The organism is Streptomyces sp. TRD_SC_5, from assembly GCF_056836825.1.
In genome coordinates, this window is record NZ_JBWZZS010000001.1 from 3,688,256 (window position 1) to 3,801,388 (window position 113,133).

At 70.3% G+C, this 113,133-nt stretch carries 102 protein-coding genes and 3 tRNA genes (2 of these 105 only partly in view); 58 read left to right on the forward strand and 47 right to left on the reverse strand.

Annotated features, from left to right (window positions below; translation table 11 throughout):
* Positions 1-114, reverse strand: the start of a protein-coding gene (locus AC1P0E_RS17140) for a PadR family transcriptional regulator (protein ID WP_482743039.1). Its footprint begins 570 nt before the window's first position; only the first 114 of its 684 coding nucleotides appear in the window; it begins with the start codon at positions 112-114; its stop codon lies off the left edge, out of view.
* A 366-nt stretch (positions 115-480) separates the two neighbouring features.
* Here AC1P0E_RS17140 and AC1P0E_RS17145 point away from each other — a divergent pair, with 366 nt between their 5' ends.
* Positions 481-3,177 (forward strand): transglycosylase domain-containing protein, encoded by a 2,697-nt coding sequence (locus tag AC1P0E_RS17145; protein WP_482743040.1) that lies wholly within the window; start codon positions 481-483, stop codon positions 3,175-3,177.
* 127 nt (positions 3,178-3,304) lie between these two features.
* A complete protein-coding gene (locus AC1P0E_RS17150; RefSeq protein WP_482743041.1) occupies positions 3,305-4,783 on the forward strand; it encodes a glycosyltransferase family 87 protein in 1,479 nt (492 codons plus the stop codon).
* 13 nt (positions 4,784-4,796) lie between these two features.
* On the opposite strand, the gene AC1P0E_RS17155 is transcribed toward AC1P0E_RS17150, so the two are convergent.
* From AC1P0E_RS17155 to AC1P0E_RS17165, 3 genes are all read right to left on the reverse strand, one after another.
* The gene (locus tag AC1P0E_RS17155) at positions 4,797-5,828 is read right to left on the reverse strand and encodes an alanine racemase (protein WP_482743042.1); all 1,032 of its coding nucleotides are present in this window, start codon (positions 5,826-5,828) and stop codon (positions 4,797-4,799) included.
* Between the two features lie 130 nt (positions 5,829-5,958).
* Positions 5,959-7,077 (reverse strand): lipid II:glycine glycyltransferase FemX, encoded by a 1,119-nt coding sequence (locus AC1P0E_RS17160; protein ID WP_482743043.1) that lies wholly within the window; start codon positions 7,075-7,077, stop codon positions 5,959-5,961.
* Between the two features lie 111 nt (positions 7,078-7,188).
* Positions 7,189-7,503 carry a hypothetical protein gene (locus tag AC1P0E_RS17165; RefSeq protein WP_482743044.1) on the reverse strand — a complete coding sequence of 105 codons (315 nt, stop codon included), beginning with the start codon at positions 7,501-7,503 and terminating at the stop codon, positions 7,189-7,191.
* 267 nt (positions 7,504-7,770) lie between these two features.
* On the opposite strand from AC1P0E_RS17165, the gene rpsF reads away from it, so the two are divergent.
* The 4 genes from rpsF to rplI all read left to right on the forward strand — a co-directional run bounded on the left by rpsF (position 7,771) and on the right by rplI (position 9,481).
* Positions 7,771-8,061, forward strand: a complete 291-nt coding sequence (gene rpsF / locus AC1P0E_RS17170; protein ID WP_266829606.1) for a 30S ribosomal protein S6 — start codon at positions 7,771-7,773, stop codon at positions 8,059-8,061.
* Between the two features lie 75 nt (positions 8,062-8,136).
* Positions 8,137-8,736, forward strand: a complete 600-nt coding sequence (locus tag AC1P0E_RS17175; RefSeq protein WP_482743045.1) for a single-stranded DNA-binding protein — start codon at positions 8,137-8,139, stop codon at positions 8,734-8,736.
* 43 nt (positions 8,737-8,779) lie between these two features.
* Positions 8,780-9,016: a 30S ribosomal protein S18 gene (gene rpsR / locus AC1P0E_RS17180; protein WP_003949403.1), complete on the forward strand. Its 237-nt coding sequence runs from the start codon at positions 8,780-8,782 to the stop codon at positions 9,014-9,016.
* 18 nt (positions 9,017-9,034) lie between these two features.
* A complete protein-coding gene (rplI, locus tag AC1P0E_RS17185) occupies positions 9,035-9,481 on the forward strand; it encodes a 50S ribosomal protein L9 (RefSeq protein WP_214974266.1) in 447 nt (148 codons plus the stop codon).
* Between the two features lie 88 nt (positions 9,482-9,569).
* On the opposite strand, the gene AC1P0E_RS17190 is transcribed toward rplI, so the two are convergent.
* Positions 9,570-10,907: an MATE family efflux transporter gene (locus AC1P0E_RS17190; RefSeq protein ID WP_482743046.1), complete on the reverse strand. Its 1,338-nt coding sequence runs from the start codon at positions 10,905-10,907 to the stop codon at positions 9,570-9,572.
* Positions 10,908-11,383: 476 nt separating this feature from the next.
* Here AC1P0E_RS17190 and dnaB point away from each other — a divergent pair, with 476 nt between their 5' ends.
* Both dnaB and AC1P0E_RS17200 read left to right on the forward strand, forming a co-directional pair.
* Positions 11,384-12,841 (forward strand): replicative DNA helicase, encoded by a 1,458-nt coding sequence (gene dnaB, locus AC1P0E_RS17195; RefSeq protein ID WP_482745784.1) that lies wholly within the window; start codon positions 11,384-11,386, stop codon positions 12,839-12,841.
* A 63-nt stretch (positions 12,842-12,904) separates the two neighbouring features.
* Positions 12,905-14,287 carry a serine hydrolase domain-containing protein gene (locus tag AC1P0E_RS17200; protein WP_482743047.1) on the forward strand — a complete coding sequence of 461 codons (1,383 nt, stop codon included), beginning with the start codon at positions 12,905-12,907 and terminating at the stop codon, positions 14,285-14,287.
* 118 nt (positions 14,288-14,405) lie between these two features.
* On the opposite strand, the gene AC1P0E_RS17205 is transcribed toward AC1P0E_RS17200, so the two are convergent.
* From AC1P0E_RS17205 to AC1P0E_RS17215, 3 genes are read right to left on the reverse strand one after another with little or no spacing between them, the layout of a single operon-like run.
* Positions 14,406-14,564 (reverse strand): hypothetical protein, encoded by a 159-nt coding sequence (locus AC1P0E_RS17205; RefSeq protein WP_482743048.1) that lies wholly within the window; start codon positions 14,562-14,564, stop codon positions 14,406-14,408.
* A 26-nt stretch (positions 14,565-14,590) separates the two neighbouring features.
* Positions 14,591-15,043 (reverse strand): GNAT family N-acetyltransferase, encoded by a 453-nt coding sequence (locus tag AC1P0E_RS17210; protein WP_482743049.1) that lies wholly within the window; start codon positions 15,041-15,043, stop codon positions 14,591-14,593.
* Between the two features lie 26 nt (positions 15,044-15,069).
* Positions 15,070-15,528 (reverse strand): MarR family winged helix-turn-helix transcriptional regulator, encoded by a 459-nt coding sequence (locus AC1P0E_RS17215; RefSeq protein WP_482743050.1) that lies wholly within the window; start codon positions 15,526-15,528, stop codon positions 15,070-15,072.
* 136 nt (positions 15,529-15,664) lie between these two features.
* On the opposite strand from AC1P0E_RS17215, the gene AC1P0E_RS17220 reads away from it, so the two are divergent.
* Positions 15,665-16,882 (forward strand): MFS transporter, encoded by a 1,218-nt coding sequence (locus tag AC1P0E_RS17220; RefSeq protein WP_482743051.1) that lies wholly within the window; start codon positions 15,665-15,667, stop codon positions 16,880-16,882.
* Positions 16,883-16,956: 74 nt separating this feature from the next.
* Here AC1P0E_RS17220 and AC1P0E_RS17225 read toward each other — a convergent pair whose 3' ends face one another.
* Together AC1P0E_RS17225 and AC1P0E_RS17230 are read right to left on the reverse strand one after the other, a co-directional pair.
* On the reverse strand, positions 16,957-17,829 hold the full coding sequence (locus AC1P0E_RS17225; protein ID WP_482743052.1) for a GNAT family N-acetyltransferase: 873 nt from the start codon (positions 17,827-17,829) through the stop codon (positions 16,957-16,959).
* A gap of 4 nt (positions 17,830-17,833) precedes the next feature.
* Positions 17,834-18,364 (reverse strand): DUF2269 domain-containing protein, encoded by a 531-nt coding sequence (locus AC1P0E_RS17230; protein ID WP_482743053.1) that lies wholly within the window; start codon positions 18,362-18,364, stop codon positions 17,834-17,836.
* A 77-nt stretch (positions 18,365-18,441) separates the two neighbouring features.
* Here AC1P0E_RS17230 and AC1P0E_RS17235 point away from each other — a divergent pair, with 77 nt between their 5' ends.
* Positions 18,442-19,074 carry an HAD family hydrolase gene (locus AC1P0E_RS17235; protein ID WP_482743054.1) on the forward strand — a complete coding sequence of 211 codons (633 nt, stop codon included), beginning with the start codon at positions 18,442-18,444 and terminating at the stop codon, positions 19,072-19,074.
* Positions 19,075-19,506: 432 nt separating this feature from the next.
* Entirely contained in the window at positions 19,507-21,150 is a 1,644-nt protein-coding gene (locus tag AC1P0E_RS17240; protein WP_482743055.1) for a globin domain-containing protein, read from the forward strand.
* A gap of 28 nt (positions 21,151-21,178) precedes the next feature.
* On the opposite strand, the gene AC1P0E_RS17245 is transcribed toward AC1P0E_RS17240, so the two are convergent.
* From AC1P0E_RS17245 to AC1P0E_RS17260, 4 genes are all read right to left on the reverse strand, one after another.
* The gene (locus AC1P0E_RS17245) at positions 21,179-21,694 is read right to left on the reverse strand and encodes an NUDIX domain-containing protein (RefSeq protein WP_482743056.1); all 516 of its coding nucleotides are present in this window, start codon (positions 21,692-21,694) and stop codon (positions 21,179-21,181) included.
* A gap of 61 nt (positions 21,695-21,755) precedes the next feature.
* Positions 21,756-22,652 carry a LysR family transcriptional regulator gene (locus tag AC1P0E_RS17250; RefSeq protein ID WP_482743057.1) on the reverse strand — a complete coding sequence of 299 codons (897 nt, stop codon included), beginning with the start codon at positions 22,650-22,652 and terminating at the stop codon, positions 21,756-21,758.
* Positions 22,653-22,858: 206 nt separating this feature from the next.
* Entirely contained in the window at positions 22,859-23,998 is a 1,140-nt protein-coding gene (locus tag AC1P0E_RS17255) for a cystathionine gamma-lyase (protein WP_482743058.1), read from the reverse strand.
* A gap of 3 nt (positions 23,999-24,001) precedes the next feature.
* Complete coding sequence (locus tag AC1P0E_RS17260; protein WP_482743059.1) at positions 24,002-24,379, reverse strand: phage holin family protein; 378 nt, start codon at positions 24,377-24,379, stop codon at positions 24,002-24,004.
* A gap of 69 nt (positions 24,380-24,448) precedes the next feature.
* Between AC1P0E_RS17260 and AC1P0E_RS17265 the strand changes: the two genes are divergently transcribed.
* From AC1P0E_RS17265 to AC1P0E_RS17280, 4 genes are all read left to right on the forward strand, one after another.
* Positions 24,449-24,766: a cupin domain-containing protein gene (locus tag AC1P0E_RS17265; protein WP_454375329.1), complete on the forward strand. Its 318-nt coding sequence runs from the start codon at positions 24,449-24,451 to the stop codon at positions 24,764-24,766.
* A gap of 154 nt (positions 24,767-24,920) precedes the next feature.
* A complete protein-coding gene (locus AC1P0E_RS17270; RefSeq protein WP_482745785.1) occupies positions 24,921-25,136 on the forward strand; it encodes a DUF5326 family protein in 216 nt (71 codons plus the stop codon).
* Between the two features lie 242 nt (positions 25,137-25,378).
* Complete coding sequence (locus AC1P0E_RS17275) at positions 25,379-26,104, forward strand: IclR family transcriptional regulator (RefSeq protein ID WP_482743060.1); 726 nt, start codon at positions 25,379-25,381, stop codon at positions 26,102-26,104.
* 101 nt (positions 26,105-26,205) lie between these two features.
* Entirely contained in the window at positions 26,206-26,643 is a 438-nt protein-coding gene (locus AC1P0E_RS17280) for an SsgA family sporulation/cell division regulator (protein ID WP_482743061.1), read from the forward strand.
* An 18-nt stretch (positions 26,644-26,661) separates the two neighbouring features.
* Here the strand turns inward: AC1P0E_RS17280 and AC1P0E_RS17285 are convergent, their stop codons facing one another.
* Positions 26,662-28,011 (reverse strand): YibE/F family protein, encoded by a 1,350-nt coding sequence (locus AC1P0E_RS17285; RefSeq protein ID WP_482743062.1) that lies wholly within the window; start codon positions 28,009-28,011, stop codon positions 26,662-26,664.
* A 201-nt stretch (positions 28,012-28,212) separates the two neighbouring features.
* Here AC1P0E_RS17285 and thiC point away from each other — a divergent pair, with 201 nt between their 5' ends.
* Together thiC and AC1P0E_RS17295 are read left to right on the forward strand one after the other, a co-directional pair.
* A complete protein-coding gene (gene thiC / locus AC1P0E_RS17290; RefSeq protein WP_482743063.1) occupies positions 28,213-29,988 on the forward strand; it encodes a phosphomethylpyrimidine synthase ThiC in 1,776 nt (591 codons plus the stop codon).
* Between the two features lie 101 nt (positions 29,989-30,089).
* Positions 30,090-31,193: an NUDIX hydrolase gene (locus AC1P0E_RS17295; RefSeq protein ID WP_482743064.1), complete on the forward strand. Its 1,104-nt coding sequence runs from the start codon at positions 30,090-30,092 to the stop codon at positions 31,191-31,193.
* A 9-nt stretch (positions 31,194-31,202) separates the two neighbouring features.
* On the opposite strand, the gene AC1P0E_RS17300 is transcribed toward AC1P0E_RS17295, so the two are convergent.
* The 3 genes from AC1P0E_RS17300 to AC1P0E_RS17310 all read right to left on the reverse strand — a co-directional run bounded on the left by AC1P0E_RS17300 (position 31,203) and on the right by AC1P0E_RS17310 (position 34,608).
* Entirely contained in the window at positions 31,203-32,033 is an 831-nt protein-coding gene (locus tag AC1P0E_RS17300; protein ID WP_482743065.1) for a hypothetical protein, read from the reverse strand.
* Between the two features lie 182 nt (positions 32,034-32,215).
* Entirely contained in the window at positions 32,216-33,334 is a 1,119-nt protein-coding gene (locus AC1P0E_RS17305) for a metallophosphoesterase (RefSeq protein ID WP_482745786.1), read from the reverse strand.
* A 161-nt stretch (positions 33,335-33,495) separates the two neighbouring features.
* Entirely contained in the window at positions 33,496-34,608 is a 1,113-nt protein-coding gene (locus AC1P0E_RS17310; RefSeq protein WP_482743066.1) for a LacI family DNA-binding transcriptional regulator, read from the reverse strand.
* A gap of 351 nt (positions 34,609-34,959) precedes the next feature.
* Here AC1P0E_RS17310 and hisC point away from each other — a divergent pair, with 351 nt between their 5' ends.
* The 6 genes from hisC to AC1P0E_RS17340 all read left to right on the forward strand — a co-directional run bounded on the left by hisC (position 34,960) and on the right by AC1P0E_RS17340 (position 45,385).
* Positions 34,960-36,039 carry a histidinol-phosphate transaminase gene (gene hisC / locus AC1P0E_RS17315; RefSeq protein ID WP_482743067.1) on the forward strand — a complete coding sequence of 360 codons (1,080 nt, stop codon included), beginning with the start codon at positions 34,960-34,962 and terminating at the stop codon, positions 36,037-36,039.
* Between the two features lie 263 nt (positions 36,040-36,302).
* The gene (locus tag AC1P0E_RS17320; RefSeq protein WP_482743068.1) at positions 36,303-37,811 is read left to right on the forward strand and encodes a cytochrome ubiquinol oxidase subunit I; all 1,509 of its coding nucleotides are present in this window, start codon (positions 36,303-36,305) and stop codon (positions 37,809-37,811) included.
* Between the two features lie 18 nt (positions 37,812-37,829).
* A complete protein-coding gene (gene cydB / locus AC1P0E_RS17325; protein ID WP_482743069.1) occupies positions 37,830-38,831 on the forward strand; it encodes a cytochrome d ubiquinol oxidase subunit II in 1,002 nt (333 codons plus the stop codon).
* Positions 38,832-38,846: 15 nt separating this feature from the next.
* A complete protein-coding gene (gene cydD / locus AC1P0E_RS17330; RefSeq protein ID WP_482743070.1) occupies positions 38,847-42,392 on the forward strand; it encodes a thiol reductant ABC exporter subunit CydD in 3,546 nt (1,181 codons plus the stop codon).
* Between the two features lie 24 nt (positions 42,393-42,416).
* On the forward strand, positions 42,417-44,132 hold the full coding sequence (locus AC1P0E_RS17335) for a sensor histidine kinase (protein WP_482743071.1): 1,716 nt from the start codon (positions 42,417-42,419) through the stop codon (positions 44,130-44,132).
* A gap of 122 nt (positions 44,133-44,254) precedes the next feature.
* Positions 44,255-45,385, forward strand: coding sequence for a M23 family metallopeptidase (locus AC1P0E_RS17340; protein ID WP_482743072.1), 1,131 nt, complete (start codon positions 44,255-44,257; stop codon positions 45,383-45,385).
* 50 nt (positions 45,386-45,435) lie between these two features.
* Here AC1P0E_RS17340 and AC1P0E_RS17345 read toward each other — a convergent pair whose 3' ends face one another.
* Positions 45,436-46,302, reverse strand: a complete 867-nt coding sequence (locus tag AC1P0E_RS17345; protein ID WP_482743073.1) for an HAD family hydrolase — start codon at positions 46,300-46,302, stop codon at positions 45,436-45,438.
* Positions 46,303-46,748: 446 nt separating this feature from the next.
* Here AC1P0E_RS17345 and AC1P0E_RS17350 point away from each other — a divergent pair, with 446 nt between their 5' ends.
* Both AC1P0E_RS17350 and AC1P0E_RS17355 read left to right on the forward strand, forming a co-directional pair.
* Positions 46,749-47,648: an LLM class flavin-dependent oxidoreductase gene (locus tag AC1P0E_RS17350; RefSeq protein WP_482743074.1), complete on the forward strand. Its 900-nt coding sequence runs from the start codon at positions 46,749-46,751 to the stop codon at positions 47,646-47,648.
* Between the two features lie 28 nt (positions 47,649-47,676).
* Positions 47,677-48,375 (forward strand): maleylpyruvate isomerase N-terminal domain-containing protein, encoded by a 699-nt coding sequence (locus tag AC1P0E_RS17355; protein ID WP_482743075.1) that lies wholly within the window; start codon positions 47,677-47,679, stop codon positions 48,373-48,375.
* 14 nt (positions 48,376-48,389) lie between these two features.
* Here the strand turns inward: AC1P0E_RS17355 and AC1P0E_RS17360 are convergent, their stop codons facing one another.
* From AC1P0E_RS17360 to AC1P0E_RS17380, 5 genes are all read right to left on the reverse strand, one after another.
* On the reverse strand, positions 48,390-48,932 hold the full coding sequence (locus tag AC1P0E_RS17360) for an RNA 2'-phosphotransferase (protein WP_482743076.1): 543 nt from the start codon (positions 48,930-48,932) through the stop codon (positions 48,390-48,392).
* A 111-nt stretch (positions 48,933-49,043) separates the two neighbouring features.
* Positions 49,044-49,997 (reverse strand): MerR family transcriptional regulator, encoded by a 954-nt coding sequence (locus tag AC1P0E_RS17365; RefSeq protein WP_482745787.1) that lies wholly within the window; start codon positions 49,995-49,997, stop codon positions 49,044-49,046.
* 47 nt (positions 49,998-50,044) lie between these two features.
* Positions 50,045-50,953: a metal-dependent hydrolase gene (locus AC1P0E_RS17370; RefSeq protein ID WP_482743077.1), complete on the reverse strand. Its 909-nt coding sequence runs from the start codon at positions 50,951-50,953 to the stop codon at positions 50,045-50,047.
* A complete protein-coding gene (locus tag AC1P0E_RS17375; protein WP_482743078.1) occupies positions 50,950-52,719 on the reverse strand; it encodes an SDR family oxidoreductase in 1,770 nt (589 codons plus the stop codon). The genes AC1P0E_RS17370 and AC1P0E_RS17375 overlap by 4 nt, the downstream gene beginning before the upstream one ends.
* Positions 52,716-53,597 (reverse strand): M24 family metallopeptidase, encoded by an 882-nt coding sequence (locus AC1P0E_RS17380; protein WP_482743079.1) that lies wholly within the window; start codon positions 53,595-53,597, stop codon positions 52,716-52,718. The genes AC1P0E_RS17375 and AC1P0E_RS17380 overlap by 4 nt, the downstream gene beginning before the upstream one ends.
* 257 nt (positions 53,598-53,854) lie before the next feature.
* Between AC1P0E_RS17380 and AC1P0E_RS17385 the strand changes: the two genes are divergently transcribed.
* The 5 genes from AC1P0E_RS17385 to AC1P0E_RS17405 all read left to right on the forward strand — a co-directional run bounded on the left by AC1P0E_RS17385 (position 53,855) and on the right by AC1P0E_RS17405 (position 58,433).
* Positions 53,855-54,892 (forward strand): ABC transporter ATP-binding protein, encoded by a 1,038-nt coding sequence (locus AC1P0E_RS17385; protein ID WP_482745788.1) that lies wholly within the window; start codon positions 53,855-53,857, stop codon positions 54,890-54,892.
* Complete coding sequence (locus AC1P0E_RS17390) at positions 54,882-55,790, forward strand: ABC transporter permease (protein WP_482743080.1); 909 nt, start codon at positions 54,882-54,884, stop codon at positions 55,788-55,790. Before AC1P0E_RS17385 ends, AC1P0E_RS17390 begins: the two co-directional genes overlap by 11 nt.
* Positions 55,787-56,698 (forward strand): ABC transporter ATP-binding protein, encoded by a 912-nt coding sequence (locus AC1P0E_RS17395; protein ID WP_482743081.1) that lies wholly within the window; start codon positions 55,787-55,789, stop codon positions 56,696-56,698. The genes AC1P0E_RS17390 and AC1P0E_RS17395 overlap by 4 nt, the downstream gene beginning before the upstream one ends.
* An 18-nt stretch (positions 56,699-56,716) precedes the next feature.
* Positions 56,717-57,436, forward strand: coding sequence for an ABC transporter permease (locus AC1P0E_RS17400; RefSeq protein WP_482745789.1), 720 nt, complete (start codon positions 56,717-56,719; stop codon positions 57,434-57,436).
* Between the two features lie 268 nt (positions 57,437-57,704).
* Entirely contained in the window at positions 57,705-58,433 is a 729-nt protein-coding gene (locus tag AC1P0E_RS17405) for a hypothetical protein (protein WP_482743082.1), read from the forward strand.
* A gap of 21 nt (positions 58,434-58,454) precedes the next feature.
* Here the strand turns inward: AC1P0E_RS17405 and AC1P0E_RS17410 are convergent, their stop codons facing one another.
* The 10 genes from AC1P0E_RS17410 to AC1P0E_RS17455 all read right to left on the reverse strand — a co-directional run bounded on the left by AC1P0E_RS17410 (position 58,455) and on the right by AC1P0E_RS17455 (position 68,790).
* Positions 58,455-58,814: a DUF488 domain-containing protein gene (locus tag AC1P0E_RS17410; protein WP_482743083.1), complete on the reverse strand. Its 360-nt coding sequence runs from the start codon at positions 58,812-58,814 to the stop codon at positions 58,455-58,457.
* A 255-nt stretch (positions 58,815-59,069) separates the two neighbouring features.
* Entirely contained in the window at positions 59,070-59,888 is an 819-nt protein-coding gene (locus AC1P0E_RS17415) for an HAD family hydrolase (RefSeq protein ID WP_482743084.1), read from the reverse strand.
* Positions 59,885-61,162, reverse strand: coding sequence for a serine--tRNA ligase (serS, locus tag AC1P0E_RS17420; protein WP_482743085.1), 1,278 nt, complete (start codon positions 61,160-61,162; stop codon positions 59,885-59,887). Before serS ends, AC1P0E_RS17415 begins: the two co-directional genes overlap by 4 nt.
* A gap of 593 nt (positions 61,163-61,755) precedes the next feature.
* Complete coding sequence (gene pheA, locus AC1P0E_RS17425; protein WP_482743086.1) at positions 61,756-62,691, reverse strand: prephenate dehydratase; 936 nt, start codon at positions 62,689-62,691, stop codon at positions 61,756-61,758.
* Positions 62,692-62,744: 53 nt separating this feature from the next.
* Positions 62,745-64,007, reverse strand: a complete 1,263-nt coding sequence (gene efeB / locus AC1P0E_RS17430; RefSeq protein WP_482745790.1) for an iron uptake transporter deferrochelatase/peroxidase subunit — start codon at positions 64,005-64,007, stop codon at positions 62,745-62,747.
* A gap of 20 nt (positions 64,008-64,027) precedes the next feature.
* Positions 64,028-65,950, reverse strand: a complete 1,923-nt coding sequence (locus tag AC1P0E_RS17435) for a copper resistance CopC/CopD family protein (RefSeq protein ID WP_482743087.1) — start codon at positions 65,948-65,950, stop codon at positions 64,028-64,030.
* Between the two features lie 14 nt (positions 65,951-65,964).
* Positions 65,965-66,423 (reverse strand): copper chaperone PCu(A)C, encoded by a 459-nt coding sequence (locus AC1P0E_RS17440; protein WP_482743088.1) that lies wholly within the window; start codon positions 66,421-66,423, stop codon positions 65,965-65,967.
* On the reverse strand, positions 66,420-67,079 hold the full coding sequence (locus AC1P0E_RS17445) for an SCO family protein (protein WP_482743089.1): 660 nt from the start codon (positions 67,077-67,079) through the stop codon (positions 66,420-66,422). Before AC1P0E_RS17445 ends, AC1P0E_RS17440 begins: the two co-directional genes overlap by 4 nt.
* Before the next feature lie 39 nt (positions 67,080-67,118).
* Positions 67,119-67,865 (reverse strand): YcnI family copper-binding membrane protein, encoded by a 747-nt coding sequence (locus AC1P0E_RS17450; RefSeq protein ID WP_482743090.1) that lies wholly within the window; start codon positions 67,863-67,865, stop codon positions 67,119-67,121.
* Positions 67,866-67,977: 112 nt separating this feature from the next.
* A complete protein-coding gene (locus tag AC1P0E_RS17455; protein WP_482743091.1) occupies positions 67,978-68,790 on the reverse strand; it encodes a hypothetical protein in 813 nt (270 codons plus the stop codon).
* A gap of 180 nt (positions 68,791-68,970) precedes the next feature.
* Here AC1P0E_RS17455 and AC1P0E_RS17460 point away from each other — a divergent pair, with 180 nt between their 5' ends.
* Positions 68,971-69,429 (forward strand): ATP-binding protein, encoded by a 459-nt coding sequence (locus tag AC1P0E_RS17460; RefSeq protein WP_482743092.1) that lies wholly within the window; start codon positions 68,971-68,973, stop codon positions 69,427-69,429.
* 40 nt (positions 69,430-69,469) lie between these two features.
* Here the strand turns inward: AC1P0E_RS17460 and AC1P0E_RS17465 are convergent, their stop codons facing one another.
* Positions 69,470-70,924 carry an aminopeptidase P family protein gene (locus AC1P0E_RS17465; protein ID WP_482745791.1) on the reverse strand — a complete coding sequence of 485 codons (1,455 nt, stop codon included), beginning with the start codon at positions 70,922-70,924 and terminating at the stop codon, positions 69,470-69,472.
* Positions 70,925-71,027: 103 nt separating this feature from the next.
* Complete coding sequence (locus AC1P0E_RS17470; RefSeq protein ID WP_482745792.1) at positions 71,028-72,530, reverse strand: PP2C family protein-serine/threonine phosphatase; 1,503 nt, start codon at positions 72,528-72,530, stop codon at positions 71,028-71,030.
* 456 nt (positions 72,531-72,986) lie between these two features.
* On the opposite strand from AC1P0E_RS17470, the gene AC1P0E_RS17475 reads away from it, so the two are divergent.
* Together AC1P0E_RS17475 and AC1P0E_RS17480 are read left to right on the forward strand one after the other, a co-directional pair.
* Positions 72,987-73,670 (forward strand): bifunctional DNA primase/polymerase, encoded by a 684-nt coding sequence (locus tag AC1P0E_RS17475; RefSeq protein ID WP_482743093.1) that lies wholly within the window; start codon positions 72,987-72,989, stop codon positions 73,668-73,670.
* A gap of 225 nt (positions 73,671-73,895) precedes the next feature.
* Positions 73,896-74,426 carry a hypothetical protein gene (locus AC1P0E_RS17480; RefSeq protein ID WP_482743094.1) on the forward strand — a complete coding sequence of 177 codons (531 nt, stop codon included), beginning with the start codon at positions 73,896-73,898 and terminating at the stop codon, positions 74,424-74,426.
* A 204-nt stretch (positions 74,427-74,630) separates the two neighbouring features.
* On the opposite strand, the gene AC1P0E_RS17485 is transcribed toward AC1P0E_RS17480, so the two are convergent.
* The 3 genes from AC1P0E_RS17485 to AC1P0E_RS17495 all read right to left on the reverse strand — a co-directional run bounded on the left by AC1P0E_RS17485 (position 74,631) and on the right by AC1P0E_RS17495 (position 77,258).
* Entirely contained in the window at positions 74,631-75,605 is a 975-nt protein-coding gene (locus tag AC1P0E_RS17485; RefSeq protein WP_482743095.1) for a DUF5926 family protein, read from the reverse strand.
* A 181-nt stretch (positions 75,606-75,786) separates the two neighbouring features.
* Positions 75,787-76,344: an ATP-binding protein gene (locus AC1P0E_RS17490; protein WP_482745793.1), complete on the reverse strand. Its 558-nt coding sequence runs from the start codon at positions 76,342-76,344 to the stop codon at positions 75,787-75,789.
* Between the two features lie 95 nt (positions 76,345-76,439).
* A complete protein-coding gene (locus AC1P0E_RS17495) occupies positions 76,440-77,258 on the reverse strand; it encodes a glycerophosphodiester phosphodiesterase (RefSeq protein WP_482743096.1) in 819 nt (272 codons plus the stop codon).
* A 224-nt stretch (positions 77,259-77,482) separates the two neighbouring features.
* Here AC1P0E_RS17495 and AC1P0E_RS17500 point away from each other — a divergent pair, with 224 nt between their 5' ends.
* Together AC1P0E_RS17500 and AC1P0E_RS17505 are read left to right on the forward strand one after the other, a co-directional pair.
* A complete protein-coding gene (locus tag AC1P0E_RS17500) occupies positions 77,483-79,024 on the forward strand; it encodes a S1C family serine protease (protein ID WP_482743097.1) in 1,542 nt (513 codons plus the stop codon).
* Positions 79,025-79,068: 44 nt separating this feature from the next.
* Positions 79,069-79,155 (forward strand) — tRNA-Ser (locus tag AC1P0E_RS17505).
* A 132-nt stretch (positions 79,156-79,287) separates the two neighbouring features.
* On the opposite strand, the gene AC1P0E_RS17510 is transcribed toward AC1P0E_RS17505, so the two are convergent.
* Positions 79,288-79,644, reverse strand: coding sequence for a hypothetical protein (locus AC1P0E_RS17510; RefSeq protein WP_482743098.1), 357 nt, complete (start codon positions 79,642-79,644; stop codon positions 79,288-79,290).
* 116 nt (positions 79,645-79,760) lie between these two features.
* Between AC1P0E_RS17510 and AC1P0E_RS17515 the strand changes: the two genes are divergently transcribed.
* Entirely contained in the window at positions 79,761-80,366 is a 606-nt protein-coding gene (locus AC1P0E_RS17515; protein ID WP_482743099.1) for a hypothetical protein, read from the forward strand.
* A gap of 39 nt (positions 80,367-80,405) precedes the next feature.
* Here the strand turns inward: AC1P0E_RS17515 and AC1P0E_RS17520 are convergent, their stop codons facing one another.
* A complete protein-coding gene (locus AC1P0E_RS17520) occupies positions 80,406-81,341 on the reverse strand; it encodes a bifunctional DNA primase/polymerase (RefSeq protein WP_482743100.1) in 936 nt (311 codons plus the stop codon).
* A 303-nt stretch (positions 81,342-81,644) separates the two neighbouring features.
* Between AC1P0E_RS17520 and AC1P0E_RS17525 the strand changes: the two genes are divergently transcribed.
* The 9 genes from AC1P0E_RS17525 to AC1P0E_RS17565 all read left to right on the forward strand — a co-directional run bounded on the left by AC1P0E_RS17525 (position 81,645) and on the right by AC1P0E_RS17565 (position 90,627).
* Complete coding sequence (locus AC1P0E_RS17525) at positions 81,645-81,956, forward strand: hypothetical protein (RefSeq protein WP_482743101.1); 312 nt, start codon at positions 81,645-81,647, stop codon at positions 81,954-81,956.
* A 182-nt stretch (positions 81,957-82,138) separates the two neighbouring features.
* Positions 82,139-83,296 carry an acyl-CoA dehydrogenase family protein gene (locus tag AC1P0E_RS17530; RefSeq protein ID WP_482743102.1) on the forward strand — a complete coding sequence of 386 codons (1,158 nt, stop codon included), beginning with the start codon at positions 82,139-82,141 and terminating at the stop codon, positions 83,294-83,296.
* Positions 83,293-84,261: a bifunctional MaoC family dehydratase N-terminal/OB-fold nucleic acid binding domain-containing protein gene (locus AC1P0E_RS17535; RefSeq protein ID WP_482743103.1), complete on the forward strand. Its 969-nt coding sequence runs from the start codon at positions 83,293-83,295 to the stop codon at positions 84,259-84,261. The genes AC1P0E_RS17530 and AC1P0E_RS17535 overlap by 4 nt, the downstream gene beginning before the upstream one ends.
* Positions 84,261-85,619: an acyl-CoA dehydrogenase family protein gene (locus AC1P0E_RS17540; RefSeq protein ID WP_482743104.1), complete on the forward strand. Its 1,359-nt coding sequence runs from the start codon at positions 84,261-84,263 to the stop codon at positions 85,617-85,619. Before AC1P0E_RS17535 ends, AC1P0E_RS17540 begins: the two co-directional genes overlap by 1 nt.
* A complete protein-coding gene (locus AC1P0E_RS17545) occupies positions 85,616-86,011 on the forward strand; it encodes a MaoC family dehydratase (RefSeq protein ID WP_482743105.1) in 396 nt (131 codons plus the stop codon). Before AC1P0E_RS17540 ends, AC1P0E_RS17545 begins: the two co-directional genes overlap by 4 nt.
* Positions 86,008-87,174, forward strand: coding sequence for a lipid-transfer protein (locus tag AC1P0E_RS17550; RefSeq protein WP_482743106.1), 1,167 nt, complete (start codon positions 86,008-86,010; stop codon positions 87,172-87,174). The genes AC1P0E_RS17545 and AC1P0E_RS17550 overlap by 4 nt, the downstream gene beginning before the upstream one ends.
* A 51-nt stretch (positions 87,175-87,225) precedes the next feature.
* Positions 87,226-88,098 carry a DUF1906 domain-containing protein gene (locus tag AC1P0E_RS17555; RefSeq protein ID WP_482743107.1) on the forward strand — a complete coding sequence of 291 codons (873 nt, stop codon included), beginning with the start codon at positions 87,226-87,228 and terminating at the stop codon, positions 88,096-88,098.
* A 187-nt stretch (positions 88,099-88,285) separates the two neighbouring features.
* Complete coding sequence (locus AC1P0E_RS17560; RefSeq protein WP_482743108.1) at positions 88,286-88,864, forward strand: SigE family RNA polymerase sigma factor; 579 nt, start codon at positions 88,286-88,288, stop codon at positions 88,862-88,864.
* 116 nt (positions 88,865-88,980) lie between these two features.
* Entirely contained in the window at positions 88,981-90,627 is a 1,647-nt protein-coding gene (locus AC1P0E_RS17565) for a long-chain fatty acid--CoA ligase (RefSeq protein ID WP_482743109.1), read from the forward strand.
* 84 nt (positions 90,628-90,711) lie between these two features.
* Here AC1P0E_RS17565 and AC1P0E_RS17570 read toward each other — a convergent pair whose 3' ends face one another.
* On the reverse strand, positions 90,712-94,776 hold the full coding sequence (locus AC1P0E_RS17570; protein ID WP_482743110.1) for a PAS domain-containing protein: 4,065 nt from the start codon (positions 94,774-94,776) through the stop codon (positions 90,712-90,714).
* Positions 94,777-95,013: 237 nt separating this feature from the next.
* Positions 95,014-95,487 carry an SSI family serine proteinase inhibitor gene (locus AC1P0E_RS17575; RefSeq protein WP_482743111.1) on the reverse strand — a complete coding sequence of 158 codons (474 nt, stop codon included), beginning with the start codon at positions 95,485-95,487 and terminating at the stop codon, positions 95,014-95,016.
* Positions 95,488-95,681: 194 nt separating this feature from the next.
* Between AC1P0E_RS17575 and AC1P0E_RS17580 the strand changes: the two genes are divergently transcribed.
* The 12 genes from AC1P0E_RS17580 (at position 95,682) to AC1P0E_RS17635 (ending at position 108,014) form a co-directional block, all read left to right on the forward strand.
* Positions 95,682-95,772: transfer RNA gene (locus tag AC1P0E_RS17580), tRNA-Ser, on the forward strand.
* Between the two features lie 197 nt (positions 95,773-95,969).
* Positions 95,970-96,042: transfer RNA gene (locus tag AC1P0E_RS17585), tRNA-Arg, on the forward strand.
* 88 nt (positions 96,043-96,130) lie between these two features.
* A complete protein-coding gene (locus AC1P0E_RS17590) occupies positions 96,131-97,018 on the forward strand; it encodes a DUF2797 domain-containing protein (protein WP_482743112.1) in 888 nt (295 codons plus the stop codon).
* A 133-nt stretch (positions 97,019-97,151) separates the two neighbouring features.
* Positions 97,152-98,033, forward strand: a complete 882-nt coding sequence (locus AC1P0E_RS17595; protein ID WP_482743113.1) for an amidohydrolase family protein — start codon at positions 97,152-97,154, stop codon at positions 98,031-98,033.
* A 79-nt stretch (positions 98,034-98,112) separates the two neighbouring features.
* Positions 98,113-98,835 carry a response regulator transcription factor gene (locus AC1P0E_RS17600; protein WP_482743114.1) on the forward strand — a complete coding sequence of 241 codons (723 nt, stop codon included), beginning with the start codon at positions 98,113-98,115 and terminating at the stop codon, positions 98,833-98,835.
* Positions 98,828-100,297: a sensor histidine kinase gene (locus AC1P0E_RS17605; RefSeq protein ID WP_482743115.1), complete on the forward strand. Its 1,470-nt coding sequence runs from the start codon at positions 98,828-98,830 to the stop codon at positions 100,295-100,297. The genes AC1P0E_RS17600 and AC1P0E_RS17605 overlap by 8 nt, the downstream gene beginning before the upstream one ends.
* A 275-nt stretch (positions 100,298-100,572) precedes the next feature.
* Positions 100,573-101,862: a bifunctional glycosyltransferase family 2/GtrA family protein gene (locus AC1P0E_RS17610; RefSeq protein WP_482743116.1), complete on the forward strand. Its 1,290-nt coding sequence runs from the start codon at positions 100,573-100,575 to the stop codon at positions 101,860-101,862.
* Complete coding sequence (locus AC1P0E_RS17615; RefSeq protein WP_482743117.1) at positions 101,859-103,844, forward strand: ArnT family glycosyltransferase; 1,986 nt, start codon at positions 101,859-101,861, stop codon at positions 103,842-103,844. The genes AC1P0E_RS17610 and AC1P0E_RS17615 overlap by 4 nt, the downstream gene beginning before the upstream one ends.
* Positions 103,845-103,929: 85 nt before the next feature.
* A complete protein-coding gene (locus tag AC1P0E_RS17620; RefSeq protein ID WP_482743118.1) occupies positions 103,930-105,447 on the forward strand; it encodes an MFS transporter in 1,518 nt (505 codons plus the stop codon).
* 88 nt (positions 105,448-105,535) lie between these two features.
* Positions 105,536-106,291 carry a TetR/AcrR family transcriptional regulator gene (locus tag AC1P0E_RS17625; RefSeq protein ID WP_482743119.1) on the forward strand — a complete coding sequence of 252 codons (756 nt, stop codon included), beginning with the start codon at positions 105,536-105,538 and terminating at the stop codon, positions 106,289-106,291.
* Between the two features lie 156 nt (positions 106,292-106,447).
* Positions 106,448-107,170: a GAF and ANTAR domain-containing protein gene (locus tag AC1P0E_RS17630; protein WP_482743120.1), complete on the forward strand. Its 723-nt coding sequence runs from the start codon at positions 106,448-106,450 to the stop codon at positions 107,168-107,170.
* A gap of 40 nt (positions 107,171-107,210) precedes the next feature.
* Complete coding sequence (locus AC1P0E_RS17635) at positions 107,211-108,014, forward strand: GAF and ANTAR domain-containing protein (RefSeq protein WP_482743121.1); 804 nt, start codon at positions 107,211-107,213, stop codon at positions 108,012-108,014.
* 18 nt (positions 108,015-108,032) lie between these two features.
* Here the strand turns inward: AC1P0E_RS17635 and AC1P0E_RS17640 are convergent, their stop codons facing one another.
* The 3 genes from AC1P0E_RS17640 to AC1P0E_RS17650 all read right to left on the reverse strand — a co-directional run bounded on the left by AC1P0E_RS17640 (position 108,033) and on the right by AC1P0E_RS17650 (position 111,965).
* Positions 108,033-108,854, reverse strand: a complete 822-nt coding sequence (locus tag AC1P0E_RS17640) for a YceI family protein (protein ID WP_482743122.1) — start codon at positions 108,852-108,854, stop codon at positions 108,033-108,035.
* A gap of 162 nt (positions 108,855-109,016) precedes the next feature.
* On the reverse strand, positions 109,017-111,353 hold the full coding sequence (locus AC1P0E_RS17645) for an MFS transporter (protein ID WP_482745794.1): 2,337 nt from the start codon (positions 111,351-111,353) through the stop codon (positions 109,017-109,019).
* 96 nt (positions 111,354-111,449) lie between these two features.
* A complete protein-coding gene (locus AC1P0E_RS17650; protein ID WP_482743123.1) occupies positions 111,450-111,965 on the reverse strand; it encodes a MarR family winged helix-turn-helix transcriptional regulator in 516 nt (171 codons plus the stop codon).
* Positions 111,966-112,176: 211 nt separating this feature from the next.
* Between AC1P0E_RS17650 and AC1P0E_RS17655 the strand changes: the two genes are divergently transcribed.
* On the forward strand, positions 112,177-112,392 hold the full coding sequence (locus tag AC1P0E_RS17655; RefSeq protein WP_482743124.1) for a hypothetical protein: 216 nt from the start codon (positions 112,177-112,179) through the stop codon (positions 112,390-112,392).
* Positions 112,393-112,420: 28 nt separating this feature from the next.
* On the opposite strand, the gene AC1P0E_RS17660 is transcribed toward AC1P0E_RS17655, so the two are convergent.
* Positions 112,421-113,133: the 3' portion of a hypothetical protein gene (locus AC1P0E_RS17660; RefSeq protein WP_482743125.1), read on the reverse strand. 169 nt of this gene lie beyond the right edge of the window; only the last 713 of its 882 coding nucleotides appear in the window; the start codon falls outside the window, past its right edge; its stop codon occupies positions 112,421-112,423.

A 113,133-nucleotide genomic window follows, 5' to 3' on the forward strand; every position in this document is an offset into this window, starting at 1 on the left:
GCGGAAGATCCCCAGCGAGGTGTTGAGCCGCTTGCGCAGCTCGTAACCGTGCATCGGGGACTCGCGCAGCAGGCCGAGCACGGCGAATTCGAGGATGCCTGAGCGCCTGCTCATCCTTCGCCTCCTCAGTCGCCGACGGGCCTTATGCCGAGCTGATGTATCGACTCGATACATCCAGACGATAGGTCGGGAGCCGGGATTCGACAAGGGGGGCCATCGTGAACGGCGTCACATCATCAATTCGATGCACGCAACTTGCCTGATTTGGGGTGAACATCGGCACTGGGTGGGTTTTGACGGTGCGTAGTCTGTGCGGCATGCAGACCACCGGGAACCAAGTGACGCCAGGGAGCGTCCTCGTCCTGGATGCACATGAGGCCGTACGGACGAACCCGCCCCCGGGCTGGTCCGTACTTCGGGGGGACCGGAACTCACCTGCCGCTTCCAGGCGATCTCGCCTGCCCGAGGAGTAGTCGTTCGATGAGCGAGCACCGTCGCAAACCGTCGCAGCCGCAGGACGGAGGACGTGCCGCGGCCCGGCGAGCCGCCCAGCAGCCATCAGGCCGCCGTGCGGCCCCGCCGCGGGACACCAGCAGCACCACCGAGATGCACTCCGGCTCGTACGGAGAGGAACGTCCCCCCGGCGGCAGAGCGGAGGCCCGCCGCGCCGCCCAGCGCGGCGCGTCCGGCGGCTCACGCCGACGCGGCGCCGAGGCCGTCGGCCGCGGCGCGGGGCGGGGGCGCGGAGGCCCGCCGGACAAGGACCGGTTCATCAACTACCCGCGGTCGGACAGATACGGGTGGCGACGGTTCGTACCGTCCTGGAAGCTGGTCGGCGGCAGCTGCCTCGGCTTCTTCGCGATCATGGTCGCGGGGGCGGGGGTGGCGTTCGCGTGGGTCGATACACCCAAAGCGCAGGACATGGCCCAGGCGCAGAACAACGTCTTCTACTGGGACGACGGCAAAACGCAGCTTGCCGCTACAGGTGGTCAGCGCAACCGCCAGACAGTGCTCATCGGCGAGATCCCGAAGTCCATGCAGAATGCGGTGATCGCGGCCGAGAACGCCTCCTTCGACGACGACTGGGGCGTCGACCCCATGGGTATCGCCCGGGCCGTGGTCAACATGGCCAAGGGCGGGGAAACCCAGGGCGGCTCGACCATCACCCAGCAGTTCGTGAAAAACACGTACCTGGACCAAGACCAGACGATGAAGCGCAAGTTCACCGAGCTCATCATTTCGGTCAAGGTCGGCGCCACGATGAAAAAGCCGGACATCCTGGAGGGCTACCTCAATACCGCCTACTTCGGCCGTGGCGCATACGGAATCCAGGCTGCGTCCCAGGCGTACTTCGGCAAGAACAGCGAGGATCTCGAGGCGGACGAGAGCGCCTTCCTCGCCGCACTGCTCAAGGGGCCGAACCTCTTCAACCCCGACGGCGGCATCGGCGAGAACGCCACTCCCGACAAGAACCGCGCGCGCGCCGAGGAGCGCTGGGAGTGGATCCTCGACCGCGAGGTCGAGGTCGACCGTATGGAGCCGGCTGAGCGGGACAAGTGGAAGAAGTCCGGGTTCCCCGAGCTCAAGGACTCGGGCCAGGCCACCGGCCTCGGTGGCCAGAAGGGCTACCTCGTCGAGACCGCCAAGAAGTACGTGATGAAGCAGACCAACATCACGCCGGAGGCTCTCGAACGTGGCGGCTATCGCATCTACACGACCTTCAACAAGGAGAAGGTCGAGGCGATGGAGAAGGCGGTCAACAAGACCCGCGACGAGTTCTTGGACGCCAAGGAACGTCCGAAGAAGGACAAGTTCGTCCAGTTCGGCTCCGCGTCGGTAGATGTGGAGACCGGCAAGATCGTCGCGCTCTACGGCGGCGAGGGCTGGGACAAGAAGCACTTCACCAACAACGCCGACACGTCGGGTGTCCCCGTGGGTTCGACCTGGAAGCCCTACGTCCTCGCCGCGGCGATGGAGTACGGCACTCCGAAGTCCGGCCCCGACGGCCTCTCGCCGAACAGTAAGTACAACGGCAACGACCTGACCGTCATCAACAACAGCGCCGGCGAGCCCTTGATGAACAACAAGGGACAGCCGTTCCGGCAGAAGAACGAGGACCCGACCCCGTTCGGTTACGTCACTCTCACCGAGGCGATGGAGAAGTCCATCAACACCCCCTTCGCCCAGCTCGGCATGGACGTCGGCCTGGGCAACGTGCGGAAGATGGCCAAGGACACCGGGATCCTCGAGGACTCGATGGACCCCAACGACAACGCCTCCTTCTCTCTCGGTACCTCCACCCCGAGCGCCATCCGTATGGCCAACTCGTACGCGACCTTCGCCGCCTCCGGCCAGCACGTCGAGCCCTACTCCGTGTCGAAGGTTCAATACAAGGGCGAGGAGCAGGCCGGGTTCGAGAAGCCGGCGCCCAAGCGGGTGATGGACGACACCATCGCGGACAACGTGACCGAGGTCCTCGAGAACGTCGTCCAGAACGGCACCGGCACCAAGGCCAAGAAGCTCGGCCGCCCCGCCGCGGGCAAGACCGGCACCACAGACAAGAACAAGTCGGCCTGGTTCGTCGGCTACACCCCGCAGCTGTCGACCGCGGTCACCCTGTTCCGTACGGACCCCGAGTCACGCAAGCTGCTCTCCATGAACGGCACCGGCGGCGTCCCGTCCATCCACGGTGGTGACATCCCCGCCGAAGTGTGGACGAACTACATGCGTGACGCGCTCAAGGGCATGCCCGCCAAGGGCTTCCCGGAAGCCGGCCCGATCGGGGAGAAGGCCGACGCCGACGGCGCGCCGTCGCCCACCCCCACCATCACGCCCAGCGAGACGCCCTCCGAGACGCCGTCCGAGACGCCGTCCGAGACCCCCTCGCAAACTCCGACGCCGTCCGAGACCCCCAGCGCGACCAAGTCCTGCGACCCGTTCGACTGGGCCTGCGACGACGAAGGTGGCAACAACGGCGGCAACGACAACGCCGGCACCGACGCGGGAGGCACCGACGTCGGCGGTACGGACACCGGCGGCACCGATACCGGCGGCACGACCGACGGTGGCACAGCCGACGGTGGCACGACCGACGGCACCACCACCGACGGCAGCACCGAAGGCAAACCGGGCAACGGCAACAGCAACGGTGGCCTGTTCGGAGGAGGCGGCGGCTGACGCCACCCACCGCCACCCCCACCCCACCCCTGACGAGGGCCGTCGCACCCCGGTGCGACGGCCCTCGCCGCATGCACAGCCCGCAGCCACAGCCCGCACGCACAGCCCCGTACGGCAGGATGACCCCATGACGAGCGTGCACGAGGACCGGCCCGTAGTACGGCCCACGCATCAGGACAAGGTCGCCGCGGCGGGGAGCGAGCTGATCGGCGGCCCCGTCGGCCGGTGGGCCAGGCTCGGCTCCGGCCCGCTCACGCCCGTGCGCGTAATCGCCCTGGTCGCGATCGGCATGTTCGCGCTCGGCATGGTGCAGAAGATCCCGTGTTACGAGTGGGCCTGGTTCCGCGGCACCAGTTCGCAGTACACGCACGCCTGCTACTCCGACATCCCGCACCTGTATCTCGGGCGCGGCTTCGCCGACGGCCTCGTACCGTACTTCGACCGCCTGGCCGGCGACATGCAGTTCCTCGAGTACCCCGTCCTGACAGGGCTCTTCATGCAGGTCGCCGCCTGGCTGACCATGCCCTTCGACGGCGCCGTACAAGAGCGCGAACAGGCCTACTGGATGGTCAACGCGGGCATGCTGATGATCTGCGCCGCGATCACCGCCGTCTGCGTCGCCCGTACGCACCGACGACGCCCCTGGGACGCCCTGCTCGTCGCTCTCGCGCCGGCCCTCGCGCTCACCGCCACCATCAACTGGGACCTCCTCGCCGTCGCCCTCACAGCCGCCGCCATGCTCATGTGGTCCCGGGGACGCACGCTGGCCTTCGGCATCCTCATCGGACTCGCCACCGCCGCGAAGCTCTACCCCGTACTCCTGCTGGGCCCCCTCCTCGTGCTGTGCTGGAGAGCCGGTAAATACCGGGAGTACGGAGCCGCGCTGCTCGGCGCGGCGGGGGCCTGGCTCCTGGTGAACCTGCCCGTCATGATCTTCGCCCCCGAAGGGTGGAAGAAGTTCTACACCTTCAGCCAGGAACGGTCCGTCGACTTCGGCTCGTTCTGGCTGATCATCACCCAGCGCACCGGAAAGCCGCTCGACGTCGAAGCCGTCAACACGTACGCCACCCTGCTGATGATCGTGCTGTGCGCGGGCATCGCCGTACTCACCCTCACCGCGCCCCGCCGGCCGCGCTTCGCCCAGCTCGCCTTCCTGGTCGTCGCAGCGTTCATCCTCACCAACAAGGTCTACTCACCGCAGTACGTCCTGTGGCTCATCCCACTCGCCGCCCTGGCCAGGCCCCGCTGGCGCGACTTCCTGATCTGGCAGGCCTGCGAGGTCATGTACTACCTCGGGATCTGGATGTACCTCGCGTACACCACCAGCGGCGACAAGCAGCGCGGGCTGCCCCCCGAGGGCTACCAGCTCGCCATCGCGCTGCACCTGCTGGCCACGCTCTACCTGTGCGCCGTCGTCGTACGCGACATCCTCATGCCCGAGCGGGACGCCGTACGGCGCGACGGCTCGGACGACCCCTCGGGCGGTGTCCTCGACGGAGCCGAGGACACCTTCGTCCTGGGGAAGGCCGCGCATCCGCCGCGCCACGCCGTGCACCACTTCGAAGGGGCACGAGTGGAATGGGGCACCACCACGTCCAGCGGGTGACGCCGCCGGACGCTCAGCGTTCGACGATACGGTCGAACTGCGTCGTGGTGTGGCGCAGATGAGCCACCAGTTCCTCGCCCACCTTCGGCTCCTGCGCGTCCGAGGGGACAAAGAGGATCGACACCTGCATGTGCGGGGGCTCCGCGAACCAGCGCTGCTTGCCCGCCCACACGAACGGCGCCAGATTGCGGTTCACCGTGGCAAGACCGGCACGCGCCACACCCTTCGCACGCGGCATCACCCCGTGCAGCGCCTTGGGCGCCTCCAGACCGACACCGTGCGACGTACCACCCGCCACCACCACGAGCCAGCCGTCCGACGCCGCCTTCTGCTGGCGGTAACCGAACCGGTCGCCCTTGGACACCGGCGTCACATCCAGCACCGCGCCCCGGTACTCCGTCGCCTCGTGGTCGCCCAGCCACAGCCGTGTGCCGATACGCGCACGGAAGCGGGTCTGTGGGAACTGCTGCTGCAACCGCGCCAGTTCCTCCGCCTTCAGGTGGCTGACGAACATCGTGTGCAGCGGAAGACGGGCCGCCCGCAGCCGGTCCATCCAGCCGATGACCTCCTCCACCGCGTCGGAACCGTCCGTACGGTCCAGCGGGAGGTGCAGGGCGAAGCCCTCCAGACGTACGTCCTCGATGGCCGCGTGAAGCAGCCCCAGCTCCTCCTCCCGCACTCCGTGACGCTTCATCGAGCTCATGCACTCGATGACGACACGGGCGCCGACCAGCGCGTGCACACCGTCGACCGACGACACCGAACGCACCACCCGGTCCGGCAGCGGAACCGGTTCCTCACCGCGCCGGAACGGCGTCAGGACAAGCAGGTCACCGCCGAACCAGTCCTTGATGCGGGCCGCTTCGTAAGTCGTGCCGACGGCCAGGATGTCCGAGCCGAAACGGGTCGCCTCGTCCGCGAGCCGCTCATGGCCGAAGCCGTAACCGTTGCCTTTGCAGACCGGCACGATTCCCGGGAACTGATCGAGCACGGACTTCTGGTGCGCCCGCCAGCGCGCGGTGTCGACGTAGAGGGTGAGCGCCATGGCCGGTCCGGAACCTTTCTCGTGGCTGCGGTGTATCGAAGGTATGAAGCGGTACGAGCGGTACGACGTGCGGCCCTGAAGCCGTGTACGTCGTGTACGCCGTGTCGCCGTGTACGGGGTCGAGCGGGGGTCAGCGGCGCGACATGTACATGTCGAGCGCCTTGTGGAGCATCTTGTTGAGCGGGAAATCCCACTCGCCGACGTACTCGACAGCCTCCCCACCCGTACCCACCTTGAACTGGATCAGGCCGAACAGGTGGTCGGTCTCGTCGAGAGAATCGGAAATGCCCCGCAGGTCATAGACGGTCGCGCCCATCGCGTACGCATCACGCAGCATCCGCCACTGCATCGCGTTCGAGGGCCGGACCTCGCGGCCGATGTTGTCGGAAGCGCCGTACGAGTACCAGACGTGGCCCCCGACGACCAGCATCGTCGCCGCCGACAGGTTCACCCCGTTGTGCTGCGCGAAGTACAGCCGCATCCGGTTGGGGTCCTCGGCGTTCAGAACCGACCACATGCGCTGGAAGTACGAGAGCGGGCGCGGCCGGAAACGGTCGCGCACAGCGGTGATCTCGTACAGCCGCTGCCACTCGGCCAGGTCCTCGTAACCGCCCTGGACCACCTCGACGCCGGCCTTCTCGGCCTTCTTGATGTTGCGCCGCCACAGCTGGTTGAAGCCCTTGAGAACGTCGTCGAGCGAGCGGTTCGCCAGCGGCACCTGGTAGACGTAGCGCGGCTGTACGTCACCGAATCCGGCGCCGCCGTCCTCGCCCTGCTGCCAGCCCATCTTCCGCAGCCGGTCCGCCACTTCGAAAGCACGCGGCTCGATGTGCGTCGCCTCGATGTCCCGCAGCCGCTTCACATCCGGATCCTGGATGCCCGCCTTGATGGCAGGCGCGTCCCAACGGCGAATGACCACCGGCGGACCCATCTTCACGGAGAAGGCACCCTGCTGCTTCAGATGCGCCAGCATCGGCTGAAGCCAGTCGTCCAGATTCGGCGCGTACCAGTTGATCACCGGACCCTCGGGCAGATACGCCAGGTACCGCTTGATCTTCGGCAGCTGCCGGTACAGCACCAGACCGGCGCCGACCAGCTCACCGCCCTTGTCGAACCAGCCCAGGCTCTCCGACCGCCACTCCGTCTTCACGTCGGCCCACGCCGGGACCTGGCAGTGGCTCGCCGCGGGCAGGCTCTGGATGTATGCCAGATGCTGCTCTCGGCTGATGGTCCTCAGGGTCAGGCTCATGCGGGGCGCTCCTCGGCAGGTCTGTCCCCATGGGATCAGGGGCTCCGGCTCTCGCGCCGAAGCCTACTGCGCCAAGGGAGCGCCCCGACTGGCCCTCTGACCCAGCCGGGCCTATCCGAGCACCCCTCCGAACAGCCCACCGTGCGCCATACCGAGGAAGAAGCCGATCGCGGACGCCCCAAGACCGATGATCATCGGCACCCGCTCACGGGTCGTGGCCGAGATGAACTGGCCGTACGCACCCGTCAGGATCCCCAGCAGCCCCGTCCAGGAGCTGAGCAGGTGCAGGTTGTGGAACATCGCCGAGACAAAGGCGATCGCGCCCAGTACGAGCGTCACCACGAGCAGCGTGTCCTGGAGCGGATGAGGCTTGCCGTCGGTCTCGAAGAGGGAGGACGTGGAGCGTCGTCGCATTGCCTGTGCCATGAGGCACCTCCTGCTGAAGGCGGCGAACCGTGATGCCGCACACACCCGATGTGTACAGATTGTGGCCCCTCCCGGCCGGATTTCAACCGGAAGGCGGTGAGCAGGTAGTCTGTACGGTCTGCACCGGTGTCTGCCCACGCCAGAAAACAAGCCTCTTCTCTCGAAGAAGGCGGCTTGTCAGTGGCGGCCGATACCGTTGCGTACGCATCACGACCCTCCTGCCACGGAACGACCGTGGCCGCTGAGTCCAAAGGAGGTGGGTTCCACATGCGTCACTACGAAGTGATGGTCATCCTCGACCCCGAACTCGAGGAGCGCGCTGTCTCCCCGTTGATCGAGAACTTCCTCTCCGTCGTCCGTGAGGGCAACGGAAAGGTCGAGAAGGTCGACACCTGGGGCCGTCGTCGTCTGTCCTACGAGATCAAGAAGAAGCCTGAGGGCATCTACTCGGTCATCGACCTGCAGGCCGAGCCCGCAGTCGTCAAGGAGCTCGACCGACAGATGAACCTGAACGAGTCGGTCCTCCGGACCAAGGTCCTCCGCCCCGAAACCCACTGAGCTCCGTAGCTCAGCGGTAATCGGGTCCGAGTAGCAACAAGCAGCCAGCAGCAATCCCCGCCGAGAGGTTCACCCATGGCAGGCGAGACCGTCATCACGGTCGTCGGCAATCTCGTCGACGACCCCGAGCTGCGCTTCACCCCGTCCGGTGCGGCGGTCGCGAAGTTCCGTGTCGCGTCCACTCCCCGCATCTTCGACAAGCAGACCAATGAGTGGAAGGACGGCGAAGGCCTGTTCCTCACCTGCTCGGTCTGGCGTCAGGCGGCGGAGAACGTCGCAGAGTCGCTTACGCGAGGCATGCGCGTCGTCGTACAGGGCCGGCTCAAGCAGCGGTCCTACGAAGACCGCGAGGGCGTCAAGCGCACGGTCTACGAGCTGGACGTCGAGGAAGTCGGCCCCAGCCTCAAGACGGCCACGGCCAAGGTCACCAAGACCACCGGCCGAGGCGGTCAGGGCGGGTACGGCGGCGGTCAGCAGGGCGGTCAGCAGGGCGGCGGCAACTGGGGCGGAGCCCCCGGTGGCGGCGGCCCGCAGCAGGGCGGCGGCGCTCCCGCCGACGACCCCTGGGCCAGCAGTGCACCGGCCGGCGGCGGTCAGCAGCAGGGCGGCGGCAGCTGGGGCGGAAGCTCCGGTGGTTCCGCCGGCGGCGGCTACTCGGACGAGCCCCCCTTCTAGGGCGGGCCCGTACACCACTTCTTGATCACACAGGAGAAACACCATGGCGAAGCCGCCTGTGCGCAAGCCTAAGAAGAAGGTCTGCGCATTCTGCAAGGACAAGGTCACGTACGTGGACTACAAGGACACGAACATGCTGCGGAAGTTCATTTCCGACCGCGGCAAGATCCGTGCCCGCCGCGTGACCGGCAACTGCACGCAGCACCAGCGTGACGTCGCCACGGCAGTCAAGAACAGCCGTGAGATGGCGCTGCTGCCCTACACGTCCACCGCGCGATAAGGGAAGGGTGACCGAAAAATGAAGATCATCCTCACCCACGAGGTCTCTGGCCTCGGCACTGCCGGCGACGTCGTTGACGTCAAGGACGGCTACGCTCGCAACTACCTGGTCCCGCGTGGTTTCGCGATCCGCTGGACCAAGGGTGGCGAGAAGGACGTGGCGCAGATCCGCCGCGCCCGCAAGATCCACGAGATCGCGACCATCGAGCAGGCCAACGAGATCAAGGCCAAGCTCGAAGGCGTGAACGTGCGCCTGGCCGTTCGCTCCGGCGACGCCGGCCGTCTCTTCGGTTCCGTCACCCCGGCCGACGTCGCTTCGGCGATCAAGGCTGCCGGTGGCCCCGACGTCGACAAGCGCCGCGTTGAGCTGGGCTCGCCGATCAAGACCCTCGGTTCGCACCAGGTCTCGGTGCGTCTGCACCCCGAGGTCGCCGCGAAGCTGGGCGTCGAGGTCGTCGCCGCCTAAGGCCGCGCATCTCAGAGCAGTACGAAGGGCCGCACCCCACGGGGTGCGGCCCTTCGCTGTTTCACGTGAAACATCGCTTTCGCTTCGCTCAGCGCGTGGCACCCGTGACGATCCAGCGACCCGAACGCGCACGCAGCCACAACGTCAGCATCCGGACCGCCATCATCAGCGTCATCGCCCACCACAGAGCCGTCAGCCCCCCGCCGAGCACCGGTACCAGCAGAGCCACCGGCGTGAAAACCGCCAGCGTCGCCAGCATGGCCCACGCCAGATACCGGCCGTCCCCCGCGCCCATCAGCACGCCATCCAGCACAAAGACGACACCCGAGATCGGCTGGGAGACAGCCACCACCAGCAAAGCGGGCAGCAGCACGTCCCGCACCACCTGATCGCTCGTGAACAGCGGGATGAACAACGGCCGCGACACCGCGACGAGTACGCCGAGCACCACCCCGGAGACGATTCCCCACTGCACCATCCGCCGGCACGCCTCCTGTGCACCCTTGGCATCGTTGGCGCCCAGATAGCGCCCGATGATCGCCTGGCCGGCGATGGCGATCGCGTCGAGGGCGAAGGCCAGCAGGCTCCACAAGGCCAAAATGATCTGGTGGGCGGCGACATCGGCGTCCCCGAGCCGGGCGGCCACCGCGGTAGCGATCATCAGGACGGCACGCAGCGAAAGCGTACGGACCAGCAGCGGTGCGCCGGCCTGGGCGCAGGCCCGTATCCCCGCAGCGTCGGGGCGCAGGGACGCACCATGCTTGCGGGCGCCACGCACCACCACCACGAGATAGGCGGCGGCCATCCCGAGCTGGGCGATCACCGTGCCCCACGCTGAACCGGCGATGCCCAGCCCGGCGCCGTACACGAGGCCCACGCTGAAGGCCGCGTTGGCGGTGAATCCGCCGACGGCGACGTACAGCGGTGTCCTCGTGTCCTGGAGACCGCGCAGGACACCCGTGGCCGCGAGCACGACGAGCATCGCGGGGATGCCCAGGCTGGAGATCCGCAGATAGGTGATGGCGTACGGAGCCGCCGTGTCGGAGGCGCCGAAGAGGCCGACGAGCCAGGGGGCGGCCGGCAGGACGACCGCGATCACCGCGGCGCCGAGGAGGAGGGCCAGCCAGATGCCGTCCATGCCCTGCCGGATGGCTGCCGGAAGGTCGCCCGCGCCGACGCGACGGGCGACCGCGGCGGTGGTGGCGTACGCGAGGAAGACGAAGACGCTCACCGCGGTCATCAGGAGCGCGGCGGCGATACCGAGGCCCGCGAGCTGAGGGGTGCCGAGGTGGCCGATGACCGCGCTGTCGACCATTACGAAAAGGGGCTCGGCGACCAGGGCGCCGAAGGCCGGGAGGGCGAGCGCGATGATCTCGCGGTCGTGCCGGCGTCGGCTGTTCTTCGCTGCCGTGGGGGCCTGAGTCATGGGGTCAATCTAATCTTCCACAGGTAAGAGATGCAATGGCGCTGAGGTCCTTACGAACGGGCGCTTTTCCGGCTCCGCTGTGCGCCGTTTGTTCTGATCTTGAACCGAGGGCCGAAGTTTTTCTTCCCCACAGCCGGTGGATGGAGAAACCGCAGGTCAGTGCCATGGAGGTGGGGTGGCTATGAGTTTGTCCACAGCGCTGTCCCCCGGTCCATGCACAGGTTCTGGGGTGTTCTCCACAGCAAGTGGCCCTTCTCCACACGTGCCTGTGGATAACCAGATTGGCTGACGGTGCCCGCGGGCCTACCGTGGTGCGGCGCCCGCCTTCCGTTCCGGCCCCGGAAGCTCGTCGAACTCGATGCGCCGGAACCGGAGTCGGGCGTCTCATTTGTCAGAGCCGTGCCGTAAGAAAGAGTGGCACAGCGAGGTCCGCGCAGCGGACGGGAGGAGGTGGCCCGGTGAGCATTTCCGAGCCATTGGACGACCCCTGGGCCGACAGCGGTCCTGGTGACCGTCTGCCCTCCCGACAGCGCCGCGGCGAGGGCCGGGGCCGCGACGAGCAGCACGAGCGCGGCGGTGAGAGCGGTGGCTGGGAGGGCGGGGCTCCTGCCTTTGAGCGAGTACCCCCTCAGGACCTCGATGCCGAGCAGTCCGTGCTCGGCGGCATGCTGCTTTCGAAGGATGCCATCGCGGACGTGGTGGAGATCCTCAAGGGGCACGACTTCTACCGTCCGGCCCACGAGACCGTCTACACGGCGATTCTCGACCTCTATGCCAAGGGCGAGCCGGCCGACCCCATCACGGTGGGCGCCGAGCTGACCAAGCGCGGCGAGATCACGAAGGTCGGCGGTGCGTCGTATCTGCACACCCTGGTGCAGACGGTGCCGACGGCGGCCAACGCGGAGTTCTACGCCGAGATCGTCCATGAGCGGGCGGTGCTGCGCCGGCTGGTCGAGGCGGGCACGAAGATCACGCAGATGGGATACGCGGCCGACGGTGATGTCGACGACATCGTCAACGCCGCCCAGGCCGAGATCTACGCGGTCACCGAGCAGCGCACCAGCGAGGACTATCTGCCGCTGGGCGACATCATGGAGGGCGCGCTCGACGAGATCGAGGCGATCGGCTCGCGTACGGGCGAGATGACGGGTGTGCCGACCGGTTTCACGGATTTCGACTCGTTGACCAACGGCCTGCACCCGGGCCAGATGATCGTCATCGCGGCGCGTCCCGCGATGGGTAAGTCGACGCTGGCGCTGGACTTCGCGCGGGCCTGTTCGATCAAGAACAACCTGCCCAGCGTGATCTTCTCCCTCGAAATGGGGCGCAACGAGATCGCGATGCGTCTGCTTTCGGCGGAGGCCAGGGTGGCGCTGCACCACATGCGCTCGGGCACGCTGACGGACGAGGACTGGACGCGGCTTGCGCGGCGTATGCCGGACGTCTCGCAGGCACCGCTGTACATCGACGATTCGCCGAACCTGTCGATGATGGAGATCCGGGCGAAGTGCCGTCGGCTGAAGCAGCGCAACGGTCTGAAGCTGGTGATCATCGACTATCTGCAGCTGATGCAGTCCGGTGGTTCGAAGCGTGCGGAGAGCCGTCAGCAGGAGGTCTCGGACATGTCGCGAAACCTGAAGCTGCTGGCGAAGGAGCTCGAGCTCCCGGTGATCGCGCTGTCGCAGCTGAACCGTGGTCCCGAGCAGCGTACGGACAAGAAGCCGATGGTCTCCGACCTGCGTGAATCGGGTTCCATCGAGCAGGACGCGGACATGGTCATCCTGCTGCACCGTGAGGACGCGTACGAGAAGGAGTCGCCGCGTGCGGGCGAGGCGGACCTGATGGTGGCCAAGCACCGTAATGGTCCGACGGCGACGATCACGGTGGCGTTCCAGGGTCACTACTCGCGCTTCGTGGACATGGCGCAGATCTGATCCGGGTTTTCTGATCTCTGAAAAGAGGTCGACGGGGCGGGGTGGTGCCGGTAGGTGTTGACCATGACTTCACCGCTCGAAGAGCTGCTTCCCAGTACGCGGCGCGCCCTCCTGCACCGCATCGCCAACGCTCAGGCCGAAGGAAGGGCGCCCTCGGTTGTCGTGGCGGTGCAGCGCGATGGGCGGACTGTCTGGACAGGGTCCCGTACGTGTGTGGACGGGCATGGGCCGGATGTGGATACGCAGTACCGGATCGGTTCGATCACCAAGACGTTCACCGCTGTGCTGGTGCTGCGGTTGCGTGACGAGGGTTTGCTCGGCCTCGGTGATGCGCTGGAGAAGCATCTTCCGGGTACGGGGGTGGGGGAGGTGACTGTTGCTCAACTCCTGAGTCACACTGCGGGGTTGGCGGCCGAGACGCCGGCGCCGTGGTGGGAGCGGACGCCGGGCAGCTTGCGCCCTGGGCTGGGCGATGTGCTGGGTGAGCAGGCGCGGATGCATCCGGCCGGGCGTACGCACCATTACTCCAACCCCGGTTACACGCTGCTCGGTCGGCTTGTCGAGGTGGTGCGTGGTGAGTCCTGGGCGCAGGTGCTGCGGCGGGAGGTGCTTGAGCCGCTGGGTATGCGGCGTACGAGCGCGCAGCCGCAGGCGCCGCATGCGGGCGGTTGGGCGGTGCACCCGTGGGCGGATGTGATGCTGCCCGAACCGTCCGTGGACCTTGGGCTGATGGCTCCGGCCGGTCAGCTCTGGTCGACGACCGCGGACCTTTGTCGCTTTGCGGCTTTCCTCGCGGCGGGGGACGAGAAGGTGCTGAGTGCGGAGTCCGTACGGGAGATGCGTACGCCTGCTGCTCCGGTGAGTCCTGGGGACCCGTTCGGTGGGTACGGGCTGGGGTTGCAGATCGTGCAGGACGGCGGCCGGACGCTGGTGGGGCATACGGGGTCGCTGCCGGGCTTTGTCGCGGGGCTGTGGGTGAGTGTGGAGGACGGGTTGGCCGCGGTGGCGCTCGTCAACGCCACGTCGGGGCTGTCCGCTCCGGCGGTGGCGGCCGACCTCGTTCGCATCGTTGCCGAGGCAGAGCCGCGTATCCCGGAGCCTTGGCGGCCCTTGCCCGAGGCCGAGGTCGACCAGGAGCTGCTGGCGCTGACGGGGCCGTGGTTCTGGGGCACGGCTTCGTACGCCCTCACGCTTGCGGCCGGCCGCGGTCTGGAGCTTCGGCCGCTGCGGGGCAGCGGCCGGGGTTCACGCTTCGCGGCCCGGCCGGACGGCACTTGGGTCGGTCTTGACGGTTACTACTTGGGGGAGACGCTCAGGGTGGTGCGGCGGGAGGACGGCTCGGTGAGCCATCTGGACCTGGGGTCGTTCGTCTTCACGCGGGAGCCGTACGAGCCGGGGGACGTCGTTCCTGGAGGCGTGGACGAAGGCGGCTGGCGCGGGCTGTGATGTTTCACGTGGAACCGGGCCTGGGGGTGGGCTGCCGGTAGAGTGCGAGCGGCCCGAAGCCGCAAGTTGGGATTGCGACTTCGGGCCCTGTCTGTGGGCTGGCTCCGACAGAGTTGCTTCAAGCAACGCTGATGAAGACCTGGAGCTTTACTCCGTTGTTCCACGCTTCCAGCAGGCCGCGGTGGACGGCGTTCTGGACGGCCGCTTTGACTTTGTCGAGTGCTTCCGTGCGTTCCGCGACGCTGGCGCGCAGTGTCCGCACCCTTGCTCGGGGCAACGAGTCAACGGATAAAGAAACGGTTTTCAGATACTCAGCTTGAATCCGACATGGGAGGCTTCGAAGCCGAGTCGCTCGTAGAAGCGGTGGGCGTCGGTGCGGGTGGTGTCGGAGGTCAGTTGGACCAGCTGGCAGTTCTGGCGGCGGGATTCGTCGATCGCCCACTCGATGAGCCGGGTGCCGAGGCCGCTGCCGCGTTCGTCGGTGTGGATGCGTACGCCTTCGATGATCGAGCGGGTGGTTCCGCGGCGGGACAGGCCCGGGACGACCGTGAGTTGCAGGGTGCCGACGACTTGGCCTTCGCGTACGGCGACGACCATGTGCTGGTTCGGGTCGTCGGTGAGGCGGGCGAGGGCCGCGGTGTACGGGGTGAGGTCGTCGGGGGATTCGCGCTGGGCGCCCAGGGGGTCGTCGGCGAGCATGGCGACGATCGCGGGGAGGTCGCCGGGGGCTGCGGGGCGTATCTCGAGATCGCTCATGGAGCGCAGGTTACGCAGGGGGTGGGTTACGCGGGGACTCGCAGCTCTTCCACCGCCCTGACCAGGGGTGCGAGCTCGGCGTTCTTCGCGGCTTCGTCGAGGGCCTCGCGCAGGGCCGCGTCGTTGGTGGGGCGGGCTTCGGCGAGCAGGGCCTGGCCGGCTTCGGTGACGTCGGTGTAGATGCCGCGCCGGTCGGTGTCGCAGAGGTAGCGGTTGAGCAGGTGGCGGTCTTCGAGGCGGGTGACCAGGCGGGTGGTGGCGCTCTGGCTCAGTACGACGGCGTCGGCGACCTGTTGCATGCGGAGGTGTCCGCCGGGGCCGTTGTGCTGGCGGCTGAGGACATCGAGGAGTGAGTACTCGCGCACGCTCAGGCTGTGCCGGCTCTGGAGGGCCTTCTCGATGTGGGCGTCGATCCTGCCGTGGAGCAGGGAGAGGGCGCACCAGCCCTGCGAGAGCGCGGTCAGTGCGGGGTCTGTGGCGGTCATGGATCTCTCCTCCTGCGGAGCGGCTTGAGCCCAGGGTAGGCGACGCGTGCAATAGCCAGCGTTTGCAATAGCCCGCGTCTGCAATTATTGTCGGCGCCCGTAAGGTGCATGTGCAATCTATTTGGAAGGTCTGGCCATGCCACTCGCCCTCCTCGCCCTGGCCATCGGGGCGTTCGGTATCGGCACCACAGAGTTCGTGATCATGGGGCTGCTGCCCGAGGTCGCCGCCGACTTCGGTGTCTCGATTCCCGTCGCCGGCTATCTGGTCAGCGGTTATGCGCTCGGTGTCGTACTGGGCGCTCCGCTGATGTCGGTCCTCGGCACCCGGATCTCCCGCAAGCGCATGCTGATGCTGCTGATGGGGCTGTTCATCGCGGGCAATCTGCTCTCGGCGCTCGCCCCCTCCTTCGGCGTGATGCTCGCCGGCCGTGTGGTGGCGTCCCTCGCGCACGGCGCGTTCTTCGGTATCGGGTCGATCGTCGCGGCCGACCTGGTCGCCCCGGAGAAGAAGGCCGGAGCCATCGCCATGATGTTTACCGGCCTCACGGTCGCCAACGTCGTGGGCGTCCCGCTCGGTACGTTCATCGGCCAGAGCTACGGCTGGCGGATCACCTTCGCCGCGGTGGCGGCGCTCGGCGTGCTGGGTCTCGCGGGCGTTGCCCGGCTCGTACCGGAGACACCCAAGCCCGAGGGCGTACGGCTGCGCCACGAGCTGGCGGCCTTCCGCAATGTGCAGGTGCTGCTCGCCATGGCGATGACCGTGCTCGGCTTCGGCGGTGTCTTCGCCGCGATCACCTACCTCGCGCCGATGATGACGGGCGTCGCCGGCTACTCCGCCGGGTCCGTCACATGGCTGCTGGTCCTCTTCGGTCTCGGCATGGTCGGCGGAAACCTGATCGGCGGCAAGTTCGCGGACCGTGCGCTGATGCCGTTGCTGTACGTGTCCCTGGGCGCCCTGGCCGTGGTCCTGGCGCTCTTCACCGTCACCGCGCACCACCAGGTCGCGGCGGCAGTGACGATCGTGCTGATCGGCGGGCTGGGCTTCGCGACCGTTCCGCCGCTCCAAAAGCGCGTACTGGACCAGGCCGCGGGTGCGCCGACCTTGGCCTCCGCTGTCAATATCGGCGCGTTCAACCTCGGCAACGCGCTCGCCGCCTGGCTGGGCGGCCTCGTCATCGCGGCAGGCCTCGGCTACACCGCTCCCAACTGGGTCGGTGCGGTTCTCGCCGCTTCGGCTCTTGGCCTCGCGTTCCTGTCCAGCGCCCTGGAGCACCGCACGGACGCCCGCAGCCGGGTCGTCGCGGGTTCGGTCCCCGGGCCGGCTACTGCAACCACTGTTGCCGCACGGCGCTGAACGCCCCCTGAACAACCCCCTCCGATCGAGGCCCTCGGCCGGTAGCGGGAGGGGCCGGTCCGGCCCAGCCGTTGTCAGCCGGCCGCGAGCGTCAGAGGCGCGAAGCGGCGGGTCCAGTCGCCGGGGAGGTCGGGGATACCGAAGGTCATTACGTCGTTGAAGGCGACCGGCTCCAGGCCGTGCGCCTTCAGCCATTCCAGCAGGTTCTCGTGGCGTACGTCGATGTCGGTGCGCAGGGGCCGGTCCGTACCGGCGGCCAGTGAGGTGATCAGTGCCTTGGCGGTCTGTGTGTCACGGGCGATCAGCGGGCCCACGACATGGGTATGCATGTTGGGCCAGGCGGCGGCGTATCCGCTGATGCCGTTGCGGTCCTCGGCGATGCGGATCTGGTCGGCGAAGGCGGGCAGCCGCGTGAGCATGTGGGTGCGGTCCTGGCCGAACACCTCGGTGTCCAGGCGCAGGATCGCGGGCAGGTCTTCGGCGGTGGCACGGCGGGTGGGCACGTCGGCGGGGAGAGCGGGCGGGCGGAAGTGGCCGAGGACCATCTCCGCCCTGCCGGTCACGGCGAAGCCGAGCTGTTCGTAGAGCGGGCGGCCGTGGGGTGTGGCGTGCAGGGTGAGCGGGGTGTCCCCGGCCTCCGCGATGAGGTGCCGCATCAGGCGGCGGCCGACACCCTGCCGTGCGTGGCGGCCGGCGACGAGCACCATGCCGATCGCGGCGAGTCCGAGTTCGTGCGCGGCTGCGGGGCCGTAAGCGGTGAGGACGCTTGCGGCGGCGAGGCCTTTTCCTTCCGGTGCGTCGATGCCGTAGCCGGTTCCGGCTGCCAGCAGCAGGCCCCATCGGTGCTCTTCGCGTTGCCAGCCCCTGTCTTCGCAGAGATCGGCGCAGGCGGTGAGATCGCCCAGGGTCAGACGACGGACGGGCAGATCGGCGAGCGAAGTCGGCATGGGGTCAGGCTGGCTGACGTACCGATCTTCCGTCCACCGCTTTACGTGAAGAGGAGGAGGCGGCTCGAAGGCGACGGCCGCGGCGGGTGAGTCCCCAGGGCTTGAGGACCGAGATCGCGGTCATGAAGAAGTAGGCACTGGATGCAACGATCGGCGCGGCGACCAGGCTGCTGTCGGGTACGCCCAGGGCCGCGGCCGCGCTGATCCCGGGACGCAGCGCGAAGATCGTCGCCGCTCCCGTGATGAGTGTCAGCCAGAACTTCACCCAGACCCATCGGTGCCTGGTCAGGCCCCACGGAGTGCCCAGGGACAGCACCAGCCCGGTGGCCAGCGACAGCAGTGCGACGGGTGCGACGAGCCAGTCGCCGAAGACCTTCATGGAGGTGTAGGCGGCCTGCGTCATGGCTGCGGACTCGGTCGTGTAGGCGGTGAGGCCGAGAGCGAGCAGCCCGACGGTGAGGCCCAGCCAGCCCACGGAGGCGGCGACGTGTGTGACGAGGAGTGCCCGGCGTGCGGGGCGAGGGAGTGGTTTCACGTGAAACACGCTGCCGTGGGATGGGCGGGTCCGGCGTCTGACAGCGGGAGTAACCGCGCGTACTAGCCTCGGCGTACATGACGAGACTTCATCTCTTCGATCTCGACGGAACGCTGATGCGAGGTTCGGCGGCGGCGGTCGAGATATCCCGTCAGCTGGGGGTGAGCGCCGAGATTGCCGAGCTCGAGCGGGACTTCCTGCTGCGGGGCATGGCGCCCGACGAGTTCGCCGTACGGGCCAGAGAGTTGTGGGCGCAGCTCACCGAGGCGCAGGTGGTGGCGGCCTTCGAGGGGGCGCCCTGGTTGTCGGGCATTGAGGAGGTGTGGGCGGACATCCGCTCGCGTGGTGAGTACTGCGCCGTCATCTCCTTGTCGCCGGACTTCTTCGTGGAGCGGCTGCTGGTGTGGGGCGCGCATGCCGCGCATGGTTCCCGCTGGCCGGCGGTGCCTTTTCTGGAGCCGGTGGAACGGGCGGGGATCTTGAACGCGGCCGCGAAAGTGAAGATCGCAGACCGGCTCTGTGAAGAATTCGGGCTGCTTCGGAGTGACTGCGTCGCTTACGGGGATTCGATGTCGGACGCGGAGATCTTTGCGGCGGTGCCGCTTTCGGTGGCAGTCAACGCAGATCACCATGTGTCGGAGCTTGCTGTGCTTGCCTATCGGGGTGGTGATCTGCGTGAGGCGTACGAACTGGTGCAGTCCCGCCGGTAATTCGGGATTAGCCGCAGAGCGGTCGCGGACCGGCAGCGGGGGTGCGGCCGAAGCAGGGGGCTTGTGTGGCGCGCTACCGCCGGTAGGGTCTACTCCGGTTTGCTCCCAGGCCCTTACCGCGTAAGGCATGGGGCAAAGCAGCCTAACCAGAAAACGGGTTCGGATGCCCGGACTTCCAGGTCTTTGTCCGATGCGCGAGTGGTGCCTGGCATGCTGCGACGACGGGAACTGCGGGCAATGTCACACTTTTGTCCGGCTCAAACCAATTAGGGGTAGTGGCGTGATTAGTGTGGGCTGTCGGCAGAGCTGGGATACAGACAGCGCCGACGGCACAGGCAGCGCAGATCTGAAGCAGAGCGGGGAAATTGCGAGCACGTTCCGGTCCCGGAAGTGCAGAGACCGACCGAAAGCTGTTCGAGGCGAGGCACATCTATGGACGCTCCGACCACCACGGCGGCCGGCAACGGCACTTCCGACGAGAGCGGCGGCGGCTGGTTCAAGCCGCGCATAAAGCCGGGCGAGGGGTCCCAGCAGCCGCCCGGCCAGGGTTCGGACCCGGGGCAGGACCGGATACCGGGGGCGGGCGCCAACCGTCCCAGCCGCTCGGTGTCCGCGATACGCCCGGTGGGCACCGGCGCCTCGCGTCCCCCTCAGCCCGCCGCTCAGCCCCCGGCCGGCCCCGGGCGCGACCCGGGCGCCGAGTCCCGGCCGGAAGCGGCGACGGCTCCCACCGCGCGTCCGGTGCCGGAAGCGCCTGCCCCGGAAGCGCCCGCTCCCGAGGCTTACGCCCCCGAGCGGCCTGCCCCCGAGCCGCAGACGCCCGAGTGGCACGCCTTCCAGCCCAAGCCGGCTGAGGAGCAAGCGCCGCGCGCCACCTCCGCCGCGCTCCCCACCTCCGCCGCGCTCCCCACCTCCCCCGGCCCCACCTCCCCCGGCCCCACCTCCCCCGCGGCCCCCGCCGCCCCCGTGTCCCGCGACGCGGCCCTCATACGCCGCACCCTCGCCGACATCGGCGAGGACGCCGGCAAGGTCACGTCGTACTTCTACGCGCTGCTCTTCACCCGCCACCCCGAGCTGCGCGCGCTCTTCCCGGCCGCCATGGACACCCAGCGCGACCGCCTCCTCAAGGCACTGCTGACCGCCGCGGAGCACATCGACAACAAGCCGGTGCTCACCGAGTACCTCCGCAATCTGGGGCGCGGTCACCGCAAGTACGGCACCCAGGCCTCCCACTACCCGGCCGTCGGTGAGGCCCTCCTGGGGGCGCTGGCCCGTTACGCGTCGTCCACCTGGGACGACGAGTCCGAGGCCGCGTGGATCCGTACGTACACCGCGATCTCGCAGATCATGATCGACGCGGCTGCCGAGAACGAGCTGCGCGCGCCCGCCTGGTGGCAGGCCGAGGTCGTTTCGCACGATCTGCGCACACCAGACATAGCGGTCATCACGCTGCGCCCCGACCAGCCCTACCCCTTCCTGGCCGGCCAGTACACGAGCCTGGAGACCCCGTGGTGGCCGCGGATCTGGCGGCACTACTCCTTCGCCGCGGCCCCCCGCCCCGACGGTCTGCTGTCCTTCCACGTCAAGGCGGTCCCGGCCGGCTGGGTCTCCAACGCCCTGGTCCACCGCGCCCGCCCCGGCGACACCGTGCGCCTGGGCCCCCCGGCCGGCTCGATGACCGTCGACCACACCACCGCCAACGGTCTGCTCTGCCTCGGCGGCGGCACCGGCATAGCGCCGATCAAGGCGCTCGTCGAGGACGTGGCCGAGCACGGCGAGCGCCGCCCCGTCGATGTCTTCTACGGGGCCCGCACCGACTACGACCTGTACGACATCGACACGATGCTGCGCCTCCAGCAGTCCCACTCGTGGCTCTCGGTGCACCCGATGGTCGACGGGAAGACGCAGTTCCCGGACGCCGTGCTGGAGTACGGCCCGTGGAACTCCCACGACGCCTACCTGTCCGGACCGCCCGGCATGATCCGCAGCGGCGTCGACGCCCTCAGGAACATCGGGATCCCGGGCGAGCGCATCCGCCACGACTCCCTCGAAGAGCTGGTGGCCGCAGGCGACTGAGCGGCCGGCGACTGAGTGGCGGGCGGAATCAGCCCAGGTCGTGGGCGTGCATGGCCCGTACGCCCTCGATGTTGCCGTCCAGGTAGTGGCGCAGCGACAGCGGCACGAGGTGCACCGCCGCGATCCCCATCCGGCTGAAGGGCACCCGTACGATCTCGTACTCGCCGCACGGTTCCTCGACTTCGGGGCCGTGCCGCAGGGCGGGGTCCATGGATTCCAGCCGGCAGACGAAGAAGTGCTGCACCTTTACGCCGGTCACCCCGCCGCCCGCGATGTGCTCGACGGTGTCGACGAAGCAGGGCACCACATCGGTGATCTTCGCGCCGAGTTCCTCGTCGACTTCGCGGTGCAGGGCGTCGACGACGGTGGCGTCCTCGGGTTCGACGCCGCCGCCCGGCGTGAGCCAGTACGGATCGACGCCCGGCTTGGTGCGCTTGATGAGGATCAGGTCGTCACCGTCGAGCAGGATGGCGCGTGCGGTGCGCTTGACCACGGGCCTCGGAGGTGCGGGGGTGGTCCCCTCGGGAAATGAGGTGCCGGTCATGGCAATACAGTGGCCCACCTCGCCGGTTCTGAAACTCTCCGCACCGCTGTTGTACGTCGCCTCAGGACCAGTCGGTGGCAGCGCGCAGCAGCCACTCGTGCGCCCGCGCGATGTGCGCAAGGGTGAGCGTGCCGGTGCGTACGGCGAGGAAGTAGGTGCGCAGGGGCGGTACGGGAGGGTCGAAGAGAGCCACGACCTCACCTCGCTCCAGTGCTTCTTCGCACAGATACCGGGGCAGTACGGCGAGTCCCGCACCGGCGGCCGTGGCGTGCAGCACCGCGCGCAGGTCGGGTGCGACGACGGTGCCCGCCGAGGCCGGCCGCGCGTCGAAGACGGCGGTCCAGTAGCGGGTGACCAGAGGCAGCGACTCGTGCACCTCCACCACCGGCAGCTGCTCCAGTACCCGTGGCCCCTTGCGGCGCAGCAGCCCGGGGCCGATCCTGCCGGCCCAGCGCGGGGCCGCGACCAGGACGTGCTCCTCGTCGCAGAGGGCGGTCCCGGTGAGGACGGTGCCGCGCGGGCGGTCCGTGGAGATGGCCAGGTCGTGGTGGCCGGCGGCGAGGCCCTCCAGGGTCTCCTGCGCGTTGCCGAAGGAGATGCGCAGCGCCAGGCCCTGCGCGATGAGCGGCGAGAGCGCGGGCAGGACGCGTACGGAGGTGAACTCCGGTGGCCCCGCGAGGTGCAGGGTCCGTACGCCGGAGTCCTCGTCGAGCCCTGCCTCGGTGATCTCGACGAGCGCGTCGAGGTGCGGCGCAGCGCGGTGTGCGAGCTCGTCGCCGACGGTGGTGGGGGTTACGCCGCGGGCCTGGCGCAGGAACAGCGGGCGCCCCAATTGCCGTTCCAGGGTGCGTATCTGGCTGGTCACGGCGGGCTGGGACAGTCCGAGGAGCGCGGCGGCGCGGGTGAAGGAGCCGGCCCGGTGCACCGTGACGAACGTGCGGAGCAGAGCCAGGTCCATGGCGCGGCCTCCCGTCCCGGCGGTGTCGCCGACGGTAACAACTATAAATATGTCGATAGGTCTCTGTCGCTAACGTGATTGGACACTGACGCAGAGTCAACTAGCCTTGTTTTCGCGGTTCTTCGCGCGTGGAACCGGGACGGTCCGAGCCATGAGGGGGGAGGCTCGGACCGTCCGTTGTACGTACGACTGTGCTGCGGCGTGCTCTACAGCGCCGCCTCGTCGAGCGCCCGCAGCACATCCGCCACCAGGTCCGGGGCGTCCTCGGCGCCGACGGAGAAGCGGACGAAGCCCTCCGGTACGGCGTCGCCGCCCCATCGCCCGCGCCGCTCGGCGGTGGACCGTACGCCGCCGAAGCTGGTCGCGTCGTCGGCCAGCCGCAGCCCTTCCAGGAACCGCTCGGCGTACCCGCGGTCGGGCAGCGTGAAGGAGACGACGCAGCCGAAGCGGCGCATCTGGCGCGACGCGACCGCGTGCGAGGGGTCGCCGGGCAGCCCGGGGTGGCGCAGCCCGCTCACGGCCGGGTGCTCGCGCAGTGCCTCGGCGAGGGCCAGGGCGTTCGCCCCCTGCTTGTCGGCGCGCAGCTGGAGGGTGGCCAGTGAGCGGTGCGCCAGCCAGGCCTCCATCGGGCCGGGGATGGCCCCGACGACCTTGCGCCAGCGCCGTACCCGCGCCGCGAGCCGCGCGTCGCGGCAGGTCACGTAGCCGAGCAGGACATCACCGTGGCCGGTGAGGCCCTTGGTGCCGCTGGCCACGGAGAAGTCCGCGCCGAGTTCCAGCGGCCGCTGTCCGAGCGGGGTGGCGAGGGTGTTGTCGACGGCGACCAGCGCTCCGGCGGCGTGTGCGGCGTCCGCGAGCCGGCGGATGTCGCACACGTCGAGGCCGGGGTTGGACGGCGTCTCGATCCACAGCAGCCGCGCCCCGTCGAGTACGCCGAGCTGGGCGTCGCCGCCGGTCGGCGCGGTGCGCACCGTCACGTCGTACGCCGCCAGCTGTTCGCGTACGAGCGCGAGGGCCTGGTAGCCGTCGTCGGGCAGTACGACCGTGTCACCGGCCCGCGTCTGCGACAGGAGGACGGCGGAGACGGCGGCCATGCCGGAGGCGAAGACGACGGTCTCGACGCCGGTCTCCTGAGGTGCCTCCAGCTCGCCGATGGCCCGTTCCAGGTGGGTCCAGGTGGGGTTCTCGTCGCGTCCGTAGGTGTACGGCCCGGTCGACTCGCCGGGCAGGTGGTAGTGCGCGGCGAAGACCGGCCCCGGGAGCGTCGGTTCGTACGCGACAGGTTCGGGAAGACCCGCGCGTACCGCCCTGGTGCCGTCTCCCACCGCGTTGTTCTCGGCGCCCATCCGTCAGTCCTTCTCCGGCAGGATCACGTTCAGTGCCCACGAGACGACGCTGATGATCAGGCCGCCGAGTACGGCCGTCCAGAAGCCCTCGACGTGGAAGCTGAGGTCGAACTTGTCGGCCAGCCACGAGGTGAGCAGCAGCATCAGCGCGTTGATCACCAGGGTGATCAGGCCGAGCGTGAGGATGAAGAGCGGCAGGGTCAGCAGCTGAACGACCGGCTTGACGAGGAAGTTCACCAGGCCGAAGAGGAGCGCGACGATGACCAGCGTCAGCGCCTTGTTGCCGGTGCTGTCGCCGGTCAGTGTGATGTCGTGGAGGAGCCAGATGGCTACGAGCAGGGCCCCCGCGTTGGCGATCGTCTTGACTAGGAAATTCATCATGTGTCTGATCGTGGCAGACATGATCGGTGGCGGACACCGGCGCACGGCAGGGCGAGGGGCGGACGGACGATGAAGGCATTCCGACTGGACGAGCTGGAGGCGGAGCGCGCCGCCAACGACGGCGCGTATCTGCAGTTCCTGAGGGAAAGGAACATGTCGGTCGGTCTGTACGCGCTGAACGCGGGCGAGACCGACTCGCAGCAGCCGCACCGCGAGGACGAGGTGTACTTCGTCGTCAGCGGGCGCGCGTCGATCACCGTCGGCATGGAGACGACGCAGGTGGGGCGGGGCAGCGTGGTGTACGTACAGGCCGGCGTGCCGCACAAGTTCCACCACATCACCGAGGATCTGCGGGTGATGGTCGTCTTCTCGCCGCCCGAGAGCTGACGGGCTGCCCCGGGTCCGGGCCCGGAAGTCGGGGTTCCCTAGGGGGCCGATCAGGGGTCTTCAAGGGCTCCCGGGCCCCCGTGAGCCACCCCTTCGCCCCTAGCATCGAGTTCAGGAAGACGAGCTGCGAGTGAGAAGAGGCAAAGCGATGGCTGTGCGGGAGATATTCGCAGGGATGCCGTGGTGGGTGAAGTGGATCGCGGTGCCCGTCATCGCGCTGGCCGTGTTCGGCGGCGTCATCCTGAGCGCCATCGGCATGTTGATCGGCCTCCTGTTCAAGGTGCTCGTTTTCGTCGCCCTGGTCGGCGGACTGATCTACGGCGTGCGCAAGTTCATGGCGTCGTCCTCGTCCTCGCGCGGCGACTGGTAGCCCGTACGGCCGTTAGCCCACCCGGGGGATCCGGGTACGGGAAGCACTCTGCGCGCACGGACTGGGCGGTTAGAGTGACGATTCTCTGATGCCTCCGGCGGGCGCACGGCCCGTCAGTACGCCTGGGGGTGCGTCCTGTGGCCACGGCACAAACCGCCGCCGCTCCGGCTCCGAATCCCACTGAGGATCCCACTGCGAATCGCAGTCCGAACCCCACCGCGGCTCCGACCCTGATCGGTTCGGTGCAGCGCGCCCTGCGCCTGCTGGAGGCGGTGGGAGCCCATGCCGACGGGGCCCCCGCCAAGCAGCTCGCGAGAGAGGCGGGCCTTCCCCTGCCCACCGCCTATCACCTGCTGCGCACGCTGGCGTACGAGGGCTATCTGCGGCGCCGGCACGGGGTGTTCGTACTCGGTGAGGCGGCCGGGCGGCTGGCGGGCGCGGGAGCGCGGCAGAACCGCCGCCGCATGATCACCGATTCCCTGGAGTACTGGCGGGACGCGATCGGCGTACCCGTGTACTTCGCGCTCTACCACGAGGGCGAGATCGACCTCGTGGCGGTCGCCCAGGGGCCGTCGTTCCCCGCCGTCGAGGAGTGGGCCGACTTCCGTGACACCGGGCACGCCCACGCGCTGGGCCAGTGCCTGCTGAGCCAGCTCGACGAGAAGTCCCGCCGCGACCACCTGGCCCGTCATCCGGTCGAGCCGCTCACGCGCTATTCGGTACGGGACCGATGGGCCCTGCTGGAGCGCCTGCGGTCGATGGAGCGGATGCGGCCGGTCGTGGAACGTCAGGAGTACGCGGTCGGATCGGTGTGTGCCGCCATTCCGGTCACGGTCGGGTCGACCGCGGCCGCGATGGCCATTTCGCTGCCCGCCGATCAGGAACGGCGGTTGCTGCCCGCAGCAGATCAGTTGCGCGGCGCGGTGGGCGGGCTGCTCAGCTCGTTCGCGTTCTCTATCAGTATCTGAAATATCACTCCTTGTGCCTCCGCCGGTACTTCGAGCACGATGGCGTCAAGAGGGCCAGGGGCGAGCATTCCTGGCCGGTTTCACTAGTGCGGGGTCAAGTAATGGGCGAGTCGGTTCAGGCAGAGGTCATGATGAGCTTCCTTGTGTCGGAGGAGCTCTCTTTCCGGATTCCGGTGGACCTGCGGTACGCGATCGGTGATCCGTACGCGGTCCGTATGACGTTCCATCTGCCCGGCGACGAGCCCGTCACGTGGGCGTTCGGGCGGGAGTTGCTTCTCGACGGTCTCAACCGGCCGTGCGGCGAGGGCGATGTGCGCATCGGGCCGGCCGGCCCCGAAGAGCTTCTGGATGTTCACATCCGGCTTCAGGTCGCCGGGGTCCGTGCGCTGTTCCGGGCGAGCGCCGCGCCGCTGGTGGCGTTCCTCGACCGTACGGACAGGCTTGTGCCGCTCGGGCAGGAGTATGCCCTCGGGGGCTCGGCCGGGGATCTGGAGGAAGCGCTGAGCCGGATCCTCGCCGAGGAGCAGAACGCCGGCTGAGCGCGCCGCGGCGGCGGGTCAGCGCTTGCGGCGCCGGCCCTTGCCGCCGCCACCGATGCCGCCGCCACCGCGCGCGGGCGAAGCCGCAGCGGGCCCGTCGGACCCCGGCCGGTCGGCCGAGACGACCAGCGCCGCGAGCGCGGTCGTCACCGGCACCGAGGCGACCAGACCGATCGAGCCGACCAGCGTGCGTACGATCTCCTCCGCGACCAGCTCGCTGTTGGCGACCGTACCGACACTGCTCTGCGCGATCGAGAAGAGCAGCAGCAACGGCAGGGCGGCGCCCGCGTACGCCAGGACGAGCGTGTTGACGACGGACGCGATGTGGTCGCGGCCGATGCGGATACCGGCCCGGTAGAGGGCGCGGGGGCCCATCGAGGGGTCCGCCTGGTGGAGTTCCCAGACCGCCGACGTCTGGGTGACCGTCACGTCGTCGAGCACACCGAGCGAGCCGATGATGACGCCCGCGAGCAGCAGACCGCTCATGTCGATGTCCGGGTAGAGGCCGTGGATGAGCCCGGTGTTGTCGTCCGTGTTGCCGCTCAGGAACGCCCAGCCGATGAAGAGCGAGCCGAGCAGCCCGATCAGCAGCAGCGAGATGAGCGTGCCGACGACGGCGACGGACGTACGGGCCGACAGGCCGTGGCATGCGTAGAGCGCGATGAGCATGATGGCGCTGGCCCCGACGACCGCGACGATCAGCGGATTCGAACCCTGGAGGATCGCGGGGAGGATGAACAGGGTCAGGATCGCGAAGGACACGGCGAGCGAGATCAGCGCCATCAGGCCCTTCAGCCGCCCGACGACGACGACCGCGAGCGCGAAGAGCCCGGCGAGCAGGGCCATCGGGACCCCGCGGTCCACGTCGGTCACCGAGTACTGGAGGTCGCGGGGCGCGTCGGGCGCGTACGCCACCACTACGCCCTGCCCCTCGTTCAGCTGCCTGGGCGCGTCGGGCTGGACGATCTCGGTGAAGGTACGGCCCTTGTCCTTGCCGGAGGTGACCTCGATCGTCGCCCTCTCGCAGGTGCCCTGCTGGGCCCGCTGGGCCTCGCGGCCCGACGGTGTGGTCGTGTCGCCGGTCGGGGGCACCTGGGCGGCGTTCACGTCCCTGCAGTCGACCTGCTGCACGGACGTCACCTTGCCGTCCACGGTCTGCCGGTCGAAGCCGACACCGGTGCGCTCGTGGCCGGGCGCGCCGCCCGGCCAGAGCACGACGAGGCCGATGAAAACGGCCGTGGCGAAGGGGATCAGCACCGCCGAGATGACCTTGCGCAGGTGCTTGGAGACGGGCGCGGCGGGCCCGTGGCTGTGGGTGTGGCCGTGGGTTTCGGGCGTGGGCTGAGGGGTCGGCTGTGGGGACGTCACCGACCGATCATCGCAAGAACGACGGGGGCCCTCTGTTCAGCGCGCCAGAAGGGACGCTAGCGTGGGGGCACCTTTGCACACGCGGGAGCTCGGAGCACCGGGCTGAGAGGGCGCTGACCTTCGTACGCAAAACCGTACGAAAGCCGCTGCGTCGACCGCCGAACCTGTTACCGGGTAATGCCGGCGTAGGGAGTAGGTCTCATGACCACAGCGGACGCACACACGCCTGCCACCAGCCAGGACAGCCGCAAGCCGGGCTGGCACAAGGGATACGTCTCGGGCCCCGAGGGCTCGCGGTCGGATCTTCGCGTGCCGGTCCGGCAGGTGCACCTGACCAACGGGAAGGACGTGACGCTGTACGACACGTCCGGCCCGTACACCGACCCGACCATCGAGACGGACGTACGCCGGGGACTCGCGCCGTTGCGCGAGAACTGGATCATCGGCCGTGGCGACACGGAGGAATACGCGGGCCGTCCGGTCCGCCCCGAGGACGACGGGATCAAGCACACCTCGCCGCGCGGGGGCCTTCGGAACCTCGACGCGGTCTTCCCGGGCCGCCCGCGCCTGCCCCGCCGGGGCCGTGAAGGTCAGGCGGTCACGCAGCTCGCGTACGCCCGTCGCGGGGACATCACGCCCGAGATGGAGTACGTGGCGATTCGCGAGAACGTCGCGCCCGAGGTCGTACGGGAAGAGATCGCGGCGGGCCGGGCGGTCCTGCCGGCCAACGTCAACCACCCGGAGATCGAGCCGATGATCATCGGTAAGCGGTTCCTGGTGAAGGTCAACGCCAACATCGGCAACTCGGCGGTCACTTCCTCCATCGAGGAGGAGGTGGACAAGATGACCTGGGCGACCAAGTGGGGCGCCGACACGGTCATGGACCTGTCGACCGGCCGCAACATCCACACCACCCGCGAGTGGATCCTGCGCAACGCTCCCGTGCCGATCGGCACCGTGCCGCTCTACCAGGCCCTCGAAAAGGTCGACGGTCGCGCGGAGGACCTGACCTGGGAGGTCTACAAGGACACGGTCATCGAGCAGGCCGAGCAGGGCGTCGACTACATGACGGTCCACGCCGGTGTGCGCCTGCCGTACGTCCCGCTGACGGCCCGCCGCAAGACCGGCATCGTCTCGCGCGGCGGATCGATCATGGCCGCGTGGTGCCTGGCGCATCACAAGGAGTCGTTCCTGTACGAGAACTTCGAGGAGCTCTGCGACATCCTCGCGGCGTACGACGTGACGTACTCGCTCGGCGACGGCCTGCGGCCCGGTTCGATCGCGGACGCCAACGACGAGGCGCAGTTCGCCGAGTTGAAGACCCTCGGGGAACTCAACACGATCGCCAAGCGTCACAACGTACAGACGATGATCGAGGGTCCGGGTCACGTCCCGATGCACAAGATCAAGGAGAACATCGACCTCCAGCAGGAAATCTGCGAGGAGGCCCCCTTCTACACGCTCGGCCCGCTCACCACGGACGTGGCCCCGGCGTACGACCACATCACCTCCGGCATCGGGGCGGCGATGATCGCGTGGTGGGGCACGGCCATGCTGTGCTACGTCACGCCCAAGGAGCACCTGGGTCTGCCCAACCGTGACGACGTGAAGACCGGCGTCATCACCTACAAGATCGCGGCCCATGCCGCGGATCTCGCCAAGGGGCACCCGGGGGCGCAGGAGTGGGACGACGCGCTGTCCGACGCCCGCTTCGAGTTCCGCTGGGAGGACCAGTTCAACCTGGCCCTGGACCCGGACACGGCGCGCGCGTTCCACGACGAGACGCTGCCCGCCGAGCCGGCGAAGACCGCGCACTTCTGCTCCATGTGCGGGCCGAAGTTCTGCTCGATGAAGATCAGCCAGGACATCCGGCGTGAGCACGGCGGCACGCAGGACGAGATCGAGGCGGGCATGGCGGAGAAGTCGAAGGAGTTCGCCGCCGCCGGCAACCGGGTGTACCTCCCGATCGCCGACTGAGACGCTCAAGGGTCCCTGCCGGAAGGCGGGGACCCGGCAGGGCGGTAACGGAACAGGCAACAGGCGCTCCCCTCTTGATCGTTCGCGTCTACGCTCCCCACATGGGCGGAATCGACGTGGCCAATGGAGTGGTGGGCGCCGTGCTGGGCATGGTGTTCGCCACGCTGTTTCAGCAGCCCCTGCAGAACGCGTGGTACAGGGTTCGCAGACGCTCGGCGAGCGCGGTCCGCAGCATGCGCTCCCGCGGGGGGCCCAGCCGCGCCTGGACGACGTTCGCCCTGGGGCCGCTCCACACCTCCGCCCTGATCGTGGAGGGCGACGGCGAGTCGGTCATCAGCAGCGAGGCCATTCACATCCAGGTGCTGGACGAGGAGGTATCACTTCCTGCCGGCATGGCGTGCTGGCGTGACGAGATCGAGGCCGAGAGCGGCCGGCTCCGGGCCGGGGGCCGCACACCCGTGTGGAACGGCCCGCGCTACGCCGTCGAGGCGTTCGACATCTCCCGGTCCGCTCTCGACGAGCATCCGGAGGTCCACCTGCGCCTGCGGCCCACGGACTACCACACGTTTCTCGCCGCCCAGCAGCTCGACCGCCGCCTGCCCGACGGCGGCACTCCGCGGTCCCGCTACCTCGATCCGGACCGCCCGCTGGACGCGCCGGCGTTTCTCCAGTGCAGCTTCGCCGTCAACGTCGCCGTGGTGACCGCCGACGACACGCTGGTGGTCAGCCAACGCAGTGAGCGGGTGCGGATGGCGCCCGGGGTGTGGAACTCCTCGGTGAACGAGGGGCTGTCGCGGCACATCGACTCGTCCGGCCGCAACGCGCCCGACCTGTACGCCGTCGCCCGGCGCGGTATGCGGGAGGAACTCTCCCTGGAGCCGCCCGAGTACTCCCTGGCTCTCCTGGCGTTCGTACTGGACGTCGACCGGCGCCACTGGAGCGCCCACTTCTACGCGCGGCTGAGCACGCTGACGCGGGAGGGCGTCCAGGCCCGCATGAGCAGAGGCGTCGCCGACCGGTGGGAGCACCAGACGACGGAATTCGTCCCCTTTCGCCCGGCGGACGTGGCCAGGTACCTCCTGCGTACGGACCGCATCCACCGGTGGGCTCCACTGGCCCCGGCGCTGTTCCACCTGGCGTTGGTGCACGTTCACGGCCGGGCGTCGGTGGAACGGGCGGAGGCGCAGGTGATCCGGCGGCTGTAGGGGCGGGAGCTACTCCGGTTTGTGGTCCGGGCCGCCGAAGTCGGGGCTGGAGAAGTCCGGGCTGGAGAAGCTCGGGCGCGGCCCCGGTGTGGTGCCGCCGTCCGGGCCCGGGCTGCTGTAGTCGGGCCGCGAGTACCCCAGGTCGGGGATGCGGCCGGCGGGCTTGCGCGGCGCCGGGGCGGGCCGGTCCGCACCGGGTTCGGCGAGGGCGTCCCGCAGGAACGGTACGACGCCCCGCTCCAGCAGGGCCTGGCGCCAGGCATCCCTGGCCCGCTCCACCTCTTGGGTCCGCTCGCCTCCCCGTCCGTCGGGGAACGCCGCCGAGCCGTTGCGCAGAGCGGTCAGCAGCAGTCCCACGGCGGCCACCAGCCCGCCGGCCGCCGTGAGCGCCCCGAAGATCCAGCCTGTCGTCAGGAGCGTACGGGCGAAGGCGGGTTCGGGCGTGAGCATCGTCAGGAGGTAGCCGACGATCAGGAAGATCGCCGCGGCCGTGCCCGCCAGTACGGGCGTCAGGACGGCGACGACGGCCACGGCGCCCGCGCCGGTCGTCTCGGCGGCGTCGCCCATGGCGAGGACGGACCCGGTGCGGGTGGCCGCCGCGTCGGGCGTGCGGGCTTCCTCGCGGACCTTTATGTAGTGGTCGTACTCGGCGGCCGCGGCCGCGGCGATGAGCGCACTGGCGTTCATCGCCGCGGTGCGCAGCTGTGTCGCGTTCAGCCGCTGCCCGACAGCGGCCAGTTCCGGTCGGTCATGAGCGGTGCGCAGTGCCTCGTCGAGGACGCGTTCGTATTCCGGGCGGTCCTCGGCCAGCAGGTGCGGAGCGCTGCTGTTCATGTGCATCCCCCGATGCTCCGTAGGGCCGGACAACCCGCGGCCGGCGGGTAATTGGGCGGAAACGGAGGAGAGCCTGCTACGGATAAGCCGATGGTAGAGCGCCTACGGCACGGGGTGACAGGGGGTTTCCGGAAATAGGCCCAGTGGTAAGTGCGGTATGTATATGGCCGCGCCTTCCCACCGGAAGTTCAGCCATGCAGGGGGAGTTGGACCACCAGCAGCTTTCCGGCCATGGTCACGCCGCCGTCCATGGCGATGGCGAGCCCGTCGGCGTACACATGAGGGCCTTCCACGACCGGTCCGGAATTCTCGTCGTCGCCGTCCGCGCTCTCATTCCCGACCTCGCCCAGAAGGTAGGGAATGGGGCTGTGACCATGGACGATGCGTTCGCCGCCGTACGCGTCGAGGAGCTCGCGCACCGCCTGTGCGCCGCCCTCGTCACGGAAGGCGAAACGCTTGGTGAGCTTGCGGAAGACGTCCCAGCACTCGTCGGCGTCGTTGCGGGTGAGAATGGCGTGGACTGTGTCGTTCACATCCTCGATGGTGCTGCCGTAGTCGAGGTAGGCCGTCGTGTCGGAGTGCGTCAGCAGATGCGCGTCTTCCAGCGCGACCGCGTCGAGGCGGGACATCCACTGCAGGTGTACGTCCTGAAGCCGGTCCATGTCGGCTTTCTGGCCGCCGTTGAGCAGCCAGGCGGCCTGGAAAGTGGCCGTGCCCGCGCCCGAGTTGACGGGCGTGTCGCCGAACCGCTTGGCGCCGATGAGCAGCAGCTCGTGGTTGCCCATGAGGGCCTTGCAGTAGCCGCCGGCCGCCGCGGCCTCGGCGGACAGCCGCATCACGAGGTCGATGACACCGATGCCGTCGGGCCCGCGGTCGGTGAAGTCGCCGAGGAACCACAGCCGCGCGTTGCCCGCCGCCCAGTGGCCCTCGGCGTCGATGAGCCCCTGCTCGGCGAGGGCGGCGTACAACTCGTCGAGATAGCCGTGCACATCGCCGACGACGAAGAGCGGGCCGAGGCCCTCACCGGCGGCCCGCGGCTCGGGCGCCGGCTGGGCCGCCACCTGGAGCGTGTCGCCGGGGCCGCCGCGGCTGATCACCGGGAGGTCGCGCTCGGTGGGTGTGTAGCCCTCCGGCTGCTCGTCGACGGCGTAGGCGCCCCTGTAGGGGCTCCCGTACTCGTTGCCGTAGGCGTCTGTGTGCGCGGGATTGGGGGCTTGTGCGTACGGCGGTACGCGGAAGTCCCGCAACGTAGCCGTCCGCACTGCGGGTCCCTGACCGGCCCCCTGAGTCATTGACCCCTCCACCACCGTCGCGCGCCGCCGTACACCTTTGAGTCCCACCTGGTCGTGGTGGGTCCGTGGTGTCGTGCGCCCATCATAGGAATGAGGCTCGTGCTCTGTGACGCACCAGGGGTGGTGAATCCGTGTGCGCGAGCGGTTCGCCGGTGGTTTCGTCCCAATTGGGGAGGTCAGTCCCCGGAAGGTGAGCGCGGCGGACTCACCGTGGTGCGTGGTGGCCGGCGCTGTGATGACGTCCGGACGATGAGTTCGGTCGGTATTACCTGTTCGACAGGACTGTCGGTATTGATGCCTTCGATGGCGTCGATGAGGAGTTGGACCACGGCTGTGCCGATGCGGCGCGGCTTCAGCGAGAGCGTGGTGATGGGCGGGTCCGTGGCGGCGTACACGGTCGATTCGCTGCAGCAGACGAGCAGCAGGTCTTCCGGTACGCGCAGTCCGTAGCGGCGGGCGGCGGCGAGCAGGTCGGTGCCGTTGGGGTCGAAGAGTCCGTACACGGCGTCGGGCCGGTCCGGGCGGGCGAGCAGCCGGTCGGCGGCGACGGCGCCCGCGCAGGGGTCGTGGGCCGGGTAGGACTCGTAGACCGGGTCCTGTCCGACGCGCTCGCACCAGCGCAGGTACGCGTCGGTGGACAGGCGGGTGTAGGTGTCGGTGGTGTTGCCGGTGAGCAGCCCGATGCGGCGGGCTCCGGCGTCGGCGAGGTGGTCGAGCAGGTCGAGGACCGCGGCTTCGTGGTCGTTGTCGACCCAGGCGGTCACGGGCAGGGTGCCGGCAGGCCGGCCGTCGGAGACGACGGGAAGGCCCTGGCGTACCAGCTCGGTGACGACCGCGTCCTGGTCGGACGGGTCGATGACGACGGTGCCGTCGAGGGCGACGTTCGACCAGACGTCGTGGCGGGAGGTGGCGGGGAGGATGACGAGGGCGTACCCGCGGGCGAGCGCGGCGGAGGTCGCCGCCCTCGCCATCTCGGCGAAGTACGCGAATTCGGTGAAGGTGAAAGGTTCATCCCCGTATGTGGTCACGGTCAGGCCGATGAGGCCCGACTTGCCGGTACGGAGGGTTCTGGCGGCCGCGGAGGGCCGGTAGCCCAGTCTCTCGGCGACCTCGCGAACGTGGCTGCGGGTGGCGTCCGGGAGCCGGCCCTTGCCGTTGAGCGCGTCGGAGACCGTCGTGATGGAGACACCGGCTGCGGCGGCGACATCCCGAATGCCCGCTCGTCCTGGCCGGGTGTTCCGCCGGGGGGTTTCCGTCCGGCTCACCTGATGCTTCCCTGCTGCTGTCATGGCGAGCCGATAGTAGGGCTCGGGCGGGCGGTTAGGGCGGATGCATATGCAGTCGTTGACAGGCACGTTTCTGCAAGGCGGCACCTCCCCAATAGCCTTTGATTAAAAGGCAGTTGGGGAATCCGGCCAGTCGGTCACGCTTGTCGACCGGCACGGTCCTGCCAAGTGGCCCATGTTTCGAAGAGGTCTCAACTCACCTTCACGGGGGATGCGCGCCACGGAGTGAGCCACCGGCGCGCGCCACACCCAGGAGCGCTCCCCCTCATTCCGTGCGCCTGACTGTTCGCAGGAGAGCCCAATCCTCATAAGGTGAGAAGTATTGGTGGTACGTACGGTCGAGGAGGACCCAGAGTGAGCGAGACGAGCCCCAAGCTGCGCGCGGTGCTGGACGGCATTCCCACCTACAAGCCGGGGAAGCCTGCCGCCGCCGGGGGACCGGTGGCGTACAAGCTGTCCTCGAACGAGAACCCGTATCCGCCGCTGCCCGGTGTGCTGGAAGGCGTGATCGCCGCGGCCGGGAACTTCAACCGTTACCCGGACATGGCCTGCACCGGCCTGATGAACGAGCTCGCCGACCGGTTCGGGGTGCCCGTGTCGCACATCGCGACCGGCACCGGTTCCGTCGGGGTGGCGCAGTCGCTGCTCCAGGCGACCTCCGGTCCCGGCGACGAGGTGATCTACGCCTGGCGGTCCTTCGAGGCGTACCCGATCATTACGCGGATCAGTGGCGCCACGGCGGTGGAGGTGCCGCTGACCGCCGGGGACGTGCACGACCTGGACGCGATGGCCGACGCGATCACCGAGCGGACCCGGCTGATCTTCGTCTGCAACCCCAACAACCCGACCGGCACGGCGGTGCGCAGGGCCGAGCTGGAGCGCTTCCTGGACCGGGTGCCGTCCGACGTGCTGGTCGTGCTGGACGAGGCGTACCGGGAGTTCGTACGCGACGAGGATGTGCCGGACGGCATCGAGCTCTACCGCAGCCGCCCGAACGTGGCGGTGCTGCGTACCTTCTCCAAGGCGTACGGGCTGGCCGGCCTGCGGGTCGGATTCGCCGTGGCGCACGAGCCGGTGGCGGCCGCGCTGCGCAAGACGGCGGTGCCCTTCGGCGTGAGCCAGCTGGCGCAGGACGCGGCGGTCGCGTCGCTGCGGGCCGAGGACGAGCTGCTCGGGCGGGTCGGCTCGCTGGTCTGCGAGCGCAAGCGGGTGTACGAGGGGCTGGTCGAGCAGGGCTGGACCGTGCCGGACACGCAGGCGAACTTCGTCTGGATGCGACTGGGGGAGCGTACGGCCGACTTCGCGGCGGCCTGCGAGAAGGCCGGCGTCGTCGTCAGGCCTTTCGCGGGCGAGGGACTGCGGGTCACCATCGGCGAGGACGAGGCCAACGACATCTTCTTGCACACCGCGGAGGCGTTCTTCAAGGAGCTGTAGGTCTTCAGGGGCTGTAGGGCCACAAAGAGCTGTAAATCACACGCTCGGCGCCTTCTGTGCGCTCCACCTTGGTTGTGGTGGCCGTATCGCCGCTTCCCCCTTGCTTTCCTGTGCCCTCGCGCGCCTTTTCGGAGGCGTTCGAGGGCACGTTTGTACCCCCCGGCTGGATGTCGTAGAACGCATGTGCGCAATACTGTTGCTTGTGAATGTGAACGCGTTCACAAGCTCCACAAGCTCCGATGCGATACGAAGGAGAAGGCGACGTGGACCTAGCTCTGGCGCCGGAGACTCTCGCGCGATGGCAGTTCGGCATCACCACCGTCTACCACTTCCTTTTTGTCCCCCTGACGATCTCGCTGGCCGCGCTCACCGCGGGGCTGGAGACCGCCTGGGTGCGTACGCAGAAGGAGAAGTACCTCAGGGCCACGAAGTTCTGGGGCAAGCTCTTCCTGATCAACATCGCGATGGGTGTCGTCACCGGCATCGTCCAGGAGTTCCAGTTCGGCATGAACTGGTCCGACTACTCGCGGTTCGTGGGAGACGTCTTCGGTGCGCCGCTGGCCTTCGAGGCCCTCATAGCCTTCTTCTTCGAGTCCACCTTCATCGGGCTGTGGATCTTCGGCTGGGACAAGCTGCCGAAGAAGATCCACCTGGCCTGCATATGGATGGTCTCGATCGGCACGGTCCTGTCCGCCTACTTCATCCTGGCGGCCAACTCCTGGATGCAGCACCCGGTCGGCTACCGCATCAACGAGGAGCGCGGCCGGGCCGAACTCACCGACTTCTGGCGCGTCCTCACCCAGGACACCGCGCTCACCCAGTTCTTCCACACCATCACGGCCGCGTTCCTCGTCGGCGGCGCGTTCATGGTCGGCATCGCCGCCTTCCACCTGGCGCGCAGGAAGCACATCCCGGTGATGCGCACCTCGCTTCGGCTCGGGCTGATCACCGTCGTGATCGCCGGAATGATGACCGCCGTCAGCGGTGACCTGCTCGGCAAGGTCATGTTCAAGCAGCAGCCGATGAAGATGGCCGCCGCCGAGGCGCTGTGGGACGGCGAGGCCCCGGCGCCGTTCTCGATCTTCGCGTACGGAGACGTCGACAAGGGCCACAACACGGTCGCCGTCGAGATCCCCGGACTGCTGTCCTTCCTCGCCAACGGCGACTTCACCTCGAACGTCCCCGGCATCAACGACGTCAACAAGGCCGAGCAGGAGAAGTTCGGGCCCGGCGACTACCGGCCCAACATCCCCGTCGCGTACTGGGGCTTCCGGTGGATGATCGGCTTCGGCATGGCGTCCTTCTCGCTCGGCCTGCTCGGGCTGTGGCTGACGCGCAAGAAGTTCATGCTGCCGGCGGCGCTGCGGACCGGCGACGACGAAGTACCGAATCTGGTGCTCTTCAAGAACAAGGCGCTCAAGCCGAAGTTCGCCAAGTGGTACTGGATCGTCGCGCTCTGGACGATGGGCTTTCCGCTGATCGCCAGCTCGTGGGGCTGGATCTTCACCGAGATGGGCCGCCAGCCCTGGGTCGTGTACGGCGTGCTGCGCACCAGCGACGCGGTCTCCCCCGGCGTCTCGCAGGGCGAGGTCATCGCCTCGATGACCGTCTTCACGCTCCTCTACGCGATCCTCGCCGTGATCGAGGTCAAGCTCCTCCTGAAGTACGTCAAGGCCGGACCGCCCGAACTCACGGAGTCCGACCTCAACCCGCCCACCAAGATCGGCGGCGACCACGCGGACGCCGACCGGCCGATGGCCTTCTCGTACTGAGGACTGAGGAGCTGAGGTATGGAACTCCACGACGTCTGGTTCGTACTCATCGCCGTTCTGTGGATCGGCTACTTCTTCCTGGAGGGCTTCGACTTCGGGATCGGTGTCCTGACGAAGGTGCTCGCCCGCGACCGCAAGGAGAAGCGGGTCCTGATCAACACCATCGGGCCCGTATGGGACGGCAACGAGGTGTGGCTGCTGAGCGCCGCCGGTGCCACCTTCGCCGCCTTCCCCGAGTGGTACGCCACGCTCTTCTCCGGGTTCTACCTGCCGCTGCTGCTGATCCTGCTCTGCCTGATCGTGCGGGGTGTGGCCTTCGAGTACCGGGTCAAGCGGAGTGAGGAGCGCTGGCAGACCAACTGGGAGCACGCGATCTTCTGGACCTCGCTGCTGCCGGCGTTCCTGTGGGGCGTGGCCTTCGGCAACATCGTGCGCGGCGTGAAGATCGACGCGGAGATGGAGTACGTCGGCACCCTGGCCGACCTGCTCAACCCGTACGCGCTGCTTGGCGGACTCGTCACACTGACGCTCTTCACCTTCCACGGCGCGGTCTTCGCGGGGCTCAAGACGCTCGGCGAGATCCGGGAGCGGGCGCGGAAGCTGGCGCTCAAGCTCGGGGTCGCCACCGGGGCGCTGGCCGTGGTCTTCCTCGGCTGGACGCAGGCGGACAACGGCGACGCGGTGAGCCTCGTCGCGATGGCCGTCGCGGTGCTGGCGCTGGTCGCGGCGATCGGGTTCACGGCGGCCGGGCGTGAAGGGTGGGCGTTCGGGCTGTCCGGGGTGACCATCGTGGCCGCGATCGCGATGCTCTTCCTGACGCTCTTCCCGAACGTCATGCCGTCCTCGCTGAACGACGCGTGGAGCCTTACGGTCACCAACGCGTCTTCCACGCCGTACACCTTGAAGATCATGACCTGGTGCGCCGGGATCGCGATGCCGGTGGTGCTGCTGTACCAGGGGTGGACGTACTGGGTGTTCCGTAAGCGGATCGGCACGCAGCACATCGCCGATGCGCACTAGTGGGGGATGTTTCACGTGAAACCGATCGACCCGCGTCTGCTCCGGTACGCCCGCGCCACGCGCCTGTTCCTGGGGGCGGTCGTGCTCCTCGGGCTGGCCGGGGCGGGCCTGGTCGTCGCCCAGGCCATGCTCATCGCCGAGGTGGTGGTGGGCGCGTTCCAGCAGGGGCTGGACGGCTCGCAGCTGCGTACGCCGCTGCTGCTTCTGGCAGCGGTCGCGGTGGGGCGGGGGATTGTTGCCTGGCTGACCGAACTCGCCGCGCACCGGGCGAGCGCGGCGGTCAAGTCGGAACTGCGGGGGCGGCTGCTGGCGCGCGCCGTTGAGCTGGGGCCGGGGTGGCTGACCGGGCAGCGCGTCGGCTCGCTGGTGGCGCTGGCTACCCGGGGCGTCGACGCACTGGACGACTACTTCTCGCGGTACTTGCCGCAGCTCGGGCTCGCGGTGGTGGTGCCGGTGGCGGTGCTCGCGCGGATCGTGACCGAGGACTGGATCTCGGCGGCGGTGATCGTGGGGACACTGCCGCTGATTCCGCTCTTCATGATCCTCATTGGATGGGCCACGCAGGCGCGCATGGACCGGCAGTGGCGGTTGCTTTCCCGGCTGTCCGGGCACTTCCTGGATGTCGTGGCCGGGCTGCCCACGCTGAAGGTCTTCGGGCGGGCGAAGGCGCAGGCCGAGTCGATCCGGTCGATCACTGCCGAATACCGGCAGGCCACCATGCGGACGTTGCGCATCGCGTTCCTGTCGTCGTTCGCGCTGGAGCTGCTGGCGACGCTGTCGGTGGCGCTGGTCGCGGTGGGCATTGGCATGCGGCTCGTGCACGGGGACCTGGACCTGTACACGGGGCTGGTGATTCTGGTGCTGGCGCCCGAGGCGTATGCGCCGCTGCGGCAGGTCGGGGCGCAGTACCACGCGGCGGCGGAGGGGCTGTCCGCCGCGCAGGAGATCTTCGACGTACTGGAGACGGAACCGCGACGGCCGGCGGGTGGGGTGGACGCGCCTTCTTCCGGGCCGCTGCGGGTGGAGGGTGTGACGGTCCGGCACGCCGGGCGGAGCGAGGCGTCGCTGGACTCGGCTTCGCTGGAGGTGGGTGAAGGCGAGACGGTCGCGGTCGTCGGGCCGAGCGGGGTCGGCAAGAGCACGCTGCTGAACGTGCTGCTCGGTTTCGCCCCGCCGGACGAGGGGCGCGTGCTGGTCGGGGACGGGCCGGGCGCGGTGGACCTGGCGACCGTGTCGATGGAGCGGTGGCGGGAGCGGATCGCGTGGGTGCCGCAGCGGCCGCATCTGTTCGCGGGAACGGTCGCGGAGAACGTGCGGCTGGCGCGGCCGGACGCGGATGACGCGGCGGTGGATGCGGCTCTGCGGGACGCGGGAGCGTACGACTTCGTCGCCGCGCTCCCCCGGGGCGTCGAGACGCGGCTCGGGGAGGACGGCGCGGGGCTCTCGGCCGGGCAGCGGCAACGGCTCGCCCTGGCGAGGGCGTTCCTCGCCGACCGGCCACTGCTGCTGCTGGACGAGCCGACGGCGAACCTCGACGGGGAGACCGAAGCGGGGATCGTCGACGCGGTACGGAGGCTGGCGGCGGGGCGGAGCGTGGTGCTGGTGGTGCACCGGCCGGCGCTGCTTGCTATAGCGGACCGGGTGGTGGAGCTGGGCGCAGGTGCGGGAGGGTCTCCCACCCGCCCGCCCGTCGGGGGAGGGCGGATTGATGGGCGTCCTGTTCCCGTTGAGGGGCCTGCGGCGGGTGCGGGTGGTGGTTCTGGGCAGATGACGGAGGCCGCGGTCGGTTCTGGTGGGCGTGGGGTGCTCGGGCGGGTTCGGGAAGCTGCTGGGGAGCTGCGGGGGCAGCTGGGGCTGGCGTTGGGGCTCGGGAGCCTTGCGCTCGGGTCGGCCGTGGGGCTGATGGCCGTGTCCGGGTGGTTGATCTCGCGCGCCTCCGAGCAACCCCCGGTGCTCTATCTGATGGTGGCCGTCACCGCGACCCGTGCCTTCGGTATCGGGCGCGCCGTCTTCCGGTACGCCGAGCGGCTCGTGGCGCACGACGCCGTGCTGCGGATGCTGGCCGGGATGCGCGTCGCCGTGTACCGGCGGCTGGAGCGGATCGCGCCCGCCGGGCTGCGCGAGGCCCGGCGCGGTGATCTGTTGGCCCGGCTGGTCGCCGACGTGGACGCGTTGCAGGACTACTGGCTGCGGTGGCTGCTGCCGGTCGGCAGCGCCGTTCTCGTGGGTGCGGGCTCGGTCGGGTTCACCGCCTGGCTGCTGCCTGAGGCCGGCGCGGTGCTGGCCGCCGGGCTCCTCGTCGCCGGGGTCGGCGTGCCGTGGCTGAGCGGGGCGTGTGCCCGGCGGGCCGAGCGGCAGCTGGCGCCCGCGCGCGGAGTACTGGCGACCCGGGTCGCCGATCTGCTCGGCGGTACGGCCGAACTGACCGTCGCCGGTGCGCTGAACCGACGTACAGACGGGGTCAAGGAAGCGGACGGGGCGCTGACGCGCATCGCCTCGCGGGGCGCGACCGCCACCGCCCTCGGCGGCGGGCTCTCCTCGCTCGCCTGCGGGCTGACCGTCGTGTTCGCCGCGCTCGCCGGAGTGCAGGCCGTGCACGACGGGCGGCTGGCGGGGGTGACGCTGGCGGTGGTCGTACTGATCCCGCTCGCCGCCTTCGAAGCCGTCACCGGGCTTCCGCTCGCCGTGCAGTACCGCCAGCGCGTCAAGCGCAGTGCGGAGCGCGTGTACGAGGTGCTGGACGCGCCGGTGCCGGTGCGTGAGCCGCAGACGCCCGCCGCCCCGCCCGCGACGCCGTTCCCGCTGGAGATGCGTGGGATCGGAGCCCGGTACGCCGGGCAGGAGCGGGATGCCCTGGCCGGCTTCGACCTGACGCTGGAAGCGGGCCGGCGCATCGCCGTGGTCGGTCAGTCCGGCGCCGGGAAGACGACGCTCGCCCAGGTGCTGCTGCGCTTCCTGGACGCGCGAGCGGGGACGTACACACTCGGCGGAACGGACGCCGCCGAGCTCGACGGTGACGACGTGCGACAGCTCGTCGGCCTGTGCGCGCAGGACGCGCACATCTTCGACAGTTCCGTACGGGAAAACCTCCGGCTGGCCAGGACGGACGCGACCGAGGAGGAGCTGAGGGACGCCCTTGCCGCCGCCCGGCTGCTGACCTGGGTGGACGCGCTGCCCGACGGGCTCGACACGATGGTCGGCGAACACGGCGCCCGCCTCTCCGGCGGCCAGCGCCAGCGCCTCGCACTGGCCCGCGCGCTGCTGGCCGGCTTCCCCGTGCTCGTGCTCGACGAGCCCGCCGAGCACCTCGACCTGGCGACGGCGGACGCGCTGACGGCCGACCTGCTCAGGGCCACCGAAGGGCGTACGACGCTGATCATCACGCACCGGCTCCAGGGCCTGGAGGCGGTGGACGAGGTGATCGTGCTGGACGACGGGCACGCCGTACAGCGCGGCCGGTACGCGGAGCTGGTGGAGAGGGAGGGGCCGCTGCGGCGGATGCTGGAGCGCGAGCGGGAAGCCGAAACGGTCGAAGCGGTCGGTGCCCGACTTTCATCTTGAAATGGGACTTATTAGGCTCAGGGTATGTCAGTGGAGGACGTGCCGGACCCGAGTGACCACCTCGAAGCCGCCACGCAGGCCGCCCGCAGCCTGCAGGGCCTCTCCACCGAACTCACCGCGCGCGTGCCGCAGCTGCTGGAGGCCATGCGGTCCGTCGGCACGGGCCTCGAACTGCACTCCACCCTCGACCGGATCTGCGAGACGGCCGCGGAGCTCGCCGACGCCAGGTACGCGGCGATCGGCGTCGTCGACGAAGAGCGCGACGGCCTGTCCGACTTCGTGACGTACGGCATGACCGAGGAGCAGGTCGCGCGGATCGGGCGGCTGCCCGACGGCCACCACGGGCTGCTGGGCGCGCTGGTCGAGGGCCCCGAGCCGGTACTCCTCGGTGAGCTGACCACCGACCCGCGCTTCGCGGGATTTCCCGCGCACCACCCCACGATGGGGTCCTTCCTGGGCGTCCCCATCCGCGTACGGGGCGAGATCTTCGGCAACCTCTACCTCGCGGAGAAACACGGCGGGGCCGAGTTCAACGACTACGACCTGCACATGGTCCGGGTCCTCGCCACGGAGGCGGGGATCGCCATCGGCAACGCCCGGCTGTACGAGGCGGCCCGTCAGCGCGAGCGCTGGATCGACGGGTCCGTCGCCGTCACCACCGCGCTCCTGTCGGGCGGTGACGCCGACGAGGCGCTCACCGTCGTCGCGGAACAGGCCCGCCGGCTCGCCGACTCGGCCGCCGGAATAGTGCTCCTGCCCGCCGATGAGGGCGGCCTGGAGATCGCCGCCGTCTCGGCCGACGACCCGTCCGAGTCGCTGGGTGTGGTCATCCCGCCCGAGAGCCCGGTCGTCGCGCGGCTCCTCGCCGGCGAGGCGGTGTTCATCGGCGACTCGGCGAGCGACCCGCGGATGGTCACGCGACTGGCGCGGCGGTACGGGCCGAACATGCTGCTGCCGCTGCACAGCGGCGGCCGGGTGCTGGGGGCCCTTGCCACTCCCCGGGCGCGGGGCGCGAAGCCGTTCACGGAGGCGGAGCGGACGCTGGCCGCGCAGTTCGCCTCGCAGGCCGCCCTCGCGCTGATGATGGCGGAGACCCAGCGGGACCGGGAGCGGCTCGCGGTGTACGAGGACCGTGACCGTATCGCCCGCGACCTGCACGACCTGGTCATCCAGCGGCTGTTCGCCACCGGGCTGATGCTGGAGAGCGCCCAGCGCAGGTCCGTCGTGCCCGAGGTACGGACGGGGGTGGGCCGGGCGGTCGACGAACTGGACGTGACGATCCAGGAGATCCGTACGGCCATCTTCGCGCTCCAGCAGGGCCCGGCCGAGGCGCCTTCGGGGCTGCGTACGCGCGTACTGAGGGAGATCAACATGGCGGCCGTGCCGCTGGGTTTCAAGCCGGGGCACCGGTTCGCCGGCCCGGTCGACTCGCTGGTCGGCGAGCTCACCGGCAAGAACCTCATCGCGGCGCTGCGCGAGGCCCTGTCCAATGCTTTCCGGCACGCGCAGGCCTCCCGTATCGAAGTCGTCGTCGACGCCACGGTCGAAATGGCCGACGGGAGCCGCGGGGTGCGGCTTTCGGTGGCGGACGACGGCGTCGGCATACCGGCGGGCGGCCGGCGCAGCGGCCTGCGCAACCTCAAGCGGCGGGCCGAGGCACTGGGCGGTACGAGCAGGTGCGGGCCGGGGCTCGGGGAGGACGGCGGGGGTACGACCGTGGTGTGGGAGGCGCCGCTGTAGGGGGCTGCGGGAGCTGGTGCCCGCGCCCGCGCAGGCGTCCGGGTAGGCCGGATGGCGGGACGACACCCGGTGGCGTGACCTTGGTGCACGCATTCGGGGGGCCGCCGGGACACGATCCGTGGATGCACCTCGGACCCTGCCAACGGCTGCTCGTGCCGGTGCTGTGCGTGCTGCTTCTGTGCCTCCCCGCGCCCGCCGCCACAGCTGCCGCCGCTGCTGTTCTGGCCGCGTCCGCGCCCGCTGCCGGTCCCGCCGCCGCTTCCACCGCCGCGTCGGCCGCCCACGCCGGGGACGACCCCTCCCACGGGCCCGCCATCGGCGCCGAGGTCGCGCGGCTGTACGAACAGGCCGCCCAGGCCTCCGCGACGTACGAACAGGGCAGGCGCGAGGCGCGGAAGCAGCGGGCGAAGGCACTGCGCCTGGAGCGGCTGATCGCCAAGGAGCGGGACGAGATCCAGGTGCTGCGCGGGGACGTGGGCCGGGTCGCGCGCGCCCAGTACCGCGCCGGCGGCGGCGGGATCGCGTACACCGCCAAGCTGCTGCTCGCCGACGACCCGCAGGAGCTGATGGACGGTCACCGCCTCGCCTGGCAGGCCGAGCTGGCCGTGTCCCGGATGCTGGACCGGGCCGAGCGCGCCGAGCGCAGGCTCATCGAGGACGAGCAGCTGGCGAGCGCCGCATGGCTCGACCTCGACGCCCGTAACAAGCAGCTCGCGTCGGTCAGGCAGGCCATCACGGCGAAGCTCGAAGACGCCCGGTGGAAGCTCCAGGGCGAGGCGGACCGCAGCGTCGCGGCGGGGCGCTGCGCCGGCGCCGTACGCCTGGACGAGAAGGGGCCGCCGACCGGGCGTCCGTGGGTGACGCCTGTCGAGGAGTACGAGCTGTCCGCCGGATTCGGCGGCGAAGGCGCGCGCTGGAGGAGCCGGCACACCGGGCAGGACTTCGCCGTGGACATCGGCACACCGGTACGCGCCATTGGCAAGGGCCGGGTCGTCTCGGTCTCCTGCGGCGGCGGGTTCGGCATCGAGGTGGTGGTCGGACACTCGGGCGGCTACTACTCGCAGTACGCGCACCTGGCCGGGGTCACGGTCGACCAGGGGGAGCGAGTGCGTACCGGCCAGTGGATCGGGCAGGCCGGCACCACCGGGAACTCGTCGGGGCCGCACCTGCATTTCGAGGTACGGCTCACTCCCCACCTGGGGTCGGGGATCGATCCGGCGCCTTGGATGCGCGAGCGCGGGGCGCGATTCTGAGCCCCCGTGGGATTCGTTGGACCCGTTTTTCCTGTTGCCCCCTCGCGCGGCTACAGGGCGGCCAGGATCCGTTCGATGACCACCGCGACGCCGTCGTCGTTGTTCGCGACCGTACGGCCGGACGCGGCGGCCACCACGTCCGGGTGCGCGTTGCCCATCGCGTACGACGTGCCCGCCCAGGCCAGCATCTCCACGTCGTTCGGCATGTCCCCGAAGGCCACGACCTCGGCGGGCGAGATGCCGCGCTCCGCACAGCACTGCGCCAGGGTGCTGGCCTTGGAGACGCCGTAACCGCTGATCTCCAGCAGGGCGGTCGGGCTGGACCGGGTGACCGACGCGCGGTTGTCCGTGGTCGCGCGGGCCAGGGTGAGGAAGTCGTCGGGGGACAGCTCGGCGTGGTGGGCGAGCAGCTTGACGACCGGGACCCCGGAGCCGGGAGTCGCTTCCGCGAGCAGCTTCTCGGCGGTGGCCACGGTCGCGCCCGGGTCGAGGAAGAAGGGCGGGTACGCGGGCTCGTAGTGGATGCCGGTGGCGAGCTCGACCGCGAAGGAGGTGCCGGGGGCGGCCGCGCGCAGCGCGAGTACGACGGCGAGGGCGTCCTCGCGGGCCAGCGGGCGGACCTGGATCAGCCTGCCGCCCGCGTGCAGGTCGACGACGGCGGCGCCGTTGGCGCAGATCGCCAGGCCGTGGCCGTGGACATGGTCGCTGACGACGTCCATCCAGCGGGCCGGGCGGCCGGTGACGAAGAAGACCTCGATGCCGGCCCGTTCGGCGGCGGCGAGCGCGGCGATCGTACGGTCCGACACGGACTTGTCGTCACGCAGCAGCGTGCCGTCGAGGTCGGTCGCGATCAGCCGCGGGGTGGTGGTGCCGGCCGGGGCCGGCTGGGCCTGCTGGGGGTCGGTCGCTGAGGTCACAGATCCATCTTCCCGTATGGAATGCACGGGCGTGCGAAGGGGCGCACATCTGAGACCCCCCGGAGCGCGGGCTGCTGGGGAGGGAGGCGCGGGGTGGCGGGATCCGGCCGGGGTGCGGCGGGGGCGGCAGGGGCGGCAGGGCGACCGTATGTCCCGTCCGGTCCCGGGGCCGCCCGTCGCCACCCAGCGGGGCTTCGGGGTCGGTGCCGCGCCGGGGCGTCTCCTCGGGCGCCGAACGTTCGGGCAGTGCTGCGTAAGGCTCGGGCTCGTTGCGTTCGACGCCCTGCGGGGAGCGCCCCGGCACGTCCCCTCCCGGCACCGTGGCCACCCAGGCGCGGTCCGGTCCCCGTCGGTCCCTGCCAAGCCCCGCCCCCATCCCTGCGCTCACACCGGGGTCGGCCCGGCGCCGGCCACGTCCTGCCGCCGCGCCCAAGTAGGGTCGGGGGATGCGTCTGAGTACTGTCATTCTTCCCGTCCGTCATTGGTCCGAAGGCGGCCGTGACTCCTGGCAGCGGGCCGAGCAGCTCGGTTTCCACACCGCGTACACGTACGACCACCTGTCCTGGCGGACCTTCCGCGACGGCCCGTGGTTCGGCGCCGTGCCGACCCTTACCGCCGCCGCCGGCGCGACCTCGCGCATGCGGCTGGGCACGCTCGTCACCTCGCCGAACTTCCGGCACCCCGTGACCCTCGCCAAGGACCTGATCACGCTGGACGACGTGTCCGGCGGCCGCTTCACGCTCGGCATAGGCGCCGGCGGCAACGGATTCGACGCCACCGCGCTCGGCCAGGAGCCGTGGACACCGCGCGAGCGCGCCGACCGGTTCGGCGAGTTCCTGCCGCTCCTGGACCGGCTGCTCACCGAGCCCGCCGTCACCCACGCGGGCACGCACTACTCCGCCGACGAGGCCCGCAACATCCCCGGCTGCGTCCAGCGCCCCCGGTTGCCCTTCGCCGTCGCCGCGACCGGCCCGCGCGGGCTGAAGCTCGCTGCCCGGTACGGCCAGGCCTGGGTGACCACGGGCGACCCGAAGCTCTTCGAGTCCGGTACGCCCGCCGAGTCGCTGGAGGCCATCCGCGGCCAGATCGGCAAGCTGGGCGCCGCCTGCGCGGAGGTCGGCCGGGACGCGGGCGAACTCGACAAGATCCTGCTCACCGGCTTCACCCCGGAGCGGAGCGGTCCGCTGGAGTCCCTCGACGCGTTCGTGGACTTCGCGGGAAGGCATTTCGCCCTCGGCTTCACCGAGATCGTGCTGCACGCCCCGATCCCCGACTCGGACTTCGCGGCCGACGAGAAGGCCTTCGAGCGGATCGCGACAGAGGGACTGGCCCAGCTGGCCTCCTGAGGTACGAGCGATGCCTAGGCTGGTCCGTATGGACGGGGAAACGGTTTTGGCGGCCCTCAGGGCCGAGTCGCAGCGCCTGTACGAGAAGGTCTGCGCGATCCCGGCAGCGGAGTGGGACCGGCCGAGCCCGTGCGACCCGTGGACCGTGCGTGAGGTGTTCGCCCACCTGACGGCTGCCGTCGGCCGGGTCGGCGACATGCTGGCGGAGCCCGAGCCGGCGCCGTCGGACGTGCTGGTGACAGCCGCCGGTTACTACGCGCCGGACGAGCGCTTCTCCCCCGGGAGCAATGAGGTACGCGTCGGGGCGGCCCAGGAGTCCGCGGCCGCGTACGGCGACGGCCGGGCCCTCGCCGAGCACTTCGACACCGTCTGGCGTGCTGTCGCCGCCTCCTGCGCCAAGGAGCCGCCGGAGCGCCAGCTGCGTACCCGGCACGGCGACCCGATGCTGCTGTCCGACTTCCTCGTCACCCGCGTCGTCGAGGTGTGCGTGCACGGCTTCGACGTGGCCGCGGGGCTGGGTCACCGGCCGTGGCCGACGGGCGAGGCGGCGGACGTGGTGGCGCGCCTGCTGCTGGACGGGCAGCCGTACGACAAGCCGGTCACGGTGGCGGGGGCGGGCTGGGACCGAACGACGTTTCTGCGCAAGGCGACCGGGCGGCTGACGATGTCCGAGACCGAACGGGCCGCGGCCGAGCGCCACGGGCTGCGGTGGCTGACACTGGGCTGAGGCCGGCGGGCACTTCAGCGGGGGAAGCGCAGGAACTTCGGCGGTACGGACGCGGTGAGCCAGACGCCGTTCGCGCTGATCCGGAACACGTGGCCGGCGCGGTGCATGGCCCCGGCGTCCACGCTGATGACGACGGGGCGGCCGCGCCTGGCCCCGACGCGGGTGGCGGTCTCGCGGTCGGGTGAGAGGTGGACGTCGTGGCGGGCCATGGGGCGCAGGCCTTCGGCCCGGATCGCTTCGAGGCTGCGGGCTGTGGTGCCGTGGTAGAGGTACGCCGGCGGCTCGGCCTGCGGGAGGCCGAGGTCGACCTCGACCGTGTGGCCCTGGCTGGCGCGGATCAGGGGACCGTCGACCGCGAAGCGCTGTTTGTCGTTGGCGGCGACGACGTGGTCGAGTTCGGCGCGGCTGATCGGGAAACCGTGCGCCGTCGCGGCGCGGAGGAGGGTGTCGATCGCCACCCAGCCGTTTTCGTCGAGCGTGATCCCGATGCGTTCGGGCTGATGCCGCAGATGCTTCGAGAGGTATTTCGACACCTTCGTGGTGCGTCTTTCGTCCATCGCCCCACAGTGCCCGGCGAGACGAGCGTCACGCCACTCATTTGGGCCAGCGGGTTTGATCCACAGCCAAGTCGAGTTTTCCACAAGGGATTTGGCGACTCTGTGGACAACTCACTTGTGATTGTTGGGGATTTGGTCAACTACGTCCGGTGAGACGGTATTTGCGGCAAGTGCGTCCAATGTCCTTGACTGGACCTCTCGTTCGGTCGCGGCCGTAATGAAGGCTGCGGCGTTGTCCGACCCAACCAGTGTGCGGACAGCGCGCATTGTGTCCTCGGGGAGTGTCACGGTAACCGGCTCGCGGTCCGTTGCGGGCGGTGCGGCCGCGCCGAGGTGCTGCTGGAGGTGGCGGGTGGCGAACAGCCGCATGGCACGGGCCAATTCCGCGTCGACCGTCTGCTGGGCGAGCGGACGCAGCCGCCGTACCAGCGTCGCCGCCTCCGCCGCGTCGGCGTCCGTGGGCGGGCGATGGCCGAGGTAGCGTGCGAAAACGTGCTCGGTCGTGAACTCCAGGAAACGCGCGGCGATGTGCTCCACCTGACCGCGAAGTTCCCGTAGATGACCGAAGATTGCGGGCAGCGGGACACCCGCCGCGTGCAACTCCACCGCTACCGCGAGCTCTTGCGGCGACGGAACCAGGAACTCGTCGTCCCGTCCCGGAACGCGCTCCAGCACCCCGAGCTCCACCGCCTCGTCGACCGCCGCGTCGTCGGGCTTCCCACCGAACCGTTCGTCCAGCTCTGCCCGGGAGATCCGGTCCGCCTCCTCGTCCGTCCACGGCCCGCTGACCTCGGTGACGAGCCCCAGCACCCCGCCGAGCCCCTTGCCCGCGTCCCACGCCTCCAGCAGTTCCTTGATGCTGGCCAGGGTGTAGCCGCGGTCGAGGAGACCGGCGATCTGGTGGAGCCGGGCCAGATGCGTGTCCCCGTACACATTGGCCCGGCCGCGCCGTTCCGGCTTGGGCAGCAGCCCTCGGTCCTGGTAGGCGCGGATCGTACGGACCGTCGCGCCGCTCAGGTGCGCGAGGTCCTCGATCCGGTACTCGGCTGCCGGCTGCCCGGACACGCTCACGCCTTCACTCCCTCACGCCCCGACCCGTTTCACCCATGCGTCTACGACAGCGCCGCCCGCCCCACCGCCCCCACCGCGGCCCGGGCCGCGGGCGAGGTCGAGAGGTACTCGACGGCCTTGCGCAGCGAGCCTTCCTGCGAGGGATGGTACGACCGCCGGAAGTAGCGCGGTATCGCGGCGCCCAGCTCGCGCCAGGTCGGCAGCAGGCCCTTGGCGACCGCCCGGTTGTGCTCGCGCAGCGAGTACCGCAGCCGGCCCGCCAGTTGCGGGTCGTGGCGTATCAGGTACGCCGCGCCCCAGGCCCACAGCCACAGCAGCACCGGGGCGACCACCACCATGCCCTCGACGCGACGGGCGTAGCGGGGCAGGCCGGTGCCCCCGCAGTGCTGGTACATGTCGAAGGCGACGGCCCGGTGCTCGACCTCTTCGGCGCCGTGCCAGCGCAGCAGGTCGAGCATCACGGCGTCCGGGTCGGCGTGGTCGAGGCCCTCGGCGTGCAGCACCCAGTTCCCCAGTACGGCGGTGAATTGCTCGATCGCGGCGACCAGTGACAGCCGGAAGCGAAGCCACTCCTGCGCCGGTATCGGCGCCCCGAAGGGAGGGGCCTCGCCGAGGAGCTTCTCGAAGAGGAAGTCGACGTGCTTCGTGTACGCGCCGGTGTCCAGGTTCTGCCGGGCCAGGTGGTTCAGCACGTACGCGTGCTGAACGCTGTGCGTCGCCTCCTGTCCCATGAACCCCTTGACGTCCCTCAGCAGTTGCGGATCGCGGACCAGCGGCAGGGCCTCCTTGAAGACCCTGACGAACCACCGCTCCCCCGCCGGCAGCAGCAGGTGCAGCACGTTGATCACATGCGTGGCGGTGGGCTCGTCCGGGATCCAGTGCAGCGGCGTCTCGCGCCAGTCGAACGAGACCCTGCGAGGGACGATGGCGTACTGTTCGTCGGTGCTCACAGCGGCGGCTCCATCCGGGCGATCGCGCGCAGGGTCCTCGGTGCGAAGCGCGACAGGAAGTGGGCGCCGCGCGCCTCGGGTGTCACCGGTACGACGGCCTGGTTGCGTACGACGGCCTTCAGGACCGCGTCCGCTACTTTCTCCGGCGGGTAATTGCGCAGCCCGTACAGGCGTGACGACTTCTGCTGCCTGCGCTTCTCCTCGGCCGCCGAGACCCCGGCGAACCGTGCGGTCGAGGTGATGTTGGTGTTCACGAGCCCGGGGCAGATCGCGCTGACCCCGATGCCCCGGCCGGCGAATTCCGCCCGCAGGCACTCGCTGAGCATCAGCACCGCCGCCTTCGACGTGCTGTAGGCGGGAAGCACCTTCGACGGCTGGTACGCCGCCGCCGACGCGGTGTTGACGATGTGGCCGCCCTGGCCGCGGTCGGCCATCTGCTTGCCGAAGAGGCGGCAGCCGTGGATGACGCCCCACAGGTTCACGTCGAGGACCTTTTTCCAGTCCTCGGACGTGGTGTTCAGGAAGGAGCCGGAAATCCCGATGCCGGCGTTGTTGACCAGGACGTCGACGATCCCGTACTCGGTGGCGACCTTCTCGGCGAGCTTCTCCATCGCCTGTTCGTCGCTGACGTCGACCGTCTCGGCCCAGGCCTGCGGGGCACCGATGAGCCGCGCCATCTCCGCCGTACGGGCCGCGCCCTCCGTGTCCCGGTCCACGGCCACGATCCGCGCCCCCGCCTCGGCGAACGCGTAGGCGGTGGCCCGTCCGATGCCGCTGGCCGCGCCCGTCACCAGGACGAGCTGCCCGCCGAACCGGTCGGCGTACGGACCGCTCGCCACCTTGTCCCGGGGTGCGACTCCGGCCGCGGTGTCCTCGTTCGCCGTGACGAACTCGGTGATCCAGGAAGCCAGCTGGTCGGGCCTGGTGCGCGGCACCCAGTGCTTGGCGGGCAGCGAGCGCCGCACCAGCTGCGGCGCCCACTGCTCCAGGTCGTCGTACAGCCGCTCCGAGAGGAAGATGTCACCGGTCGGTGTGATCAGCTGGATGGGGGCGTGGGCGTACGCGTCGGCGCGCGGCCTGCGCAGCCGGGCACGCACGTTGTCGCGGTAGAGCCAGGCGCCGTGCGCCGCGTCCTGGGGCAGCGAGGCCGTCGGGTAGTCACCGGCGGGCACCTTCTCCACCCGCTGGAGGATCTTGGGCCACTGCTTGCCGAGCGGTCCGCGCCAGGCCAGCTCCGGCAGCACGGGCGTGTGCAGCATGTACACGTACCAGGACTTGGCGCCCTGCCCGAGGAGCTGGGCGGCCCGGCGCGGGGTCGGCCGGGCCATGCGCTTCTTGATCCAGTGCCCGAAGTGGTCCAGGGAGGGGCCGGACATCGACGTGAAGGAGGCGATCCTGCCCTCGGTGCGCTTGACCGTCACGAACTCCCAGGACTGCACCGACCCCCAGTCGTGTCCGACCAGGTGCACCGGCTTGCCGGGGCTGACCGCGTCGGCGACGGCCAGGAAGTCGTCCGTCAGCTTCTCCAGCGTGAAGCCGCCGCGCAGTGGCTTGGGCGCGGTGGACCTGCCGTGTCCGCGTACGTCGTACAGCACGACGTGGAAGTGCTCGGCGAGCCGCGAGGCGACCTCGGCCCACACCTCCTTGCTGTCCGGATAGCCGTGCACCAGCAGTACGGTCGGCCGCGCCGGATCGCCCAGCTCGGCGACGCACAGCTCGACTCCGCCCGTACGTACCCACCGCTCGGTGGCTTGCTCGATACTCACGCCGACTTCTCCTCTGCCCAGCGCCGCACGTGCGGCAGATCGTCGTCGAGCCAGAACGCGCTCTGCTCCGGATCCCTGGAGTCCGTCACCACCAGGATCTCCTCGAACTTCGCGCCCGTACCCCTGAATCCGAGGTGCGGTTCGACCGCCCACAGGCCCGGCTGGGGCGGGTGGTCGGAGAAGGTGTACGGGCTCCACAGCGGCGACCAGCCGTCGCGGTGCCCGTGCAGGGCGTCGCTCGCCAGCCCCTTCAGCGACTGGGTGCCGAACCCGAAGAGATGCGGCGACCAGCGTCGCTCCTTCACCCGGTCGACCTTGTGGGCGATGACGCCGAAGGGGTAGGCGCGATGCCGGTTGGCATAGCCCTGGCGGGCCATGAGCCGCTCGACGTCCTCGTAGATCTCGCGCAGCGGCCGCCGCTCGCGCACCTCGCGCAGGATCAGCTCACGGTGCGGTTCGAGATCGGCGAGCAGCTTGTCGTGCACGGGGTTGAGGCCGAGGCACCCCGAGTAGCCGATGTCGGCGGTGAAGCCCTTGTAGACCGGGGCCATGTCGAGGATGAACGGCATCCCCGCCTCCAGCCGCCGGTTCGTCGGAAAGAACTGCAGCGGCACCCGGAAATTCACGAAGGCCGTACGGTCACCGAACCAGGCGAAGGGCAGATGGAACCAGTCGTTCACCCCGCGCTCGCGCAGCCAGTCGCGCTGCATCCGCGCCGCCTCGCGCTCCGTCACCCCCGGCTTGAGCTGGGCCGCGACGGCTTCCGCGCAGGCGTAGGCGAGGCGCTGCACCTCGCGGAACCCCCGCAGATCCGCGGTGAGTTCGCTCTGCGAAGCCGAAACTGACGCAGAGACTGCTGAGACCGCTGCTGAAGCCATGCCACCTGTCCGTCCCTTGTTGCGGTACGCGTTCGTAACTTGACACTGATGAATGTGACAATGCCCGGCGGCGACGTCAAGGGGTCTGCGTTACCTGTGGAAACCTGATGCGACGGACGACGCCCCCTACGGGCCCGTACGCCTGGAGTCGGACACGGATCCAGCCGCCTGGTCTGACGCCTGGTGTGGTCTGCGCCACTACCTTCGAACACGTGACTGTGATCGCGACCGAAAGCCTGAGCAAGCGGTTCCCGAGGGTGACCGCTCTTGACCGGCTCTCCTTGGACATCGGACCCGGTGTGACCGGCCTGGTGGGCGCCAACGGAGCCGGCAAGTCCACCTTGATCAAGATCCTGCTGGGTCTGTCCCCCGCCACGGAGGGCACCGCTGCCGTGCTTGGCCTGGACGTCGCCACCAGTGGCGGCGCCATCCGCGAGCAGGTCGGCTACATGCCCGAGCACGACGCGCTGCCACCCGACGTCTCGGCCACCGAGTTCGTCGTCCACATGGCGCGCATGTCGGGGCTCCCGCCGACCGCCGCCCGAGAACGCACCGCCGACACCCTGCGCCATGTCGGTCTGTACGAGGAGCGCTACCGCCCCATCGGCGGCTACTCGACCGGCATGAAGCAGCGCGTGAAACTGGCGCAGGCGCTGGTCCACGACCCGAAACTGGTCCTCCTCGACGAACCGACCAACGGCCTCGACCCGGTCGGCCGCGACGAGATGCTCGGCCTCATCCGCCGCGTCTACACGGACTTCGGCATCTCGGTCCTGGTCACCTCGCACCTCCTCGGCGAGCTCGAGCGCACCTGCGACCACGTCGTCGTCATCGACGGCGGCACCCTGCTGCGCTCCAGCTCCACCAGCGACTTCACCCAGACCACCACCACACTCGCGGTCGAAGTGACCGACAGCGACACCCACCCGGACGGGACGCGCGCCCTGCGCGAAGCACTGACCGCCGCGGGAGCGACGCTGCACGCGCGCGTGGAGGACGGTCTGCCGGGCGCCGGCCACATCCTGCTGGTCGAGGCGACCGGCGAGGAGACGTACGACCTGGTGCGGGACACCGTCGCCGACCTCGGGGTCGGGCTCGTGCGGATGGAACAGCGCCGGCACCACATCGCGGAGGTCTTCCGCACGAACGAGCACACACCAACGGAAGCAGACGTCGAGGCCCGCAAGCCCGTCGCCGCCGTACAGCACGCCGTACAGCACGCCGTGCAGCCTGCCGTGCAGCCCCCCGTGCAGCACGCCGTACAGCAGAAGGGAGGCGGCCGCGATGGCAGCTGACCTCACGACACCGCCGGGCACCGACCCGAGCCGGATCCACAACATCGGCTACCGGTCGTACGACGGACCGCGCCTGGGCCGCGCCTACGCACGCCGCTCGCTCTTCTCGCAGTCCCTGCGCGGCGCCTACGGACTGGGCCGCAGCGCCAAGTCCAAGGTCCTGCCGATGGTCCTCTTCGCGGTGATGTGCCTGGTCGCGGCGATCATCGTCGCGGTCGCCGTGGCCGGGCCCGGCCTGACCGACCTGCCGGTGACGTACACCCGGTACGCGATCGTCATGCAGGCCGTCATCGGCCTCTACCTGGCCTCCCAGGCCCCGCAGTCCGTCTCGCGCGACCTGCGCTTCAAAACCGTACCGCTGTACTTCTCGCGCCCCATCGAGCGCGTCGACTACGTCCTCGCCAAGTACGCGGCGATGGCATCGGCCCTCTTCATCCTCACGGCGGCCCCTCTGGTGATCCTTTACGCCGGTGCGCTGCTCGCCGAATTCGACTTCGCGGACCAGACGAAGGCGTTCGCACAGGGGCTGGTCTCCGTGGCACTGCTGTCCGTCCTCTTCGCCGGCCTCGGCCTGGTGCTGGCCGCCCTCACCCCGCGCCGCGGCTTCGGTGTGGCCGCCGTCATCGCCGCACTGACCATCTCGTACGGCGCGGTGTCGACGGTCCAGGTGATCGCCTGGGACCAGGGCTCCACCGGGGCTGTCGAGTGGCTCGGGCTCTTCTCGCCCCTCACGCTGATCGACGGCGTACAGACCGCCTTCCTCGGCGCCACATCGGCCTTCCCCGGAGGGGAAGGCCCCTCGGCCGGCAGTGGCGTCGTCTACCTGCTCGCCGTCCTCGGGCTCGTCTACGGCTCGTACGCCGTGCTGATGCGCCGCTACCGAAAGGCCGGGCTGTGACCATCATCGACATCGACCACACCTCACGCTGGTTCGGCAACGTGGTGGCCGTCAACGACATCACCATGCGCGTCGGCCCCGGCGTGACCGGACTGCTCGGCCCCAACGGCGCCGGGAAGTCCACCCTGATCAACATGATGGGCGGCTTCCTCGCCCCCTCGACCGGCACCGTCACCCTCGACGGGAAGCCGATCTGGCGCAACGAATCCGTTTACAAGGAGATCGGAATCGTGCCCGAGAGGGAGGCGATGTACGACTTCCTCACGGGACGCGAATTCGTCGTCGCCAACGCCGAGTTGCACGGCCTGACCGCGGAAGCTGCCCAGAAGGCGCTCGCGACCGTCGAGATGGAGTACGCGCAGGACCGCAAGATCGCGACGTACAGCAAAGGCATGCGCCAGCGCGTGAAGATGGCGTCCGCGCTCGTCCACAACCCGTCGGTGCTGCTCCTGGACGAGCCGTTCAACGGCATGGACCCGCGCCAGCGCATGCAGCTGATGGATCTGCTGCGGCGGATGGGCGCCGAGGGCCGTACGGTCCTGTTCTCCTCCCACATCCTGGAGGAGGTCGAGCAACTCGCCTCGCACATCGAGGTGATCGTGGCCGGACGGCACGCCGCCTCCGGCGACTTCCGCAAGATCCGACGCCTGATGACGGACCGCCCGCACCGCTATCTCGTACGCTCCAGCGACGACCGCGCGCTCGCCGCCGCGCTGATCGCGGACCCGTCCACAGCGGGCATCGAAGTGGACCTGGAGGAAGGGGCGCTGCGCATCCAGGCCGTCGACTTCGGCCGGTTCACGGCACTGCTCCCGCAGGTCGCCCGCGCGCACGGCATCCGGCTGCTGACGGTCTCGCCCTCCGACGAGTCCCTCGAATCGGTCTTCTCCTACCTCGTAGCGGCCTGAAAGGAGCTTGCAGCGATGATCTACGAACCCACAGTCGCCCGGCTCACCTACCGGGCCCTCCTCGGCCGCCGCAGGGCCGCCATTCTCTTCATCCTGCCGGCGCTGCTGATCGCCATCGCGGTGGCGGTACGGCTGCTGGCGGGCGCGGACGACCAGATCGCGTCCGACGTCCTGGGCGGCTTCGCGATCGCCACGATGATCCCGCTGATCGGCGTGATCGCGGGTACGGGCGCGATCGGACCGGAGATCGACGACGGCTCGATCGTCTACCTGCTCGCCAAGCCGGTGAAGCGCCCGACGATCATCTTCACCAAGCTCATCGTCGCGATCGCCGTGACGATGGCCTTCTCCGCGATCCCCACGTTCGTCGCGGGCCTGATCCTCAACGGCAACGGCGGGCAGATCGCCATCGCCTACACGGTCGCGGCGCTGGTCGCCTCGATCGCGTACAGCGCGATCTTCCTGCTGCTCGGTACGGTCAGCCGCCACGCGGTGGTCTTCGGCCTCGTCTACGCGCTGGTCTGGGAGACGCTCTTCGGCAGCCTCGTCCCGGGCGCGCGCACGCTCAGCGTCCAGCAGTGGGCGCTGTCCCTGGCCGAACGCATCGGCGCGAACGGCACGATCACCTCGGACGTCGCCCTGCCGACGGCGTCGGTCCTGCTGGCGGTGGTGACGGTGGCGGCGACCTGGTACGCGGGCCAGAAGCTGCGCACGCTGAAGCTGGCGGGCGAGGAGTAAAGCGGAACGCTCCCGTCCATCAACCCCCGTCCGGTAGGCGGGGGTTGATGCGTTTCCGCGTGACTGTACGTTTATCGGCTCGTTGTTCACTGCGCGTGGAGGCAATTGGAATCTGAGACGTCGAGCGTTCGTGAATTCGGGTATTGCCGGTGCCGGAACGGATCCGGGCCGGTCGCCAGAGTGAGTAGCCACCTTGAGCGTCCTCCACCCCTGAGAGCCCGGGGAGAGGGCTGTCCATCGTCGGCTTCCACGAACGGAAGACATGCTCATGCCATCAGAAGTCGCCCTGCTCGAATCGCGCACCATGCGCGACGAGCATCTGGGCCGCATCGACGTCCTCGATAAAGTCAAGGCGCTTGTCATGCTCCCGGACGGTATTTACGTTCGCACAGAGGACGTGGCCCGGTATTTCGAGGTATCCACAGAGGTCCTCAAGAAGGTGGTCCAGCGGCATCGGCCCGAACTCAACGAGAACGGGTTGCAAGTACTGCGAGGCGACGACCTGCGCACCTTCCATAGGGACATCTTGTCCCTATGGAGCGACGACCTGGGGACAAGTTATCCACAGGCGGCCACTCAACTCACCCTGTACACCCGCCGCACCGTCCTCAACATCGCGATGCTTCTTCGCGACAGCGACATCGCCCGATGTGTCCGTACGTACCTCCTCGACGCCGAGGAGAACGGCTGGCGCGCGGGTTATGCCTCGCTCGACAAACGCGTCACCAAGGTGGAGTCCCACCTCGACACAGTGGGGCGCGCGCTCCAAGAGCTCGGGCCCGTCATCAACGGGATCTCGGTACGTCTGGACCGCCTCGACCGGCGGCTCGACGCCACCAATCAGGTGGTCGGCGCCATCAGCAACCGGCTCTGCGATCTCTCCGACCACATGCACCGCATGGAGGAGCGGATCGACCGCAGGCTGGACGACGTCTCCCTCCGGCTGAGCGCACTGGAACGGGTCCAGCGGGCCAAGACGCGTAAGCACCGCCGCTGATACCGGCCGCCGCCGAGGACCTCAGGCCAGCAGCAGTCGCAGCAGCACCGCGGTGTGGCTGTGTCCGGGGTCCTTGGCGGCGGTGAGCAGCGTGATCCGGCCGGCCTTCGCGAGCGTCCGCACGTCGTCCAGGGCGGCTGCCGCTTCCGGAGAGGCCAGCTCGGACTCGTAACGCCGGCCGAACTCCTCGAACTCGCCGGACGGGCCGTGGTACCAGCGGCGCAGTTCCGTCGACGGGGTGAGGGCCTTCGGCCACGCGTCGACCTCCGCCGTCTCCTTGCTCAGGCCGCGCGGCCACAGCCGGTCGACCAGGACGCGCGTACCGTCCTCGGCGGACGGCGGGTCGTACACCCTGCGCACTCGGACATCAGGTTCGGTCACAAGGACCAGCCTGCTACACCTTCCGGTCGCGCGCCGCGAACAGGCCCACCACCAGGGCCGCCGCGCAGACCCGCGCAGACCCCCAGCATCAGTGCGATCGGCAGCGTCCAGCTTCCGCTCGAAAAATAGAATGACGCCGCCGGAAGATCCCTGCACACTGGGTGACGCACCACTCACGGGGGTGGGGTGTTGGCCGGTGACGTACCCGACCCGGCCAACACTCGCAACCGGCCTCACCACCGGCAGCCCAGGGACTCAGCCGCTCAGCAACTGCTCCAGGACGACCGCGATGCCGTCGTGGTCGTTGGACGCCGTGATCTCGTGGGCCACGGCCTTGAGTTCGTCGTGAGCGTTGGCCATCGCCACGCCGTGCGCGGCCCAGCCGAACATCGGGATGTCGTTCGGCATGTCGCCGAAGGCGATCGTGTCCGAGGCCTTGAGCCCCAGCCGCCGTGCAGCCAGCGACAGGCCCGTCGCCTTGCTCAGCCCCAGCGGCAGGAGCTCCACCACGCCGGGACCCGCCATCACCACGTCGACCAGGCTGCCGACCGTCTGGCGCGCGACCCGCGCCAGCTCGTCGTCGCCCAGGTCCGCGTGCTGGATGTAGACCTTGTTCAGCGGCGCCGACCACAGGTCGGACGGGTCCTCGAAGGCCACGTACGGAAGCGGCCCTTCCTGCACCCGGTAGCCCGCCCCGACCAGCACCTCGCCGTCCAGACCGTCGCGGCTCGCGGCGAGCGCAAGCGGGCCGGTCTCCGCCTCGATCTTCGACAGCGCCAGCCCGGCCAGCTGCCGGTCCAGGGTCACCGAGGTCAGCAGCCGGTGCTCACCCGCGTGGTAGACCTGCGCGCCCTGGCCGCAGACCGCGAGGCCTTCGTAGCCGAGGTCGTCCAGGATGTGCCGGGTCCACGGAACCGAGCGTCCGGTGACGACGATGTGGGCCGCGCCCGCCGCCGTGGCGGCGGCGAGCGCTTCGCGCGTACGGCCCGAGACCGTGTCGTCGGAGCGCAGCAGCGTCCCGTCGAGGTCGGTCGCGACAAGCTTGTACGGGAACGGCCGGGAGGCGGTGCTCACTTGGAGAGGGGCTCCAGAATCTCTCGTCCCCCGAGGTACGGCCGCAGAATTTCCGGCACCCGCACCGAACCGTCCGCCTGCTGGTGGTTCTCCAGGATCGCCACGATCGTGCGCGGTACGGCGCACAGCGTGCCGTTCAGCGTCGCCAGCGGCTGCACCTTCTTGCCGTCGCGCATCCGGATCGACAGCCGGCGCGACTGGAACTCCAGGCAGTTCGACGCGGACGTCAGCTCGCGGTACTTGCCCTGCGTCGGAATCCACGCCTCGCAGTCGTACTTGCGCGAGGCCGAGGAACCCAGGTCACCACTGGCCACATCGATCACCTGGAACGGCAGCTCCAGCGACGACAGCCACTGCTTCTCCCACGCCAGCAGCCGTTCCAGCTCCGCCTCGGCGTCCGCCGGGGCGACGTACGAGAACATCTCGACCTTGTCGAACTGGTGCACCCGGAAGATGCCCCGGGTGTCCTTCCCGTACGTACCGGCCTCGCGCCGGAAGCAGGGCGAGAAGCCGGCGTACCGCAGCGGCAGCTTGTCCGCGTCGATGATCTCGTCCATGTGGTACGCCGCGAGGGGGACCTCGGAGGTGCCGACCAGGTAGTAGTCGTCCTTCTCCAGGTGGTACACGTTCTCGGCGGCCTGGCCGAGGAAGCCCGTACCCTCCATGGCGCGCGGCCGGACCAGCGCGGGCGTCAGCATCGGGATCAGGCCGGCCTCTGTGGCCTGCGCGATCGCCGCGTTGACGAGGGCGAGCTCGAGGAGCGCGCCGATGCCGGTCAGGTAGTAGAAGCGCGAGCCGGACACCTTGGCGCCGCGCTCGACGTCGATCGCGCCGAGCGACTCGCCGAGCTCCAGGTGGTCCTTGGGCTCGAAGCCCTCGGCGGCGAAGTCGCGCGGGGTGCCGATGGTCTCCCGTACGACGAAGTCTTCCTCGCCGCCCACGGGGACGTCGGGGTGCACGATGTTGCCGAGCCGGAGCAGCAGGCGCTTGGACTCCTCGGCCGCCTCGTCCTGTTCGGCGTCGGCGGCCTTGACGGCGGCGGCGAGCTCGCCGGCCTTCCTCAGCAGTTCGGCCTTCTCGTCGTCGGCGGCCTTGCGGATGAGATTGCCGAGCGACTTCTGCTCGGAGCGGAGTTCGTCGAAGCGGACGCTGGACGACCTGCGCCGCTCGTCGGCGGAGAGGAGGGCGTCGACGAGGGCGACGTCCTCTCCACGGGCGCGCTGGGAGGCGCGGACACGGTCGGGGTCCTCACGGAGCAGGCGAAGGTCAATCACCCCACCAGGCTACCTGCGACCGCTTCCGCCGATCGACTTGATATTGCATTGCGTGGCGCTTTGCCCGTATTGCCCAAATTAGGAATGGTGGAGGACGGCCGCCCCGGCGCCCGTGACGCGCGTCAATAAAACAGGCGTTATTCCCCGAAACGGGGCAGTTTCCGTTCATCTCCTTGACGCTTTCCCCTTGCGCGGAGCGGGAGTTGGCGACTCAGTTGTCCACAGGAATGGACGGCTCCAGAGACTTATCCACAGGCTGTGCGAAAGATCTGTGGACGCCGGAAGAGATCGTTCCGAAAGGTGCATGAAGGGCGAAGGATTCCCGGCCCAAACCCTCTTCACACACTCATTCGGGTGGGAATTACTCGCTCTAAAGAGTTGATCAATGGAATTGGGCTGACAGAGCACGACCTGCCGACCTGTGGACGGAAGAGAGGTCTCTGAGCAGATTTGTCGACGATGTCGGGATACGTTGTCGACTTGTCCCCAGGTCGAGAAGCGCACCTGTGGACAACTTCTGTGGATAACGCAAATCTGCAGGTAGGACTAGCAGCAGCAGTCGCTGCGCTGCCGGCCCCGGACCGGTCAGGCAGTCAGGCCCGCCCGTCCTGGCTCCGCGCCAGCCAGTCCGCGGCCGCCACGAACTCCGCGTCCGACGTCCCCGGTCGCAGCGCCCGCACATCGTCGACCGCCACACCGGCCCGCGGATACGACCCCAGGAAGCGCACCTTCGGACAGATCCGCTTCAGCCCCATCAGGGCCTCGCCCACCCGCCGGTCCGAGATGTGGCCCTCGGCGTCCACGGCGAAGCAGTAATTGCCGATGCCCGCACCCGTCGGCCGCGACTGGATCAGCATCAGGTTGACGCCGCGCACCGCGAATTCCTGGAGCAGTTCGAGCAGCGCGCCCGGGTGGTCGTCGCCCAGCCACAGGACCACCGACGTCTTGTCCGCCCCGGTCGGTGCCGCGGGCCGCGCGGGCCGTCCCACCAGGACGAAACGCGTCTGTGCGTTCACGGCGTCGTGGATCTCGGTGACGAGCGGTTCGAGGCCGTACGTCGCCGCCGCGAACTCACCCGCGAAGGCGGCGTCGAACCGGCCCTCCTGGACCAGCCGCGCGCCGTCCGCGTTCGACGCCGCCGACTCCCACAGCACGTCGGGCAGGTGCGTCGCCATCCAGTTGCGCACCTGTGGCTGGGCTGCGGGGTGCGCGGTGACCGTCTTGATGTCGGAGAGCTTGGTACCGGGACGCACCAGCAGCGCGAAGCTGATCGACAGCAGCACCTCGCGGTAGATCATCAGCGGTTCGCCGGACGTCAGTTCGTCGAGCGTGGCGGTGATGCCGCCCTCGACGGAGTTCTCGATCGGTACGAGCGCCGCCGCCGCTTCACCGCTGCGTACGGCGTCGAGAGCGGCCGGTACGGACACCATCGGGGCGAGTTCCCGGGTGGCGGCCTCGGGGAGCGTACGGAGGGCGACCTCGGTGAAGGTGCCTTCGGGACCGAGATAGGCATAGCGCGTTGCCGACATACGGTCACCTTAATGCGCCGTGCGGGAGGGCCGTACGGGACGGACGACCGGCCTCAGGACTCCAGCAGCCGCTGTCCCACGTACTCCCCGTCCCGCGCCCCGCCCGGCACCGCGAACAGACCGCTCGCCTCGTGCCGGACGAACGGGGAGAGCGCGTCGCCCCGGTCGAGCTTGCGCTGCACCGGCACGAAGCCGCGCAGTGGGTCCGCCTGCCAGCAGATGAAGAGCAGTCCCGCGTCCGGTGTCCCGTCGGCGGCGATGCCGTCGTGGTACGAGAACGGCCGTCGCAGCATCGCCGCGCCGCCGTTCTGCTCGGGCGCGGAGATACGGGCGTGGGCGTTGGACGGAATGACCAGCTTGCCGTCGGGGCCGGTCTTGTCGAGGTCGAGTTCGGTGCTCTCCTTGCCGCCCGTCAGCGGCGCCCCGTCGCTCTTCTTGCGCCCGATGACCTTTTCCTGATCCCCGCGCGCCAGCTTCTCCCAGTCGTCGAGGAGCATCCGGATGCGGCGTACGACGGCGTACGAGCCGCCCGCCATCCACCCGGGCCCTTCTGCTCCGCCGTCCGCCGGTACGAAGATCCGCCGGTCGAAGTCGGCCTCGGACGGCTTGGGGTTGCCCGTACCGTCGATCTGTCCCATCAGGTTGCGGGCCGTCATGGGCTGCGCGGTCGCCCCCGGGGAACGGTTGAAACCGTTCATCTGCCACCGCACCCTGGCGGCTTCCCCGGCCTCTCTCTGGATCACGCGCAGGGCGTGAAAGGCGACCAGTGCGTCGTCGGCGCCGATCTGTACCCACAGGTCGCCGTTGCTGCGCCGTGCGTCGAGGTGGTCGGAGGAGAAGTCGGGCAGCGGGTCGAGCGCGATGGGGCGCTGTTTGCTCAGTCCCGTACGGCCGAAGAAGGTGCGGCCGAGGCCGAAGGTGACGGTGAGCGAGGAGGGTCCGGCGTCGAGTGCCACCCCGGTGTCGGCGTCGCCGAGGGGTTCGCCGGCCGTCATCCGGCGGGCCGCCGCCGACCAGCGTCGCAGCAGGGCCGCCGCTTCCTTGCGGCCGGCGCCGGGGGCGAGGTCGAAGGCGACGAGGTGGCCGCGGGCCTGGAGGGGTGTGGTGATGCCGGCCTGGTGCTTGCCGTGGAAGGGGACGGCGGTCGAGCCGACGGACGTGAGTGTCTTCGCGTCCGTCGAGGCGTCGGTGGAGGCGTCGGAGCCGGCGGAGGCATAGACGGTGGCGCCGCCGGTGGCGCCGAGTACGAGGCCCGCGGCGCCGGCCGCGCCGGCGGTGCCGAGCAGCCGCCTCCTGGAGACGTCGTTCTCGCGCATGTCGTTGTCGCTCACGCCGGTCAGCCGATCTTCACGTTCTTCTTGACGGTCACTTGGTCGATGTCGGACGTGCGTACGGTCACTTCCATCTCCCACGTCCCGGGCATGGGGATCTGCACCCCGTTCGCACTCCAGTGTCCGGTGGCGATGCGGTCGGGGGCGGCGGGCAGCGGCCCGATCTCCTTGGCGTTGTGGGTGAAGGCGACCTTCACCTCGGGTGCGTCCATGGCGCGCCCGTTGGGCCGCTCAAGCCATACGTGCAGGGCGTTGCTGCCGGAGCGCCCGGGGTCGAGTTCGACCCTGGCGGTGCCCTTGCCGTCCTCGCCGCCGGTGTCGAAGGGGATACGGACGTCGACCGGGCCGGCGGTGGAGGCGGCCGCGGTGTCGCCTCTCCCGGCTTCCTTCTCCTCGGTGCGGCCGGGCTCGGTGCTCGTCAGTACGGTCGTCACGGCCAGCAGCACCACGGCGACCGCGGCTTCCGTCAGTACGGAGCGTCGCAGCCCCCGGCGCCCGGGGTCGGCGTCCCGTACCCGCTTGACGCGCGCGGTGGCCATGGCGGCCTTCTGCCGGGCGAGCTGGGCGGCCCGCTTCGGGTCGTCGGGCACGGTGACGGGCTCGGGTTCCTCGGCCGTCTCCTCGCCGGGTGCGGCGGCGTCGGCTTCCTCGGCCTCGGTGGCCGCCGTCTCCGCCAGCCGTCCCGTCCAGCGTCGCGATATCCACGCGATGCCGACGAGGACGGTGACCAGCCCGATCTTGACGAGCAGCAGCTGCCCGTACGCCGTCCCGGTCAGTGCCGACCAGGAGCCGACCTGCCGCCAGGACTGGTAGATCCCGGTCGCGGCCAGCACGGCGACGCTCGCGAAGGCCAGGCGGGAGAAGTTCCGTACGGCGCCGCGTTCGATGCCCGGCACCCGGTAGAGCGCGACGAGCAGTGCGGCGAGGCCGCCCAGCCAGGTGGCGACGGCCAGCAGGTGCAGTACGTCGACGGGCATCGCGATGCCGGGCTGGAGTCCGGTCGACGCGTGCTCGGAGAGTGCCCAGGTGGCCGCGATTCCGGCGGCCAGGACTCCGCCGCCGAGGGCGAGCCCGAAGGTGAGGTCCTTCTTCTCGCTCAGTTGCTTGTCGTCGAGGGGTGTTTCCCTCTTGGCGTACGCCCCGAACAGCACGGCGACGAAGAGCGCGGCCGCGCCGAGCAGCAGCAGCCGGGAGACGAGCGATGCGCCGGTCTTGGTTTCCAGTACGGCTTTGAGCCCGCTGAGGTCGAAGGCGTCCGCGAGCTTTCCGGACCCGGTGTAGGGGGCGCGCAGCAGCAGCATCACGAGCGTGGAAGCGGTGAGGGTGATCCAGCCCTGTACGACGAGGCGCTGTACGGGCCGTTCGCCGGCGCCGCGCTGCCAGCAGGCCAGTACGAAGGCGCCGCCGCCGACGAGCAGGATGAAGCCGGCGTACGCGGTGTAGCGGGCGATGCCGTAGAGCGCGCCGACGAGGCCGCCGCCCGCGGTCTGTTCGGGCAGGGCGACGGTGGTCTTGGAGGGGGCGCCGATGGAGAAGGTGAAGGCGCCGGAGATGGGGTGGCTGTCGGCGGAGACGGCCTGCCAGGCGACGGTGTAGGTGCCGTCGGGGAGTCCTGGGTTGAGGGCGACGCCGTACTGGACGACGGTGCCTCTGCTCATGTCGCGTACTTCACCGGTGTCGGAGCGTTTCCCGCTCGGTTCCAGTACGCGGATCGAGTCGTTCCCGAGAGCGATCTTTTCGGAGAACGTGAGGGTGATGTGCTTGGGCGCGGTGGCGACGACCGCCCCGTCCTTCGGGTCGCTTCCCGTGAGCGCGGCGTGCGCGGACGCGGGGGCGGCTCCTGCGAGCAGTGTGCCGAGGAGTGCCGTGGTGATGAGCAGCAGCCTGATCACTGCGGCTGCTCCGAAGCGCGGGGCGGTTACCGGCATGGTGTGTCAGTCCCTCACTGCTTCTTGGGGTTGTGGGTGGGCTCCTTGACGGGAAGTTCGGCCTTGATGGGGCCGGCCTTCTCGAAGTGCAGCTCCACGGTCACCGTCTCGCCCTGCTGGGGTTTTTTCTTGAGCTTCAGGAACATCATGTGGTTCCCGCCGCGCTCCAGATCCAGTTCGCCGTCCGCGGGGATGTCGAAGGACGTGACTTCTCGCATCTTCTGGTTCTTGGTCTCGTGGATCTGGACCTCGCCCGCGATGTCACTGGTGACGGAGGTGAGCTTGTCGGCGGTGTCGCTGTCGTTCTTGACGGTGAGGAAGCCGGCGGCCATGTCGTCCATGACGGGTTCCGGCATGAAGGCCCCGCTGATCTTCAGTTCGGGCTTGTCGTCGCCCGGGGAGGAGCAGCCCGCCAGCGCGAGGCCGGCGGCCAGGGCCGCGGCCGTCGCGAGGGTGGTGCGGCGGCGGCTCACGGGTTCTCTCCCTTGATGAGCTTGGGGAGGTCCTTGATGTAGTCGTCGGCGGTGGTGTCCTCGCTGTAGAGGACGTACCCGGCGTCGGTCTTCGGGGAGAACGCGATGACCTGTGCGCCGTGCATGGAGACGACCGTGCCGTCCTTCTCCTTCTTGGGCGGGTCGATGCCGATGCCCATTTGGCGGGCCCCGGCCTGGATGGTGGGGAAGTCGCCGGTGAGTCCGGTGAAGGCGGGGTCGCCGGCGCCCTTGAGCCACTTGCCGAGGGCCTGGGGGGTGTCCCGTTCGGGGTCGGTGGTGACGAAGACGACCTGGAGCTTGTCGCGGTCGGCCCGGGGGAGCTTCTTGTACGCGATGGCGATGTTGCTCATCGTGAGCGGGCAGACGTCGGGGCAGTTGGTGTAGCCGTAGTAGATGAGTGTCGGCTTGCCCTTGGTCTGCTCGCGCAGGTCGTACTTCTTGCCGTGGGTGTCGGTGAGGACGAGGTCCGGCTTCTTGAAGGGCCGGTCGAGTACGGTCGCGGCCTTTTCGTTCGTGTCGGCGGAGACGTCGGTGACGGGCTTGGAGCCGTTGTCGGCCTGGTCGCCGCCGCACGCGGACAGGGTGAGCGCGGCCGTGGCGACGAGCGCCACGGCCAGCGCGTTCTTCTTGCGCATGGAGGTAGTTCCCGGTGTTTCGGTGTGGGGGATGAGGCGTCAGGACGTGCGGCGGCGGCCGGCGAGAACGCCGAAGGCCACACCCGCGACACCCACGATGATGCCGACGACGGCGAGGATGCGGGCGGTCGTGTCGCTGCTCGTGGTGTCGCCGGCGGCCGCCGTCCCGCTCTTGTGGGCGGCGTTGTCGGCGTCGGCCTTGGCGTCGTCCGTTTCCTTGGCGCCGGCGCCGTGGTGGTCGTCCCCGGCGGGCTCGGACAGCTTGAGTACGGGCGCGGGCGACTGCGGCTCCTCCTCGCCCTCCTTGGGCTCCTCGATCCAGCGGACGACTTCCTCGTTGTCGTACGTCTGGACGGCCTTGACGACGAGCTGGTCGGCGTCCTCGGGGAGCTGGCCGAGGGAGAGCGGGAACTGCTGGAACTGGCCGGGTCCGATCTTGCCGCCGGTCCAGGTGACCTTGGAGACGGCTTCGTTGATCTCCTTGCCGTGGACCTTGAGCGGCTTGTCGAGCTTGGTCTTGGTGACCTCGGTCTTCCAGCCGGGCACGGGCTGCGGCATTACGGACGACAGCGGGTGGTCGGTGGGGAAGGAAATTTCGAGCTTGACGGTGGAGGCGTTGTCCCGCTCGTTGGGCACCTTGATGTTGACGGTGGCGTAGCCGCCCTTTTCGGCGGGTCCGACGGGCTGCACGCCGACGTGCGCGAAGGCCGTTCCCGCGAACAGCAGGACGGTGGAAGCGGCGGTGGCACCGGCGAGAGAGACGGCGGACATACGGGTGACGTTCATCTGGGAACACTCCACGGCAGAGGTGAATGACGCTCCGGTGCGCGGGTGCGCGCCGGCGTCGCGGCGCCGTTCCCGTGGTGTTGCGTGTGGTACGCCGGGGAAGTGCGCCGCGTCAGGCTGCGAGTACGAGCGCCGCCGTGGGCGGTCCGCGCCTGATCACCGTGTGCTGGAGGGCTTCCCCGGCGGGCCGCAGGGGCGTGATGAAGGGAGTGCTGGGGGTGCGCGGCCGGCGTGCGGGCGTTGCGGTGAGCGGCCCGGCGTTCAGCGACCGTACGAGTGCCAGGGCTGCGCGCAGCGACCGTACGAGTGCGCCGTCGGCGACGTCGTGGGCCGACAGCAGGATGAGCCGGGACAGTGCGAGGTCCCCGTGGCGCAGGAGCCATCCGGTGGCGACGGCGGCGAGCAGGTGGCCGAGCAGCATGGGGAGGGTGGGCAGCAGCCCGGCGGCCGGTTCGGTGGCGCCCGTGTGGTGCGCCGCTTGTGCGGCGTGCGCGAGGTGCTGCTGCGCCGTGTGTACGGAGGTGGGGTCGATGCCCGCTTCGGTGATGACGCGGCGCGCTTCGGCGGTGCTGAGCGGCAGTGCGCCGGCGCCGCACACGAGCTTGGCGGCGAAGGCGCGCAGCGAGGTGTCGGTGGCGGCGCTCTCCAGCGCCGGGCTGTGCTGGCCGAACCCGAAGAGGGTGTGCAGGGCGAGCTGTCCGCCGGTCAGTGCGGCGGCGATGGCGGGCATGGTGCGTGCGCGCCCGGCGAACGGTGCGACCAGGCCGAATACGGCGGCGGCGCCGAGTGCAAGCGTCCACCAGGGAACGGTGGCGCAGGACGCCATGACGTGTCCGGTCGCGGCCAGCACGACACAGACCGCGGTGAACACCGCGGTCCTGAGCAGCCGCAGACGGGCTGCGGCGCGTGCGTCGGACGTAGACATGGCCTCGACATCATCGCACTGCGTCCACGGCTTTCCCACGGCAGGTCCGGGAGCGTATACACCGGCACAAGGAGTGCGCGCATCGGCCGAATGAGGGCAATCACGTTGACTCCACGCTTATGAAGGGTTGCTTGCGGCAATACGTATCCGTATGTCGAGCCGCAGCCAGGAGGCTGGAGCATGAGCATCTGGTGGTCTCTCCACTTGCGGCGCGAAGCCGCGAGCGTCCCGCTCGCCCGTCGCCTTCTGCTCGGCACCATGGAGACGGCGGGGGTGGATCCGGACATCTCCTACGACCTGTCGGTCGCGCTCAGCGAAGCCTGTGCGAACGCGGTCGAGCACGGTGGGGACGAGCATTCCGGAACACCCTGCGCGGAATATCGCGTGACCGCTTATCTGGACGGCGAGAAATGCCGTATCGAGGTCGCCGACTCCGGGCCGGGCTTTCCCCCTTCGCGGCGGGGGCATCGCGCCGCCGTACGTCCCGCACTGGCCTCGGCGGAGAACGGCAGAGGTCTGTGTCTGATCGAGCAGCTCGCCGACCATGTCCATTTCCGGAACCGGCCGGGGCGTGGCGCCGTGGTCAGTTTCGACAAGGTCCTGAAATGGCGCGAGGGCGCGCTGCTCAAGGTGTCCTGAGGTCCTTGAGCGGCGCGCCCTGACTGGCCGGATCTGTGCGTCAGCCCTGCTTGACCTGTGCCATCCAGGCTTCGACCTCGTCGGAGCGGCGCGGCAGTGCGGCCGACAGGTTCCGGTTGCCGTCTTCGGTGACGAGGATGTCGTCCTCGATGCGGACGCCGATGCCGCGGTACTCCTCGGGCACGGTCAGGTCGTCGGTCTGGAAGTACAGGCCGGGCTCGACGGTCAGGCACATGCCCGGCTCCAGCGTTCCGTCGGCGTACGCCTCGCGGCGGGCGGCGGCGCAGTCGTGTACGTCCATGCCGAGCATGTGACCGGTGCCGTGCAGGGTCCAGCGGCGCTGGAGGCCGAGCTCCAGGACCTTCTCGACGGGGCCTTCGACGAGGCCCCACTCGACGAGCTTCTCGGCGAGTACGCGCTGCGAGGCGTCGTGGAAGTCGTGGTACTTCGCGCCGGGCCTGACGGCGGCGATACCGGCTTCCTGGGCTTCGTACACCGCGTCGTAGATCTTGCGCTGCAGGTCGGTGAAGGCGCCGTTGATCGGCAGGGTGCGGGTGATGTCGGCGGTGTAGAGGGTGTGGGTCTCCACGCCGGCGTCGAGCAGCAGCAGGTCGCCGGAGCGTACGTCGCCGTCGTTGCGCACCCAGTGGAGGGTGGTGGCGTGCGGTCCGGCGGCGCAGATGGAGCCGTAGCCGATGTCGTTGCCCTCGACGCGGGCGCGCAGGAAGAAGGTGCCTTCTATGTAGCGCTCGCTGGTCGCCTCGGCCTTGTCGAGGATCTTGACGACGTCCTCGAAGCCGCGGACGGTCGAGTCGACGGCCTTCTGGAGCTCGCCGATCTCGAAGGCGTCCTTCACGGCGCGGGCCTCGGAGAGGTGGACGCGCAGTTCCTCGTCGCGTTCGGCGGTGACCTTGTCGGAGAGCGCGGCTTCGATGGCGGCGTCGTGTCCACGGACGGCCCGGACGGGTCCGGTGGCTGCCTTCAGGGCGGCGGCGAGCTCGCGGACGTCCTTGGCGGGGATGCCGAGGAGCTGCTCGGCCTCGGTGAGGGAGTGGCGGCGGCCGACCCACAGTTCGCCCTGGCCGTCGAGCCAGAATTCGCCGTTCTCGCGGTCGGAGCGGGGCAGCAGGTAGACCGTCGCGTCGTGGCCGCCGTCGGCTTGTGGACGCGGTTCCAGTACGAGGACGCCGTCCTGCGTCTGGTCGCCGGTGAGGTAGGCGTATTCGGTGGAGGCGCGGAAGGCGTACTCGGTGTCGTTGGAGCGGGTCTTGAGGTTGCCCGCGGGGATCACGAGGCGCTCGCCGGGGAAGCGGGCACTGAGGGCGGCGCGGCGGTCGGCGGTGTGCGCTGCCTGTGCGATCGGCTCGAGGCCGTGCAGTTCGGTGTCGGCCCAGCCGGACTTCATGTTCTCGGCGAGCTCGTCGGAGACGCCCGGGTACAGGCCGTTCTTCCGCTGCTTGATCGGCTCTTCGGTCTCTTCCGGGGTCTCCGGCATGAGCTCTTCGGACACGACTGTCTCCTCGATACGACACTGGACCGCCCTCCATCGTATGTGCGACGGAAGGACGGCCCAGGGCCTTGTGGACAACTGTGAGGAATCAGTCGAACCGCGCGGCGAGCAGCACGATGTCGTCCGCCGAGTCCGCCGTGTCGGTGCCGCCCGGCAGCAGGGTGCGCAGTACGTGGTCGGCGATCGCTTCGGGGTCGTTCCGGACGGCTCTGGGCACGCTCGCGGCGGCCGCGTGCAGCCGTGCGAAGGCCCGGTCCATGGGGTCGCCGGTGCGCTGGAGCAGCCCGTCCGTGTAGAGGAGCACCGTTTCGCCGGGTGCGGGCGTCAGTTCCACGCTCGGAGCTTCCCAGCAGGCGAGCATGCCCAGGGGTGCGGAGAGCGAGGTCTCGACGTATTCGGTACGCCGGTCGCCGACGATCAGCGGGGGGCTGTGTCCGGCGCCGGCCAGCACGATCTTGCGCCGGGCCGGTTCGCAGTACGCGAAGAGGGCGGTGGCCGACCTGGCGGGTTCGGTGAGCCGCAGGAGCAGTTCGAGGTCGGAGAGTACGGCGACGGGGTCCTCGCCCTCCATGACGGCGTACGCCCGGAGGCTGGCCCGCAGCCGGCCCATCGCGGCGAGCGCACTGGGCCCCGATCCGGAGACCGATCCGACGGCGAGCCCGAGAGCGCCCTCGGGGAGCGGAAGCGCGTCGTACCAGTCGCCGCCGCCGTGGGGTCCTGCGCGGTGGCGGGCGGCGAGCTGTACGCCGGCGACGCGGGGCAGTCTGCTGGGCAGCAGTTCCTCGGCGACGGTGGCCACTTGTGCGCGGGCGTGGTCCAGTTCCAGGAGCCGGGCCAGGTGTTCGGCGGCGTAGCGCGCGTAGAGGCCCGCGAGGTGGCGCTGGCGTTCGCCGGGTTCGGCCGGTTCGTCGTACAGCCAGACGGCGGCGCCGAGCCGCCCGGATGTTTCGGTGGTCAGGGGCAGGGCGTAGCTGGCGGCGTATCCGAGGCGGGCTGCGACTTCGCGGTGGCGCGGGTCGAGTTCCGCCTCGCCGAGGAGGTCGGGGTGGGCGATCTCGGTGGGGCGGGGGGCTCCGGGGAGCCCGTCGAGGAGTCGCCCGTACGACGTGGAACTGCGCGGCACGGTCTCGATGTGGCCGAGGTCGGCGTGGGCGAGGCCGAGTCCGACGGTCGTGGAGGGGCCGAGGCCGTCGGCCGGTTCGAGGACGACGAGGCCGCGGCGGGCGCCCACGAGAGCGGCTCCGGCGCGGAGCACTTCGTGCAGTGCGCCGTCGAGCAAACGGGTGCGGACCAGGCGTTCGGTGAGTTCGTGGAGGGTGGTGAGGTCGGAGACCCAGCCTGCGAGCCGGTCCTGAAGCACCGCGCCGGCGGCGGCGGGTGGGGCAGGGGTCGACGGATGAGGCGCGACAGTGTGCGCGGGCGGCGGAACCACTGGATCGATTCCAGCCACTTTCGGCACGTGCGGGGCGCTCATGATCGCGGGCTTTCCAGCTGGTGCGTTTTGCTCAATAGCATCGCAAACCCCCATGTCATTCTGCGCCGCTATCAATGCATCCACATGTACACGCACAAGTAAGGGGATGTCCAGCATTGTCATCGTGGGACTCTTGGTGTCTGTGGGATAGCCAAGTTGGCCTAAAAATGCCACACGCGGCAATAATTTGCGATCGACTGAGGGCGTTCGACAGCGCGTCATATCAACCGTGATGGGTACCTAATCGGTGATGGCCAGGGGCAGTTGGGACCGCCCCGGAACCTGGCGGCGGGCCTGGGCGTCTTAATCGCCGTGGGCCGCGTCCCATCCCCGAGTAGCGGGACAGCAACTACGGATCCACTGCTGATCTCCTACGGATCAGTTCAGCGCCATGTGTGCGCCACCCTTCGCTACGTTTCACGCCCGGCCCCGACGGGCTGCCCGTGCCGCAGGCTGAAAAATGCGGCGACGCACCACCAGTACGCATCCAGTACGTGACGTGCACGCTCAGTGAAGATATGCACACATGGTGTGATATGGACCTCGGCGTTCAACGGAAAGGAACGAGCGCTCATGCGCGAGATCCTCGGAAGGCGACGCAGGCTCCGGTTCCGGCGAAGTGAGGGGCCTGCCCAACTCGGCGCGGCGCTGACCTGCGCCACCGCCTGGCAGTGGCCCGTGCTTCCCGGAGTGGGGCTGAGCCCACCGGGTGCCCGCGGCGGCCCGGGGCAGGCCTGCGCCTGTCCTGATCCCGATTGCGTGGTTCCCGGCGCGCACCCCTTCGACCCGGGCATCCTGGCGGCCACCACCGACGAACGCATGATCCGCTGGTGGTGGACCAACCGTCCGGTGGCGCCCATCATGCTGGCCACCGGCGGCGCCGCTCCGTGCGCGATCAGCCTGCCGGCGGTCGCCGGCGCCGTGGCGCTGACGGCGCTCGACGGCATGGGAATGCGCCTGGGCCCGGTCGTCGCGACTCCCACCCGCTGGTCGCTGCTGGTCGCCCCGTACTCCCTGGAGCGGCTCGGTGAGCTGCTGTACGCCAAGGACTGGGTGCCCAGCTCGCTGCGGTTCCACGGGGAGGGCGGCTATCTGGTGCTGCCGCCCTCGGAGACGGGGGCCGGGCAGGTGCGCTGGGAGAGGGCACCCATGGCCGGTTCGGCGGCGCCCTGGCTGCCGGATGTGGAGGCGGTCGTGGACGCGCTGGTCGCGGCGAGCAACGGTGCACCGGACGGCGGCAGCCGGCTCGCGTACTGAGCGCGTTTCTGTGAGGCGAGGGGCCCTCGCCGGCGGTTCTACGCCGGCGCGGGCCCCTCTTCGCGTCGGCGCAGGCCCCCCGCCTCACTCGTACGGGTGTGAGCGGGCCGGTCTTCCGGGCAATCGGGCGCGCGGCTCCCGTGCCGCCGGTCATCCGTCGATATCTTCGGCCCACCGTCAGAATTTCCGGGCAGTCGACAGGTGGGACCCGCCTTGAATCTCCGCATGACCGGGCTCGCGGCCGTAGTGGTGTTCACCGTCCTGCTGCCGCTGGCCGGCGCGTCCGCGGAACCCGAGCCCGCGCCTGTACCCGCGCCCGTACCCGACGACGCCAAGGGGGCTCCTGCGACCGTTCCCGGGAACATCTCTGCGCCTGCCTCTGCGCCCGCCTCTTCGCCCGCTGCTTCGCGGGGCGCGTCCGCGCAGTGCGGTCCCGAACTCAGCTCCCCGGAAGGCATCGAGGGGCAGACCTGCGTGCTGACCGAGGGCGGCAGTACCTGGGCGCGTACGTACTACCGCAATGCGACGGGTGCGGAACTGAGATCCGTACTCACACTGATGGGACCCGCCGACCGGACCGTTCAGATGCATTGCGCGGTGAGCGCCGGGGACGAACCCGGGGTGTGCGAAACACCGCGTGAGCCTACGCGTGGGAAAGCCGGTGAATATTCGGCGGTGTCGGAGTTCGCCGCGACGGGAGACGGGCCGTTGCTGCTGCGCTCCGGAAGCAACTCTGCGGTGGCCGCGCGCCGTTGACCGGTCGATACGACAGGTGGCGGGGCGGGGATACAGAAAGACCCGGTCGCTGGCGACGGGGGATGCACCAGCGACCGGGCACTTAGAACGGTAACAAGATATCTGCGGTTGGCAAATTCGATCTCCCTTATTCAGACAGGGATTTACCTGCTGATACGGGAGTTGTGACCGGAGTCACCGATCATCCGACAGAAACTGTCACCGTCAGCTGAGCGTCACCTGGCGGTTGGTGAGACCGCCCCGCGCGCGGCGCTCCTCCGCGGTCAGCGGAGCGTCCGAAGCGAGGGCGACCGCGAGCCGCTCGGCGAGTTCCGCGGCGGGCTTCTCGACGTCCTCCGCACGGGTCTCGCTCGGCAGGTCCCAGACCGGAACCACCAGCCCGTGCGCACGGAAGGAACCGACGAGACGGGTGCCTTCGCCGAGCGAGGACGTACCGGCGGCGTGCAGCCGGGCGAGCGCGTCGAGGAGCTGGTCCTCCGCGTACGGCATGACCCAGCGCAGGTGGTTCTTGTCGGGCGTCTCGCACCAGTACGCGGCGTCGGCACCGGTGAGCCGGACGGTGGGGATCGCGGCGGCGTTGGCGCGCTCCAGGGAGGCGCTCACCTCGGGCGTCGCGTTCTCCGCGTCGGGAACCCAGAACTCGAAGCCGGAGTGGACCTCGGGCTCGAAGGGCGCATCCGCGTCGAGCAGGTCCTGGAGGCGCGGACCGCCCGCGGGGGCGCGCTCGGCGGCGACGGGCGTGCCGGGCTTCGCGGTCAGGGCGCGCCGCAGGGTGTCCGCGAGGTCGCGGCTGAGGTCGCCGGAGGGGGTGTCGTTCTGCAGGCCGAGCAGGACGGAACCGTCGTCGCGGCGCAGGGCGGGCCAGGCCATCGGAAGTACGGTCGCCAGGGTGACGGAGGGGACGCCGTCGGGCAGCCCGTCCTTCAGCGTCAGCGGCGCGGTGGCGGCGGGCACCAGCTCGCGCAGGGCGACCCAGTCGCTCTCGCCGGCCAGGCCCTCGAAGGGGCGCTGGACCAGTTCGGTGACGGCGTGCGCGGCGGCGCGGCCGTGGCAGGCCTTGTAGCGACGGCCGGAACCGCACGGGCAGGGCTCGCGGGCTCCGACGACCGGCACCTCCCCGCCTGCCACCTGGGCCTGCGGCTTGGTTCCCCTTGCGGGCTGGGGGCGCTTCTTGGCCATGGCTTGGCTTCTCCCGTTCACGGCAGTGCTGTGTCGGGCGCGAGCCTAGCCGCTGAGCGGGTCCCGGCAAGGACCGGCAAGGACCGGCCGGGGCCGACCGGTCCTTGCCGGGACCGGCCGGGACCGCGACGAGTCGGCCGACGTCGTCGGAAGCCGGCGGGACCGAACTCCCCGACAAAGGTCAGTCGAGGTCGTCGAACGGGTCCGCGAAGTCCAGCTCCGGAACCGCGACGCGCGTAGCGAAGTCCTCGCGCCGGCGCCCCTCGGTGACGTTGACCCACACCGTGACCTCGCCGGTCGCGCTGTCCCGTACGCCCCAGTCCTGCGCCAGCGCCGTAATGATGTTGAGCCCGCGGCCGCCGCGCGCGGTGACCGAGGGCGTGGCGGGAACCGGTCGGGTCGGACCGCCCCCGTCCGTCACTTCGACAGTGAGCCTGCCTGCCGGGTCGACGCGCCACGCGGCGCGGATGTCACCGTCACCGACCTCCGCCTGACCCAGCGGCCTGCCGTGACGGCAGGAGTTGCTGAGCAGTTCGGACAGGATCAGTACGGCATCGTCGATGACCGAATCGGACACTCCGTTGACGCGCAGGTCGTCGCGCAAACGGCGTCTTGCTTCCCCCACGCCGGCAGGGCCATGGGGCACGGCCATGCTCGACGACGTGGGCACTTCCCGTGCCACCACCAACGCCACCCCCGAGACCTCCTTCGCCCCACGCCACGAAGTGAATGCCCCAATGGCCTGGACCGGAAACCGGCCAAGCGCCGGTCAGTGAGGCACTCGTACCGATCGAATACGGAACGAACGCGCCGGTGCACTCCCTGTGGCAGCGGTTACGGGCGTCCCAGCTGGGCCAGGACCTGCTTCGGGCGGTTGGTGATGATGGCCTCCACCCCGAGGCCCACGCAGAGGTCGACGTCCCGCGGTTCGTTGACCGTCCATACGTGGACCCGGTGGCCCGCGCGGTGCAGCCGCTCGATGTAGCCGGGGTGGTTGCGGACGATCCGGATGCCGGGGCCCGCGATGTGCGCACCGGCCGGGAGCCGTCCGTCGCGCAGGCGCGGCGAGACGAACTGCATCAGGTAGACGGTCGGGAGGGTGGGCGCGGCGGCCGCCACCCGGTGCAGCGAGCGCGCCGAGAAGCTCATGATGCGTACGGGAGAGGGCTCGTCGGCGACGGGTGCGTCCAGCCCGAAGCGCTTCAGCAGATGGAGCAGCCGCTCCTCGACCTGGCCGGCCCAGCGGGTGGGGTGCTTGGTCTCGATGGCCAGCTCGACGCGGCGCCCGGCGTCCGAGACCAGCTCCAGGAGGCGCTCCAGCGTCAGTACGGACGTGAACTCGCCAGGGCTGTGCCCCCGGGCCGGGTCCCAGTCGGGGGACTCCTCGCTGTCCCGCCAGGAGCCGAAGTCGAGGGCGGCGAGGTCGGCCAGTTCGAGGGCGGAGACGGCGCCGCGGCCGTTGGAGGTGCGGTTCACCCGGCGGTCGTGGACGCAGACGAGGTGCCCGTCCGCAGTGAGCCGTACGTCGCATTCGAGGGCGTCGGCGCCGTCCTCGATCGCCTTTGTGTACGCCGCCAGGGTGTGCTCGGGGGCGTCCTCGGAGGCGCCGCGGTGAGCGACGACCTGGATGGTGTGCTGCCGTGCGTGAGTCACCGCGTCATGGTGTCACCGTGGAGGGGTAGGCGGAAAAGCGCGTCCCGGGAACGGCCGGTCGGCCCTTCTGGAGATGCGGCTGTTTTGTCCGTTGTAAAGGATGTTCCCGGGATGCACAGGAACCGCTTACGGTCCTCTGATGTGTGGTGGGAAAAGCTGACAGCGGACACTTGCACAGTGCTGGCGTTGACCGAGACCGACGTGGGACCGAGGAGAAGAGAGCTGTGAGCACCGAGAACGAGGGCACTGCGGTTCCGGCCGCCCCTTCAGCACCTCCCGTGCCGGTGGCCGCTCCCGGGCCCGCCTCCGACTCCACGGGTACGAACCCGGCGGCCCCCGGCCAGGAGCCGCCGCCCCCCGCCGCCAACCCCGCTCCGGCCCAGCCCGTACACAACCCCACCACGCAGGGCGCGCAGGGGCCCGCGCCCGAGCCGCAGCCGGGATACATGCCGGTGCCCCAGCCCCATCCCCAGCAGGCGCCCCGGGGGGCCGGGGCGGCGGCCGGAACCACGGCGGCCGGAACCGGCGCCGGGTGGCCGCCGCCTCCCCCGTCGTACCCGTACGGCGGCGGCGGTGGCAGCGGCGACGGCGGCGGCGGCCCCGCGTGGGGCGCGCCCATGGCGCCCGTACCTCCCGCCCGCAGGAAGCGCGCCGGCGGTCTGGTCGCCGGGGTACTGGCCGCCGCGCTCGTCGCGGGCGGTGTCGGCGGGGGCATCGGGTACTGGGCCGCCGAGCGCAACGACAGCCCGACCGACTCCACCACCGTCTCCGCGTCCGGCAACACGAAGGACTTCAAGCGCGACGCCGGCACCGTCGCGGCGGTCGCCGGCAAGGCGCTGCCGAGTGTCGTCACCATCGAGGCGCAGGGCGGCGACGGCGAGGGCGGCACGGGAACGGGCTTCGTCTACGACAAGGAAGGCCACATCGTCACCAACAACCATGTGGTGGCGTCGGCGGCGGACGGCGGCGAACTGTCCGTCACCTTCTCCAACGGCAAGAAGTACGACGCCGAGGTGGTCGGCCGCGCGGAGGGCTACGACGTAGCCGTACTGAAGCTGAAGAGCGCCCCTCCCGGCCTCGCCCCGCTGCCCCTGGGCGACTCCGACAAGGTCGCCGTCGGCGACTCGACGATCGCCATCGGCGCGCCCTTCGGCCTGTCGAACACGGTCACCACCGGCATCATCAGCGCCAAGAACCGCCCCGTGGCCTCGGGCGACGGCCAGAACAGCAAGGCCTCGTACATGAGCGCCCTGCAGACCGACGCATCGATCAACCCGGGCAACTCGGGCGGCCCGCTGCTGGACGCGAGCGGCGCCGTCATCGGCATCAACTCGGCCATCCAGTCGGCCGGCACGGGCGGCTTCGGCCAGTCCCAGGCGGGCTCCATCGGCCTGGGCTTCGCGATCCCGGTCAACCAGGCGAAGACGGTCGCCCAGCAGCTGATCAAGACCGGCGAGCCGGTCTACCCGGTGATCGGCGCCACGGTCTCCATGGACCCCAAGAGCGAAGGCGGCGCGGTCATCGCGGACCGCGGCACGGGCGGCACGGTGGCGGTCCCGGCGGACAGCCCGGCCGGCAAGGCCGGTCTGAAGGCGGGCGATGTCATCACCAAGCTCGACGACAGGGTCATCGACAGCGGCCCGACCCTGATCAGCGAGATCTGGACCCACGAGCCGGGCGACGAGGTCACGCTGACGTACGAGCGCGACGGCAAGACATCGACGGCCGAAGTCACCCTGGGCCAGCGCAAGGGCGACGACAGCTGACCGGCTAGGCTGTCCCTCGCGCGACCGCGGGCCGGTGGCGCGAGGGTGGGTTGCCCGAGCGGCCTAAGGGAACGGTCTTGAAAACCGTCGTGGCAGCGATGTCACCGTGGGTTCAAATCCCACACCCACCGCAGACGAACGACCCCCGACCAGCTGAACCGGTCGGGGGTCGTCGCCGTCCCAGCGGGCGCGTGGGGGGCGGGCCGGAAGTGGGGTGGTGGTGGCCGTACGTGCTCAACCCCGTGGTGTGACGTGGCTGTGTGTCAGAGGAGGAGGCGGTTGCTGAGGGTGTCGCCGAGCGACGCGAGCGTGAACGCGGTCGCGAACGCGGTGATTCCCCAGCGGATACGCCCGCGCAGGGCCAGCGCCGCCCCTCCAGCCCCGGCGACCGTGCCCAGGGCGCACACCGCTACCCACGTGCCCATGCCCGCACCGGCGTTGAGGGCCAGCGCGACGACTGTCAGAGAGGTGACCGACGCCAGCGTCGACAGCGCGGCAGTCACGATGCGCGGCCCTCGGGCCTTCCGCGCCCTGTCGTCCGCGGAGCCCGGACTCGCCTGTTGCTGAAAGCGCGACCGCAGGTCGTTCATGTCCGGCGTCTGGCCACTGCGTGCAGTCATGGGGGTGGAGCCTAGTGCCCGGCCCGCTGCGGTACGGCCGGGGAGTCTCTCTAGACTCGGTGGCCATGACGAGCCCCGACGCGGATGGTCCCGCCACTACAGCCACAGTCATCCGTTTGGGTCGGAGCGCTGCCCGGACCCAGGTCCCGGCCGGAGTCGGCTGCACCGTGGTCGGCGCTTTCGCCGTGCTCGGGGGCGTCGCGGTCATGGCTGGGCCGGCCGGGAAGGAACCCAACCCCGGTGGCGTCGTCGGCGTGCTCGTCGGGCTGCTGATCGGTTTCCTCGGTGTGGTCTTCCTGACCGCCTCCTGGAAGTCCCGGAACACCTTCCTGTACGTCGATCACACAGGCTTGTGGGTCAGCAACCGCGGAGGCCAAGAGGTCATCCCCTGGGGCAGCCTGGCCGGCGTGGGTCTGAACTGGAGCACGACGGGCGCCCGTCCCGCGAAGCACTATTCCGTCGAGCTGATCCCCAACGGCCCCATCGACCGCGACGACCCGGTCCTGTGGGCCATGGTCCGCGACGAGGAGCCTCTGCGCCCCGGCCTGCCACGACTGCGCTACCGCCTCGTCACCAACGGCGGTTTCCGGGAGCCCCTGGTCGCGGCGGTCCAGCAGTACGTCCCCCATCTGTGGCTCGGCGAGGCCGAACGCGAGCGTGGCTACCTCGGCCTGCCCGACGTCAAGGGCCACCGGCAGCGCACTCGCGGTCGTACGCGCTGAGAGGGCGTGCCCGGCCGAGGCGGCGACCCGGCCGGGGTGTCAGGGGGCCGTCGTGAGGCGGGCGGCGGAGGCGATGGTGGCTCGGGCTTCGCGTTCCGGGAGGCCCGTCTGGACTGCCGCCTCTGTCAGTGCGTCCGCCAGGGAGTCGCCGATGCCGTTCTCGTACGCGCGGCAAGCGGCCCAGAAGAGGCGGGTGTTGCGCTGGCCTGCGTGTGCCGCCCGTACGAACTGGACCAGGCCGTGGCCGCGTCCGGGCCCGTCGGACCGGCTGCCGGTGGGGGCGTGGGGGCGTACGGGGGGCGCGAGGAGGCGGAGCAGTGCGCCGGGGCAGGGGGCCGGCGCGAGGTGGCCGGTGCCGGGCGCGGTGCGGTAGATGCCGTGGGCGGTGAGGGAGCCTGGGCCCACCAGGTAACCGCCGGTGCCGCGGATGTCGATGCCGGGGGCGAGGCGGCTCGCGGAGTTGGGGACGACTGTGTCCGGCGGACCGGTCAGCCAGATGTGGCGGCCGCCGCTGGGGGTGAGGACGACGACGGTGTCCGGAATCGTGAAGAGGTGCCGCAGCGCCAGGTGCTTGAGGGCTGTGGTGGAGTCGGCGTCCGTTTCGCGGGCCTTATCGGTGCCGGTGCCGGTGCCGGTGCCGGTGCCGGTGCCGGTGCCTGTGTCCGGTTTCGTGTCCAGGTCTATGCCGATGAGGTGGTACGGGGGACGGCCGCAGGCGATGCCGTAACCGGTGGCCCAGGGGGCGGCGGCGAAGAGCGCGCGGACGGCGGCGGGGTCGGTGGTGGCGTCGTGGACGCCGTGCCCGGGGCGCCCGCACTCGCCCCGGCACAGGGACGGCTCGGGGGCGTCGCGGTGCGGGGAGCGCAGGGCGGGGAGCTTGGTGCGGGACAAGGGGATGACGGGGAGCCCGCGCTCGGCGGCGGAGAGAGCGTGGGCGAGGGCCAGGGTGGCGGCGCGCCGGTCGAAGGTGGCCATGTCTTCTATTTTCGTACGAGTGTTCGAAGAAGGGAAGGGGGGCGGATTGGCCGAATATGTGCTGGAACGCTTTTTCCCTTGCGGTGACCGGGTTGTCGCGGTGTGGGGGCGTGAGCTGTGGTTTTGGGGGCGTGAAGGGTGTTTATCGACATGTCCTCACGCTTGAGGGGGAATAAGGGCCTCCGGGGTGGTTCGCCGGGGATTCGGTGGGCAATTCTGATCTCGCGACGTCGTGACCATCGCTGAGGCAGTCGGCCAACTGCCCCGGAACAAGCCGTACTTACAGTTCCTGGAGGAATTCACATGGCAAGCATCCGTACCGCCCGTGTCATCGCTGCCGTTGCCGCCCTGCCTCTCGCGGCCGCTCTTTTCACGGGTGTCGCCGTTGCGGACAACGGTTCCTTCGCGAATGACGGATCGAACGCGACCGTGGCCACGGTCAGCGGAAGCGGTGTCGGTGGCCACAACGGCGGCAACTCGACCACCACGCAGCAGGTGGCTACGGGTGGCGGCGCGTCGAACCAGAACAACACGGCGAGTGTCAACGGCTCGGGCTTCACGGCGATCGACCAGGACAACGAGACCGTCGCGGTGAACTTCGCGCAGCTCTGGTGAGCCGCGACCCGGCCGGGGTCTGTGTTGCGGGGTGAATGACTGCCTGCGCGACGGCGCTTGTCGCCGTCGCGCAGGCCGTTCGCGTTTCGGGGCGCGGTCGGCCTCCTTGACAGCGCGGGCAGAACTGACGGACAGTCAGAAACCGACATCCGTGACGCCGCCTGCCGTCGGAGGACGCTGCCGTGCACCTTGCCCCCACCGCGCGCCAGCGGCAGTTGCGTGCCGAACTCCGCTCGTACTTCGGCCGCGTACTGGCCGGCTCGGACCCGCAGGACGCCGCCGGGCAGCGCGCGCTGCTGCGACGGATCGGCGGCGACGGGATGCTCGGGCTCGGCTGGCCCGTCGAGTACGGCGGCCAAGGGCGCGGCGCCGACGAACAGTTCGTGTTCTTCGACGAGGCGTACCGGGCGGGCGCGCCCGTCTCCATGGTCACGCTCAATACGGTCGGCCCGACACTGATGAAGTACGGGACGCCCGAGCAGCAGGACTTCTTCCTCCCCCGGATCCTGCGCGGCGAGATCGTCTTCGCGATCGGTTACACCGAGCCGTCGGCCGGTACGGACCTCGCGTCGCTGCGCACGCGCGCGGTGCGCGAGGACGACGAGTGGGTCGTCGACGGCCAGAAGATCTTCACCAGCAACGCCCAGAACGCCGACTGGATCTGGCTGGCCTGCCGTACGGACCCCGATGCCCCCAAGCACAAGGGCATCTCGATCGTGCTGGTGCCGACGGACGCTCGCGGCTTCTCGTGGACGCCGATCGAGACGGTCGGCGGACTGACCACCACCGCGACGTACTACGACGGCGTCCGGGTGCCGGCCGCGAACCTTGTCGGTGAGGAGAACGGCGGCTGGGGGCTGATCACCAACCAGCTCAACCACGAGCGGGTGGCGCTCGCCGCGATCGGCATGCAGGCCGAGGACTGCTACGAGCAGGCTCTGGCGTACGCCGCGACTCCCGACCCGGCGACGGGCGCACGGCCCGCCGACCGGCCGTGGGTACGGGCCCGGCTGGCCGAGGCGCATGCCCGGCTGGCGGCGGTGCGGCTGCTGAACTGGCGGCTGGTGGGCGACGTGGGGGCGGGCGCGCTCACGCCGGGTGATGCGAGCGGCGTGAAATTCATGGGGACCGAATCGGCCGTCGCGGTGTATCGGATGTGCCAGGAAGTGGCGGGCGAGGCGGGAATGGTGCGCTCCGGTTCTGTGGGGGCCTGGGGGGACGGGGAGCTGGAGCGCATGAACAGGGCAGCGCAGATCAACACCTTCGGGGGCGGGGTGAGCGAGGTGCAGCGGGAGATCGTGGCGACGATGCGGCTCGGGATGCCGAGGGGGCGGCGATGAGCGGCGACGCGAGTGAGGACGCGAGTGGTGACGCGAGCGCGGACGCGAGCGCGGATCTGTACGGGCTGCTGAAGGCGTTCGAGGGGCGGGCGGCCGCGGTCGCGGGCGTCGGCAAGGACCCTGTCAACGAAGCGATGATCCGGCACTGGTGCGAGGCGATGGGGGATGCCGGGCCGGCGTACGCGGGCCCCGGCGCGATCGCCCCGCCGACGATGCTCCAGGCCTGGACGATGGGCGGCCTGTCCGGGCATACGGGCAGGTCGGCGGCGTACGACGAACTGCTCGCGCTGCTGGACGGCGCGGGGTACACCTCGGTGGTCGCGACCGACTGCGAGCAGGAGTACGTGCGGGATCTGCGGCCCGGGGACCGGATCGGCTTCGACGCGGTGATCGAGTCCGTGTCGGAGCGCAAGACGACCAAGCTGGGCACCGGGCACTTCGTCACGACGCGTATGGATGTCCGCGCGGACGGGGAGCCGGCCGGGACGCACCGGTTCCGCATCCTCAAGTACGCCCCGGCCGCACGGCCACGCCCCGACGCCCGAAGCGAGCGGCCCCGGCCCGTCGTCAACCGGGACAACGCGGGGTTCTGGGACGGCGTGGCCCGGCACGAGCTGCTGATCCAGCGGTGCGGGGGGTGCGGGGCGCTGCGGTTCCCGTGGCTGCCGGGGTGCGGCGGGTGCGGGTCGCCGGAGTGGGACACGGTCGAGGCGGGCGGGGCGGGCACGGTCTTCTCGTACGTCGTCATGCATCACCCGGCGTTTCCCGCCTTCGATCCTCCTTACGCCGTCGGGCTGATCGAGCTCGCGGAGGGCGTGCGGATGGTCAGCAATGTGGTGGGGGTGCCGTACGACAAGGTGCGGATCGGGATGCCCGTCCAGCTGGAGTTCCTGCGGGTGGACGGGGAGTTGGAGCTGCCGGTCTTCCGGGCGGCGGACGGTGGCGGTGCGGGGGGTGAGGGCTGATGGATTTCACGCCTACGGACGAGCAGCGGGCGGCGCGGGATTTGGCCGCCCGGATCTTCGGGGACCTGTCGACGCACGACCGGCCGGCCGCGGCGGGGGCGGCGGGGGCGGCCACGGGCACGGCCACGGACACGGACGGCGAACTGTGGAAGGCGCTGTGCGCGGCTGGGCTCGTCGCCGCCGTCGAGGAGATCGGCCTGCTCGGGCTGGTGCTTCTGCTGGAGGAGCAGGGGCGTACCACGGCGCAGGTGCCGTTCGCCGCGACGTGTGTGTACGGGATGCTCGCGGTTGCCGCGCTCGGTACGGACGAGCAGCGGGCCCGGCTGCTGCCGGGGATCGGGGACGGCACGGTGGTGGTGACGGGCGCTTTTCCCGCGACCGGGACGATACGGGCCGACGCGTCCCCGGCCCCGTCCCCGTCCCCGGCCGCGCTGGGCTGTGGGGCGCTGAGCGGCACGGCGGCCGTCGTGCCGTGGCTGCGCGACGCCACGCACGTGCTGGTTCCGGATGCGGACCGGGAGCTGTGGCTCGTGGCTACGGCGGGTGCGGGTGTGACGGTCGAGGCAGTGGAGACCACCGCGCCGTGGTCGGCGGGGCGGCTCACGCTGGACGGGGCTCTCGGGGAGAGGGTCGGTGGTGGTGGCGCGGCAGGCCGTCCTGGCACGGCGGTCCTGCGGAGCGATGTTTTGCGGCTCCGCCGCGACGGGGGCTCCGCCCCGGACCCCGATCCTCAAACGCCGGACGGGCTGAATGATTCCGCTCGGCGGGCGTCGGTGGACTCACGCCGTCAGGACCCACGCCTTCGCAAGTCGGACGTGCCGGCCGGGGCGCCGGGCGGGTTGGGAGGCGCGCCGGGGAGGTCGGCTGTGGTGCCGGGTGGGGCGGATGGCTTCGTTGGGGCGTACGACCTTGTGCTCGGGGCGAGTCGTATTGCCTTTGCCGGGCTTCAGGGCGGGGTTTGCGCCGGGTCGCTTGCTCGGGCTGTGGCTCATACCTCGGAGCGGGAGCAGTTCGGGCGGCCGTTGTCGGCCAATCAAGGTGTGCTGCTGCGGGCCGCCGACGCGTACATGGACACCGAGGCGATACGGGTCACGGCGTACGAAGCCGCCTGGCGCCACGACGAGGGCCTGCCCTTCGCCACCCACGCCCTCACCGCCGCGTGGTGGGCGTCGGAAGCCGGGCAGCGTGTGGTGCACACCGGGCAGCATCTGCACGGCGGGACGGGGGCGGACCTGGAACACCCCGTCCACCGGCATTTCCTGTGGGGCAGGCAGCTCGACGCTTATCTGGGCTGCGGCAGCGAAGTACTCGAGGAGCTGGGGCAGTTGTTGAGTGACGGAGAGGGGGAGGCGGTATGAGGGTGGGGGACGAGCTGCCCGCGCTGGAGATTCCGATCACCCGCACGCTGATCGTCGCGGGCGCCGTGGCCTCGCGCGACTACCAGGACGTTCATCACGATGCCGAAGCCGCGCGGGAGAAGGGCTCGCCGGACATCTTCATGAACATCCTCACCACCAATGGGCTGGTCGGCCGGTACGTCACCGACCACTTCGGCCCCGGCGCCAGGCTGCGCGCCGTGAGGATCCGCCTCGGGGCGCCCAATTACCCCGGCGACACCATGGTGCTGACCGGCACCGTCACCGCTCTCGGACCGGATGGCACGGCCGAGGTGCGGGTCGTCGGCGCCAACGGGATCGGTCACCACGTCACCGGCGAGGTGACGGTGAGAGTTCCGGAGCAGGACTCATGAGCGTACGCAGAGCCGACACGCTCGGCGGGAAGGCGGCGATCGCCGGTATCGGGGCGACCGAGTTCTCCAAGGACTCGGGGCGCAGCGAGCTCAGGCTGGCCGTCGAGGCCGTACAGGCCGCGGTCGAGGATGCCGGGCTCACCCCGGCCGATGTCGACGGCATGGTCACCTTCACGATGGACACCAGCCCCGAGATCACCGTCGCCCAGGCGGCCGGCATCGGCGAGCTGTCGTTCTTCTCCCGCGTCCATTACGGCGGCGGCGCGGCCTGCGCCACCGTTCAGCAGGCCGCACTCGCGGTGGCGAGCGGGGTGGCCGAAGTCGTCGTCTGCTACCGGGCGTTCAACGAACGTTCCGGCCGCCGCTTCGGCTCGGGGGTGCAGCGCCGCGAGCCGTCGGCCGAAGGCGCGGCCCTCGGCTGGAACCTGCCGTTCGGGCTGCTCACCCCCGCCTCCTGGGTCGCCATGGCCGCCCGGCGCTATCTGCATGAGTACAACCTGACGCCCGACGTCTTCGGCCACGTCGCCGTCACCGACCGCCGTCACGCCGCCCGCAACCCCGCCGCGTACTTCTACGGGAAGCCCATCACCCTCGCCGATCACGCCGCCTCGCGGTGGATCGTCGAACCGCTGCGGCTCCTCGACTGCTGCCAGGAGACCGACGGCGGGCAGGCGGTCGTCGTGACCTCCGCCGAGCGGGCCAGGGACCTGCCGCACCCGCCCGCGGTGATCGTCGCCGCCGCGCAGGGCGCCGGGCGTGGCCAGGAGCAGATGACGAGCTTCTACCGCGACGGCCTGACCGGGCTGCCCGAGATGAACGTGGTCGCCCGGCAGCTGTGGCAGACCTCGGGGCTCCGCCCGGCCGACATCGATGTGGGCATCCTCTACGACCACTTCACGCCCTTCGTGCTGATGCAGCTGGAGGAGTTCGGGTTCTGCGGACCGGGCGAGGGCGCCGGTTTCGTCGCCGAGGACGCACTGCCGCTGAACACGCACGGCGGCCAGCTCGGTGAGGCGTACCTGCACGGCATGAACGGCATCGCGGAGGCGGTCAGACAGCTGCGCGGCACCTCGGTCAACCAGATGCCCGGCGCCGCCCGGTCGCTCGTGACGGCGGGCACCGGCGTTCCCACGTCCGGGTTGATCATCGGCGCGGATGGCTGACTGCGGAGTGTGAAGAGCGTCGGCGGGGCGGGGGACCCGTTCACTCTCCTCATGTACCCGTACCTAAAGAGGTTCATCGGACATGGACTCGCGCTGGCCGCCGTGATCGGCGTGCTGGCCCTCCCCCAGCGGACGGAGGCGAAGGAGGTGACGGCGGCTCAGTCGAGAGCGCCTGCCACCCGGACAGAGGTGTCCGCGCCCCGGACCGTGACCTTCCGCGGCCGGGCGTTCGACACGTGCAAGGCCCCGCCGGTCTCCACGATCCGGGCCTGGCGTTCCTCCCCGTACCGCGCCGTCGGTGTGTACTTCGGCGGCCGGGGCAGGGCCTGCCCCAAGCAGCCCCACCTCAGCAAGCAGTGGGTGGCGGCCGTGGACCGGATGGGCTGGCGGGTGCTGCCCGTCTTCGTCGGCTCGCAGTCCCCGTGCGTGCACGCCAAGAACAAGCGGCACGTCCGGATCGGCCGCGCGCCCTGGCGCCAGGGCAGGAAGGAGGGGCAGCAGGCCGTCCGCGCGGCGAAGGCCCACGGCATGCTCACGGGAAGCGCGCTCTACCTCGACATGGAGGCGTACAACCAGGGAAACAGCCGCTGCGCACGCACCACCCTGGACTTCGTCCGCGGCTGGAACCGTGAAGTACGCAAGCACTCCTACCTCCCCGGCTTCTACAGCAGCGCGGAGTCCGGCGTACGGCACATGGAGCGCTCACGCAAGGCGGGCGTCAAGGACCTGCCGTCCGTGATGTGGTTCGCCCGCTGGGACGGCAAGCCGTCCCTGTACGGCGAGCGCGTCCTGTCGAAGCGGGCGTGGACGCCGCACCGCCGCATCCACCAGTACGCGGGCAACGTCACCGAGAAGCACGGCGGCCGGCGCCTGACCATCGACCGCAACTCGGTCGACGCCCCGGTCGCCCGTATCGGCCGCTGACCTGCCCGTACGCCGCACAGACACCCGAAGGGCCCGGCCCCGCCCCCGAGACGCGACCCCTACGCGGGGCGGTGCGTCCTCCACCCTCAGGAGGTGGGGCCGGGCCCACCCCTACAACCTGAGGCGGACCCGGTTTCGGGACCTGGGGCCGATCCGCCGCGTGCGACCCGCTCCTAGCGTGGGAGCCATGACCACGCCTGTCTGCACCAGCGCTTCCAAGGCGGCGACCAGGGCCGCGACGCCGGCGCCCTACCCGTCGTTCTCGACGTACGTACGCGCCCGGGGACCCGTACTGCTGCGCACCGCGCGCTCGCTCACCGCGAATCCGTGCGACGCGGAGGACCTGCTGCAGACGGCGCTCACCAAGACGTACGTCGCCTGGGACCGCATCGAGGACCACCGCGCCCTCGACGGATACGTACGCCGCGCCCTGCTCAACACCCGCACCTCCCAGTGGCGCAAGCGCAAGGTCGACGAGTACGCCACCGACGAGCTGCCCGAGCCCGGCCCCGCTTCCGCCGCCGCGTCCGCCACGGCCGGCTCCGGCGACCCCGCCGAGCAGCAGGCCCTGCGCGACGCGATGTGGCGCGCGATCATGAAGCTGCCGGACCGCCAGCGCGCCATGGTCGTCCTGCGTTACTACGAGGACCTCAGCGAGGTCCAGACGGCCGAGGTCCTCGGAGTCTCCGTCGGTACGGTCAAGAGCGCCGTCTCGCGCGCCCTCGGCAAGCTCCGCGAGGACCCGGAACTGGCCCCGGTCCGTTGATCACTCTGTGCGCCGCAACCGATTCGTACTCCCGGGAGTAGTGACATACCGCCTGGTACGTGCGCAGAATCAGGCCACCCTTATTACTGCCGCGTAGCGCCCACCGGGAGGACGCCGTGCTGAGCACCATGCAGGACGTACCACTGACCGTGACCCGCATCCTGAAGCACGGGATGACGATTCACGGTCGCTCACAGGTCACCACATGGACCGGTGAGGAGGAGCCGCAGCGCCGCACCTTCGCCGAGACCGGCGAGCGCGCGACACGGCTCGCGAACGCTCTGCGGGACGAGCTCGGCGTCGACGGCGACCAGCGGATCGCAACCCTCATGTGGAACAACTGCGAGCACGTGGAGGCGTATCTCGCGATCCCCTCCATGGGCGCCGTACTCCACCCGCTCAACCTGCGCCTGCCCCCCGAGCAGCTGATCTGGATCGTCAACCACGCAGCCGACCGCGTCGTCATCGCCAACGGCTCGCTGCTGCCGCTGCTCGCACCGCTCCTCCCGCACCTGAAGAGCGTCGAGCACGTGGTCGTCTCGGGTCCGGGCGACCGCTCGCTCCTCGACGGCTGCGCGCCGCGCGTGCACGAGTACGAGGACCTGATCGCGGACCGCCCCACCACCTATGACTGGCCCGAGCTGGACGAGCGTGCCGCCGCGGCCATGTGTTACACCTCCGGCACCACCGGCGACCCCAAGGGCGTCGTCTACTCCCACCGCTCCATCTACCTGCACTCCATGCAGGTCAACATGGCCGAGTCGATGGGGCTGAACGACAAGGACACCACCCTCGTGGTCGTCCCCCAGTTCCACGTCATGGCGTGGGGGCTGCCGCACGCCACCTTCATGACCGGCATCAACATGCTCATGCCGGACCGCTTCCTCCAGCCCGCCCCGCTCGCCGAGATGATCGAGCGCGAGAAGCCGACGCACGCCGCAGCCGTCCCCACCATCTGGCAGGGCCTGCTCGCCGAGGTCACCGCCAACCCGCGCGACCTCTCCTCCATGGCGAGCGTCACCATCGGCGGCGCGGCCTGCCCGCCCGCCCTCATGGAGGCGTACGACAAGCTCGGCGTGCGCCTGTGCCACGCCTGGGGCATGACGGAGACCTCCCCGCTCGGCACCATGGCCCACCCGCCGGCCGGACTCACCCCCGAGGAGGAGTGGCCGTACCGCATCACGCAGGGCCGCTTCCCGGCCGGTGTGGAGGCGCGCCTGGTCGGACCGGGCGGTGAAATCCTCGCCTGGGACGGCGAGTCCGCCGGTGAGCTGGAGGTGCGCGGCGCCTGGATCGCCGGTGCGTACTACGGCGGCGCGGCGGGCGAGGACTTCAGGCCCGCCGACAAGTTCAGCGAGGACGGCTGGCTGAAGACCGGCGACATCGGCGTCATCAGCCACGACGGCTTCCTCACCCTCACCGACCGCGCGAAGGACGTCATCAAGTCCGGCGGGGAGTGGATTTCGAGCGTCGAGCTGGAGAACGCGCTCATGGCCCACCCGGACGTCGCCGAGGCGGCCGTGGTCGCCGTACCGGACGACAGGTGGAGCGAGCGCCCGCTGGCCACGGTGGTGCTGAAGGAGGGCGCGACCGCGGACTACGACGAGCTGCGGGCGTTCCTGGCCGGCAAGATCGCCAAGTGGCAGCTGCCGGAGCGGTGGGCGACGATCCCGGCCGTACCGAAGACGAGCGTCGGCAAGTTCGACAAGAAGGTCATCCGCAAGCAGTACGCGGACGGCGAGCTGGACGTCACGACGTTCTGACGCGTGTACGAACCGACGCGCCCATGAGCTGCTGGAGGGGCCCCGCAACGGTGCGGGGCCCCTCCAGTTTTCGGTTCCTGCCGGTCAGTTCGTGCCGATCTTCGCGAGCAGGTCCACGATCCGGCCCTGCACCTCACTGCTCGTCGAGCGTTCCGCGAGGAAGAGGACCGTCTCCCCCGAGGCGAGCCGGTGCAGCTCGCCCTCGTCGAGGCCGGCCGAGGTGTAGACGACCAGCGGCGTACGGTTCAACTGCCCGTTCGCCCGCAGCCAGTCGACGATTCCGGCGCGGCGGCGACGTACCTGCATCAGGTCCATCACCACCAGGTTCGGCCGCATCTGCGTCGCCAGCGTGACCGCTTCGGTGTCCGTGCCGGCGCGCCCGACCTGCATGCCGCGCCGCTCCAGCGTCGCCGTCAGCGCGAGCGCGATCTCCTCGTGCTCCTCGATCAGCAGGACACGCGAGGGGTGCTGCTCGCTGTCGCGCGGCGCGAGCGCCTTGAGGAGTACGGCGGGATCCGCGCCGTACGCCGCCTCACGCGTCGCCTGCCCGAGTCCGGCCGTCACCAGGACGGGGACCTCGGCGGCGACGGCGGCCTGGCGCAGCGACTGGAGCGCCGTACGGGTGATGGGCCCGGTCAGCGGGTCGACGAACAGCGCGGCGGGGAACGCCGCTATCTGCGCGTCGACCTCCTCGCGGGAATGCACGATCACCGGGCGGTAGCCGCGGTCGCTGAGCGCCTGCTGCGTCGGGGCATCCGGGGCCGGCCACACCAGCAGACGGCGCGGGTTGTCGAGCGGCTCGGGAGGCAGCTCGTCGTCGACGGGCTGCGGCTGGGGCCGGTTGGCCACCTCCACGGCTCCGTTGGGGCCGTCCAGCGGCTCGGGGCCCTCGGAGCCCTCGTCGGGCGCTCCTATGGCGTACGCCCGGCCCGCCGACGGCGCTGCCTGGGCCGACAGCCGCTGCTGCAGCGGGCCCTGGCCCTGCGGGTGCGGCCGGGCGGCGGGCCCGTCACCGCTCTCCGGCACTTCGGTGCCCCCGGCGGGCGTGGACTGCTCGGACTCCGGCCGCGCGGCGGCGAGCTTGCGGCGCCGCCCCGATCCCAGGGTCTGGTTCTGCTGCTGCGCGATCTGCTGGGCGAAGGGCATGCCCTGGCCGAGGGTGCGCACGCTGAACGCGCGGCCTTGCGTGGAGTCGGGGGACAGGGGAGCGGAGGCCGGCGGGGGCGTGTGCCCGGGTGCCTGGGCCGGCGTCCGGGCGGATGCCGCTGCGGGTGCTTCGGCGGGCAGTGGCTGGGCGGGCGGCAACGGCTGTGCGGCGTGCGGCTGCTGCGGTCCGGAGACAGGGGTGGAGACGGGGGCGGGTGCGGAGACGGACGCGGGGGAAGCGACGCCGTTCGCGCCGCCCGCGACAGCGGTTGCGCCCGCGTGCTGCTCGGCCTCGTCCTCGCCCGCCGCCGCGACAGCCAGGCCGGCAGCGGGCCAGGTCTGAGTGCTACCGGTCGTCGTCGAGGTGGCTCCGCCGGGGGCGGCCGACCAGCTCGGGGGCACGGACACGGCACCGCTGTCGTGGCGGGCGTGGCCGGCGTGGTCGTCCGGGGCCGCAGCGGGGGCTTCCGTGCCGGAAACGCCGTTCGCGGTCCAGTCGGGCAGCGACGGCTGCTCCGGCTGACCGGGCTGAACGTCGCCGCGCGCCCTGCGCCGCCCCGTCGGTGCCGGGGCCGGGTGTGGCTGCGGCGGAGTGTGGTCGGCGTCAGGAGCGGTGCGTACGGCGTCGTGGCGGCCCGGCAGCGAGGCGTCCGCCTCACCGGCGGCCGGCGGCACACGGTCGGCGTCGGCCGGCGGCAGCGCGAACGGGCTGCGGGGCGCCTCGGGCCGCTCCTGCGCCGGCGCGAGCGCCCGCCGAGCCCGCCGCCCGGAAGACTGCTGCTGTTGCTGCTGGGACTCGCTGACCGAAGACGGCGCGGAAGGCAGAGCCGGAAGCGCGGGCACGTTCTCACGCGCGCCGTCGTCACCACGCCGTGCACGGCCCCCCGCGGACCCCGGTACGTCGACGGGCACACCCTGGGGCGGCACCGTCTCCCCGAGCGCCGCGCGCCCGGTTCCGTGCGCCCCCTCGGAGGCCGTCACGACGGAGCCCTCCGAGACCGCACCCGAAGGCGCGGGCGGTGCGCCGGCCGGCAGCGCGGCACGCAGCTCCAGGCCGCCTCCGCCTCCGCCTGCCGTACGCCCCTCGCCGCCACCCTCGACGGGACTGGGCCGCCCACGCCTGCGCCCCGTACCACCGGAGCCGCCCGCGGGACCGGAGGCCGGGCCCACATCGTCCCCTCCGGCCTGCGCCGGAATCTGCTCCTGCGGCCGCCCGGCGCCCGCCTCGCCCGCCCCGGCACGCCGCGCCCTGCGCCGCCCGGTGGGCGCCGCGGCCTCGGAGCCCTCGCCGGCCGGGGCCGACTCCCCCGCTGCTTCCCGCTCTCCCGCCGCGCGCTTGCCGTCCGACTCCAGGAAGGCGTCCATGGACGACCGCCGTGCCCGTCGCCCGCCACCGTCGGCCGGCGCCGACTGCTGCCCCGGCACGGGCACCGGATCCGGAGCGGCCGCCTTGCCCTGCGCCGGAGCGACCGCCCCGGCGCCCGCACCGAGCGGCACCTCAAGTACGTACGCGTTCCCGCCCATACCGGGCACTTCGTGCGTCTGCAGTACGCCGCCGTGCGCCGCCACGATGCCGCGCACGATCGGCTCGTGCACCGGGTCTCCCCCGGCGTACGGCCCGCGCACCTCGATGCGTACGACCTCACCGCGCTGCGCCGCCGCGACCACGATCGTCGAGTCCGTGTAGCCGCCGCCCGGCGCCGCCGCCGGGGCCTTGCCCGTCGAGTCGATCCCGGCCACGTCGGCGACGAGATGCGCCAGCGCCGTCGCCAGTCGCCCGGCGTCCACCTCGGCCTCGATCGGCGGGGCGTGCACCGCGAACTGCGCCCGGCCCGGACCGATCAGCTCGATCGCGCCCTCGACACCGGCCGCCACGACGCCGTCGAGCAGCACCTTCGCCTTCGTCAGCTGCTCGGTGCCCGCCGCGAGCCGCTGGAAGCCCAGGACATTCTCGACAAGGGTGGTCATCCGGGCGTATCCGGCCGCCAGATGATGCAGGATCTGGTTCGCCTCGGGCCACAGCTGCCCGGCGGGGTCGGAGGCCAGCGTTCCCAGCTCGGCCCGCAGTTCCTCCAGCGGCCCGCGCAGCGAGTCACCCAGTACGGCGGTCAGCTGGGCGTGCCGCCCGGCCATCTCCTCGTACCGCTTGGTCTCGCGTTCGAGCACCTCTGCCTGCTTTTCGACCAGTTCGTCGTACGGCCGGCGGTCGGTGAAGGTCATCACGGCGCCGACCAGCTGGTCGCCGTCCCGTACCGGAGCGGTCGTCAGGTCGACGGCGACCGGCTTGCCGTTCTTCGCCCACAGGACCTGCCCGCGCACCCGGTGCTTGCGCCCGGACTTGAGGGTGTCGGCGAGCGGTGACTCCTCGTACTCGAAGGGCGTGCCGTCCCCCTTCGAGTGGATCGCGAGAGGGTGCAGCTCCTTGCCACCGAGGTCGCTCGCGCGGTAGCCCAGTATCTGCGCGGCGGCCGGGTTGACGAGCACCACGCGTCCGTCGGTGTCGGTACCGACGACTCCCTCGGACGCGGCGCGCAGGATCATCTCGGTCTGGCGCTGCGAACGGGCCAGTTCGGCCTCGGTGTCGACGGTCCCCGAGAGGTCGCGTACGACGAGCATCAGCAGCTCGTCACCGGTGAAGCTGGGCCGGTCGGTGTGGGAGGCGTAGGCGTCGCGGCCGTCCTCCAGGTTCGCGCTGGTCACCTCGACCGGGAACTCCGTCCCGTCGGTGCGCCGCGCGATCATCCGGGTCGGCTTCGTACGCCCTTGATCGTCCTCGCCGTCGGCCCGCCGCATCGATCCGGGGATCAGCTTCGAGTCGAACATCGGGAGCAGATCGAGCAGTCCGCGCCCGACGAGTCCGGTGCCCGGCGACTCGAACGTCTCCAGGGCGATGGTGTTGGCGTTGACGACGGTGCCGTTGCAGTTGACGAGCAACAGCCCGTCAGGAAGTGCGTCGAGTATCGCTGCGAGGCGAGCAGCGCCTCGGGATGGCCTGCTGCTCACGACGACGGTTCCTCCCTGAACTACTGCACCTTGCCGACAGCCGGCCTCATTTTGCCCCTCGGGCCGCAAGCTGTCACTGGAGGGAGTCTAAAGGCAGGCGGTGGGCGCGCGACGGCGGATGAGGGGGAGCTCTCACCAAGGTTGTGTGCGCTTGGGGGCACATCGGACGGCTCGGCGTACGCCCTGACCAGGCACGAGTGCCCCGCGGCGGCGCCGCGGGCGGGCCGGGGGCGGACGTCAACGCACGCTGGGAAGTACCGGCTCCATCTCACGCCAGCGGGAGATTTCGCAGCCATTGCCCTGATTGAACTTCGCGTCGACGCTTCGCCCGTTCCAGGTACCCGTGATCCGCGCCGTGGCCGGCCCGCCGTGCTGGTGGGTGCACATCCGGTCCTGCGCCACGGGCGCGAAGGGGTCGCCGTCCTGCCCGGCCAGCTCCTCGAGCCGGTCGCAGGCGGCCTGCGCCTCCGGGTGCGTGCCGCCGGCGGGCCCGCATTTCAGTTCGTACGTTCCATTGGCGGCGCGGTTGCCCGTTTCGGCCGTGGTCACGGTGAGCCGGTCCTGCTTGTCCTGCGGCTCGTCCTCCACGCTCTGGAGTACGTCCTGGAGCAGCGGAAGCGGGATCGGCGCGGCCACGGCGGTCCCGGCAGGGGCGGCGGCGGACAGTACGGCGAAGGACGCGGCGGCGGTGAGGGTGAGGCGGCGCAGCATGGAGGCTCCTGAGGCTCAAGAGGGGGCAGGGGCGCCCCGCACTCTCTAACGCTCCGCAGCCCCGGGCGTTGCGCAACCGGTAAGACTTTGCTCTGGCCCCCGCCTGCCTAGTACCGTGGTCAGCGATTGGTGGCATCCCGCAAGGCTGTGTCATCATCTGCACGCACCCACTCGCGCAGGCGAGAGAGTGTGCTGGAGGCGTCGCCTAGTCCGGTCTATGGCGCCGCACTGCTAATGCGGTTTGGGTCTTAAAGCCCATCGAGGGTTCAAATCCCTCCGCCTCCGCGCGTGATCACCGAAGCCCCGGTCCAACGACCGGGGCTTCGGCCGTTCGGCGGTCGTCGAGGGGGCGTTTCAGCAGCCGCCTGAAGGCCGTTTCCGCAGCTCAGCATGGGTCCGGCTAATGGATTTCGCGTGACGGCGCAGGTCATGTAATGTTGTTCTCGCAACGCCGACGGGGCCGAAAAAGCCCGGAACGCCAAGCACTCGTAGCTTAACGGATAGAGCATCTGACTACGGATCAGAAGGTTGCAGGTTCGAATCCTGCCGAGTGCACAGCCAGCCAGAGGCCCTGACGAGAAATCGTCAGGGCCTCTGGTTTTTGTCGCGGCCGGTTGTCAGAGGCTGCCGTTAGCCTCCTGGTATGAGCTGGCTGTGCGGTGGGCTGCGGTGGACGGCGGGGCGTCCGGCGCTTGCCTGGTACGGGGGCAGGGGACGCCATGAGCATGTCGAGCGTGTCAGCGGGCTGGCATACGGGGGTGACGTCGCCTTCCGGGTGGCGGGCGCCGAGCGCCTGTGTGTGGGGGCGCGCCGGGGCGGGTGCCCGCTCCGCGCCGCGGTGCCCCGGCGGAGCAGCGGCGGGCAGTGCCCCGAGTGCGCGCGGCTGGACCGGTCGCGGTCGGTGGCGGCGGACACGATGGCCGACGATCCCCGGCCGTACGCCGTCTACCTCGCCTGGTTCGGCCCGGGGATGGTCAAGGTCGGGATCACGGCGGACGAGCGCGGGTCCGCGCGGCTGCTGGAGCAGGGCGCCGTCGCGTTCACCTGGCTGGGGCGCGGACCGCTGATGGCGGCGCGGCGGACCGAGGAGCTGCTGCGGGCGGCGCTGGGGGTGCCCGACCGGATCGCGTACAAGGAGAAGCGGGCCGTGCGGGCCTCGTTGCCCGCGCGGGCGGAGCGGGCGCGGGAGATCGAGGAGCTGCACCGGCGGGCCGGGGCGCTGGCGGGGTGGCCCGAGTCCCTGGAGCGGGCGCCGTTCGAGGCGGTGGACCACGCCGGGGCGTTCGGGCTCGAAGGGCTGCGGCCGATGACCGGCGTGGTGACCGAACTGGCACCGGGCGGCGCGGTCGCGGGACGGTTGCTGGCCGCTGCCGGGCCGGATCTGCATCTGGGGACGGCGGACGGCGGGGTGGTGGTGCTCGACACCCGGCTGATGAGCGGGTGGGAACTGGCCGGGGCGCAGAGCGGTGCGGCGGGCGTGAGCGTGCCGGTGAGGAGCGTGGAGCGGGGCGTGCAGGGCGGGCTCTTCTGACCGGAAGGGCAGGGCCTGGATCCCCTTGGATCCCCTTTGGATCCCGTACCGCAATGAGTCTGGACTCCGGGGACGGAGGCGGCGGAGAGTGATCGTCATGGACAACAAGCCTGTCGAAGCGCATGGACTTGCATTGAGCGAGCCTGAAGAGGCTGAAGGAGTACGGCGGTTCTGGGGGCGGCTCGGGCTGCCGGGGATCATCGACGTACACACGCACTTCATGCCGGAGCAGGTGCTCAGGAAGGTGTGGGCGTACTTCGACGCCGTCGGGCCGCTGACCGGGATGGAGTGGCCCATCGCCTACCGGCACGAGGAGGAGGAACGGGTCGCGCTGCTGCGGGAGTTCGGGGTGCGCCGTTTCACCTCGATGCTCTATCCGCACAAGGCGGGGATGGCGGCCTGGCTCAATGACTGGGCGGCCGGTTTCGCGGCCCGTACGCCCGAGTGCCTGCACACGGCGACGCTCTTTCCCGAGGACGGGGTGGCGGCGTACGTGCGGCAGGCCGTGGAGAGCGGGGCGCGGGTCTTCAAGTCGCACCTCCAGGTCGGGGCGTACGACGCCAACGACGCGCTGCTCGACCCAGTGTGGGGGCTCTTGGCCGAGGCCGGTGTTCCGGTGGTGATGCACTGCGGTTCGGGGCCCGCGCCCGGCAAGCACACCGGCCCCGAGCCGGTCGGCCGGCTGCTCGCGCGGCATCCGCGGCTGCGGCTGGTGGTGGCGCACATGGGGATGCCGGAGTACGCCGATTTCCTTGAGCTGGCCGAGCGGTACGGAGAGGTCCGGCTGGACACGACCATGGCCTTCACCGACTTCTCCGAGCGCCTCGCCCCCTTCCCGGCGGGCGAGCTGGGGAGGCTGGCGGACTCGGGGGACCGGATCCTGCTGGGGACCGACTTCCCGAACATTCCGTACGGCTACGGACACCAGCTGGAGGCCCTGGAGCGGCTCGGGCTGGGGGACGACTGGCTGCGGGCCGTCTGCCACGGAAACGCGGAGCGGCTCTTCCGGCTGTAGCGGCGGGGCCTGTGGGTTTCTCAGGGGATTCACAGGAACGGGCAAGAGTGCTCTCAGGGGCGTCCCCCAGCCTGGGTCCATGCGTACCGAAATGCTCAGACCCGGCGGCGGGCCCGTCCGGGTGCTCGTCGTGGACGACGAGGCGCCGCTCGCCGAGCTGCTGTCGATGGCGCTGCGATACGAGGGGTGGGAGGTCCGCAGCGCCGGCGACGGCGCGGGAGCGGTCCGTTGCGCGCGCGACTTCCGGCCCGACGCGGTCGTACTGGACGTGATGCTGCCGGACATGGACGGCCTCGCCGTCCTCGGGCGGCTGCGCTGTGAACTGCCGGATGTTCCTGTGCTGTTCCTGACGGCCAAGGACTCCGTCGAGGACCGGATCGCCGGGCTGACTGCGGGCGGCGACGACTACGTCACCAAGCCGTTCAGCCTGGAGGAAGTGGTGGCGCGGCTGCGCGGGCTGATCCGGCGATCGGGGACGGCGGCCGCCGCCGTACGCAGCGAATCACTCCTCGAAGTGGGGGACTTGACGCTGGACGAGGACAGCCACGAGGTCGCGCGGGGAGGGGAGGGGATTCACCTCACGGCGACCGAGTTCGAGCTGCTGCGCTTCCTGATGCGCAACCCGCGGCGCGTGCTCAGCAAGGCGCAGATCCTGGACCGCGTGTGGAGCTACGACTTCGGTGGGCAGGCGAACGTCGTCGAGCTCTACATCTCGTACCTGAGGAGGAAGATCGACGCCGGTCGCACCCCGATGATTCACACCCGGCGTGGGGCGGGGTATCTGATCAAGCCGGGTGGGTGAGCGCGCGGTGTCCCTGCGGACCCGCCTGGTGGTGTCGGCCCTCGCGCTGATCGCGGTGGTCGCCGCGGCGATCGGGGCGGTCACGACGATCGCGCTGCACTCGTACCTGGAGAATCAGCTCGACGGTCAGCTGACGTCGTCCGTGCGGCGGGCCGAGCGCGATCCGGCAGAGGCGACGACCGGCCAGGAGCTGAGGTTCGTGGCGGCGCCCGGGCAGCCGCTGGGGACCGTCGGCGGGCGCGTCGCGGCGGACGGGACCGTGCTGGTGGGCGCGAAGAGCGTCGAAGCGCCCGGCGCGCGGCCGGAGGGACACCTGGCCGCCCTGTCGGAGGCGCAGATGCGGGCGCTCGGCTCGGTCGAGCGTGACGCCGAAGCGCACACCGTGGCGGTGCCGGGGCTCGGGGACTACCGGATCGCCTCGACGCGCGACGGCTCGGTCGTACTGGGCTTTCCGCTCGGCGGCGTACAGGACACGGTCAGCACTCTGATCGTCGTCGAGGTGTGCGTCACGGCCGCCGGGCTGGTGGCCGCCGGGCTCGCGGGGACGGCGATCGTGGGGGTCGCGCTGCGGCCGCTGCGGCGGGTCGCCGCGACCGCGACGCGTGTCTCGGAACTGCCGCTGCACAGCGGCGAGGTGGCGCTCCACGAGCGGGTACGGGGGCAGGAGGCCGACCCGCGGACCGAAGTCGGACAGGTCGGCGCGGCGTTCAACCGGATGCTCGGGCACGTCGGTTCGGCGCTGGCGGCACGGCAGGAGAGCGAGACGCGGGTACGGCAGTTCGTCGCCGACGCGAGCCATGAGCTGCGTACGCCGCTGGCCTCGATCCGCGGGTACGCCGAACTGACGCGACGCGGGCGGGAGGCGGCCGGGCCCGACACCCGGCACGCGCTCGGGCGGATCGAGTCGGAGGCGGCTCGGATGACCGGGCTGGTGGAGGATCTGTTGCTGCTGGCGCGGCTGGACTCGGGGCGGCCGCAGTCGGTGTCGTACGAGAGCACTGATCTCTCGCCGCTCGTCGTGGACGCGGTGAGTGATGCGCGGGTGGCCGGGCGGGGGCACGTCTGGCGGTTGGAGCTGCCGGACGATCCCGCCGTCGTACGCGGTGATCCGGCCCGGCTCCAGCAGGTGCTGGTGAATCTGCTGGCCAATGCGCGCACGCACACCCCGCCGGGGACCACTGTCACCGCGTGTGTTCGGCGCGAGGGCGGGTGGACGGTGGTGGAGGTGCGGGACGACGGGCCCGGCGTCGCGCCGGAGCTGCTGCCGTACGTCTTCGAGCGTTTCGCGCGTGGCGATGCGTCGCGGGGGCGGGTGGGGGAGACCGGTGCCGGTGCCGGTTCTACGGGGCTCGGGCTTGCCATCGTGCAGGCGGTCGTACGCGCGCACGACGGCGGGGTGACGGTCGAGAGCGCGCCGGGGCGAACGGTCTTCGCGGTGCGGTTGCCTGCGCCGCGGGTGTGATTCGGCGGCCCCGGGCTTCGTGGTCGGTGCCGTGTCGGGGCGTCTCCTCGGGCGTCGAACACCGGGGTACTGGGCGTGTTGGGGGCGGGTTGCGTTCGGCGCCCTGCGGGGAGCGCCCCGGCACGTCCCCTCCGGCAGCGTGACGGGTGCGGCGGGGGCCGGCGTGGCCTGGCGGTGCGGCGGTCGGCGGGTGACGCGAGAGGCAGGGTGTACTCACAGGTACCGCACAGGGGCGTCACACTTCGCTGACAGGGCGGTTCGTGAGTCTCGGGATCATGCGAACCCACACTTCAGCGGGTGCCCTTCCGGCCAGGGAACACCTTCCGGCCGGAGAGCCGGGCATCCCCGTACCCCCTGTGCTCGACGTCGTCGTCCCCGTCCACAACGAGGAGAAGGACCTCGAAGCGTGCGTGCTCCGGCTCCGTGAGCACCTGGCCCGCACCTTCCCGTACGCGTTCCGGATCACCGTCGCCGACAACGCGAGCACCGACCGCACGCCCGACATCGCCGCCCGGCTCGGGCGCGTGATGCCCGAAGTGACGTCCGTACGGCTGGAGCAGAAGGGGCGCGGGCGGGCCCTGCGTGCCGTCTGGGAGCGTTCCGACGCGCCCGTCCTCGCCTACATGGACGTCGATCTGTCCACCGATCTCAAGGCGCTGCTGCCTCTGGTCGCCCCGCTGATCTCGGGCCACTCCGACTTGGCGATCGGCTCCCGGCTCGCCGGTGGTTCGCGGGTCGTGCGCGGGCCCAAGCGCGAGTTCGTCTCGCGTACGTACAACCTGATCCTGCGCTCCTCGCTCGCCGCGCGCTTCTCCGACGCGCAGTGCGGATTCAAGGCGATACGCGCCGACGTCGCCGAGCGGCTGCTGCCGATGGTCGAGGACACCGGGTGGTTCTTCGACACCGAGATGCTCGTGCTCGCCGAACGCGCCGGACTGCGCATCCACGAGGTGCCGGTGGACTGGGTCGACGACCCCGACAGCACGGTGCGCATCATGCGTACGGCTGTCGACGATCTCAGGGGCGTTTGGCGGGTCGGGCGGGCGCTCGCGGTCGGCGCGCTGCCGCTGGACCGGCTGGCGCGGCCCTTCGGCGACGACCCGCGTGATCGCGCGATCGGTGGAATCCCCGGCGGCCTGGCCCGCCAGCTCGTCGGGTTCTGCGTCGTGGGCGCGCTGAGCACGCTCGTCTACCTGGCGCTGTACTCCGCCTTCCGGGCGGGCGTGGGCCCGCAGGCCGCCAACTCGCTCGCCCTGCTCGTCTCGGCCGTGGCCAACACGGCGGCCAACCGGAGGCTCACCTTCGGGGTACGGGGCCGTGAGCGCGCCGTACGTCACCAGGCCCAGGGCCTCGTCGTGTTCGGCATCGGGCTCGCCCTCACCAGCGGCTCCCTCGCCGCCCTCGACGCGGCCACCGGCGCACCCTCCCACGGCGCCGAACTGGCCGTGCTCATCGCCGCCAACCTCGCCGCGACCGTACTGCGCTTCCTGCTCTTCCGCGCCTGGGTCTTCCCGGACCGGCGCGCCGATCACCCCGAACGCGAACCGAAGAAGGCCGGCCGATGACCACACACCGAAGCGGCGATCCCCGCTGGGTACGTCCCGCGCTCGCCGGGCTGCTGTTCGCCACCGCGCTGCTCTACCTGTGGAATCTCAGCTCCTCCGGCTACGCCAACTCCTTCTACTCCGCCGCCGTCCAGGCGGGCAGCGAGAGCTGGAAGGCCTTCTTCTTCGGCTCGTCCGACGCCGCGAACTCCATCACCGTCGACAAGCCCCCGGCCGCCCTGTGGCCGATGGCCCTGTCCGTACGGCTCTTCGGCCTCGGCTCGTGGCAGATCCTCGTCCCCGAGGTCCTGATGGGAGTGGGTACGGTCGCGGTGCTGTACGCCGCCGTACGCCGCCGCTTCTCTCCCGCCGCCGGTCTGATCGCGGGCGCCGTGCTCGCGCTTACGCCCGTCGCCGCGCTGATGTTCCGGTTCAACAACCCGGACGCGCTGCTCGCGCTGCTGATGACCGTCACCGTTTACTGCCTGCTGCGCGCCCTCGAAGACGCGCGGACCAAGTGGCTGGTGTGGGCCGGCGTCGTGGTCGGCTTCGCCTTCCTGACAAAGACCCTCCAGGCGTTCCTGATCCTGCCGCCGCTCGCCGTGCTGTACGCCGTGTGCGCGCCGACGCCGGTACGCCGGCGTCTTGGCCAGCTCGCCCTCGCCGGGCTCGCCGTCGTGGTCGCGGGCGGCTGGTGGGTCGCGATCGTCGAGCTGTGGCCCGCTGCCTCGCGCCCGTACGTCGGCGGCTCCCAGACCAACAGCTTTCTGGAGCTGACCTTCGGCTACAACGGCCTGGGTCGCATCAACGGTGAGGAGGCCGGAAGCGTCGGCGGGGGCCGAGTGGGCTGGGGCGAGAGCGGGATCGGGCGGATGTTCAGTACGGGGATCGGCAGCCAGATTTCCTGGTTGCTGCCCGCCGCGCTGGTCCTGCTCGTCGCCGGTCTCGTCATCACGTGGCGGTCGAAGCGTACGGACACCGCCCGTGCCGCGTTCGTCGCTTGGGGCGGCTCGCTGCTGATGACCGCGGCCGTCTTCAGCTTCATGGCCGGGATCTTCCACGAGTACTACACGGTGGCCCTGGCCCCGTACATCGCCGCCCTCATCGGCATGGGTACGACCGTCCTCTGGGAGGAACGCCGTTCGCCGGCCGCGGCCGCGACGCTGAGCGTGACGGCCGCGGTGACGTCGCTGTGGGCGTACGTGCTGTTGGGGCGCACTGCCGGCTATCTGCCGTGGCTGCGCTGGGCCGTGCTCGCCTGCGGGTTGCTGGCCGCGCTCGGGCTGCTGGTCGCGGGGCGCGTGGACCGGCGGATCGCCCTGGCCTTCGCCGGGCTCGGGCTCGCGGCGGCGCTGGCGGGGCCGAGCGCGTACGCCGCCTCGACGGTCGGCAGCGCGCACACCGGGTCGATCGTGACGGCGGGGCCTGCCTCGATGCGGGGCGGTCCCGGCGGGGGCGGTGCGGGCGGCGGTGCGGGTGGCGCTGCGGGCGGTGGTCCTGGCGCGGGTGAGCGCCCGGCGGGCGCGGGCCGGCAGGACGGCCCGCCCGGCGGCCAACCGGCCGCACCCGCAGGCCGGCCGGGCGGCGCGATGCCGGGCGGCGCCCCGGGAGCAGCCGCCGGCGAAGGCGGTGCCGGCGGCATGGGCGGTCTCCTCAACGGCCAGAGCGTCGGCTCCGAGGCCGCGGCCAGGATCGGCGCCGATGCCGAGGACTACACCTGGGCCGCGGCGGCGATCGGCTCCCAGAACGCTGCCGGCTACCAACTCGCCACGCGGCAACCGGTGATGGCGATCGGCGGGTTCAACGGCAGCGACCCGTCCCCGACCCTGGGCGAGTTCAAGGCGTACGTACAGAAGGGCGCGATCCACTACTTCGTCGCGAGCGGCGCCAGCGGTGGAGGTCCAGGCGGCGGCAACTCCGCCGTCACCACCTGGGTCGAGGCCAACTTCACCAAGATCACTGTCGACGGGACCACCCTCTACGACCTGACCGACCAGAAATAGATATACGGCGTATAAGAACTCCTTGTACGGTGTACAGGAACGGGCGCGCTCCGCCCCTGCCCGACCCCGTACAAGGAGATTCCGCATGACGGCGACGACCGCCGAGAACCGCCCCACCGCGCAAGGCCACCCGCAGCGCTGGCTGATCCTCGGTGTCATCTGCCTCGCCCAGCTCACGGTGCTGCTCGACAACACCGTCCTCAACGTCGCGATCCCGTCCCTGACGAAGGAACTGGACGCGTCCACCGCCGACATCCAGTGGATGATCAACGCGTACTCCCTGGTCCAGTCGGGCCTTCTCCTCGCCGCCGGCAGCGCCGCCGACCGCTACGGCCGCAAGAAGATGCTCATCGCGGGCCTCGCGCTCTTCGGCATCGGCTCGCTCGTCGCCGGACTCGCGCAGTCCAGCGCCCAGTTGATCGCCGCCCGCGCGGGCATGGGCATCGGTGGCGCGCTGCTGATCACGACCACGCTGGCCGTCGTCGTGCAGATCTTCGACGACACCGAGCGGGTGAAGGCGATCGGCCTGTGGTCGACGGTCAACTCGCTCGGCTTCGCCGTCGGCCCGCTGATCGGCGGAATCATGCTCGACCACTTCTGGTGGGGCGCGATCTTCCTGATCAACATCCCGGTCGCACTGATCGGTCTCGTCGCCGTCGTCTCGCTCGTACCGGAGTCCAGGAGCAAGCAGGGCGACCGGCCCGACCTGCTCGGCGCGCTGCTCTCCACCATCGGCATGACGGCCGTCGTGTACGCGATCATCTCCGGTCCCGAGCACGGCTGGTCCTCCGGCCAGGTGCTGCTCTCCGGGGCGACGGGAGTCATCGTCCTCGGCGCCTTCGCCGTCTGGGAGCTGCGCATCCCGTACCCGATGCTGGACATGCACTTCTTCCGCAACCAGCGCTTCATCGGTGCGGTGGCGGGAGCGATTCTGGTCGCGTTCGGGATGGGCGGCTCGCTGTTCCTGCTGACCCAGCACCTCCAGTTCGTGCTCGGTTACGGACCGCTGGAGGCAGGGCTGCGGACGGCCCCCCTCGCGCTCACCGTCGTAGTGCTCAACCTCACCGGCATCGGCGCGCGGCTGCTGCCCAGGCTCGGTACGCCCAAAACCATCGCCTCCGGCATGACGATGCTGTCGGCGGGGCTCGCCGCCATCGCACTCCTCGGCGGCTCCGGCTACGGCGGAATGCTGCTGGGCCTGGTCGTGATGGGCGCGGGCATCTCGCTCGCCATGCCGGCCATGGCCAACGCGATCATGAGTGCCATCCCGCCGGAGAAGGCCGGCGTCGGCGCCGGGATCAACGGCACGCTGGCCGAGTTCGGCAACGGCCTCGGCGTCGCCGTCCTGGGAGCGGTACTGAACTCCCGCTTCGCCGGGCTCGTACCGGCCGCCGTCGGCGCGGCCTCGCTGCCCGCGGCGCTGGCGGCGGCGGGCGACGCGGGGGAGCGGGCCCGTATCGCGGACGCCTTCGCCTCGGGGGTCGAGACCAGCCAACTGGTCGGCGCCGTCGCCGTACTCGCGGGCGGACTGCTCGCCGCGGTGCTGCTGCGCCGGGCGGAGCGGGCAGACTCATCCACAGCAGCAGCAGCAGCAGCGGCATAGCATCGGGAGCGGGGGAGCGGACGGAAGCATTCCGGTCCGTGGCCCGTCCCCGCCCCGCCCCCGACGCGCGAAACGAGGAGTGTGCGCCATGGTGTCCGCGGCCAACCGCGTCAAGAATCCGGCCCGGAACAGCGTCTGGCTGGAGGAAAAGACCTCACGCACCCGCAAGGCCGACCAGCCGGCCGGCCTCGACCGGGGCCGGATCACCGCGGTGTCGGTGCGGCTGCTCGACGCCGAGGGGCTCGCGAAGTTCTCCATGCGCCGCCTCGCCGCCGAGCTGAACGTCACCGCGATGTCCGTCTACTGGTACGTCGACACCAAGGACGACCTGCTGGAATTGGCCCTGGACTCGGTCTTCAGCGAGATCACGCCGCCGGCCGAGACGGGCGACTGGCGCGACCGGCTGCGCGGACTGGCCACGGCCTACCGGGAATTGCTGGTCCGCCATGTGTGGGTGTCACCGCTGATCGGTACGTATCTGAACATCGGACCGCACTCGCTGGCGTTCTCCCGGTCCGTGCAGGACGTGATGCGCGCGACCGGGTTGCCGCCGCACGGGCAGATGGGCGGCCTGTCCGCCGTCTTCCAGTTCGTGTACGGCTTCGGGACGATCGAGGGTCACTTCGTACAGCGGTGCGCGTCGGCGGGCATGAGCCAGGACGAGTACTTCGCGCAGGCGATGGGCACGATGAGCACCGCCCCGCAGCTGCGTGAGACGTACGAGAGCGCGAAGGATCTGGTGGAGGCGCGCGGCGGGGACACGGTGGCGGAGATGCGCGAGCGGGATTTCGCTTTCGCCCTGGAAACTTTGATCGCCGGCATCGAGGCGATGGCTTCCCGCTGAGCGGTCGCCGAGTGGCCGAGGACTCACCACGAATGCTTCGTCGCAGGACAGAAGCGGATAGAGTCTGTCCGTCCTTTGCTCGCAGTCGGGAAATGTGCTGCGGAGCTCTCCTGCGCATGGCCGCACGCTCAGCCATGCTCGCCGAAGAGGTTCGTGGTGACTGCGTCAGACATTCCGGAAGTTTCATACGATTCTGCCCATTCCGAGCCGGCCGGCTCGCTGGCAGAGTCGTTGGCCGCCGCCGCGACCGCCCTGCACGAAGCCGAGGGGCGCGCGGAGACGGCGCGGGTCGCGGTGGGGCTGGCCTGCGACATCGTGCCCGACGCCGATCACGCGAGCATCTCCGTCGTAGAGCGTGCGGGACGCGTCCGTACCGTCGCCTGCACCGACGAGGTGGTACGGACCGTCGATGCCGCGACCAGCTGCGGAGCCGGCTGCGCCATGCGCCGGCCCGAGCTGTGGACCAGCCCCGTCGCCCGTGTGGAGGACGTCACCGAATGCGCCGGCCACGGCCCGGTGCTCACCGAGAGCGGCCTGCGTTCCGTCCTGTTCCTGCGGCTCCGTGGCCACCAGCGAAGATTCAGCGTGCTGACGCTCTACTCGCGCAAACCGCGGGCCTTCGACGACGAGTCCGTACGCATCGGGCGGCTGTTCTCGGCACATCTCGGCATCGCCCTGGAAACCGTCGACGTACAGGAACAGCTTGCCGAGGCCATGCACACCAGAGACGTGATCGGACAGGCCACCGGCATTCTCATGGGGCGGATGAACATCGACGCCGCGCAGGCCTTCGACCGTCTGGTGCGCGCGTCGCAGAAGGGCAATGTGAAGCTCCGCGACATCGCGTCACGCGTTGTCGAGGTCAGGGCCACCGAATAGCACCCGGCGTTACCGGCGTGTTTGCGGGAAGATGGAATGCATGACGGACACGGCGAGGAGTACGGACGCCGCCGGCACCGGTGGCAGAGCGAGCGGCGGGTTCGACCTGGCGTCGCTCCAGGACGCCTTCACCGAGTGGCGGGGGCTGCAGGCCTTCCTCCATGACGTGACCGAACGCGCCGTGAAGGCCATGGAGGGCGCCGACGCGTGCAGCATCACCATGCGCCGCAACAACCGCCTCGTCACCGCCGCCGCCAACGGGGCCGGCGCGCTGGAACTGGACCTCCTGCAGTACGACGCCGAGGCCGGGCCCTGCGTGTGCAGCATGGAGAACGGCGAGGAGAACTACGTCCCCGACATGCTCCTGGAGCGGCGCTGGGCCCCCTACCCGGACGCGGCCGCCGCGCACGGCGTGCGGTCCGTCCTGGCCACGCCCCTGGCGCTGAACTCCCACACCCTGGGCGCCCTCAACCTCTACTCCGGGAAGCCCGACGCCTTCGAGGAACACCTGAACACGGCACGGCGGCTCTCGGCCCAGGCGGCGGGAGCGGTCGCCGTCGCCGAACGCATCGAGCAGGAGGCGGAAACCGTGCAGGATCTGCGGACCGCGATGCTCTCGCGCTCGGTCATCGACCAGGCGATCGGCATCGTCATCGCCCGCAGGCGCTGCAGCGCGCAGGAGGCGATGGACGTACTGCGCCGCGCCTCGCAGGCCCGGAACATCAAACTGCGGGACCTCTGCCACGACCTGGTGGCCGGCGCGGGCGGCAGCCCGCCCCCGCCCGGCTCCTTCACCGGCCGAGGCCAGGAGGACCCCCCTCCCGACCGGCTCGCCCCTTTCTAGGCCGGGGCTCCTGGCTTTCTAGGCCGCCTGCGGCAGCCGCTCCCCCTGTACCGCCTGTACGTCGAGTTCCACCCGCAGCGTCGCGCCGATCGCGGAGATCCCCGCCTGGACGACCTGGTTGTAGTTCATGGCGAAGTCGTCCCGGCGCAGCTCGGCGCTCGCGCGGAAAGCCGCCCGTACGCCGCCCCACGGGTCCGGTCCCGTCCCCAGGTAGCTGAGGTCCAGATCGACCTCGCGGGCGACGCCGTGGAGCGACAGCTCGCCGTGCACCGTCCACCGGTCGGGCCCCGCCGGAATCAGGCCCGTACTGCTGTACGTGATCTCGGGGAAGCGCTCCGCGTCCAGGAAGTCGGGCGACTTGAGGTGCCCGTCCCGCATGCCGTTGCCCGTGTCGATGCTCGCCGCACCGATCACCGCCTCCACGCGCGACTTCCCGAGATCCTCCGCGATCTCGATGCGCCCGCCGAAGTCGAGGAACCGGCCGTGCACGCTGGAGAGCCCCAGGTGCTGGGCGACCGCCGCCACCGAGGAGTGGGCGGGGTCCAGGGTCCAGATGCCGGGCGGCGGCAGTTCGACGCCGCCCTGGCGGGCCAGTACGACCGTTCCGGCCTCCGCCCGGCCGCTCGCCGTCACGAACGCCGTGGACGCGGCCGGGGCGTAACCGGCCGCCGTCACGATCACCGTGTAAGGACCGGCCGGCAAGGGAGCATCGGTCCTCACCGCCCCCTCCTCGTCCGCCGCCGCCCGGACCACCTGCGTGCCCGTCATGTCGGTCACGGTCACCACCGCGTGCTGCACGGCCCAGCCGTCCCGGGTCCGTACCTGTGCGCGAAGTCCCATCCCGTTTTCTCTCCTTGCCAACGAATTGCGAAGGCCCCGGCCGGGACCGACAGGCCGTCCCCTGCCTGTCGGCCCCGCTGCCGGGGCCCGTTTCCACACCGGCCGCCATCTCCGGGGCGCGCCTCCGCTGGGGACGCGCCCCGGGCGGCCGGGGGCTCTGGACTACTCGCCCGGGTGGGCGAGCTCGATGTCGTGGCCGTCGATGCCGCGGCCCGCGACCGTCAGCGCTCCGGCCACCGGCGGGTAGCCGGTCGCGACGACCGTGTACTCGCCCGAGTCGAGGTCGGCGAAGGCGTACGCCCCGTCGTCCCCGGTGGTGGAGGTGGCGACCACGTTCCCGGCCGCGTCCATCAGCGTCACCCGGGCGTCGGCCAGCGGCCGCCGGTCGGCGCCGCCGCGTACCGTGCCCTGGACCAGCGCGCCGGACCGGAGCGTGACCTCGACGCGGGTGACGCCCTGGCCGCCGATGTCCACCGGCAGCGCCATCGGCCGGAAGCCGGCCGCGTTCACCGCGACGGTCACCGTGCCCGGGATCAGTTCGCCGAAGACGAACTCGCCCTGTGCGGCGGACTTGCCCGTCGCCAGCACGTCGCCGCGTACGTCGGTCACGATCACCATCGCGTCCTCGACGGGCAGGCCGCCGTCGGCGGTGCGCACGGTGCCGGTGAGTCCGCTCGTACCGGACAGGAGGATGTCGTACGCGACGGGCTCGTCACCCACGACCACCGTGGACGCCTGCGGCTGGAAACCGTCGGCGGAGGCGATCAGGACGTACGAACCGGCTGCCGGGGCGTCCAGTGCGTAACGGCCGTCCTGGGCGACCGTGCGGCCGAGCTGCCGTCCCGCCAGGGAGATCAGCGTCACCGCGGCGTGCGACACGGCGGCTCCCTCGGCGGTACGGACCGTGCCGTGCAGGGTCTTGCCGGTGACGAGCGGGGCCGCGACGGCGGCCTCGGTGGCGGGCGCCGGCTCCGCCTCCGTCGTCGTGTCCGTACCCTGCACCGCGTCGTCGTTGGACGACTTCAAGGCGACCTCCTTCACGAACAGCACCAGCACCAGACCGACCAGCGCGATGGGTGCGGCGTACAGGAAGAGGTCGGCGACCCCGTCTCCGTACGCGCTCTCCATGACGGTCCTGATCGGCGCGGGGAGCGCGTCCATGTCCGGGATGGTGTTGCTGGAGGCCGCCGCACCCGGCTTGATGTGGAGCGCGGCGAGGCCGTCCTCGACGTAGTGGGTGATGCGGCTGGAGAGCACCGCGCCGAGCGCCGAGACGCCGACCGCGCCACCCAGGGAGCGGGTGAAGGTCACCAGCGAGCTGGCCGCGCCGAGCTCGTGCGGCTCGACCTGGTTCTGGGAGGCCAGGACCAGGTTCTGCATCATCATGCCGAGCCCGAGGCCGAGGACCGCCATGTAGACGGCGACCTGCCAGTAGTCGGTGTCGTACTTGATGGTGCCGAGCAGGCCGAGGCCCGCGACCAGGCCGACACCGCCGCCGACCAGGAAGCCCTTCCAGCGGCCGGTCTTGGTGATGATCTGGCCGGAAACCGTGGACGAGATGAACAGGCCCGCGATCATCGGGATCGTCATGACGCCGGACATCGTCGGCGACTTGTCCCGGGCGAGCTGGAAGTACTGGCTCAGGAAGACGGTCGAGCCGAACATCGCGACACCGACGAAGAGGCTCGCGAAGGACGTGAGCGCGATCGTGCGGTTACGGAAGAAGCGCAGCGGGATCAAGGGCTCCGCGGCCTTCGTCTCGACCAGGATGAAGATCAGGCCGAGCACGATCGAGCCGCCGACCATGGCGCACGTCTGCCACGAGATCCAGTCGTAGTTGTCGCCCGCCAGGGTCACCCAGATCATCAGAAGGGAGACCGAGGCGGCCAGGAAGAAGGCGCCGAGCCAGTCGATCTTGGCCTTGCGGCGGACGACCGGAAGCTTGAGGGTCTTCTGGAGGAGGACCAGGGCGATGGCCGCGAACGGCACGCCGACGTAGAAGCACCAGCGCCAGCCCAGCCAGTCGGTGTCGGTGATGACACCGCCGAGCAGCGGACCGCCGACGGTGGCGACGGCGAACGTCGCGCCGATGTAGCCGGCGTACCTGCCGCGCTCACGCGGCGGGATCATCGCGGCGATCACGATCTGCGAGAGCGCGACCAGACCGCCGGTGCCGATGCCCTGGAGCACGCGGAAGCCGATGAGGGTGGCCGTGTTCTGCGAGATGCCGGCGAGTGCCGAGCCGATCACGAAGATGACCAGGGCTATCTGGACCAGCAGCTTCTTGCTGAAGAGGTCGGCCAGCTTGCCCCACAGAGGGGTGGTCACGGTCATGGACAGCAGGGCGGCGGTGACGACCCAGGTGTACGCGCTCTGGGTGCCGTCGAGGTCCCTGATGATCTCGGGGAGGGCGTTGGACACGATCGTCGACGACAGCATCGCGACGAACATGCCGAGCAGAAGACCGGTGAGGGCCTCCATGATCTGCCGGTGAGTCATCGGCGCGCCGTCGGAGGAGTGGTGGTGGGACCCCTGCTTGGCGTGGCCGCCCCGCACACCGGCCGGTGTGGTCGTAGCCATTGAATTCCTTTGCTCTTACGCGGGAGTTGCGGGTGTTACTGGTGTTACGGGCATTGCTGGTACTGCTGCCGTGTCGTGCTCGAAGTGGTGCGGGGCCCTGGCCCGGCAGTCACCGAAGCTGTTGCGCAGGCGGGCGAGCATGCTGTTGAGCTGTCCGACCTCGTCGTCGGACCAGTCGTCGAGGGCGCCGGCGAGCGTCTGGGTGTAGCGCTCGGAGAGCTCCTCCAGGAGCGCCCGGCCCGCCGGGTTGAGCCGCAGGATGCGTGAACGCTTGTCGCACGGGTCGGGGGCCCGGTCGATCCAGCCGCGCTCCGCCACATGCGCCACGTGCCGGCTGGTTACCGACATGTCGACCGCGAGGAGCTCGGCGAGCCGGCTCATCCGCATCTCGCCGTGCCGGTCGAGGAGGGTGAGTACGGCGGCCGATCCGGCCGGGCAGTGCGCGGGGAGGATGCGTGCGAGCTCGCGCTTCACGGCGCCTATGGCACTGAGCTGCCGGGCCAGTTCCGCGAACTGACTCTGTGCGGCCATGGGCACCTCCAACATCTTGTTGCTTAGGGCAACCATAGAAGTAGTTGGTTGCTTCAGGCAAACTAAATCGGGCCTGCTGGAGTAAAGGAACCCAAAAGGCTCCGTGCGTGGCGGGTCAAGGACGTCCGTACGGCCGGTAAAACCGCAGATCACACGCGCCGCACGGTCCGGGGGTGTGCTGAGCGTGCCCACTTCGCTAGGGTCGTGCCCCATGGCACACAACCCCCACGCTCCGCAGGGCCCCGAGGGTCAGCACGACCCGGCGGGCAGCACTCAGATGTTCCGCGCCTTCGTAGACGACGGCGAACCGCAGCGGCAGCAGCCGGCCGCGGCCGCCGCGTCGGGCGGCCCCAAGACCGGCCTGATCATCGGCGTCGTAGCCGTCGTCGTGATCCTCGCGGCGGTCGCCTGGCTCGCGCTCGGCTGATCACGCTCGGCTGATCACGCTGTAACGGTCACTTCCAGTCGGCGGTGACGTCCTGGGTCTCGACACGCATGCCCAGCGGCACCCGCCAGGCGTCCACACACACGGTGTACGTCTTCGTCACGGCCGCGCCCGCGGCGATCGGCCCGGGCAGCGGCTGGGTCGACATCCTGGTCCCCCAGTCCACGCCCAGCGCTCCGATGATGTGCGTCGCGAAGGTCACGGTGCCCGAACGGACCGCTGACTCCCCGGTGTTGCGGAAGGGTACGGTCACCTGCTCGCACCACCGCTTGTCGCCGGGTGCGAGCAGCGGATCGCCCAGGTTGAGTACGGCGGGTCCGGCGGGCGGCGCCGGCGAGCTGCCCCCGGAGCCCGAGCCGGACCCGTTCCCCGGCGTCCCGGGCGATCCGGACGCCGGTGGCTTCGTCGGCGTACCACCGCCACTGCCACCACCACCACCGTCACCGCCGGACGTGCCCGGCGTCCGAGGGGCATCCGTCTCGCCCGAGCCGGAGCCCGAGCCGCCCCCCTTGCCGTCCGGCCGCCCGGTCGCGGAGCCACTGCCGCCGGCCCCAGGCGCACCCGTACCACCCGTATCACCCGCACTGCCTGTACCGCCCGCGTCGGCATCCCCGTCGCGGGCCGGCCGGCGACCGTCCCCGGAGCCGCCAGGGTCACCGCCACCGCCGCGCGCACTGTCCCCGTCGAGCGGCACCAGCTCGACCTTGCCCTCCGGCGGTACGG

What these genes read in the sequence shown, in the direction of transcription:
- AC1P0E_RS17145 (WP_482743040.1), top strand. Translation starts at nt 481, where the DNA reads ATGAGCGAGCACCGTCGCAAACCGTCGCAGCCGCAGGACGGAGGACGT.
- AC1P0E_RS17150 (WP_482743041.1), top strand. Translation starts at nt 3,305, where the DNA reads ATGACGAGCGTGCACGAGGACCGGCCCGTAGTACGGCCCACGCATCAG.
- AC1P0E_RS17155 (WP_482743042.1), bottom strand. Translation starts at nt 5,828, where the DNA reads ATGGCGCTCACCCTCTACGTCGACACCGCGCGCTGGCGGGCGCACCAG.
- AC1P0E_RS17160 (WP_482743043.1), bottom strand. Translation starts at nt 7,077, where the DNA reads ATGAGCCTGACCCTGAGGACCATCAGCCGAGAGCAGCATCTGGCATAC.
- AC1P0E_RS17165 (WP_482743044.1), bottom strand. Translation starts at nt 7,503, where the DNA reads ATGGCACAGGCAATGCGACGACGCTCCACGTCCTCCCTCTTCGAGACC.
- rpsF (WP_266829606.1), top strand. Translation starts at nt 7,771, where the DNA reads ATGCGTCACTACGAAGTGATGGTCATCCTCGACCCCGAACTCGAGGAG.
- AC1P0E_RS17175 (WP_482743045.1), top strand. Translation starts at nt 8,137, where the DNA reads ATGGCAGGCGAGACCGTCATCACGGTCGTCGGCAATCTCGTCGACGAC.
- rpsR (WP_003949403.1), top strand. Translation starts at nt 8,780, where the DNA reads ATGGCGAAGCCGCCTGTGCGCAAGCCTAAGAAGAAGGTCTGCGCATTC.
- rplI (WP_214974266.1), top strand. Translation starts at nt 9,035, where the DNA reads ATGAAGATCATCCTCACCCACGAGGTCTCTGGCCTCGGCACTGCCGGC.
- AC1P0E_RS17190 (WP_482743046.1), bottom strand. Translation starts at nt 10,907, where the DNA reads ATGACTCAGGCCCCCACGGCAGCGAAGAACAGCCGACGCCGGCACGAC.
- AC1P0E_RS17200 (WP_482743047.1), top strand. Translation starts at nt 12,905, where the DNA reads ATGACTTCACCGCTCGAAGAGCTGCTTCCCAGTACGCGGCGCGCCCTC.
- AC1P0E_RS17210 (WP_482743049.1), bottom strand. Translation starts at nt 15,043, where the DNA reads ATGAGCGATCTCGAGATACGCCCCGCAGCCCCCGGCGACCTCCCCGCG.
- AC1P0E_RS17215 (WP_482743050.1), bottom strand. Translation starts at nt 15,528, where the DNA reads ATGACCGCCACAGACCCCGCACTGACCGCGCTCTCGCAGGGCTGGTGC.
- AC1P0E_RS17220 (WP_482743051.1), top strand. Translation starts at nt 15,665, where the DNA reads ATGCCACTCGCCCTCCTCGCCCTGGCCATCGGGGCGTTCGGTATCGGC.
- AC1P0E_RS17225 (WP_482743052.1), bottom strand. Translation starts at nt 17,829, where the DNA reads ATGCCGACTTCGCTCGCCGATCTGCCCGTCCGTCGTCTGACCCTGGGC.
- AC1P0E_RS17235 (WP_482743054.1), top strand. Translation starts at nt 18,442, where the DNA reads ATGACGAGACTTCATCTCTTCGATCTCGACGGAACGCTGATGCGAGGT.
- AC1P0E_RS17240 (WP_482743055.1), top strand. Translation starts at nt 19,507, where the DNA reads ATGGACGCTCCGACCACCACGGCGGCCGGCAACGGCACTTCCGACGAG.
- AC1P0E_RS17245 (WP_482743056.1), bottom strand. Translation starts at nt 21,694, where the DNA reads ATGACCGGCACCTCATTTCCCGAGGGGACCACCCCCGCACCTCCGAGG.
- AC1P0E_RS17250 (WP_482743057.1), bottom strand. Translation starts at nt 22,652, where the DNA reads ATGGACCTGGCTCTGCTCCGCACGTTCGTCACGGTGCACCGGGCCGGC.
- AC1P0E_RS17255 (WP_482743058.1), bottom strand. Translation starts at nt 23,998, where the DNA reads ATGGGCGCCGAGAACAACGCGGTGGGAGACGGCACCAGGGCGGTACGC.
- AC1P0E_RS17260 (WP_482743059.1), bottom strand. Translation starts at nt 24,379, where the DNA reads ATGATGAATTTCCTAGTCAAGACGATCGCCAACGCGGGGGCCCTGCTC.
- AC1P0E_RS17265 (WP_454375329.1), top strand. Translation starts at nt 24,449, where the DNA reads ATGAAGGCATTCCGACTGGACGAGCTGGAGGCGGAGCGCGCCGCCAAC.
- AC1P0E_RS17280 (WP_482743061.1), top strand. Translation starts at nt 26,206, where the DNA reads ATGGGCGAGTCGGTTCAGGCAGAGGTCATGATGAGCTTCCTTGTGTCG.
- thiC (WP_482743063.1), top strand. Translation starts at nt 28,213, where the DNA reads ATGACCACAGCGGACGCACACACGCCTGCCACCAGCCAGGACAGCCGC.
- AC1P0E_RS17295 (WP_482743064.1), top strand. Translation starts at nt 30,090, where the DNA reads ATGGGCGGAATCGACGTGGCCAATGGAGTGGTGGGCGCCGTGCTGGGC.
- AC1P0E_RS17300 (WP_482743065.1), bottom strand. Translation starts at nt 32,033, where the DNA reads ATGCACATGAACAGCAGCGCTCCGCACCTGCTGGCCGAGGACCGCCCG.
- AC1P0E_RS17310 (WP_482743066.1), bottom strand. Translation starts at nt 34,608, where the DNA reads ATGACAGCAGCAGGGAAGCATCAGGTGAGCCGGACGGAAACCCCCCGG.
- cydB (WP_482743069.1), top strand. Translation starts at nt 37,830, where the DNA reads ATGGAACTCCACGACGTCTGGTTCGTACTCATCGCCGTTCTGTGGATC.
- AC1P0E_RS17335 (WP_482743071.1), top strand. Translation starts at nt 42,417, where the DNA reads ATGTCAGTGGAGGACGTGCCGGACCCGAGTGACCACCTCGAAGCCGCC.
- AC1P0E_RS17340 (WP_482743072.1), top strand. Translation starts at nt 44,255, where the DNA reads ATGCACCTCGGACCCTGCCAACGGCTGCTCGTGCCGGTGCTGTGCGTG.
- AC1P0E_RS17350 (WP_482743074.1), top strand. Translation starts at nt 46,749, where the DNA reads ATGCGTCTGAGTACTGTCATTCTTCCCGTCCGTCATTGGTCCGAAGGC.
- AC1P0E_RS17355 (WP_482743075.1), top strand. Translation starts at nt 47,677, where the DNA reads ATGGACGGGGAAACGGTTTTGGCGGCCCTCAGGGCCGAGTCGCAGCGC.
- AC1P0E_RS17360 (WP_482743076.1), bottom strand. Translation starts at nt 48,932, where the DNA reads ATGGACGAAAGACGCACCACGAAGGTGTCGAAATACCTCTCGAAGCAT.
- AC1P0E_RS17380 (WP_482743079.1), bottom strand. Translation starts at nt 53,597, where the DNA reads ATGGCTTCAGCAGCGGTCTCAGCAGTCTCTGCGTCAGTTTCGGCTTCG.
- AC1P0E_RS17390 (WP_482743080.1), top strand. Translation starts at nt 54,882, where the DNA reads ATGGCAGCTGACCTCACGACACCGCCGGGCACCGACCCGAGCCGGATC.
- AC1P0E_RS17405 (WP_482743082.1), top strand. Translation starts at nt 57,705, where the DNA reads ATGCCATCAGAAGTCGCCCTGCTCGAATCGCGCACCATGCGCGACGAG.
- pheA (WP_482743086.1), bottom strand. Translation starts at nt 62,691, where the DNA reads ATGTCGGCAACGCGCTATGCCTATCTCGGTCCCGAAGGCACCTTCACC.
- efeB (WP_482745790.1), bottom strand. Translation starts at nt 64,007, where the DNA reads ATGCGCGAGAACGACGTCTCCAGGAGGCGGCTGCTCGGCACCGCCGGC.
- AC1P0E_RS17435 (WP_482743087.1), bottom strand. Translation starts at nt 65,950, where the DNA reads ATGCCGGTAACCGCCCCGCGCTTCGGAGCAGCCGCAGTGATCAGGCTG.
- AC1P0E_RS17445 (WP_482743089.1), bottom strand. Translation starts at nt 67,079, where the DNA reads ATGCGCAAGAAGAACGCGCTGGCCGTGGCGCTCGTCGCCACGGCCGCG.
- AC1P0E_RS17450 (WP_482743090.1), bottom strand. Translation starts at nt 67,865, where the DNA reads ATGAACGTCACCCGTATGTCCGCCGTCTCTCTCGCCGGTGCCACCGCC.
- AC1P0E_RS17455 (WP_482743091.1), bottom strand. Translation starts at nt 68,790, where the DNA reads ATGTCTACGTCCGACGCACGCGCCGCAGCCCGTCTGCGGCTGCTCAGG.
- AC1P0E_RS17460 (WP_482743092.1), top strand. Translation starts at nt 68,971, where the DNA reads ATGAGCATCTGGTGGTCTCTCCACTTGCGGCGCGAAGCCGCGAGCGTC.
- AC1P0E_RS17465 (WP_482745791.1), bottom strand. Translation starts at nt 70,924, where the DNA reads ATGCCGGAGACCCCGGAAGAGACCGAAGAGCCGATCAAGCAGCGGAAG.
- AC1P0E_RS17470 (WP_482745792.1), bottom strand. Translation starts at nt 72,530, where the DNA reads ATGCTGGACATCCCCTTACTTGTGCGTGTACATGTGGATGCATTGATA.
- AC1P0E_RS17475 (WP_482743093.1), top strand. Translation starts at nt 72,987, where the DNA reads ATGCGCGAGATCCTCGGAAGGCGACGCAGGCTCCGGTTCCGGCGAAGT.
- AC1P0E_RS17480 (WP_482743094.1), top strand. Translation starts at nt 73,896, where the DNA reads ATGACCGGGCTCGCGGCCGTAGTGGTGTTCACCGTCCTGCTGCCGCTG.
- AC1P0E_RS17485 (WP_482743095.1), bottom strand. Translation starts at nt 75,605, where the DNA reads ATGGCCAAGAAGCGCCCCCAGCCCGCAAGGGGAACCAAGCCGCAGGCC.
- AC1P0E_RS17510 (WP_482743098.1), bottom strand. Translation starts at nt 79,644, where the DNA reads ATGACTGCACGCAGTGGCCAGACGCCGGACATGAACGACCTGCGGTCG.
- AC1P0E_RS17520 (WP_482743100.1), bottom strand. Translation starts at nt 81,341, where the DNA reads ATGGCCACCTTCGACCGGCGCGCCGCCACCCTGGCCCTCGCCCACGCT.
- AC1P0E_RS17525 (WP_482743101.1), top strand. Translation starts at nt 81,645, where the DNA reads ATGGCAAGCATCCGTACCGCCCGTGTCATCGCTGCCGTTGCCGCCCTG.
- AC1P0E_RS17535 (WP_482743103.1), top strand. Translation starts at nt 83,293, where the DNA reads ATGAGCGGCGACGCGAGTGAGGACGCGAGTGGTGACGCGAGCGCGGAC.
- AC1P0E_RS17540 (WP_482743104.1), top strand. Translation starts at nt 84,261, where the DNA reads ATGGATTTCACGCCTACGGACGAGCAGCGGGCGGCGCGGGATTTGGCC.
- AC1P0E_RS17545 (WP_482743105.1), top strand. Translation starts at nt 85,616, where the DNA reads ATGAGGGTGGGGGACGAGCTGCCCGCGCTGGAGATTCCGATCACCCGC.
- AC1P0E_RS17550 (WP_482743106.1), top strand. Translation starts at nt 86,008, where the DNA reads ATGAGCGTACGCAGAGCCGACACGCTCGGCGGGAAGGCGGCGATCGCC.
- AC1P0E_RS17555 (WP_482743107.1), top strand. Translation starts at nt 87,226, where the DNA reads ATGTACCCGTACCTAAAGAGGTTCATCGGACATGGACTCGCGCTGGCC.
- AC1P0E_RS17560 (WP_482743108.1), top strand. Translation starts at nt 88,286, where the DNA reads ATGACCACGCCTGTCTGCACCAGCGCTTCCAAGGCGGCGACCAGGGCC.
- AC1P0E_RS17575 (WP_482743111.1), bottom strand. Translation starts at nt 95,487, where the DNA reads ATGCTGCGCCGCCTCACCCTCACCGCCGCCGCGTCCTTCGCCGTACTG.
- AC1P0E_RS17590 (WP_482743112.1), top strand. Translation starts at nt 96,131, where the DNA reads ATGAGCTGGCTGTGCGGTGGGCTGCGGTGGACGGCGGGGCGTCCGGCG.
- AC1P0E_RS17600 (WP_482743114.1), top strand. Translation starts at nt 98,113, where the DNA reads ATGCGTACCGAAATGCTCAGACCCGGCGGCGGGCCCGTCCGGGTGCTC.
- AC1P0E_RS17610 (WP_482743116.1), top strand. Translation starts at nt 100,573, where the DNA reads ATGCGAACCCACACTTCAGCGGGTGCCCTTCCGGCCAGGGAACACCTT.
- AC1P0E_RS17615 (WP_482743117.1), top strand. Translation starts at nt 101,859, where the DNA reads ATGACCACACACCGAAGCGGCGATCCCCGCTGGGTACGTCCCGCGCTC.
- AC1P0E_RS17620 (WP_482743118.1), top strand. Translation starts at nt 103,930, where the DNA reads ATGACGGCGACGACCGCCGAGAACCGCCCCACCGCGCAAGGCCACCCG.
- AC1P0E_RS17625 (WP_482743119.1), top strand. Translation starts at nt 105,536, where the DNA reads ATGGTGTCCGCGGCCAACCGCGTCAAGAATCCGGCCCGGAACAGCGTC.
- AC1P0E_RS17635 (WP_482743121.1), top strand. Translation starts at nt 107,211, where the DNA reads ATGACGGACACGGCGAGGAGTACGGACGCCGCCGGCACCGGTGGCAGA.
- AC1P0E_RS17640 (WP_482743122.1), bottom strand. Translation starts at nt 108,854, where the DNA reads ATGGGACTTCGCGCACAGGTACGGACCCGGGACGGCTGGGCCGTGCAG.
- AC1P0E_RS17645 (WP_482745794.1), bottom strand. Translation starts at nt 111,353, where the DNA reads ATGACTCACCGGCAGATCATGGAGGCCCTCACCGGTCTTCTGCTCGGC.
- AC1P0E_RS17650 (WP_482743123.1), bottom strand. Translation starts at nt 111,965, where the DNA reads ATGGCCGCACAGAGTCAGTTCGCGGAACTGGCCCGGCAGCTCAGTGCC.
- AC1P0E_RS17655 (WP_482743124.1), top strand. Translation starts at nt 112,177, where the DNA reads ATGGCACACAACCCCCACGCTCCGCAGGGCCCCGAGGGTCAGCACGAC.